General features: G+C 57.6%; 119 protein-coding genes and 1 tRNA gene (2 of these 120 cut by a window edge). 36 read left to right on the forward strand and 84 right to left on the reverse strand.

Annotated elements, in window-relative coordinates; translation table 11 throughout:
- The 52 genes from AC6IY8_RS11520 to AC6IY8_RS11775 form a co-directional block, all read right to left on the reverse strand.
- Positions 1–77, reverse strand: partial view of a sensor histidine kinase gene (locus AC6IY8_RS11520; RefSeq protein ID WP_497774619.1) — the beginning only. 1,654 nt of this gene lie to the left of the window's left edge; 77 of the gene's 1,731 nt are visible here — the first part of the coding sequence; it begins with the start codon at positions 75–77; its stop codon lies beyond the left edge, outside the window.
- A complete protein-coding gene (locus tag AC6IY8_RS11525; protein WP_497778626.1) occupies positions 74–766 on the reverse strand; it encodes a winged helix-turn-helix domain-containing protein in 693 nt (230 codons plus the stop codon). Before AC6IY8_RS11525 ends, AC6IY8_RS11520 begins: the two co-directional genes overlap by 4 nt.
- A gap of 153 nt (positions 767–919) precedes the next feature.
- A complete protein-coding gene (locus AC6IY8_RS11530; protein ID WP_497774620.1) occupies positions 920–1,228 on the reverse strand; it encodes a cytochrome C oxidase subunit IV family protein in 309 nt (102 codons plus the stop codon).
- A 10-nt stretch (positions 1,229–1,238) separates the two neighbouring features.
- Positions 1,239–1,934, reverse strand: a complete 696-nt coding sequence (locus tag AC6IY8_RS11535) for a cytochrome c oxidase subunit 3 (protein WP_497774621.1) — start codon at positions 1,932–1,934, stop codon at positions 1,239–1,241.
- Positions 1,900–3,543, reverse strand: coding sequence for a cytochrome c oxidase subunit I (gene ctaD, locus AC6IY8_RS11540; protein ID WP_497774622.1), 1,644 nt, complete (start codon positions 3,541–3,543; stop codon positions 1,900–1,902). Before ctaD ends, AC6IY8_RS11535 begins: the two co-directional genes overlap by 35 nt.
- A 10-nt stretch (positions 3,544–3,553) precedes the next feature.
- Positions 3,554–4,624, reverse strand: a complete 1,071-nt coding sequence (gene coxB, locus AC6IY8_RS11545) for a cytochrome c oxidase subunit II (protein WP_497774623.1) — start codon at positions 4,622–4,624, stop codon at positions 3,554–3,556.
- A gap of 6 nt (positions 4,625–4,630) precedes the next feature.
- Positions 4,631–5,455 carry an SCO family protein gene (locus AC6IY8_RS11550; protein WP_497774624.1) on the reverse strand — a complete coding sequence of 275 codons (825 nt, stop codon included), beginning with the start codon at positions 5,453–5,455 and terminating at the stop codon, positions 4,631–4,633.
- A gap of 64 nt (positions 5,456–5,519) precedes the next feature.
- Positions 5,520–6,086: a hypothetical protein gene (locus AC6IY8_RS11555; RefSeq protein ID WP_497774625.1), complete on the reverse strand. Its 567-nt coding sequence runs from the start codon at positions 6,084–6,086 to the stop codon at positions 5,520–5,522.
- Positions 6,076–7,296 (reverse strand): hypothetical protein, encoded by a 1,221-nt coding sequence (locus tag AC6IY8_RS11560; RefSeq protein ID WP_497774626.1) that lies wholly within the window; start codon positions 7,294–7,296, stop codon positions 6,076–6,078. The genes AC6IY8_RS11555 and AC6IY8_RS11560 overlap by 11 nt, the downstream gene beginning before the upstream one ends.
- A gap of 1 nt (position 7,297) precedes the next feature.
- Positions 7,298–7,951: a c-type cytochrome gene (locus AC6IY8_RS11565; protein ID WP_497774627.1), complete on the reverse strand. Its 654-nt coding sequence runs from the start codon at positions 7,949–7,951 to the stop codon at positions 7,298–7,300.
- 2 nt (positions 7,952–7,953) lie between these two features.
- Entirely contained in the window at positions 7,954–8,484 is a 531-nt protein-coding gene (locus AC6IY8_RS11570; protein ID WP_497774628.1) for a DUF3341 domain-containing protein, read from the reverse strand.
- Positions 8,477–9,889 carry an NrfD/PsrC family molybdoenzyme membrane anchor subunit gene (nrfD, locus tag AC6IY8_RS11575; RefSeq protein WP_497774629.1) on the reverse strand — a complete coding sequence of 471 codons (1,413 nt, stop codon included), beginning with the start codon at positions 9,887–9,889 and terminating at the stop codon, positions 8,477–8,479. The genes AC6IY8_RS11570 and nrfD overlap by 8 nt, the downstream gene beginning before the upstream one ends.
- 6 nt (positions 9,890–9,895) lie before the next feature.
- Positions 9,896–12,916: a TAT-variant-translocated molybdopterin oxidoreductase gene (locus AC6IY8_RS11580; protein WP_497774630.1), complete on the reverse strand. Its 3,021-nt coding sequence runs from the start codon at positions 12,914–12,916 to the stop codon at positions 9,896–9,898.
- A gap of 69 nt (positions 12,917–12,985) precedes the next feature.
- The gene (locus AC6IY8_RS11585; RefSeq protein ID WP_497774631.1) at positions 12,986–13,744 is read right to left on the reverse strand and encodes a cytochrome c3 family protein; all 759 of its coding nucleotides are present in this window, start codon (positions 13,742–13,744) and stop codon (positions 12,986–12,988) included.
- 627 nt (positions 13,745–14,371) lie between these two features.
- Positions 14,372–14,776, reverse strand: coding sequence for an energy transducer TonB (locus AC6IY8_RS11590; protein WP_497774632.1), 405 nt, complete (start codon positions 14,774–14,776; stop codon positions 14,372–14,374).
- A gap of 146 nt (positions 14,777–14,922) precedes the next feature.
- Positions 14,923–15,156 carry a hypothetical protein gene (locus tag AC6IY8_RS11595; RefSeq protein ID WP_497774634.1) on the reverse strand — a complete coding sequence of 78 codons (234 nt, stop codon included), beginning with the start codon at positions 15,154–15,156 and terminating at the stop codon, positions 14,923–14,925.
- Between the two features lie 367 nt (positions 15,157–15,523).
- A complete protein-coding gene (rplQ, locus tag AC6IY8_RS11600) occupies positions 15,524–16,009 on the reverse strand; it encodes a 50S ribosomal protein L17 (protein ID WP_497774635.1) in 486 nt (161 codons plus the stop codon).
- Positions 16,010–16,118: 109 nt separating this feature from the next.
- Positions 16,119–17,171 (reverse strand): DNA-directed RNA polymerase subunit alpha, encoded by a 1,053-nt coding sequence (locus tag AC6IY8_RS11605; protein ID WP_497774636.1) that lies wholly within the window; start codon positions 17,169–17,171, stop codon positions 16,119–16,121.
- Positions 17,172–17,368: 197 nt separating this feature from the next.
- The gene (rpsD, locus tag AC6IY8_RS11610; RefSeq protein ID WP_497774637.1) at positions 17,369–17,998 is read right to left on the reverse strand and encodes a 30S ribosomal protein S4; all 630 of its coding nucleotides are present in this window, start codon (positions 17,996–17,998) and stop codon (positions 17,369–17,371) included.
- Positions 17,999–18,140: 142 nt separating this feature from the next.
- Positions 18,141–18,569 carry a 30S ribosomal protein S11 gene (rpsK, locus tag AC6IY8_RS11615; protein ID WP_497774638.1) on the reverse strand — a complete coding sequence of 143 codons (429 nt, stop codon included), beginning with the start codon at positions 18,567–18,569 and terminating at the stop codon, positions 18,141–18,143.
- Between the two features lie 100 nt (positions 18,570–18,669).
- On the reverse strand, positions 18,670–19,050 hold the full coding sequence (rpsM, locus tag AC6IY8_RS11620) for a 30S ribosomal protein S13 (protein WP_497774639.1): 381 nt from the start codon (positions 19,048–19,050) through the stop codon (positions 18,670–18,672).
- A gap of 34 nt (positions 19,051–19,084) precedes the next feature.
- On the reverse strand, positions 19,085–19,198 hold the full coding sequence (gene rpmJ / locus AC6IY8_RS11625; RefSeq protein ID WP_497774640.1) for a 50S ribosomal protein L36: 114 nt from the start codon (positions 19,196–19,198) through the stop codon (positions 19,085–19,087).
- 197 nt (positions 19,199–19,395) lie between these two features.
- A complete protein-coding gene (infA, locus tag AC6IY8_RS11630; RefSeq protein WP_497774641.1) occupies positions 19,396–19,614 on the reverse strand; it encodes a translation initiation factor IF-1 in 219 nt (72 codons plus the stop codon).
- A 48-nt stretch (positions 19,615–19,662) separates the two neighbouring features.
- Positions 19,663–20,412 (reverse strand): type I methionyl aminopeptidase, encoded by a 750-nt coding sequence (map, locus tag AC6IY8_RS11635; protein ID WP_497774643.1) that lies wholly within the window; start codon positions 20,410–20,412, stop codon positions 19,663–19,665.
- Positions 20,396–21,130, reverse strand: a complete 735-nt coding sequence (locus AC6IY8_RS11640) for an adenylate kinase (protein ID WP_497774644.1) — start codon at positions 21,128–21,130, stop codon at positions 20,396–20,398. The genes map and AC6IY8_RS11640 overlap by 17 nt, the downstream gene beginning before the upstream one ends.
- 50 nt (positions 21,131–21,180) lie before the next feature.
- A complete protein-coding gene (secY, locus tag AC6IY8_RS11645; protein ID WP_497774645.1) occupies positions 21,181–22,584 on the reverse strand; it encodes a preprotein translocase subunit SecY in 1,404 nt (467 codons plus the stop codon).
- Positions 22,585–22,686: 102 nt separating this feature from the next.
- A complete protein-coding gene (gene rplO / locus AC6IY8_RS11650) occupies positions 22,687–23,163 on the reverse strand; it encodes a 50S ribosomal protein L15 (protein ID WP_497774646.1) in 477 nt (158 codons plus the stop codon).
- A gap of 231 nt (positions 23,164–23,394) precedes the next feature.
- A complete protein-coding gene (gene rpmD / locus AC6IY8_RS11655) occupies positions 23,395–23,619 on the reverse strand; it encodes a 50S ribosomal protein L30 (protein WP_497774648.1) in 225 nt (74 codons plus the stop codon).
- Between the two features lie 3 nt (positions 23,620–23,622).
- Complete coding sequence (rpsE, locus tag AC6IY8_RS11660) at positions 23,623–24,132, reverse strand: 30S ribosomal protein S5 (RefSeq protein ID WP_497774649.1); 510 nt, start codon at positions 24,130–24,132, stop codon at positions 23,623–23,625.
- Positions 24,133–24,248: 116 nt separating this feature from the next.
- Positions 24,249–24,620 (reverse strand): 50S ribosomal protein L18, encoded by a 372-nt coding sequence (rplR, locus tag AC6IY8_RS11665; RefSeq protein WP_497774650.1) that lies wholly within the window; start codon positions 24,618–24,620, stop codon positions 24,249–24,251.
- A gap of 268 nt (positions 24,621–24,888) precedes the next feature.
- A complete protein-coding gene (gene rplF / locus AC6IY8_RS11670) occupies positions 24,889–25,428 on the reverse strand; it encodes a 50S ribosomal protein L6 (RefSeq protein ID WP_497774651.1) in 540 nt (179 codons plus the stop codon).
- Between the two features lie 140 nt (positions 25,429–25,568).
- On the reverse strand, positions 25,569–25,967 hold the full coding sequence (rpsH, locus tag AC6IY8_RS11675; protein WP_497774652.1) for a 30S ribosomal protein S8: 399 nt from the start codon (positions 25,965–25,967) through the stop codon (positions 25,569–25,571).
- A gap of 247 nt (positions 25,968–26,214) precedes the next feature.
- Positions 26,215–26,400, reverse strand: a complete 186-nt coding sequence (locus AC6IY8_RS11680) for a type Z 30S ribosomal protein S14 (protein ID WP_497774653.1) — start codon at positions 26,398–26,400, stop codon at positions 26,215–26,217.
- Positions 26,401–26,518: 118 nt separating this feature from the next.
- A complete protein-coding gene (gene rplE / locus AC6IY8_RS11685) occupies positions 26,519–27,208 on the reverse strand; it encodes a 50S ribosomal protein L5 (protein WP_497774654.1) in 690 nt (229 codons plus the stop codon).
- 87 nt (positions 27,209–27,295) lie between these two features.
- The gene (rplX, locus tag AC6IY8_RS11690) at positions 27,296–27,622 is read right to left on the reverse strand and encodes a 50S ribosomal protein L24 (RefSeq protein WP_497774655.1); all 327 of its coding nucleotides are present in this window, start codon (positions 27,620–27,622) and stop codon (positions 27,296–27,298) included.
- 80 nt (positions 27,623–27,702) lie between these two features.
- The gene (rplN, locus tag AC6IY8_RS11695) at positions 27,703–28,074 is read right to left on the reverse strand and encodes a 50S ribosomal protein L14 (RefSeq protein WP_497774656.1); all 372 of its coding nucleotides are present in this window, start codon (positions 28,072–28,074) and stop codon (positions 27,703–27,705) included.
- Positions 28,075–28,150: 76 nt separating this feature from the next.
- Positions 28,151–28,489 (reverse strand): 30S ribosomal protein S17, encoded by a 339-nt coding sequence (rpsQ, locus tag AC6IY8_RS11700; protein ID WP_497774657.1) that lies wholly within the window; start codon positions 28,487–28,489, stop codon positions 28,151–28,153.
- Between the two features lie 2 nt (positions 28,490–28,491).
- Complete coding sequence (rpmC, locus tag AC6IY8_RS11705) at positions 28,492–28,710, reverse strand: 50S ribosomal protein L29 (protein WP_497774658.1); 219 nt, start codon at positions 28,708–28,710, stop codon at positions 28,492–28,494.
- Between the two features lie 115 nt (positions 28,711–28,825).
- Positions 28,826–29,245, reverse strand: a complete 420-nt coding sequence (gene rplP / locus AC6IY8_RS11710) for a 50S ribosomal protein L16 (RefSeq protein WP_497774659.1) — start codon at positions 29,243–29,245, stop codon at positions 28,826–28,828.
- Between the two features lie 117 nt (positions 29,246–29,362).
- Positions 29,363–30,028, reverse strand: a complete 666-nt coding sequence (gene rpsC / locus AC6IY8_RS11715) for a 30S ribosomal protein S3 (protein ID WP_497774660.1) — start codon at positions 30,026–30,028, stop codon at positions 29,363–29,365.
- Between the two features lie 85 nt (positions 30,029–30,113).
- Positions 30,114–30,599, reverse strand: coding sequence for a 50S ribosomal protein L22 (rplV, locus tag AC6IY8_RS11720; protein WP_497774661.1), 486 nt, complete (start codon positions 30,597–30,599; stop codon positions 30,114–30,116).
- 87 nt (positions 30,600–30,686) lie between these two features.
- Entirely contained in the window at positions 30,687–30,980 is a 294-nt protein-coding gene (gene rpsS / locus AC6IY8_RS11725; protein WP_497774662.1) for a 30S ribosomal protein S19, read from the reverse strand.
- Between the two features lie 13 nt (positions 30,981–30,993).
- Positions 30,994–31,818 (reverse strand): 50S ribosomal protein L2, encoded by an 825-nt coding sequence (rplB, locus tag AC6IY8_RS11730; protein WP_497774663.1) that lies wholly within the window; start codon positions 31,816–31,818, stop codon positions 30,994–30,996.
- Positions 31,819–31,995: 177 nt separating this feature from the next.
- A complete protein-coding gene (locus tag AC6IY8_RS11735) occupies positions 31,996–32,292 on the reverse strand; it encodes a 50S ribosomal protein L23 (RefSeq protein ID WP_497774664.1) in 297 nt (98 codons plus the stop codon).
- On the reverse strand, positions 32,285–32,950 hold the full coding sequence (gene rplD, locus AC6IY8_RS11740) for a 50S ribosomal protein L4 (RefSeq protein WP_497774665.1): 666 nt from the start codon (positions 32,948–32,950) through the stop codon (positions 32,285–32,287). The genes AC6IY8_RS11735 and rplD overlap by 8 nt, the downstream gene beginning before the upstream one ends.
- 129 nt (positions 32,951–33,079) lie before the next feature.
- Positions 33,080–33,811 carry a 50S ribosomal protein L3 gene (rplC, locus tag AC6IY8_RS11745; protein ID WP_497774666.1) on the reverse strand — a complete coding sequence of 244 codons (732 nt, stop codon included), beginning with the start codon at positions 33,809–33,811 and terminating at the stop codon, positions 33,080–33,082.
- Between the two features lie 74 nt (positions 33,812–33,885).
- Complete coding sequence (rpsJ, locus tag AC6IY8_RS11750; RefSeq protein ID WP_497774668.1) at positions 33,886–34,215, reverse strand: 30S ribosomal protein S10; 330 nt, start codon at positions 34,213–34,215, stop codon at positions 33,886–33,888.
- A gap of 134 nt (positions 34,216–34,349) precedes the next feature.
- Entirely contained in the window at positions 34,350–35,534 is a 1,185-nt protein-coding gene (tuf, locus tag AC6IY8_RS11755) for an elongation factor Tu (protein ID WP_497774670.1), read from the reverse strand.
- Positions 35,535–35,618: 84 nt separating this feature from the next.
- A complete protein-coding gene (gene fusA, locus AC6IY8_RS11760) occupies positions 35,619–37,715 on the reverse strand; it encodes an elongation factor G (RefSeq protein ID WP_497774671.1) in 2,097 nt (698 codons plus the stop codon).
- Positions 37,716–37,860: 145 nt separating this feature from the next.
- The gene (gene rpsG, locus AC6IY8_RS11765; protein WP_497774672.1) at positions 37,861–38,331 is read right to left on the reverse strand and encodes a 30S ribosomal protein S7; all 471 of its coding nucleotides are present in this window, start codon (positions 38,329–38,331) and stop codon (positions 37,861–37,863) included.
- 107 nt (positions 38,332–38,438) lie between these two features.
- Positions 38,439–38,813, reverse strand: a complete 375-nt coding sequence (rpsL, locus tag AC6IY8_RS11770; RefSeq protein WP_497774674.1) for a 30S ribosomal protein S12 — start codon at positions 38,811–38,813, stop codon at positions 38,439–38,441.
- Positions 38,814–39,497: 684 nt separating this feature from the next.
- On the reverse strand, positions 39,498–40,250 hold the full coding sequence (locus tag AC6IY8_RS11775) for an SDR family oxidoreductase (RefSeq protein ID WP_497774675.1): 753 nt from the start codon (positions 40,248–40,250) through the stop codon (positions 39,498–39,500).
- A gap of 112 nt (positions 40,251–40,362) precedes the next feature.
- On the opposite strand from AC6IY8_RS11775, the gene AC6IY8_RS11780 reads away from it, so the two are divergent.
- A complete protein-coding gene (locus AC6IY8_RS11780; RefSeq protein ID WP_497774676.1) occupies positions 40,363–40,989 on the forward strand; it encodes a TetR/AcrR family transcriptional regulator in 627 nt (208 codons plus the stop codon).
- A gap of 86 nt (positions 40,990–41,075) precedes the next feature.
- Positions 41,076–41,588, forward strand: coding sequence for a DUF2231 domain-containing protein (locus AC6IY8_RS11785; protein WP_497774677.1), 513 nt, complete (start codon positions 41,076–41,078; stop codon positions 41,586–41,588).
- Positions 41,589–41,607: 19 nt separating this feature from the next.
- Here AC6IY8_RS11785 and AC6IY8_RS11790 read toward each other — a convergent pair whose 3' ends face one another.
- Positions 41,608–42,318, reverse strand: coding sequence for a lysophospholipid acyltransferase family protein (locus tag AC6IY8_RS11790; protein ID WP_497774678.1), 711 nt, complete (start codon positions 42,316–42,318; stop codon positions 41,608–41,610).
- A gap of 270 nt (positions 42,319–42,588) precedes the next feature.
- On the opposite strand from AC6IY8_RS11790, the gene AC6IY8_RS11795 reads away from it, so the two are divergent.
- Positions 42,589–44,430, forward strand: coding sequence for a PQQ-binding-like beta-propeller repeat protein (locus tag AC6IY8_RS11795; RefSeq protein ID WP_497774679.1), 1,842 nt, complete (start codon positions 42,589–42,591; stop codon positions 44,428–44,430).
- Between the two features lie 49 nt (positions 44,431–44,479).
- Here the strand turns inward: AC6IY8_RS11795 and AC6IY8_RS11800 are convergent, their stop codons facing one another.
- From AC6IY8_RS11800 to ruvX, 4 genes are all read right to left on the reverse strand, one after another.
- Entirely contained in the window at positions 44,480–45,631 is a 1,152-nt protein-coding gene (locus tag AC6IY8_RS11800; RefSeq protein WP_497774680.1) for a M48 family metallopeptidase, read from the reverse strand.
- A 324-nt stretch (positions 45,632–45,955) separates the two neighbouring features.
- Positions 45,956–46,840 (reverse strand): DUF4292 domain-containing protein, encoded by an 885-nt coding sequence (locus AC6IY8_RS11805; RefSeq protein ID WP_497774681.1) that lies wholly within the window; start codon positions 46,838–46,840, stop codon positions 45,956–45,958.
- A gap of 133 nt (positions 46,841–46,973) precedes the next feature.
- Positions 46,974–49,223 carry a penicillin-binding protein 1A gene (locus AC6IY8_RS11810; protein WP_497774682.1) on the reverse strand — a complete coding sequence of 750 codons (2,250 nt, stop codon included), beginning with the start codon at positions 49,221–49,223 and terminating at the stop codon, positions 46,974–46,976.
- A 63-nt stretch (positions 49,224–49,286) separates the two neighbouring features.
- On the reverse strand, positions 49,287–49,709 hold the full coding sequence (gene ruvX / locus AC6IY8_RS11815) for a Holliday junction resolvase RuvX (RefSeq protein WP_497774683.1): 423 nt from the start codon (positions 49,707–49,709) through the stop codon (positions 49,287–49,289).
- 106 nt (positions 49,710–49,815) lie between these two features.
- Between ruvX and AC6IY8_RS11820 the strand changes: the two genes are divergently transcribed.
- Positions 49,816–50,967, forward strand: coding sequence for an AI-2E family transporter (locus AC6IY8_RS11820; RefSeq protein ID WP_497774684.1), 1,152 nt, complete (start codon positions 49,816–49,818; stop codon positions 50,965–50,967).
- A gap of 62 nt (positions 50,968–51,029) precedes the next feature.
- Here AC6IY8_RS11820 and AC6IY8_RS11825 read toward each other — a convergent pair whose 3' ends face one another.
- Positions 51,030–51,560: a CarD family transcriptional regulator gene (locus AC6IY8_RS11825; protein ID WP_497774685.1), complete on the reverse strand. Its 531-nt coding sequence runs from the start codon at positions 51,558–51,560 to the stop codon at positions 51,030–51,032.
- Between the two features lie 173 nt (positions 51,561–51,733).
- Here AC6IY8_RS11825 and AC6IY8_RS11830 point away from each other — a divergent pair, with 173 nt between their 5' ends.
- From AC6IY8_RS11830 to AC6IY8_RS11855, 6 genes are all read left to right on the forward strand, one after another.
- Positions 51,734–52,225 carry a GreA/GreB family elongation factor gene (locus AC6IY8_RS11830; RefSeq protein WP_497774686.1) on the forward strand — a complete coding sequence of 164 codons (492 nt, stop codon included), beginning with the start codon at positions 51,734–51,736 and terminating at the stop codon, positions 52,223–52,225.
- Positions 52,222–52,863, forward strand: coding sequence for a CDP-alcohol phosphatidyltransferase family protein (locus tag AC6IY8_RS11835; RefSeq protein WP_497774687.1), 642 nt, complete (start codon positions 52,222–52,224; stop codon positions 52,861–52,863). The genes AC6IY8_RS11830 and AC6IY8_RS11835 overlap by 4 nt, the downstream gene beginning before the upstream one ends.
- A gap of 274 nt (positions 52,864–53,137) precedes the next feature.
- Positions 53,138–54,076 (forward strand): isoaspartyl peptidase/L-asparaginase, encoded by a 939-nt coding sequence (locus tag AC6IY8_RS11840; protein ID WP_497774688.1) that lies wholly within the window; start codon positions 53,138–53,140, stop codon positions 54,074–54,076.
- Complete coding sequence (locus tag AC6IY8_RS11845) at positions 54,063–54,653, forward strand: hypothetical protein (RefSeq protein ID WP_497774689.1); 591 nt, start codon at positions 54,063–54,065, stop codon at positions 54,651–54,653. The genes AC6IY8_RS11840 and AC6IY8_RS11845 overlap by 14 nt, the downstream gene beginning before the upstream one ends.
- A gap of 30 nt (positions 54,654–54,683) precedes the next feature.
- Entirely contained in the window at positions 54,684–55,541 is an 858-nt protein-coding gene (locus AC6IY8_RS11850; RefSeq protein ID WP_497774690.1) for an SCO family protein, read from the forward strand.
- Between the two features lie 190 nt (positions 55,542–55,731).
- Positions 55,732–56,436: a CPBP family intramembrane glutamic endopeptidase gene (locus tag AC6IY8_RS11855; protein ID WP_497774691.1), complete on the forward strand. Its 705-nt coding sequence runs from the start codon at positions 55,732–55,734 to the stop codon at positions 56,434–56,436.
- Here the strand turns inward: AC6IY8_RS11855 and AC6IY8_RS11860 are convergent.
- A complete protein-coding gene (locus AC6IY8_RS11860) occupies positions 56,433–56,612 on the reverse strand; it encodes a hypothetical protein (RefSeq protein ID WP_497774692.1) in 180 nt (59 codons plus the stop codon). The genes AC6IY8_RS11855 and AC6IY8_RS11860 overlap by 4 nt on opposite strands.
- 40 nt (positions 56,613–56,652) lie before the next feature.
- Between AC6IY8_RS11860 and AC6IY8_RS11865 the strand changes: the two genes are divergently transcribed.
- The 3 genes from AC6IY8_RS11865 (at position 56,653) to ahpD (ending at position 58,348) form a co-directional block, all read left to right on the forward strand.
- The gene (locus tag AC6IY8_RS11865; protein WP_497774693.1) at positions 56,653–57,144 is read left to right on the forward strand and encodes a Fur family transcriptional regulator; all 492 of its coding nucleotides are present in this window, start codon (positions 56,653–56,655) and stop codon (positions 57,142–57,144) included.
- 52 nt (positions 57,145–57,196) lie between these two features.
- Positions 57,197–57,733, forward strand: coding sequence for a peroxiredoxin (locus AC6IY8_RS11870; RefSeq protein WP_497774694.1), 537 nt, complete (start codon positions 57,197–57,199; stop codon positions 57,731–57,733).
- A 72-nt stretch (positions 57,734–57,805) separates the two neighbouring features.
- The gene (gene ahpD / locus AC6IY8_RS11875) at positions 57,806–58,348 is read left to right on the forward strand and encodes an alkylhydroperoxidase, AhpD family (protein ID WP_497774695.1); all 543 of its coding nucleotides are present in this window, start codon (positions 57,806–57,808) and stop codon (positions 58,346–58,348) included.
- A gap of 369 nt (positions 58,349–58,717) precedes the next feature.
- Here ahpD and AC6IY8_RS11880 read toward each other — a convergent pair whose 3' ends face one another.
- From AC6IY8_RS11880 to mutL, 9 genes are all read right to left on the reverse strand, one after another.
- Positions 58,718–60,175, reverse strand: a complete 1,458-nt coding sequence (locus AC6IY8_RS11880; protein ID WP_497774696.1) for a 2-oxoacid:acceptor oxidoreductase family protein — start codon at positions 60,173–60,175, stop codon at positions 58,718–58,720.
- A 9-nt stretch (positions 60,176–60,184) separates the two neighbouring features.
- Positions 60,185–61,237: a 3-methyl-2-oxobutanoate dehydrogenase subunit VorB gene (locus AC6IY8_RS11885; protein ID WP_497774697.1), complete on the reverse strand. Its 1,053-nt coding sequence runs from the start codon at positions 61,235–61,237 to the stop codon at positions 60,185–60,187.
- The gene (locus AC6IY8_RS11890; RefSeq protein WP_497774698.1) at positions 61,221–61,481 is read right to left on the reverse strand and encodes a 4Fe-4S dicluster domain-containing protein; all 261 of its coding nucleotides are present in this window, start codon (positions 61,479–61,481) and stop codon (positions 61,221–61,223) included. The genes AC6IY8_RS11885 and AC6IY8_RS11890 overlap by 17 nt, the downstream gene beginning before the upstream one ends.
- 3 nt (positions 61,482–61,484) lie before the next feature.
- A complete protein-coding gene (locus AC6IY8_RS11895) occupies positions 61,485–62,819 on the reverse strand; it encodes an acetyl-CoA hydrolase/transferase family protein (protein ID WP_497778627.1) in 1,335 nt (444 codons plus the stop codon).
- A 37-nt stretch (positions 62,820–62,856) separates the two neighbouring features.
- On the reverse strand, positions 62,857–63,327 hold the full coding sequence (locus AC6IY8_RS11900) for an RsbRD N-terminal domain-containing protein (RefSeq protein ID WP_497774700.1): 471 nt from the start codon (positions 63,325–63,327) through the stop codon (positions 62,857–62,859).
- 290 nt (positions 63,328–63,617) lie between these two features.
- Entirely contained in the window at positions 63,618–64,289 is a 672-nt protein-coding gene (locus AC6IY8_RS11905; RefSeq protein WP_497774701.1) for a glycine cleavage system protein H, read from the reverse strand.
- Between the two features lie 443 nt (positions 64,290–64,732).
- A complete protein-coding gene (gene cmk, locus AC6IY8_RS11910) occupies positions 64,733–65,428 on the reverse strand; it encodes a (d)CMP kinase (RefSeq protein WP_497774702.1) in 696 nt (231 codons plus the stop codon).
- Positions 65,425–66,423, reverse strand: coding sequence for an AlkZ-related protein (locus tag AC6IY8_RS11915; protein ID WP_497774703.1), 999 nt, complete (start codon positions 66,421–66,423; stop codon positions 65,425–65,427). Before AC6IY8_RS11915 ends, cmk begins: the two co-directional genes overlap by 4 nt.
- A gap of 55 nt (positions 66,424–66,478) precedes the next feature.
- Complete coding sequence (mutL, locus tag AC6IY8_RS11920) at positions 66,479–68,491, reverse strand: DNA mismatch repair endonuclease MutL (RefSeq protein ID WP_497774705.1); 2,013 nt, start codon at positions 68,489–68,491, stop codon at positions 66,479–66,481.
- A gap of 382 nt (positions 68,492–68,873) precedes the next feature.
- Here mutL and AC6IY8_RS11925 point away from each other — a divergent pair, with 382 nt between their 5' ends.
- The 4 genes from AC6IY8_RS11925 (at position 68,874) to AC6IY8_RS11940 (ending at position 74,232) form a co-directional block, all read left to right on the forward strand.
- Entirely contained in the window at positions 68,874–72,065 is a 3,192-nt protein-coding gene (locus AC6IY8_RS11925; RefSeq protein WP_497774706.1) for a TonB-dependent receptor, read from the forward strand.
- Between the two features lie 80 nt (positions 72,066–72,145).
- Positions 72,146–73,078, forward strand: a complete 933-nt coding sequence (locus AC6IY8_RS11930) for a c(7)-type cytochrome triheme domain-containing protein (RefSeq protein WP_497774707.1) — start codon at positions 72,146–72,148, stop codon at positions 73,076–73,078.
- Between the two features lie 10 nt (positions 73,079–73,088).
- Entirely contained in the window at positions 73,089–73,418 is a 330-nt protein-coding gene (locus AC6IY8_RS11935; RefSeq protein ID WP_497774709.1) for a hypothetical protein, read from the forward strand.
- Between the two features lie 73 nt (positions 73,419–73,491).
- Positions 73,492–74,232 (forward strand): c(7)-type cytochrome triheme domain-containing protein, encoded by a 741-nt coding sequence (locus AC6IY8_RS11940; protein ID WP_497774710.1) that lies wholly within the window; start codon positions 73,492–73,494, stop codon positions 74,230–74,232.
- 214 nt (positions 74,233–74,446) lie between these two features.
- Here the strand turns inward: AC6IY8_RS11940 and AC6IY8_RS11945 are convergent, their stop codons facing one another.
- From AC6IY8_RS11945 to hpt, 7 genes are all read right to left on the reverse strand, one after another.
- Positions 74,447–77,245: a bifunctional YncE family protein/alkaline phosphatase family protein gene (locus AC6IY8_RS11945; RefSeq protein WP_497774711.1), complete on the reverse strand. Its 2,799-nt coding sequence runs from the start codon at positions 77,243–77,245 to the stop codon at positions 74,447–74,449.
- 52 nt (positions 77,246–77,297) lie between these two features.
- Entirely contained in the window at positions 77,298–77,918 is a 621-nt protein-coding gene (udk, locus tag AC6IY8_RS11950; RefSeq protein WP_497774712.1) for a uridine kinase, read from the reverse strand.
- Between the two features lie 45 nt (positions 77,919–77,963).
- On the reverse strand, positions 77,964–78,845 hold the full coding sequence (locus AC6IY8_RS11955) for a purine-nucleoside phosphorylase (protein ID WP_497774713.1): 882 nt from the start codon (positions 78,843–78,845) through the stop codon (positions 77,964–77,966).
- On the reverse strand, positions 78,842–80,074 hold the full coding sequence (locus AC6IY8_RS11960; RefSeq protein ID WP_497774715.1) for a NupC/NupG family nucleoside CNT transporter: 1,233 nt from the start codon (positions 80,072–80,074) through the stop codon (positions 78,842–78,844). Before AC6IY8_RS11960 ends, AC6IY8_RS11955 begins: the two co-directional genes overlap by 4 nt.
- 10 nt (positions 80,075–80,084) lie before the next feature.
- Positions 80,085–81,419, reverse strand: coding sequence for a thymidine phosphorylase (locus AC6IY8_RS11965; protein ID WP_497774716.1), 1,335 nt, complete (start codon positions 81,417–81,419; stop codon positions 80,085–80,087).
- Positions 81,420–81,607: 188 nt separating this feature from the next.
- On the reverse strand, positions 81,608–82,318 hold the full coding sequence (gene deoC, locus AC6IY8_RS11970) for a deoxyribose-phosphate aldolase (RefSeq protein WP_497774717.1): 711 nt from the start codon (positions 82,316–82,318) through the stop codon (positions 81,608–81,610).
- Positions 82,319–82,396: 78 nt separating this feature from the next.
- On the reverse strand, positions 82,397–82,912 hold the full coding sequence (gene hpt, locus AC6IY8_RS11975) for a hypoxanthine phosphoribosyltransferase (protein ID WP_497774718.1): 516 nt from the start codon (positions 82,910–82,912) through the stop codon (positions 82,397–82,399).
- 191 nt (positions 82,913–83,103) lie between these two features.
- Between hpt and AC6IY8_RS11980 the strand changes: the two genes are divergently transcribed.
- Positions 83,104–84,711: an adenosine deaminase family protein gene (locus AC6IY8_RS11980; protein ID WP_497774719.1), complete on the forward strand. Its 1,608-nt coding sequence runs from the start codon at positions 83,104–83,106 to the stop codon at positions 84,709–84,711.
- Positions 84,712–84,774: 63 nt separating this feature from the next.
- On the opposite strand, the gene AC6IY8_RS11985 is transcribed toward AC6IY8_RS11980, so the two are convergent.
- The 9 genes from AC6IY8_RS11985 to AC6IY8_RS12025 all read right to left on the reverse strand — a co-directional run bounded on the left by AC6IY8_RS11985 (position 84,775) and on the right by AC6IY8_RS12025 (position 91,430).
- On the reverse strand, positions 84,775–85,188 hold the full coding sequence (locus AC6IY8_RS11985; RefSeq protein ID WP_497774720.1) for a cytidine deaminase: 414 nt from the start codon (positions 85,186–85,188) through the stop codon (positions 84,775–84,777).
- A gap of 2 nt (positions 85,189–85,190) precedes the next feature.
- Entirely contained in the window at positions 85,191–86,168 is a 978-nt protein-coding gene (locus AC6IY8_RS11990; RefSeq protein ID WP_497774721.1) for a phospholipase C/P1 nuclease family protein, read from the reverse strand.
- Positions 86,169–86,288: 120 nt separating this feature from the next.
- The gene (locus tag AC6IY8_RS11995; RefSeq protein WP_497774722.1) at positions 86,289–86,909 is read right to left on the reverse strand and encodes a thymidine kinase; all 621 of its coding nucleotides are present in this window, start codon (positions 86,907–86,909) and stop codon (positions 86,289–86,291) included.
- On the reverse strand, positions 86,906–87,127 hold the full coding sequence (locus AC6IY8_RS12000) for a hypothetical protein (RefSeq protein ID WP_497774723.1): 222 nt from the start codon (positions 87,125–87,127) through the stop codon (positions 86,906–86,908). Before AC6IY8_RS12000 ends, AC6IY8_RS11995 begins: the two co-directional genes overlap by 4 nt.
- A 76-nt stretch (positions 87,128–87,203) precedes the next feature.
- Positions 87,204–87,680: a nucleoside 2-deoxyribosyltransferase gene (locus tag AC6IY8_RS12005; RefSeq protein ID WP_497774724.1), complete on the reverse strand. Its 477-nt coding sequence runs from the start codon at positions 87,678–87,680 to the stop codon at positions 87,204–87,206.
- An 81-nt stretch (positions 87,681–87,761) separates the two neighbouring features.
- Entirely contained in the window at positions 87,762–88,490 is a 729-nt protein-coding gene (locus tag AC6IY8_RS12010) for a Sir2 family NAD-dependent protein deacetylase (protein ID WP_497774725.1), read from the reverse strand.
- 10 nt (positions 88,491–88,500) lie between these two features.
- Positions 88,501–89,385, reverse strand: a complete 885-nt coding sequence (locus AC6IY8_RS12015; RefSeq protein WP_497774726.1) for an alpha/beta hydrolase — start codon at positions 89,383–89,385, stop codon at positions 88,501–88,503.
- A gap of 33 nt (positions 89,386–89,418) precedes the next feature.
- Complete coding sequence (locus AC6IY8_RS12020) at positions 89,419–90,726, reverse strand: ABC transporter permease (RefSeq protein ID WP_497774727.1); 1,308 nt, start codon at positions 90,724–90,726, stop codon at positions 89,419–89,421.
- Positions 90,723–91,430, reverse strand: coding sequence for an ABC transporter ATP-binding protein (locus tag AC6IY8_RS12025; protein ID WP_497774728.1), 708 nt, complete (start codon positions 91,428–91,430; stop codon positions 90,723–90,725). Before AC6IY8_RS12025 ends, AC6IY8_RS12020 begins: the two co-directional genes overlap by 4 nt.
- A gap of 308 nt (positions 91,431–91,738) precedes the next feature.
- On the opposite strand from AC6IY8_RS12025, the gene hisI reads away from it, so the two are divergent.
- From hisI to AC6IY8_RS12115, 18 genes are all read left to right on the forward strand, one after another.
- Complete coding sequence (hisI, locus tag AC6IY8_RS12030; RefSeq protein WP_497774729.1) at positions 91,739–92,122, forward strand: phosphoribosyl-AMP cyclohydrolase; 384 nt, start codon at positions 91,739–91,741, stop codon at positions 92,120–92,122.
- On the forward strand, positions 92,115–92,987 hold the full coding sequence (hisG, locus tag AC6IY8_RS12035; protein ID WP_497774730.1) for an ATP phosphoribosyltransferase: 873 nt from the start codon (positions 92,115–92,117) through the stop codon (positions 92,985–92,987). The genes hisI and hisG overlap by 8 nt, the downstream gene beginning before the upstream one ends.
- Positions 92,987–94,237 (forward strand): histidinol dehydrogenase, encoded by a 1,251-nt coding sequence (hisD, locus tag AC6IY8_RS12040; protein ID WP_497774731.1) that lies wholly within the window; start codon positions 92,987–92,989, stop codon positions 94,235–94,237. Before hisG ends, hisD begins: the two co-directional genes overlap by 1 nt.
- Positions 94,234–95,340: a histidinol-phosphate transaminase gene (gene hisC, locus AC6IY8_RS12045; RefSeq protein ID WP_497774732.1), complete on the forward strand. Its 1,107-nt coding sequence runs from the start codon at positions 94,234–94,236 to the stop codon at positions 95,338–95,340. Before hisD ends, hisC begins: the two co-directional genes overlap by 4 nt.
- Positions 95,337–95,951, forward strand: coding sequence for an imidazoleglycerol-phosphate dehydratase HisB (gene hisB, locus AC6IY8_RS12050; protein WP_497774733.1), 615 nt, complete (start codon positions 95,337–95,339; stop codon positions 95,949–95,951). Before hisC ends, hisB begins: the two co-directional genes overlap by 4 nt.
- A complete protein-coding gene (gene hisH, locus AC6IY8_RS12055) occupies positions 95,951–96,571 on the forward strand; it encodes an imidazole glycerol phosphate synthase subunit HisH (RefSeq protein ID WP_497774734.1) in 621 nt (206 codons plus the stop codon). The genes hisB and hisH overlap by 1 nt, the downstream gene beginning before the upstream one ends.
- Complete coding sequence (gene hisF, locus AC6IY8_RS12060) at positions 96,568–97,365, forward strand: imidazole glycerol phosphate synthase subunit HisF (protein ID WP_497774735.1); 798 nt, start codon at positions 96,568–96,570, stop codon at positions 97,363–97,365. Before hisH ends, hisF begins: the two co-directional genes overlap by 4 nt.
- Positions 97,366–97,389: 24 nt before the next feature.
- Positions 97,390–98,064, forward strand: coding sequence for a 1-(5-phosphoribosyl)-5-[(5-phosphoribosylamino)methylideneamino]imidazole-4-carboxamide isomerase (locus AC6IY8_RS12065; RefSeq protein ID WP_497774736.1), 675 nt, complete (start codon positions 97,390–97,392; stop codon positions 98,062–98,064).
- A gap of 175 nt (positions 98,065–98,239) precedes the next feature.
- On the forward strand, positions 98,240–100,711 hold the full coding sequence (locus AC6IY8_RS12070) for a 2-oxoglutarate dehydrogenase E1 component (RefSeq protein ID WP_497774737.1): 2,472 nt from the start codon (positions 98,240–98,242) through the stop codon (positions 100,709–100,711).
- Between the two features lie 631 nt (positions 100,712–101,342).
- Positions 101,343–101,933, forward strand: coding sequence for a helix-turn-helix domain-containing protein (locus AC6IY8_RS12075; RefSeq protein WP_497774738.1), 591 nt, complete (start codon positions 101,343–101,345; stop codon positions 101,931–101,933).
- A 151-nt stretch (positions 101,934–102,084) separates the two neighbouring features.
- Positions 102,085–102,160 (forward strand) — tRNA-Ile (locus AC6IY8_RS12080).
- A 650-nt stretch (positions 102,161–102,810) separates the two neighbouring features.
- Positions 102,811–103,521, forward strand: a complete 711-nt coding sequence (locus AC6IY8_RS12085) for a site-specific integrase (RefSeq protein ID WP_497774739.1) — start codon at positions 102,811–102,813, stop codon at positions 103,519–103,521.
- Positions 103,522–104,160: 639 nt separating this feature from the next.
- Positions 104,161–105,927: a hypothetical protein gene (locus AC6IY8_RS12090; RefSeq protein WP_497774740.1), complete on the forward strand. Its 1,767-nt coding sequence runs from the start codon at positions 104,161–104,163 to the stop codon at positions 105,925–105,927.
- A 581-nt stretch (positions 105,928–106,508) separates the two neighbouring features.
- A complete protein-coding gene (locus AC6IY8_RS12095; protein WP_497774741.1) occupies positions 106,509–109,325 on the forward strand; it encodes an AAA domain-containing protein in 2,817 nt (938 codons plus the stop codon).
- A gap of 421 nt (positions 109,326–109,746) precedes the next feature.
- A complete protein-coding gene (locus tag AC6IY8_RS12100) occupies positions 109,747–110,568 on the forward strand; it encodes a hypothetical protein (RefSeq protein ID WP_497774742.1) in 822 nt (273 codons plus the stop codon).
- Between the two features lie 1,885 nt (positions 110,569–112,453).
- Positions 112,454–112,660, forward strand: coding sequence for a ParA family protein (locus AC6IY8_RS12105; protein ID WP_497774743.1), 207 nt, complete (start codon positions 112,454–112,456; stop codon positions 112,658–112,660).
- Complete coding sequence (locus AC6IY8_RS12110) at positions 112,657–113,322, forward strand: ParA family protein (protein ID WP_497774744.1); 666 nt, start codon at positions 112,657–112,659, stop codon at positions 113,320–113,322. Before AC6IY8_RS12105 ends, AC6IY8_RS12110 begins: the two co-directional genes overlap by 4 nt.
- Before the next feature lie 10 nt (positions 113,323–113,332).
- A protein-coding gene (locus AC6IY8_RS12115) for a hypothetical protein (RefSeq protein WP_497774745.1) crosses the window boundary here: on the forward strand, positions 113,333–114,007 show its 5' end (the start). 909 nt of this gene lie beyond the right edge of the window; the window shows 675 of its 1,584 coding nt (coding positions 1–675); the start codon lies at positions 113,333–113,335; its stop codon lies beyond the right edge, outside the window.

Raw genomic sequence — 114,007 nt, forward strand, 5'->3', positions numbered from 1 at the left:
ACATCCACGATCAACGTGGCGGCGGCGATCACGAGGCCGAAAACTAAAACCAGCTTGACGAAAATACGATTCTTCACTTCGAAGCCTCAAATCGGTAACCAGCGCCCCGCACCGTTCGCAAATGATGCGGCTCCTCCGGATCCTTCTCGATTTTCTCCCGGATGCGCCGAACATAGACATCCACCGACCGTGGCGTCACGTAGGCGGTGTCGCGCCACACGGCATCGAGCAGTTGGTCGCGCGTGAATACCCGCCCAGGATGTCGCGCCATGTATTCCAGCAACCGAAACTCCGTCGCTGTAGTCGCCACCTGCTTGCCTCGAACCGTGAGTGTCATGGCTCCGCTATCGATCTCGATATCACCTGTTGTGATGATCTCCGGCGCCGAGGGGCGCTCGAACCGACGCAACACCGCCTTGACTCTTGCAACCAGTTCTCGTGGACTGAAAGGCTTTCCAACGTAATCATCGGCCCCAAGTTCCAGGCCTAGTACTCGATCACTTTCGCTCGTCTTGGCGGTCAGGAAAATCACAGGCGTCGTGGAGATCGCTGAGTCCTGACGGATGCGCCGACAGAGCTCGAATCCATCTCCGCCCGGGATCATGATATCCAGGAGAAATAGTGTAGGCTTTTCTCGTTCCGCTTCCTGAATCACGTTTGCGGCGCTTGCAAACATACGTGTATTGAAACCGGCGGCCTCAAGATGATGCTTGATCAACCGGGCTATATCCGCTTCATCCTCGACCACAAACACAATAGGCTTCATCGCGTTCATTGTATTCAGCTGAAGACGTGGCGGGAACTCCCGAACGCTGCTTTTCACCTTCCTTTAACAATTGATTCCACATTTGAACAGTTCACGCCGGGAGGATGAAAGGGGAGAGCAGTCGCTCTCCCCCTCGGAAACAGCACTTGTCACTCAGCGAAATGGATTGATGTACGAACTCCAGCCGCGAGTGAGGTAGTCGGAAAGTGTGAGCGTCGCCAGGATCAACAGGAAGAAGACGGCCGACACCACCGCTACTTTCGTCAGTGCGGTGGAGTAGCGCAACTCCATGAAGAACAGCAGCACGAGTAGCGCTTTGATCGTAGCGATTGTGAGCGCCACAATGGCATTGAATGGCCCAAGTTCGAGCGTAGCCACAAATACCGTAACCCCGGTAAGCACCAGCAGCGCGGCCCAAACCATGACGAATGTCTTTACGGTAGGGTGTGCATGTTCTGTCATTTCTTCTCTCCTACCCGTTGTGCTGATGGCTGATCAAATAGAGCAGCGGGAAAAGGTAAATCCAGATTAAGTCCACAAAGTGCCAGTACAAACCCACCATTTCCACCGGCGAGTTGTACTCGGGACTAAAACGCCCCTTGGTGTTCGCGATCAGCAACCACGTCAGCAGCCCTGCTCCGATCACCATGTGGAATGCGTGCATCCCGGTCATGGCAAAGTAAAGCGAGAAGAAGATCGACACATGCCGCGGGTCGTAATTCCCCTCATGTTCGAAGTGGAAGTTGGCTCCAGGCACCTCGTGATGCACCCAGTGTCCGTGGTACTCCACCGCCTTGATGCCGAGGAAAGTCATTCCCAGCACTAGCGTGAGTATCAGGAAGATGGTGGTCATCTTGCGGCTGCCGATTTTCGCCGAATGCACGGCCATCACCATCGTCAACGACGAGCAGATGAGCACTGCCGTGTTGATAGCGCCAAGCGTGATCTCCATCGTCTGGCTGCCGGCAACCCAGGCGTTGTAATACGAGAGTCGGTAGATCAGGTACGCGGCAAACATGCCGCCGAAAAACATAATCTCCGTAACAAGGAACAGCCACATGCCAAACGTGGACGTGGCTTTCTGCTGGTCCAGGTCGGCAAAGTGATGCCTTAGATTGTGTACTTCGGTCGGGCTATCCGGCAATTTCAACCCCCTTGTTGCGCGCATCGATCTCGTCGTAGTTGTAGGCTTCCCAAGTCACGACCGGAGTCTCATCGAAGTTAAACGTTGGCGGCGGCGAAGCAGTCATCCACTCCAGGCCGGCCGCGCGATAAGGATTCGGCCCTGCGTCTTTACCGTATTGCAAGCTCCACACGAAATAAATCATGGGCATGATGAAGCCTACTGCCAGAATCGACGCGCCAGCCGTGGAAAGTACATTCAATACCTGGAACTCGGCAGGATACGCGTGATAGCGCCGAGGCATTCCCATGTAGCCGAGCAGGAACTGCGGGAAGAAAGTCAGGTTGAATCCGACAAACACCAGCACAGCACTGAGTTTCGCGAACGCCTCCGGATACATCTTGCCCGTGATCTTAGGCCACCAGAAGTGCAAGCCTCCCATGAATGCCGTCACCATGCCGCCAACCATGACGTAATGGAAGTGAGCGACGACGAAGTATGTGTCGGTCACATGCAGGTCCAGTCCGACTGAAGCGAGGAACACGCCGGTAAGGCCGCCGATCGTGAACAGTCCGATGAAGGCAAACATGTACAGCATCGGAGTCTGGAAGGTAATCGATCCCTTGTAAAGTGTCGCCGTCCAGTTAAACACCTTCACTGCAGAAGGAATGGCCACGAAGAAGCTCAGCAGTGAAAAGATAAGCGCCGCATACGTTGAAATGCCCGCGACGAACATGTGGTGTGCCCACACCAGGAATCCGAGCACGGCGATCGCAATCGACGACATTGCAATGAAGTCGTATCCAAATACGCGCTTGCGCGAGAAACAAGCTATGACTTCGCTGACCACGCCCATGCCCGGCAGAATCATGATGTACACAGCGGGATGCGAGTAGAACCAGAACAGGTGCTGGAATAGCAGCGGATCACCACCGAGTCTCGCGTCGAAGATACCGATGTGGAAGACACGTTCCAGCGCGACAAGCACCAAGGTAATCGCCAGAACCGGCGTTCCCAAAACCATGATGACCGAGGCAGCGTAGTTAGCCCAGATAAACAGCGGCAACCTGCGCCAGGTAAGCCCCGGCGCGCGCATGCGGTGAACGGTCACAATGATGTTCAGTCCGGTGAAGATGGAGGAGAAGCCGGTGATGAACACTCCGAGTGCCGCTGTCACTACATTCGTATTTGAGAATGTAGTAGAGAAAGGCGTATAGAACGTCCAGCCCGTATCAACGCCGCCCGTGATCACGGCGTAGAGAATGAACGCAGCTCCGGTAATGAAGATGTACCAGCTCGCCAGGTTCAGCCTCGGAAAAGCGAGATCCTTGGCGCCCACCATCATTGGCACGAGGAAGTTCCCAAGCACCGCTGGAATCGACGGGATCAGGAACAGGAAGATCATGACCACGCCGTGCATGGTGAACAGCTTGTTATAGGTATCTGCCAGAACCAGGTCGCCTGCAGGCGTCAGCAACTCCAGGCGAATCAGCATCGCAAAGAAGCTGCCCACAAAGAAGAATGCCGTAATCGAAATCAGATACAGCAGCGCAATCCGCTTGTGGTCAGTCGTCAGCAGCCACGACTTGATTCCGAAATCTGCGTTCAGATAATTCGTCGCTTTTGGTTCTGCAGGAAGTTTAACGGTCTCCATGATTCACCCTTTACTGCTTTGCGCCCGGATTAGCCGGTTCTGCTTTGGTTGCTGGAGCTGCGGTCTGATCGCTCTTCTGCACCGTGCCCTCGTTCTTCGGAGCCACCGGATATACTCCCGAATTCGGCTCGCTCACGGGCAGGGGCAGGTTTGCCGAACCATTGCCGAGTGCCTTGATATATGCCACCAGCCCAATCACTTCTTCTTCGCTGAGTTGTCCCTGGAATGTCGGCATGATGTTCTTGAATCCGCTTGCAATCTTTGATCCAGGGTTCAGAATCGATTCACGCACGTAGCTTTCATCGGCTGTTACCGATCGTCCATCATCCAGCAGCACCGGCTTGCCAAATACTCCAATTAGATTCGGCCCACGCCCGGCGGCATCTGCGCGATGACACATGGAACAGCCATACTGCTGAAAGCTCTTCTCACCAGCGGAAGCCAGAGATCCATCTACTCCGCTTGCTGCCCAGCGGTCGTAATCAGCCGGTTCCATCACGATGACTTCGCCAATCATTCCTGAATGCTGAGTGCCGCAGTACTCAGCGCAGAACAAGTGATAGCGCCCCGGTTCAGTCGCATGGAACCAGGTCGAGGTGTAACGTCCCGGCAATACATCAGCTTTGATGCGGAAGGCAGGTACGAAGAAGTCGTGGATCACGTCCTGCGAAGTCATGATCATGCGCACATCGCGGCCAGATGGGACGTGCAGTTGATTGATCTCGCGCTGCCCTTCTGTGTGCTGGAACTTCCACATCCACTGCTTGCCGACCGCATAGACTTCCATCGCGCCTTTCGGCGGACGCGTCTGCATGAAGAAGATGACGGACGACCACACGAAGATGATCATCACGATGCCGAGCGGAATCCCCGTCCAGAGCAGTTCCAGCGCGGTGGACCCATGAATCTGTGTTGCCTCGGGGCTGCGGTCCTTTCGGTAACGCACAGCAAAGTACAGGATCAAGCCCGAGATTAAAATCGTGAAGAAGGCCGTAATCGCCACCAGGGCGAAATACAGTGCGTCAACGTGTCCGGCCATTGAGCTAGCGCGCGCCGGAAATAGTGGCAAATTTGACCACATATCGATTTATGCCCGTCCTGTTCCGATTCCTTGATCGTGCTTCTCTTTGCGAAACAGCAGTACAAGACAACTACCCAGCACAACTACAGTCGTGATGCCACCCAGGCGAACAATGTTCGTGATGGTCGCGCCATAGTGACCCGTGCGGGGATCGTAGTGATAGCAGTACAGCAACACCTGATCGGCCAGTGACCCGATTTTGTTCTGAGAAGCTTCGACAATCCCGAGCCGCATGTCTTTCGCCGAGTATTCGACACCGTAGTAATACTGTGCGATCTTTCCTGTCGGCGTGATCAGCATGATGCCCGCGGCATGCGCAAATTGATTGAGCTTCGCATCATAGTGGTAGCGGAAACCGACCGCATTGGCCAGTTCTGAAATCTGCTGCTGCTCGCCGGTAAGGAAATGCCAACCTTTTCCCGCCGCCGGATTGCCCAACCGCTTGAGATACATCTGCTTCTTATTAGCCGCGAGCTGAGGCTTTTCGCGAGGATCAATGCTGACGGTAACGACTTCGAACTCTTGGCCCGGTACAAATTTCATTACTTTCAAGGCTGACGTAAGGCCGTTCAAAACCTCGGTACACAGCATGGGGCACTCGTAGTACACGAGGTTCAGGATCACAGGGCGCCCCTCGTGAAAATAGTCGCCCAGCTTCACCGTGTTCCCCTGCTCATCTTTGAACTGAAGATTCAACGGCACCTGCTCGTTCAAGCGTTGATCGATACTCACGCCTTCCAAACCAGGAGGTGCAACGGTTTTCGTTTCAGGCGGAGTAAAGTACTGTGCGATCGCCGTAGCCGACATCGCCACCGTCATAGCCAAACTCAACGCCAATCTTCGAATTGTGTTATGACCCAACATGATTCCCGTCCTATTTCGCTGCCAAATCAACTCACTTACCGCGCTGCGGCACCTCTGAGTTCAAATTCATCTGGTAGTCCTGTTGTGGAGCTTCTGTGATCGGAGGCTTCGAGTATTGTCTTCCCACGCCGGGATAGTCCGGCAAAGGTGCAGTGCTTCCCTGCCTTACCGGCAGTTTTGTCGCAACCTCTTTCATTGCCTGATCGATAGGCATGTGTGCGCTGCCCTGTGCGTCCTGGTACGCCTGCGCATTCAGCGCGGCATTTTCAGCCAACAGCAAACGCGCCATGTCCACTGTCTCATCTGCCTGCAGACGTGGCTCCGGGAATCGCATCACATTGACGTTTGCAGTGTTGGTCATAATGCCTGACCGCGGAGCCACCGCTTTCGGAGCCAAGGGGCTCATCTCCGGATCGTGCTTCTCCGCAACCTTCGTCATTCCGATGTACATGCCAAGTACACCAAGGTGAATGGCAACAGCGAAAATCGCCAGCACGAGGAAGAAGATCAGAATGCCTCGTGCATTCATGTCACTCTTGTCGTAATCAACGCTCGGATTGCGATCCGCGCCGCCAAAATGCCCGTGATTAGTGGCCATGGTTCTGCTCCCAAAGGCGCGGCAACATCGGCTCGGTGACCACCAGCAACGGTCTTCTTCCGTACTCACGGAAGAACAGCCCAAGCCACATGCCCACGAGTGCGACAGGCGCCGCCAGATAAGTCCAGTGATACGTGAGATGGTGCGATTCCGGAGTGCTTCCCGGGAACGGATTTGGAGCTACCAGCCAGTACAGGTCCACATAGCGCATCACCAGCACGATAAGCGCAACCGGTACCAGCTTGCGCGCGTCACGTTTCAAGTCGCGCGACAGCAGCAACGTGAACGGCAATGCAAACTGCAGGAAAACCAGCATTAGCGCGACGATTTGCCATCCACCGTGAATGCGGTCGAGATACCAGGTGATTTCTTCCGGGAGATTACCGGCCCAGATGATGAGCCACTGCGAGAAGCTGAAGTAAGCCCAGACCATCGTGAATGCAAGCATCAGCTTTCCGTAATCGTGGAGTTTATCTGGCCGAAGAATTTCGGTGAACGGCTCCACAGTGCGCATCGAGCACAGGATGACGGTCATCAGCGCCATCACCGAAAGCATTTCGCTGATCATGAAAAACATGCCGAAGATCGTCGAATACCAGCTCGGGTCAAGCGACATAACCCAGTCCGTGCATGCCAACGTGATCGTCAGCCCATACACGAGAATCCCCGGTGCGGACCAGCCCTTCAACCCTTGCCACACTCGCGGCGAATCATCTACGTCCTGCCGGAAGGAGCCTTTGCGTAGCATCCATCCCCAAAGATTCCAAAGAGCGAAATAGATTACAGCGCGCAGCGTCCAGAAATGATCGTTTAGATAAAGAGCCTTTGCCGCGACCTCTCTGTGGGTTGAAACATATGCCGGATCGAGCCAGACATAGAGACTGTATCGTCCCAACCAGATAGGTATAAACAGAACCGTTAGCAGCGGAATGTTGGACACAGCCGCTTCCATCACTCGGCGGCCCAGCATCCACCAGTTGCCACCTGTCAGGTGCCCGAGCATAAGAAGCGCCAGCGAACCCAGCGAGAAGCCGAGTATCAGCATGTAGCCGATCAGGTATCCGCGATAGAACTGCGCGCTTGAAATGAACGCTCCGGCGATCGCGGCGAGAGCACCTACTGCTCCGATCGCCAACCAGCGAGTCGAGAGCGCTCGAGCCGTGGACGGAGCTTCAAATCGATAGGAAGCGGGATAGGTTGTCGTACTCATACTATTTCGCCTCCGGACGATCAGTCCCTGCCACACTGCCGGGTTTGGTCACGGTTCGCGGCGAGATCACCTGCTTCTCTTCCGCTACTTCGGTCTTCACCGGATGCGCGAGTTGCAGCGCGCGAATGTAGGCCGCAATGCGCCAGCGATCGGCGACTGGGACCTGCGCCGAATAATCTCCCATTGCACCCCAGCCATTCGTCATGACGTTGAAGAAATGTCCAATCGGAGCCTTCATCAGGCGCGGCTCGTAGTACGAAGGAGGATTCTTCAATCCGCGCAGCGCGATCATTCCATTGCCGTCGCCCAGTTGCGAATGGCACGGCGAGCAAAAGATATTGAACCGCTCGCGGCCGCGCGCCAGATCCTTCTCCGTCATCGGAAATGGCAATTGGTCGGCTTCCTGTCCGTTCACCTTGCCGGTGTAGAGCAATGGATCGTCCTCCAATTGTCCGCGTGCAATCGTCCCTTCGACTGGCGCGCGGGCCGAGCGCATATCCGGATAGAACGTGTTCTCTCGCAGCGGAATAAACTTGGGCTGGTTATGCATGTCCTCTCTGCACGATGCCAGCAGCATCATTGCCGCTGCCACCACCGCCAGCGCCATCTTTCCGGCGAACTTTCCAATCCTGCGATTCATGAGTTCGTATGCCATAGTTAGTCGGCGACCTCCGCAACATCGAGTGCTTCCGTCGCCTGCAGGAATCGCGTTGTCTCGCTCAAATCAAATTTCGGATCTGCTGCCTCGATACACAGAAAGAAACGATCGCGGCTTGCCGACGAGAAACGCGGATGATTAAAGATCGGATGATACGGTTGAGGCAGTCCGTTCAGCGTAAGCATGCCGACCACGGCAGAAATGCCCGCGAACAAGATTGTCATCTCGAAGGTGATAATCACAAACGAAGGCCACGAATTCAGCGGACGCCCACCCACGTTTGTTGGATACGCCCATACGTGCACCCAGTATTGCAGCAGGAATCCGCTCAACCCGCCCAGGATTCCGCCAACCAGTGTCACCAGAGGCACACGCGTCTTCTCGAATCCGATTGCGTCCGCAATCTCCTCCACGGGAAATGGTGTGTAAGCATCCATGCGCCGATAACCGGCGGCATAAGCCCTTTTGCAGGCGGCCAGCAAGCCATCCGCATTTTCGAACTCAGCCACCACACCGTGCAACTCAGTCATGAGCGGCTACCTCCTCGCTGAGTTTCGCTTCCGGCAACAGCATGCGCATTTCAAAGATCGTGATCATCGGCATCAGCCTTACGAACAGGAACATCGCACAGAAGAACAATCCCAATGTGCCCGCGAATACCGCGTAGTCCCAGCGTGTGGCCACGTAGCTGCCCCACGAAGACGGCAGGAAGTCGCGATGCAAACTGGTCACAACGATGACGAACCGTTCCAGCCACATGCCCAACAAAACCACCAACGACGTCAGGAACAGCAGCGGCGGATTCAGTCTCACCTTGCGAATCCAGAGCACTTGCGGGATGAGAATGTTGAAGAGGATCAGACACCAGTACGACCACGCCATCGGTCCCAGCACACGGTTCTTGAACATGAACTGTTCGTAGACGTTCCCCGAGTAAAAGGCGTAGAACGCTTCCATCGTGTAGCCGTAGGCCACAATCAGTCCGGTGCCCAACATCACCTTGGCAGCATTATCAAGATGGCGCAGGGTCATCATGTCCTGCACACCGTAGAAGCGGCGAATCGGAATCGCCAGCACCAGCACCATGGCAAAGCCGGAGTAGATCGCGCCCGCGACGAAGTAAGGCGGGAAGACCGTCGTATGCCAGCCCGGCAGAATTGAAATTGCGAAGTCGAAGGACACCACCGTGTGCACCGAGAGCACCAGCGGAGTAGCCAGTCCGGCAAGCAATATGTAAGCGCTCTCGTACCGCTTCCAGTGGCGCGCCGACCCGCGCCATCCCATTGCGAGCAACCCGTAGATTGCTTTAGCCACAGGATTCGTCGCCGTATCGCGGAACGTCGCCAGATCGGGAATCAAGCCGACGAACCAGAAAAGCGCCGAGATCGTCGCGTACGTCGAAACTGCAAAAACGTCCCATAGCAGCGGGCTGCGGAATTGCGGCCATATGCTCATCGTGTTGGGATACGGAAATAGCCAGTATGCCAACCAAGGACGACCGGTGTGGATCAGCGGGAAGATGCCGGCGCATGCCACGGCAAAAAGCGTCATCGCTTCGGCAAAGCGATTGATCGAGTTGCGCCATCCCTGCTTTAGCAGCAGCAGAATCGCAGAGATCAACGTACCCGCGTGGCCGATACCGACCCACCACACAAAGTTCACGATGGCGAATCCCCAGCCCACCGGGATGTTGATACCCCAGATGCCGACGCCTCGATAGAACAGGTAGGCGGCGGCAAACATCAGCAAGTTCAGCAGGCCAAAGAAGATCGCGAAGCCTCCCAGCCAGCCCAACGTGACCGGCCGCCGCAACACGATCGAGACGATCTTGTCCGTAATCGTTTCCAGCGTGTGGCCGGGCGTAAGCACGGGGGCCTGCCCGGGCAGCAGCCGTTCGAGTGTCGTGGAAGCCTTGGTCTCCGGAGATTGTTCCATGATCCTTTACGACTCCAACTCAGGGTTCGAGTTCCGCACCGCTGCCAGGTAAGTGGTACGCGGGCGCGTGTTGAGTTCTTCTAGCAATCCGTAATTCCGCTGCAGTCCCTTCAGCTTTGAAACCCGGCTGTTCGGGTCATTCAAGTCGCCAAAGACGATTGCATCAGCCGGGCAAGCCTGCTGGCACGCGGTCATCACCTCGCCGTCGCGAACCTTGCGGTTCTGCTCTTCGGCGTCGATTCTGGCATGCGTGATTCGCTGTACGCAGTACGTGCACTTTTCCATCACGCCGCGGCTTCGTACGCTCACCTCAGGATTACGCTGGAACTTCAGCTGTGGCGTATCGAAATCCTGGAACAGCAGGAAATTGAAACGTCGCACCTTGTACGGGCAGTTATTGGAGCAGTAGCGCGTGCCCACGCAGCGGTTGTACACCATGTCATTCAGGCCTTCCGACGAGTGCACCGTAGCCGTCACCGGGCACACGACCTCGCATGGAGCGTTTTCACACTGCATGCATGGCACCGGCTGGAAGTAGGTGTTCGGGTCCTCAGGCGAGCCCTCATGGTAGTTATCGATGCGCAGCCAGTTCATATGGCGGCCACGTTTTACCTGGTCTTTGCCAACTACGGCGATGTTGTTCTCAGCCTGGCAGGCGACGGTGCAGGTCTTGCATCCGACACAGGCATTCAAGTCAATCGCCATGCCCCACTTGTGTTCCTTGTACTCATAAGGCTGATACATGGTCAGCCCTGGCGCAGGTGCTTCTACCATCTCGTGTGCAAACCCCGGCGTCTTGATGAACTCTTCGAGCGTCGCCGCACGCACAATGGCGCGCCCCGCCATGTTCTGGAAGCCTTGCGGCGAAGCCAATCCATAATGCCCGCCCGTAGCGGTCATTTTTACTCCGCCGGCATTCCAGAGTGCGTTGGACGAACGCAGTTGGTACGCGCTGAAACCCACGCCAGAGCCGACCCGCCCGGCTTTCTCGCGTCCATAGCCGAGAGTCACCGTGATCGCATCATCCGGGTGTCCTGGCGTCAGCCAGACAGCGGCTTTCACCTTGCGCCCATTTAGCTCCAGCTCGACTTCATCTTCGCTCTTCAGGTTCAGCTTCTTCGCCGTCGGTACGCTCACCATCACAGGATTGTCCCAGCAGACCTGCGTCATTGGCTTTGGCGTTTCCTGCAACCATCCGTTGTTGGCGAAGCGTCCGTCGTACACCGTTGGGTCGCGGCGAAAAATGATTTCCAGTCCGTTCGTAGGCGTTGCCATCGCAGGCAGCGCCGCGGCTTTTGCCGCAACCGTCTTGGGAGCCAATGCCGAGTTGGCAACGAATCCGTCGTGCAGCGAGCGCTCCCACCACATCTTGTAATCGGCGCCCGCGTGCTGCGATTGCCAATAACGCTGCACTATGTCGTAACTCGAGGCCTCGTTCTCGTTGGTCAGGAACTCGATCAGCTCGCTTTCGCTGTGTCCGCCGTAAAGCGGCGCAATCAGTGGCTGAACGAAGCTCACCGTTCCATCGAACGACCGCGTGTCACCCCAGTGTTCCAGGTAGTGCGAGGCGTTCAGGTGCCAATGGCAATACTTCGCCGTTTCATCCTGATACAGTCCAAGATGAATTCGTAGTGGAACATGGTTCATCGCGTCATAAAATCCAATGTCCGGCGGCGCGTCATAGAGCGGATTGGTATTGAGCACCACCAGCATATCTACTTTGCCGCTGTGCATCTCGCCTGCAAGCTGACGAAGCTGATCCACCTTCGATACATTCGCAAACGGATCGATAGGATCGATGTAGCTCACCGTTTTGCCCGCGGCACCCAAAGCGCCATTGATCGCATGCGCCAGCGCGTGAACCGCAGGAGGCTGTGCATCCCCTGCAACGACTAGCACTGCACCACGATTCGCTTGCAGGTCCTTCAGCAGCGCCTCGGCAAACTTCTTCTGATTGTCCTTGAACCCGCCACCTGCCTGGGCCACACCCAGCGCTGACGCCAGCGCTCGCGCAAACACTTCAACTTCGCTCGCCTTCAGATGCAGCCTGTGATCCGCCTTCGCTGCCGTGTTTGTAGGCGCGCTCTCGACGGCATAGAAGCGCAGCATCTCTTCTTTCAGCTCAGGACGGCGGCGCGTCGAGAATTCTCTCGTGTACTTATGGAATCCAGGGAAGCCCGATGACAGGAAATCCGCATCGAGCGAGAGGACAACTTTGGCCTTCGAAAAGTCGTAAACTGCCTCGACTGGCTGACCAAAGGCAAGCTGTGCACCCGCATAAACATTATCGCGATTGACGGCCTCCCACTGGTACCACTTGGCTTGCGGGTAGACCTTTAGGAAATTCTGCATCTGTGCGATGAACGAAGGCGACGAGGTCGCTCCACTCAGCACGCGCAGTCCCGCTCCTTGGCTCTTCTTATGCGCATCGATCGGTCCGCGCAAGCTCGAGAGCACGTCAGGCCACGCACGCGACTCACCCAGGTACGTGTTGACCTGCGACCGGTCGGGGTCATACAGATTCAGCACGCTCGCCTGATTGAATACGTCGGTCCCGCCGAGAGACGACGGATGCTGCGGATTGCCTTCGATTTTTGTCGGGCGTCCCTCATGGCTCTCCACCAGCAGGCCAGTGCCGTAAACACCCAACGGCATCGCGGTCGCATAGAACAAAGGCTTGCCAAGCAGAACATTGTTGGGCTGCCGCACGTAAGGAACGATTGGCTCAAGAGGCTGCTTCGTGCAGGCGCTCAACCCAGCGAGTGCCAGCGAAGCCCCCATGATCTTCATGAAGTCGCGGCGCGAGCTCTTATCGCTCCACTCCGAGGCATGCTTGGGAAACTCGCGGTGCAGCATCTCCTCGAACTCAGGAGTCTGCGCCAATTCGTCCAGAGTGCGCCAGTACTGGGGTCCGCGCGCTTCGCTCAGCTTCTCGCGAACTTCACTCAGCTCCAGCTTATTTTTCTTGCTCGGACACACATCCCCGATTCCAGTGTTCTCGACCTTATCCATTCGCTTTGATTCCACTCGTCAGAGTCTCTGCTAATGCTGCTGCGACCAAATGCGAAAAACGGCATTGCTGGCGTAATATGACGCTCATCGGTGGCACGTGTTGCAACTCGTGATGTCACGCGGTGAGCGCACGTTATTCGCCTTCACCAGATGCGTTCCAAGCCCATCTGGCCCGGTCTGACTGGTGAACCTCTTGTATGTATTGCCTTCCTGAATCGTCACCGGATGCGATGGCGAAGGCTCTTCATAAGCCATATTGAAAATCTGATCGCCCATCGTCGAAGGATCCTTAGGATCCGGCTTCACATAGTGCGGACGTAGATTCTTCTCCGGCGCGCGATGGCAATTGATACACCACTCCATCTGCAGAGAAGCCTGGTTGTACATCAGGTTCATCTTGTCCACGCGCCCGTGACACGAGTTGCACCCGACACCCTTGTTCACGTGAATGCTGTGATCGAAATACGCGAAGTCTGGCAGATCATGCGTGCGCGTCCAGCTCAGGCTGCGACCGCTGCGATAGCTTTCGCGCACCGGCTCCAGCATGGGCGCTGCCGTCCATATCTGCGAATGGCAGTTCATGCACGTCTTCGTCGGCGGAATGCCGGCATACCCCGACACTTCAACCGAAGTGTGGCAGTAGCGGCAATCGATGCCTAGCCCGGCGACGTGGTGCTGATGTGGAAACGGAACCGGCTGCGGACGCGCCACGCCTGCATAGGTGAAATAAGGAGAGCGCTGCAATTGCAACGCTGCCCACAAAAGACCTACCACCAGCACCAGTCCGCCGATGATAGAGGCCTTAGCTATCGAATTCGCACTGCGATGAAAGATCTGCGCCATGTATGGGAGTTTTCCGTTGCGTAGCTATCTGTTCGCTCGAATTTCGGAATGAGAAGCGACATTTCAAAAACTGCGCCGAATCCGTCTGAATCCTCGTAAAGCCGTTCCTGCCCTTATTGCCAATGTGATGCATTAACCATTGTTCTGTGAGGCACATCACGAGAACTAGGGATTATAGCAGGAGCCCCGAAGTCACTGTCTCGTCCGGTGTGAAAATTTCCCCGGATTGCCCAGCAGCGTTTCAGAAGTTTGTTCATGAAGAAAACGCGAGATGTATCGAAGAAGATCGTAGGCACTGTACTTGCCTGCCTCATGACTAATCTTTCTTAAGTCCGTCGCGGGCGATCAACCCGGAACTCGCAAGTATACGCTTCTCTTGCGATTCGGCTCACTCCCCTGTACGCAAACAGTTCAGGCGGTCTTAAACCGCGATCAATTGTGAGATGCAGTTACGGGGTGAATAAGTGCATTTTCGGCTGAGGAAAAGACGGTTATCTGTGGATAGTTCCGTTTTGAGACGCAGAACTCGGACTGACCGGCGTGATTGCTGGCTCCGCGAACGTATGCTTGCCGAGCAACAAGGGCGCAGCTGGCACCGCGCCCTCAACAACTATTCCAATCTCGCTCTCAGCCTCGCAGGTAGAAATCTACGGTTACTTCCATCTTCACCGCGATCGGCTGATCATCCTTCTCGGCTGGTTTGTACTTCCACTCCTTCACGGCAATGATGGCGTTCTCGTCGAGCCCGTATCCAAGCCCTTTCACCACTTTCGCATCGACAACGTCGCCCTTCTTATCAACCGTGATCAGCAGGGTTACGGCACCCTCAATCTTTTTCTTCTTAGCCTCAGGCGTGTACTCCGGGGTAGCCACTTCGGTCAGCCTCGGAGGGGTGATGTCGTCCGTGAGCGTGACCGCTTCATCAGCCACTGTTTTCAGCTTGGCTTGAGACTTATTTTGCGCTGAACCCGCAACCGGAACGAGGCTAACAACCAGCAGAATGCTGAACATTAACAACAGAATGCGTTTCATGGGACGCCTCCGCGCCGCGACGACGCCGCGGCACCATGATTGTTTACCGCCCCACATTTCAGCGCTGTTTGCAAACTCATGCAGTGACCCAGCGCACACCAGTGCTGCCAACATGATCGCCCGATGCCCTACTCACAATCCGGCGTTCAGGCCACGTCCTCGTCCACCTCGCGGGCGTCAGCCGCCGGTTCTACGCTGATGTGGCAGTGCGCTCGTCCGCGCACAAGACGTGGGCCTATCAGTCCCGTGATGTGCTGGATCGCGGCATTCAGGTCTTTCAACTCCATCTGCTTAACATCAATCGTGAACTCCAGATCAAATCGCTCAGTGTTCTTCCCACGATCAGGCCGGCTCAGCAGCGGCAGCGTATTGCCCAACATCCCTGAGACGTTCAGTAAGGACTGGCTGCCGCAAATCGGGCATTCGCTCAGCCGGCTGTCTGTTAGTGACTCGCAATCGACGCACACGACCGCGTTTTGCAGAGGAACTGCACCCGAATCTGCTTGTTTCCTGGCTCCAAATTGCATTCGACTCACCCCAAAGTCTGGCCAGTATACTGCCGCGCGCCGTGCGCCAATGTTTACCCCGCAGGTTCTAAGAGCGCAATGTCCTGGGACGTCACCTGGCTCTTGCCTTCCCGGTTAGTTCTTTCAGCAAAACTCTCAGCAAAAGAATTGCGCACCCGAAGGTGCGCATTCCATGACTTCTGTTCCCAGCCGCAACCGGGAGGTGCATAGTCGAACATGACTACGCCTTGGGCTCTTCTCCGCCGCCTTCGCCCGCCTGTGCCTGCTGCTCTTCCAGAGCCTTGCGGGTTTCCTCGGCACGTTTGGCGCGAGTTTCGGCGCGCTTTTCGCGCTTTTCGTCAATCGTCTTCTCGCTGCCGAGAATTTCGATGAACGCCTTCGCACCACCGTCTCCCTTGCGGAATCCGGTAAGGATGATGCGCGTATAGCCGCCATTGCGGTCGCCAAAGCGCGGTCCAATGGTGCCGAAAAGCTTATCGACCGCTTCCGGCGTCATCAGATACGACGCTGCCAGGCGGCGTTCTGCAACGCCACCCTTCTTGCCGAGCGTGATCATCCTCTCGGCGTGAGATTTGATTGCCTTTGCCTTTGTGACGGTCGTCTCGATACGCTCCTCGAGAATCAGAGAAGTGACGAGGTTCCGCAGCAAAGCGCGCCGGTGGGAGGTGTTCCGGCCTAGTTTCCAACCTGCTACAAGATGACGCATGACTCAATCCTTAATATAGCCGGAGCCGCTCGGAATCCGGCTGAACTTGACTTCCCGGCACTGCCGGGCAGTATGCGGAAGCGCCATGCGGCGCCTCCCGCCACAAAAACTAGAAGCCCGGGGTGCTGTCTCCAGAGCCATACGCAGGAGGCAAGCTGCTGCCGCCGCCCATTGTTGACTGGCTGGTTGCAACGGCATTGCCGTGCTCGTCGATCTTCATTCCAAGGCCGAGACCCATCGAGGCAAGGATTTCCTTGATCTCGTTGAGAGACTTGCGACCAAAGTTCTTGGTCTTCAGCATTTCGGCTTCGGACTTCTGCACCAACTCGCCAATCGTCTGGATATTTGCGTTCTTCAGGCAGTTGTAGCTGCGAACGCTCAACTCCAGCTCTTCGACTGAGCGGTTCAAATTCTCATTGCGAATTTCCGGCTTGTTATCGGCCGAAACTCCGGCAGCCTCAACTTCTTCTTCGAAGTTGATGAAAATGTTCATGTGGTCCTTCAGCAGCTTCGCCGCGAGGCCGATTGCATCGGCAGGCGTAACCGAACCGTTGGTCCACACTTCCAGAGCCAGCTTGTCGTAGTCGGTGATCTGACCCAGACGGGCGGCCTCAACCGAGTAGTTAACCTTGCGCACGGGCGAGTGCACCGAGTCAATCGGAATGAATCCGAGGCCGAGGTCTTCATCGAAATTCTTGTCAGCCGAAACGTAGCCACGCCCCTTCTTCAGGCGAAGCTCCATGTCCAGCTTTCCACCTTCGCTGACCGTCGCGATGTAGACGTCTTTGTCGAGAACTTCGACATCGCCATCTGCTTCGATCATTCCGCTGGTGATCACGCCAGGCTGATCGGCGCGCAAATAAATCATCTTCGGAGCATCTCCCGCCAGCTTGAACGGGATCTGCTTCAGGTTCAGGATAATGTCCGTAGCATCTTCGACGACGCCGGGGATCGACTGGAACTCGTGCAGCACGCCTTCGATTTTGACCGCGGTGATGGCTGCTCCCTCAATGGAGGAGAGCAGTACGCGCCGCAGTGCATTTCCGATTGTAGTGCCGAATCCGCGCTCGAACGGCTGCGCCCAGAAGTGACCGTACTTGTCAGTCAGCGATTCAGAGTCCATCGCCAAGCGCTTTGGTTTTTGAAAACCCTTCCAGAGCATGTGTTTCTCCTCTTTCTTCGTCCGTTTGGCACTGCGGAACCCATCCACCGCAGGCTGATCTGGTCCGAGATAGGGTGATGCGGCACGGCGTCAATACCGTGCCGCTGTATTTTGGTTGCTCGACAACTCCGAAACATGTCCGGCAGCGTCGGCTCCGCGAAGCAGTACAGCTTGCAGGCGCTACCGCCTGTGCCCGATTACTTGCTGTAAAGTTCGACGATGAGCTGCTCGTTGACGGGCAGGTTGATTTCGTCGCGCCGGGGCAGAGACAGCACGCGACCCTTGTAGTTGTCGCGATCGATCTCCAGCCATGCCGGGGCTGTCTGGTGCGAAGCAAAGTCCTTCGCCGATTCAAGAATCACAAGCTTGCGACTGTTTTCGCGAACGCTGATCTCATCGTTCAGGTTGACCTGGTACGAAGGAATGTTCACTTTGCGGCCGTTTACCGCGATGTGTCCGTGGCGCACGAGCTGGCGGGCCTGACGGCGAGCCACGGCGAAGCCAAGGCGATAAACAACCGAATCGAGACGGCGCTCAAGCTGCTGGAGCAGGATTTCGCCGGTAACGCCCTTTGCGCGAGCGGCTCTCTCGAAATAGTTGCGGAACTGGCCTTCCTGCGCAAAGTACATGCGCTTGGCCTTCTGCTTTTCGCGAAGCTGGAGTCCATAGCCGACGATCTTCGCTTTGCGATCCTTGCCATGCTGGCCAGGGGCAAAGTTGCGCTTCTCGACTGGACACTTTTCCATGAAGCACTTTGCGCCCTTCAGGAACAGCTTGGTTCCCTCACGGCGGCAAAGGCGGCATACTGCGTCTTTATAGCGAGCCAACTTATATCTCCTCTAGTCTGGGAGCGGTTTACAGGAGTTGGGTTCCTTTCTGTCCCGCTCAAATCTTTGTCGACCGGCAGCACTGCCGCAATCACGCGACCATGCCGGGAGCCACCCAATGTGGGGCGGCAACGAAGCTCACTTACACGCGTCGCTTTTTCGGCGGGCGGCAACCATTGTGCGGAACCGGAGTGACGTCCTTGATGGTACGCACTTCGATTCCAGCCGCTGCCAATGCGCGGATCGCCGACTCACGTCCCGAGCCGGGGCCCGAAACCTTGACGTCGACGGAGCGAAGACCGTGATCACGCGCCGTGTTGGCGGCGTTCATTGCGGCCTGCTGCGCGGCAAACGGGGTGCCCTTGCGGGAGCCACGGAATCCGAGCGAGCCGGAGCTCTTCCAGGAGATCACGTTGCCCGACGGATCGCTGATCGTCACGATCGTGTTATTGAAGGAGGCGGTAATCATCACCATCCCGTGCGGGATGTGTTTACGCTCCTTCTTCTTGAACTTTTTATTCTTGCCCTTCTTATCCGACGCGGTAGCGCCGGCGCCAGCTGCTTTTGCCATATTCCGTTCTCAATTCCTGTTCTGGGGTTACCAGTAAGCGCTCTCCATACGAGCCGACGGATGCGGCCTGCGGAAAGACGCGACCTAGCGGCAGGCCGACTTACTTCGTCGCCTTCTTCTTGCCAGCCACCGTTCCCTTACGCGGACCCTTGCGAGTGCGAGCATTGGTGTGCGTGCGCTGTCCGCGGACAGGCAGGCTGCGGCGGTGACGGTTGCCGCGATAAGAGCCAATTTCGATGAGCCGCTTAATGTGTAGCGAGATTTCCTTGCGCAGATCACCTTCGACCTGGCCTTCGTTCTCGATCACCTGACGGATGCGGTTCACTTCTTCTTCGCTCAGGTCCTGGATCTTCTTGAGCGGGTCGACCGTCGCCGAGCCCAGAATCTTCAGGGCGCGAGGCTGGCCGATGCCGTAGATGTAAGTGAGCGCGATTCGTGCCTGCTTGTTGCGGGGCAGATCGACGCCTGCAATACGTGCCATGTGTGTGTCCTACTCCTGGTTGAGCAGACCCGGGTTAACCCTGGCGCTGCTTGTGTTTCGAGTTTTCGCAGATCACGCGCACCACGCCGTGGCGGTGAATGACCTTGCACTTGTCACAGATTTTCTTTACTGAAGCCCGAACCTTCATAAGCCATTTCCTTATTCGACTAATCCACGCTCAGACCGTCCGGTGCCACGAGGACGCCATAACGCTGTTGCCAGCTCTGTACAACGAGTCACACCAGAGAAGGCCTTCCACCAGAGCCTTGCGGCCCTTTGCTGCAAACACGCAAAACCCCGCACGCCCATTGGACTGGGCTTTGCGGGTTTGCGCGATCCTTTCCGCTACTTATAGCGGTAGACAATCCGTCCGCGATTCAGATCGTAGGGCGACAACTCAACGGCAACTCGGTCGCCTGGGAGAATGCGGATGAAGTTCTTGCGCATCTTGCCAGACACGTGCGCCAGCACTTCATGGTCGTTCTCGAGCTTCACCCTGAACATCGCATTGGGCAACGGCTCGATCACCATCGCCATTACTTCAATCGCGTCTTCCTTACTCATCCAACCTCAATTTCATTCCAGATTCGAGTCAGTGCCCGAACTCTGAATCTAAGCGGTCAGGATTACCGGACCGTCTTTTGTAATCGCAACACAATGCTCAAAATGCGCGCTCGGCTTGCCGTCCTGTGTCACCGCTGTCCACTTGTCGTCCAGAACCCGTACCGACGCATCACCAGCATTTACCATCGGCTCAATGGCGATGACCATGCCTTCCCGCAGCTTAAGCCCGTGATCCCGTACGCCATAGTTTGGCACCTGCGGATCTTCATGCAGCTTGGTTCCAATCCCGTGCCCGACAAATTCGCGGACAACACTGAATCCCGCAGCCTCAACGTATTCCTGCACGGCTGCCCCGATATCGCCTAAACGGTTCCCTGCCTTCGCCGCCTCGATTCCCTTTTGCAGCGACTTCTCGGTCACTTCCACCAGCTTCTGCATTTCGTCGCTAATGGCACCCACCGGAACCGTTATAGCCGAATCGCCATAGTACCCGTCGAGCACTACGCCGCAGTCAATGGACACTATATCTCCCTCGGCGAGTTTACGATTCTCCGAGGGAATGCCGTGCACCACTTCCTGATTGATCGAGGTACAGAGCACGCAAGGATAATCGTAATATCCCTTGAACGCTGGCTTTGCACCAAGTTCGCGAATTTTCTTTTCTGCTGCGCGCTCCAGATCCATAGTGCTTACGCCTGGCGCCACGAGCTCTTTCACTACGTCCAAGACCTGACGAACGATGCGGCCACTGCGCCGCATCTTTTCTATTTCGCCGGCGGACTTACAAACTATCGCCATGTTCTATTGCCTTGAAGGCTTGTTCCGTTATGACGTCCAGATCCGCCGCGCCGTCGATTACAGTCAGACGTTTCCGCTGCGAGTAGTAGTTCACTAGCGGCAAAGTCTGATTTTCGTAGTTCTTCAGCCGCTCGATGATGACGTCATCTCGATCGTCTTTTCGCGTTACAAGTGCCGTACCATCGATGTCGCAGATGCCTTCTACCTGCGGCCGCTGAGAGGTGTGAACATTGTAGATACGTCCACACTTAGGACACGTCCGACGCCCGGTGAGCCTGCTTAAAAGTAAATTATACTCTACCGCTAACTGGATCACAACCAACTGCTTACAACCACTCTCAGTTTCAAAGAAACGACTCTCGGCAAGATACTTGTCGAGCCACTCGGCCTGCGTCACCGTACGGGGAAACCCATCCAGGATGAATCCGAGTGCACAATCAGGCTGCGCCAGGCGGTCGGCCACCATCTGGCAAACTAGGTCATCGGGAGCAAATTCGCCGCGCTCCATGAGCGCTCCCGCTATCTTCCCCTGCTCTGTTCCACGGGCGATGTTGTCCCGCAGAATGTCGCCGGTAGAGACTTGCGGTATCCCGTAATGATCTGAGATCCGCTTTCCTTGTGTCCCCTTACCGGCGCCCGGCGCTCCCAAAAGAATCACCGGGCCCACTAGCTTTTCTGCCTTACTCACGATGCGTACCGGAACCGCTTCTGCTTCCATCGCGTAGCCTCCGACACCTGACATCTACTCCCATGTCAAGGCTAGGTACTTTACCACGCTCTACGACCTCTGATGCGACCACTTTTTGGCGTAAATCCTTCGTAATGGCGCATGATCAGTTGCGATTCGATCTGGTTAACCGTGTCCATAGCCACGCCAACCACGATCAGCAGCGAGGTACCGCCGAAGTAGAAGTTCACGTTAAGGCCGTGCAGGATCCAGTTCGGCAACCGATCAAAGATCGCGCCGCCCATCCACACGGGCAGGTTGTTGAGATGAATACCGGCGATCATCCACTCAGGAATCAACGAGATGATAATCAAATACAACGCGCCCACCAAGGTAATGCGGGTCAGCACATCATTGATGTAATTGCTGGTACGCGCGCCCGGGCGTATGCCGGGGATGAACCCGCCATACTTCTGCATATTGTCGCTGACGTCCTTCGGATTAAAGACGATCGACACGTAGAAGTACGCGAAGAACAGAATGCCGACCGCATACAAGAAGGTATGCAATGGCTCGCCCCATCCCAGGGCTTTGCTCAACCCGGCGAAGAAGTTTCCAAAATACTTATTGTTCTGCAGCGCATAACCCACCGTCTGTGGGAGGGTCAGCACCGAGCTGGCAAAGATCACCGGCATCACGCCGCCGGAGTTGACACGTAGAGGCAGGTGGGTGGACTGGCCGCCCATGACCTTACGTCCCACAACTCGCTTTGCATACTGCACCGGAATCCGGCGCTCAGAGCGTTCGACGAACACAATGAACGCGACCACCACGATCATCACGGCCAACAACACCACGATGCCGATCGGACCCAGGGCGCCGCCGCTGCTAGCCTTTTGCCACAGTTCCACAACTGCGCGAGGAAGTCCAACCACGATGCCCGTGAAGATGATCAGCGACATTCCGTTGCCGATACCGCGCTGCGTGATCTGCTCGCCAAGCCACATGATGAAGGTCGTGCCCGTTGTCAGAGTCAAGATCGTCATCAAGACGAACATCACTCCCGGGTTCAGGACGAGCTGCTCGCCTCCGATGCCGCGTTCCAGCGTCATTGCGATACCAAAGGACTGCAAGGCGCTGAGAATTACGGTCAGATAGCGAGTCCACTGAGTGATCTTCTTGCGGCCCAGTTCGCCTTCTTTCTGCAGACGCGCCAGCGGCTCATAGACCACGGTCAGCAGTTGCAGAATGATCGACGCAGTGATGTAGGGCATGATGCCCAAAGCAAAGATCGTCAGACGGCGTAGGTTTCCGCCGCTGAACAGATCGACAAAGCCCAGCAGTCCGCCGCCAGCATTTGCGAAGAGACGCGACAGTGCGGCAGGGTCAATGCCAGGGGTGGGCAGGTGGCCGCCGATGCGGTAAACGGCGAGCAGGGCAAGCGTAAAGAACACACGCTTGCGGAGATCCGGGATTTTAAAGATGTTCGCCAGCTTCTCGAACATGGTGAAGAGGGCCTCGATGCCTATGCTGTTCGGGTCTCGATCATTCCTCTCGAAACAATCGGACCCAGCCCGCCTGTTCGCTGCAGGCGGGCTCGGGTGAACTTACTTCTTGCCGCGCACGATCGGAGCAGGCTGCTTGACTGCGATAATCTCAGCCTTGCCACCGGCGGCGGTGATCTTCTGCTGTGCCGTCTCGCTGAACTTGTGAGCGTACACGGTGAGAGCGGTGGTGAGTTCTCCAACTCCCAATACCTTCACCAGGCCGTTCTTCTTGCTGATGACGCCGCGCTCAAAAAGAACTTCCGGGTTCAACTCGCCGACGCCCAACTCAGCCAGACGCGACAGGTTCACTACCTGAAATTCCTTCTTGAAGATGTTGACGAAGCCGCGCTTTGGCAAACGGCGGTGCAGCGGCATCTGGCCGCCTTCAAATCCGCGCATGCTGCGCGAACCCGAGCGGGAGCGCTGTCCCTTGTGTCCGCGGGTCGACGTCTTACCCATGCCGGAGCCCATACCGCGGCCCACGCGCTTGCGATTCTCGTTCGCCTTTGCCGGCTTTCGAAGCGTTGACAGATTCATTGTTCGTTTCCCTGCATGGTGCCAAACATGCCGATGGGCTGTCTGTGACAGCCGAACATCTCCGTGATAAATCGGAGCGTTCCCCGTGGCGAGCGGGCTGTTTCCTGGCGCCGCTGGCAAGGCCAGCGACTCGGTTTGCGAATGCCTATTCGGCGGATCTACGTCTCACCGTCAGCATTCGCATCGGGTGCGCATCTCTTCTCGCCGACAAATGGCGCGAGGAGATCCGGCCTATTCGCCGACGATCTTGACCAGATGCGGCACCTTGGCGACCATGCCACGAATCGACAGGGTATCCTCACGCTCGATCACCTGATTCAGGCGAGTAAAGCCGAGGCCCTTGATCACGAGGCGCTGTTTCTCAGGCGTGCTGTTCTGGGAGATGACCCACTTCAGCTTCATCTTGGTGCCTGCCGGAGCCTGCACCTTGGGAGTCTTTGTACGTTGACGTGGCATGGTTTAGAGCTCCTCCACGGCCTTGCCGCGGTTGGCGGCAACTTCGTTGCGGTCACGCAGCTTCTTCAGCGCGTCGAACGTAGCCTTGATCACGTTGTGCGGGTTAGTGGTGCCGATCGACTTCGTCAGCACGTTCTGGATACCCACCGAGGTCATCACCGCGCGCACAGCGCCGCCAGCGATCACGCCAGTGCCTTCCGGCGCCGGCTTCAGCAGCACGCGGCCGGAGCCATACCGGCCAAGCGAGATGTGCGGAATGGAAGTCTCGGTCAGATTCACCTTGATCAGGTTCTTCTTCGCCGATTCAATTCCCTTTCGGATCGCTTGGGGAACTTCCTTGGCCTTGCCGGAACCATAGCCGACCACGCCGGTGGCGGGATCGCCGATCACAACCAGGGCTGCGAACGACATGTTCTTACCGCCCTTGACCACCTTCGTCACGCGGTTGATATTCACAACCTGATCTTTCAGGTTGTACTGACCGGCATCGAGCTTTTTCTTGACGATTGCCATTTGCTATCGATTCTCCTGGAGACCGCGCCTGCGATCTCCGAAATCCATGCGGACTAACGGTTTGCACCTCGCCCGCTTTAAAGTCACACCGTGTCGAGCCTTCACGGCCTTCGGGACTAGAACTTAAGACCGGCCTCGCGGGCAGCATCGGCAACCGCCTTGATGCGTCCGTGATACAGGTAACCGCCGCGGTCGAAAACCACCGCCTCGATGCCCTTTTCCTTTGCGCGCTCAGCGATCAGCTTTCCAACCTGCTTAGCTGCGGCGATGTTGCCGCCAGAGATGTGCTTCTTGCCATCCTTGCCCTGTTCGAGCGAGCTGGCCGCGACGATCGTCGTGTGTTTGGCGTCGTCAATAAGCTGCACATAGATGTGGTTGACAGAACGATACACGTTCAGGCGCGGGCGCGCAGTGGTACCGGCGAGCTTCTTGCGGATCCGTGTGTGGATCTTCTCGCGCGTTGCATTCTTGGAAGTCTTTGTCAGCATTCCTTTGTCCTTCGCTCCGGCCTTACTCCCGGGTCTCGGATTCAAGCAGCTTACGCAGCTCTCTCCCGGTACCGGGGACCGGTCTGTCCCAGCGAATAACTTCGCCGGGGTTGTGCGGACGCCCGTCGGATTCTCGTCCGAGGGCTTGGCTTCGCAGCCGGATGGACATCTGATCGCCTGTCCGGCCGCGATGCTTCGCAGTGTGATGGCGAGACCGTAATCTCACCGAGTGGACTAAGCTCACGGAGCGAGCCTTCGTCCTGATACTTTACTTCGCGCCGGTCTTGCCGACCTTCTTCTTCAGCTTCTCGCCGACGTAACGCACGCCCTTCTGCTTGTACGGGTCAGGCGGACGCAGGGAGCGCATTTCAGCGGCAACCTGGCCAAGCTTCTGGCGGTCGATTCCGCTCAGCGTCAGCTTTGTCTGCTTCGGATCGACGGCAACCTCGATGCCCGTAGGCAGCGGATACTCGATCGGGTGCGAATAGCCAAGGCTGAACACAACAATTCCCTTGCCCTTCATTTCAGCGCGATAGCCGATGCCGACGATTTCCAATTCGCGGGTCCAGCCATTGGTGACGCCAACTACGGCGTTGTTCACCAGTGCGCGGACAAGTCCGTGCACGGCAGCCTTCGAATCATCCTCGCGCTTAACCAGCAACGTGCCGTCTTCCTGCTCAAGCGAGACGCCCGCCGGAAGGTGGTTGCTGACGGTCCCCTTGGGACCCTTCACTGTAATGACGTTGCCTTCAACAGTGTACGTGACTCCCTTGGGCAACGGGATGGGCTTCTTACCAATTCTTGACATTTAATTCTCCTACACCGCCATGGCTATCTGCCACGGTGGGCTTCCGGACCGGATTTCCGGCCTCGTCTGCGCCCGAGCACCAGCGGTCGGAAGCGACGCCTTCACGCCGCGTTTCCGACCGCAGTGCTCGTTGCGGATCGTTAGTAAACCTGGCAGATAACCTCGCCGCCCACGCCTTCCTTGCGGGCCTGCTTGCCACTCCGAACGCCCTTCGGGGTCGTCAGGATCGAAATACCGAGACCGCCGAGAACGCGGGGAATCTCGTTGCGATTGACATACACACGGCAACCGGGGCGCGATACACGAGTAATGTTGGTGATCGCAGCGACGTTATCCGCATTGTACTTGATGTACACACGGACGATCTTCTTGCCCTCTTCCTCGGTCGCTTTGTAATTGGCGATGTAGCCCTCTTCCTTCAATACGCGGGCGATTTCCAGCTTCAGCTTGGAAGCCGGCGCATCGACCTTCTGGTGCCGGGCCTTGATGCCATTGCGGATCCTGGTCAGGAAATCTGCCACCGGATCGGTAAAGCTCATGTTCGTTCTCCTGAATTCGTGCGCCCGTTCTCTTTCTTGCGCGTGCTGGCCTTGCGCAATACTGCACCGGCTTGCCGGCTGCCCGTGGCTTTCGCTGGGCTACAGTGGAAAGAACCTGCGGCGACGTTTAATTCCTGCTCAGCAGGACGGTCCGTGTAAGGACCACGTGCCAGCCATTGCGGGGCTCACCCCCGCAGGTCAGGTGGACTTCAGGCATTAACGACCGGTCGGTCGCCGAGCCATTCGCCTACCAGGACGACTTCGAAACTCCGGGGATCTCTCCGCGCAGCGCGAGTCCGCGGAAGCACAGCCTGCAAAGGCCGAACTTGCGCAGGTAAGCGCGCGGGCGTCCGCACAGCTTGCAGCGGTTGTGCTGACGCGAAGAGAACTTGGGCTTCTTATTGTCCTTGGCGATGCTGGATGTTCTAGCCATTGTTTCCTTTACTCAATTCACCTCAGAATGCTCAATTTCGCTTGCATTCCGAAGCCGCGTTTCACTGCTTTGCTTGCAACCGTTCTCCGGGAGCGTTGCCGCTCCCGGGAGAGGGAACTTATGCGCCGGCTTGACGGAAGGGCATTCCAAGTCCACGCAGCAGAGCGCGAGCATGCTCGTCCGTCTTTGCCGTGGTGACAATGGTGATGTTCATACCCTTCTGATGCTCGACCTTTGCGTAATCAATTTCAGGGAAGATCAACTGATCGCGCAGGCCCAGCGTGTAGTTGCCACGGCCATCGAAGGAGCGCGACGGCACGCCGCGGAAGTCGCGGACGCGCGGAAGCGCCACATTCATCAGGCGGTCCAGGAACTCGTACATGCGATCGCCACGCAGGGTCACCATGCAGCCAATCGGCATTCCTTCGCGCACCTTGAAGGCAGCGATCGATTTCTTTGCCCGGGTCACAACCGGCTTCTGACCGGTGATCTGCGCCAGTTCGGCCACAGCCGGATCCAGCACCTTGGCGTTCTGTGTCGCTTCGCCAACACCCATATTGACAACAATCTTTTCGAGCTTCGGGGCGGCCATCGGATTAGTCAGGCCCAGTTCCTTCATCAGCGCCGCGCGCGTTTCCGCGAAGTAACGCTGACGGAGGCGAGCCGAAGCCGCATTATTCAGCTTCGGACGTGCCGGCTTTGAACCCTGCTCGGGAGCCTCCGCAGCCTCTACCTTGGCAGGCTTCTTCGATTGCTTGGCCTGCTGCGGCTGCTTCGGTTTTGCATCCTTGTTTTCTTTTGCTGCCATTCTACTATTCGCTTTCTCTCACGGTCCCGGAGTGGTTACCGTTGCGTGAGGTCGTCAATTGAACCGGCCGGAGCCGGTTCGTGATGTTTACTTGCCCTTTTCGAGCGTCGTCCCACACTTGGCGCAGACGCGGACTTTCTTGTCCCCGCGCACTTCGTGGCGCACCCGGACGGGACCGCAGGTGCCGCATACCAGCATTACGTTGCTGATGGAGATCGGCGCTTCCTGCTCGGCGATGCCGCCCTTGATCTGCTTCTGAGGATTCGGACGAACGTTCTTCTTTACTATACTAACGTGTTCGACCAGCACCTTGCCGGTGCCAGGAAAAACACGCAGAACGCGCCCTTCTTTTCCCTGGTCACGGCCGGTGATAACCTTCACGGTATCGTTACGGCGGATGTCAACGGTTGCCATGCTTTCCTCTCAAAACCTTCAGCGTTCTTGGGCCGCTCCGGCTGGAGCTCCCGAGGGCGGCCGCTGAAGCCGCCCAGGGCCTAGATAACTTCCGGAGCCAGGGAAACGATCTTCAAGAACTTCTTCTCGCGAAGTTCACGAGCAACAGGGCCAAACACGCGTGTTCCAACCGGTTCGCCATCGGCGTTGATCAGAACTGCGGCGTTGGTGTCGAAGCGAATGTAGGAACCATCGCGACGACGCGTTTCCTTGCGGGTGCGGACGATCACGCACTTCACTACAGAACCCTTCTTCACGTTGCCTTCGGGCGAAGCTTCCTTCACCGCGGCCGTCACTACGTCGCCGATCCGGGCCCGGAGTCCGGTCGATCCGCCAATCGGCAGGATCATCTGCAGCTTGCGCGCCCCACTGTTGTCGGCCACCTCAAGGATGGTCCTCATAAACACTGCCATGGTGCAATCTCCTTCAGACGTCTGTCAGGTCGTCCTCCCGCCGGGCCGTGCCGCGGCAGGAGAAGGACGACTGCGACTAGCTAGCCTGCTCCGGCGTTTCCTGTCCGGCTCCAGCGGTTTCGGCGTTCACGGCAGCCAGTGCCGAACGCTTCACGATTTCCTTTAGTGTCCAGCGCTTCAGGCGGGACAAGGGGCGCGTCTCCTCGATGCGAACGAAGTCGCCCGTGCGCGCCGTCTGCTGTTCATCGTGTGCGTAGAACTTTTTCGAGCGTTTGACCACGCGGCGGTACAAGGGGTGCGCCTTCTGGCGGTTCACCTCGACAACGATCGTCTTCGCCATTTTGGTCGAAACGACCTGGCCAACCAGGACCTTGCGCTGTCCTACGGTTTTCTCGGTTTTCGTCTCTTCTGCCATGGCTACTTCTTCTCCGATCCGTTCTTAGCTGCGGCCAACTGCTTTTCCCGCTGAATGGTCAGCACGCGGGCGATGTCCTTCTTCAGCCCACGCATCTTCTTCAAGCTCTCCGTCTGTCCCATCTTGAGCTGGAACTTGAGCTTGAAGAGCTCTTCGCTGAGCTCGGCCTTTTGATGGGCTAGCTCGGCGTCTGTGAAATTACGAATTTTTTCCGATGTCATTTGTTCTCTTCTCTTCACCCCCGGCGGAGTTTTGGCCGCCGGCGTCGGAATCTATGTTCACGCGCTTGAGGTCTGGCGTAACCGACCGGAAGGGCCTCGCGGCCCGTTCCATCGCTTAGTGAGCCAGAACCTCGCGCTTAACGAACTTGGTGATCAAGGGCAGCTTGTGCGAAGCCAGGCGCATTGCTTCCTGGGCCTCCGTCACGCTCACACCCTCCATCTCAAACAGCAGCTTGCCCGGACGAACCACGGCAACCCAGTGATCCGGCGCGCCCTTGCCCTTACCCATACGGGTTTCGGCAGGCTTCTTCGTGACCGGCTTGTCGGGGAACACGCGGATCCAGATCTTGCCACCGCGCTTGATGAAACGGGTCATCGCCACACGGGCCGCCTCGATCTGACGGTCAGTGATCCAACCCGGCTCCATAACCTTCAAGCCAAAATCGCCGAACGACAGCTCGGAGCCGCGCCAGGCTTTGCCGCACATACGACCGCGCTGTTGCTTGCGGTACTTGACTTTCTTCGGCATCAACATATGCAGTTTCCAGTTGCCAGTTTCAAAGTTCTGGCCATCCGCTCAGCGGATGTGCCTGCCGGCTTTAACATCGTTCTTCCAGGAACTGGCGTCTGGATGAACTCGTCCGGCTGCTTACTAGAGTCCGGCGGTCGCAGTCTGCGGCTCGCGACGACGCTGGGACAGGATCTCGCCTTTGTACACCCAGGTCTTGACGCCGATCTTGCCGTAGGTCGTGTGCGCTTCCGCGAATCCGTAGTCGATATCTGCGCGCAGCGTGTGCAGCGGCAGGCGACCCTGCAGATACCACTCCGAGCGGGCGATTTCGTTACCGTTCAAGCGGCCCGACACGCGAACCTTGATGCCCTTGCAACCGAAGCGCAGTGCGCTATCGACGCTCTTGCGCATCGCGCGGCGGAAACCGACGCGCTTTTCGAGCTGCAGTGCAATCGACTCTGCCACGAGCTGAGCATCGAGCTCCGGCTTGTGAACTTCCAGGATGTCAACGAAGACATCGCGGTTCGTCTTCTTCTGCAGATCGGCCTTGAGCTTGTCAATTTCGGCGCCCTTGCGGCCAATGATGATGCCCGGACGTGCCGTGCGAATGATGATGCGCAGCTTGTTGCCCGGACGTTCGATATCGATCGAGCTGACACCTGCCGACTTGAGCTTGTCCTTCAGCTCATCCTTCAGCTTGATGTCCTCGATAAGGAACTTGTCATAGTCGCGATCCATGTACCAGCGCGACTTCCACGGCTTGGTGTAGCCGAGTCGGAATCCGTAAGGATGGACTTTCTGTCCCATAATTACTCGTCTCTCTCGCGGCAGCCTACTCGGGCATCTTGCCCTGGCGCCACCGCTGAATTGGATCTTTGCGATCCAGTGAAGCCTACGACTTCGCCTTCTTCGGCGCGGTCTTCTTGGCAGCCGTCTTCTTTGCCGCAACCTTCTTCGCGGCAGGCTTACGGACGGCCTTCTTTGCCGGAGCAGCAGCCGGAGCTTCAGCTTCGGCAGTCACGCCAGGCTTGGTCTTCTCTGCCAGCTCGATCTCGATGTGAGCCATGCGACGCTGGTAGCGGTACGCGCGGCCCATCGGTGCAGGGCGGATGCGCTTCATGCGCGGGCCTTCGTTGGCGATCGCGTTCTTGACATACAGATTGTCGAGATCGACATCCAAGCCCTTTTCAGCGCTCAAGTAATTGGCGTTCTCCACGGCCGAGCGCAGCAGCTTCAGAACCGCAGGCGCAATACCTTTGTTGGTAAAGGCCAGCGTATTCAGCGCCGTCTCCACGCGCTTGCCCTTAATCAGGCCCAGCACCAGGCGCGCCTTCTGCGGAGATACCCGAACATACCGGGCTTTCGCTGTGAATTCCATGTTCTCTTCCCTTCAGGTCTCATTCGCGGACGTCGCTCACGACGCCCATACATTTCGCCAAATCAGTGAACCGGATCGAACCTGCGACTACTTCGCCGGCTTCGCCGAGGTTTCTGCAGCCGCCTTCACCGAGTGTCCCTTGAAGGTACGGGTGAAGCTGAATTCGCCGAGCTTGTGACCAACCATGTTTTCCGATACGTACACGGGGATGAACTTGCGCCCGTTGTGTACCGCAATCGTGTGGCCCAGCATCTCGGGAGTGATGGTTGAACGGCGCGACCAGGTGCGAAGCACCTTCTTTTCGTTGCGTGCGTTCATGCCTTCAACTTTTTCGATCAGGTGCGAATCTACAAACGGCCCTTTTTTCGTAGAACGTGCCATTGATAATCCCTTCCTACTTGCCGCGACGCGACACGATAAACTTGTCGGTCCGTTTGTTGTTGCGGGTCTTGTAGCCGCGAGTCGGCTGGCCCCACGGAGTCACAGGGTGACGGCCACCAGAGGTCTTGCCTTCACCACCGCCGTGCGGGTGATCCACAGGATTCATTACGACACCGCGGTTGGTTGGCTTGATGCCCAGCCAGCGACTGCGTCCCGCCTTGCCAATCGAAACGTTTTCGTGATCCGTGTTGCCGACCTGGCCTACGGTCGCCATGCAGTCCACCAGCACGCGGCGGGTTTCGCCGGAAGGCAGTTTGAGAAGGGCGTATTCGCCTTCTTTTGCAACCAATTGCGCCTGGGCACCAGCCGAACGCGCCATCTGCGCGCCCTTGCCAGGCTTCAGCTCGATGTTGTGGACGATGGTGCCGGCCGGAATGTTCTTCAGCGGAAGCGCATTGCCAACCAGGATGTCGGCGTCGGGGCCGCTGACGATCTTCGTACCCACCTTCAGCCCGAGCGGCTGCAAGATGTAGCGCTTTTCGCCATCGGCATAGCTCAGAAGCGCGATGCGTGCCGAGCGGTTCGGATCGTATTCGATGGATGCGACCGTAGCGGGAATTCCCTGCTTGTCGCGCTTGAAATCGATCACGCGGATCTTGCGCTTGTGGCCGCCACCGCGATGCCAGATGGTCAGGTCGCCCGAATTGCGGCGTCCGCCCGAGCGCTTCTTCGGCTCGGTCAGCGGCTTGTGCGGCCGATTCGTCGTCAGATCGTCGTTGACCTGCGAGGTCTTAAACCGCAGTGTCGGAGTGATCGGTCTGTATGTCTTGATCGCCATAGTTCTTCTCTTCCAGATCCCTTCCGCTACTCTGGCGGGATCGCTTTGGCCGGACAGATAGGGTTTCGTTCTCCTGTCCGGCGGCGTCGCGCGCATTGCGCGACCGCTTCGGCCTGGCGTTAGCGACCGGACCCCGGTCTATTGACCGTGCCCGTCGCCACGCTCTATCGCGCAGCCTTACAGATTCTGCGCGTACTCGGGCATCTTCTCGCCCGCGGCAAGCCGTACATATGCCTTCTTCCAGTCAGGGCGGAAGCCGGTGAACTTGCCACGGCGGCGCTCCTTACCCGGGAAGTTAGCAGTGCGGACACCGGCGACCTTCACCTTGAAGGCCTTCTGCACGGCTTCCTTGATTTCCGTCTTCGTGGCATCTGCGGCGACTTCGAACACCAGGGTGCTCTCCGTCTCCTTGACGCCCAATCCCTTTTCCGTGATGACGGGCTTACGGACGATTTGGTAAGGGGACTTAGACATTCTCCACCTCCGCCTTACGCTTAGGGGCCGAGGCCTTCAGCGAGCTCTGCAGCTTTTCCAATGCGGCCTGCGAGAACACGGCCAACTCATGGCGAAGCAGGTGATACGGGTGAACCTCGGGACCGTAGAGCATCTCAACGCCGTCGATATTGCGGCTCGAGAGCTCCAGGTTCGTGTTCAGGTTCGAACCCGATTCCACAACCAGCGCGGTCTTCTTGAAGTTCAGTCCGGCGAGTGCCTGACGGAAAGCCTTCGTCTTGACTTCCTTCAGATCGAGCGAGTCAACAACAACCAGGTTGCCGTCCTGCAGCTTCGCGGCCAGGGCCGAGCGCAGTGCACCCAGCAACTTCTTACGCGGGAACGCGTAATCATAAGAGCGGGGCTGGGGTCCGTGGACCGTGCCGCCATGGCGCCAAATAGGCGATCGGACGCTGCCCACGCGGGCGCGGCCAGTCCCCTTCTGCCGCCAGAGCTTCTTGCCAGAACCAGAAACCAGCTTCTTGTTCTTGGTCGCATGCGTACCTGCGCGTTGCGCGGCACGATAATGCTGGACCGATTCCCAAAGCAGATCCTCGTTTACCGCGCCGAATACTTCCTCGGCGAGTTCGAGGGACCCTACTTTCTGGCCGGCCAGATTCACAACATCAATGGTTGCCATTTCGGTTTCCTTTGCTTGGTCAGCATCTTCGGCTGACCCTAAAGTTCTTTCCGTCAATGTGTAGCCGCGGAAGGAATCGTGATTACAACAGAAGCTCCCCGGCGAAGCCTGTCCACCGGGGAAGCAGTTTTACTTGCCTTTGGCAGCGCGCTTGGAAGCCTTCAACGGGTTGATCGCCGTACCCTCACCGCTGAATCCGCGACGCTCTCTGGGCGGCTTCTTGGCCTTGCTGATAACCAGGTAGCCATTTCTCGCACCCGGCACAGCGCCTTCCACCACCAGCAGATTCTCTTCCTTGTCGATGCCCAGCACCCGAAGGTTGCGCACCGTCACCGTGACGTCGCCCATGTGGCCGCTCATGCGGGTGCCAGGGAAAACGCGCGACGGGAACGAAGACGCACCGATTGATCCTTGCACCTGGAACATGTGGCCGTGAGCCGCCGGACCACCGCCGAACTTGTGACGCTTCACAACGCCCGCGAAACCGCGGCCCTTGCTGGTACCCGTGATATCGACAAACTTGGTTCCTTCGAACACATCGACGAGCACCTTGTCGCCAACCTTCACACCGTTGCCATTGGCCGAATCTTCTTCGTCCACCACGGCAACTTCTTTCATGTACTTCACCGGAGGAAGATTGTTCTTTTCGAAGTGGCCCTTCATCGCCTTCGTCAGGCGCGAGTCCTTCACGAACTCAACCAGGCCGATCTGGGCGGCGTCATAGCCGTCGGCCAGCGCGGTCTTCAACTGAGTAATGACACAGGGGCCTGCCTGCAGCACGGTAACAGGGCGAACTTCTCCCTTGTCATCGTACAGCTGGGTCATACCGACTTTCTTGCCGAGAATTCCGTTAACTGACATCTTCATTCTCCATCATGCCCGCGCCAGGTTGCGCAGGGCACTGTGAGGACTTCGCGCTCTCGGCGCGAAGTCACTTATTTGTGTTCTTTGCCGTAAGCCTTGATTTCAACGTCGACACCGGCGGGAAGATCGAGCTTCATCAATGCGTCGACTGTCTGCTGCGTCGGTTCCAGAATATCAAGAAGACGCTTGTGTGTGCGAATTTCGAACTGTTCACGTGACTTTTTGTCCACGTGGGGCGAGCGCAGCACGCAATATTTGTTCTTGACTGTCGGCAGCGGAATCGGGCCGGCAATCTGAGCGCCGGTGCGGCGCGCTGTATCGACGATTTCGCCCGTCGACTGATCAAGAACGCGGTAATCATATGCCTTCAGGCGAATGCGGATTCTTTCTTTGCCAATCACTGTATTAACCCTCAAAGATCGTGCGGTCTTATAGTCGCCGCGACTTCTCTATGAATTTGTGAATCTCAACTGAACCGGGAGTCCCAGACCCGCTTCTATCGGCAGGCCCGGGTTCCCAATCCCTAATCTCAGAGTTACAGAATCTCGGAGATCGTGCCGGCGCCCACGGTGCGGCCGCCTTCGCGAATCGCGAAGCGCAGACCCTTTTCCATGGCCACAGGCGTAATCAGTTCCACTTCGATCGTAACGTTGTCGCCAGGCATCACCATCTCGGTGCCTTCCGGCAGCTTCGCCACCCCCGTCACGTCCGTCGTGCGGAAGTAGAACTGCGGACGATAGCCGTTGAAGAACGGAGTGTGACGGCCGCCTTCTTCCTTCGACAGCACGTAAACTTCGCCCTTGAACTTGGTGTGCGGGGTGATCGAGCCGGTCTTGGCCAACACCATGCCGCGCTCGACGTCTTCCTTCGCAATACCGCGCAGCAGCAAGCCAGCGTTGTCACCGGCCATACCTGCATCGAGCTGCTTCTTGAACATTTCGACGCCGGTCACCACCGTCTTGCGGGTGTCGCGGAAGCCCACGATTTCGACTTCCTCGCCAACCTTCACCTGACCGCGCTCGATACGGCCGGTCACCACCGTGCCGCGGCCCGAGATCGAGAAGATGTCTTCAATCGGCATCAGGAAGGGCTGATCGATGGCACGAGCCGGCAGCGGAACGTTCTTATCCACCGCTTCCATCAGCTCGTCAATCGTCTTTTCCCACTTCTCTTCGCCGTTCAGTGCGCCCAGCGCCGATCCACGAATCACCGGCAGATCGTCGCCCGGGAACTTGTACTTCGACAGCAGTTCGCGAACTTCCATCTCGACCAGGTCGATCAGCTCAGGATCTTCAACCGCGTCGCACTTGTTCAGGAAAACCACGATGTAGGGCACGCCCACCTGGCGGGCCAACAGCACGTGTTCCTTGGTCTGCGGCATCGGACCGTCGGTCGCCGCCACCACCAGGATCGCGCCGTCCATCTGCGCCGCGCCGGTGATCATGTTCTTGATGTAGTCGGCGTGGCCCGGGCAATCCACGTGGGCGTAGTGACGGTTGCCCGTCTCATACTCCACGTGCGCCGTAGCAATCGTGATACCGCGCTCGCGCTCTTCCGGCGCATTGTCAATCGAGTCAAACGAGCGGAACTTGATGTTCGGATTGTGCTTTGCCAGCACCTTCGTGATCGCCGCCGTCAACGTCGTCTTGCCATGGTCAATGTGACCAATCGTTCCAACATTCACGTGCGGCTTGCTGCGGTCAAATTTCTCTTTCGCCATTGCTTCCAGCTCCGTCTTTTTTTTCGCCGCGGCCGCTATCGGCCCGCGCTGTGCGCCGCGCAGTTACGCGCGGCGCGGTTAAATCTACTTGGCCGTCTTACCCTGTACCTTGGCCACGATTTCTTCGGCCACCGAACGGGGCGCTTCTTCGTAACGCGCAAAGTGCATGGAGAACGTCGCGCGGCCCTGCGTATTGGAGCGCATGTTGGTCGCGTATCCGAACATCTCAGCCAGTGGAACCACCGACTTGATGACCTGCGATCCGGCGCGATGCTCGATTGCCTCGATGCGTCCGCGACGGCTGTTCAGGTCGCCAATGATGATGCCCACGTACTCTTCCGGAACCACAACTTCAACCGACATCACCGGCTCCAGCAGAACCGGGCTGGCCTTGCGCGCCGCTTCCTTGAAGGCCATGGACGCAGCGATCTTAAAGGCCATTTCGTTCGAGTCAACTTCGTGGTAGCTGCCGTCATACAGCGTGGCCTTGATGTCCACCATGGGATAACCGGCGAGTACGCCGCCTTCCATGGCTTCCTTAATGCCAGCTTCGATCGGCTTGATGTATTCCTTCGGAACCGATCCACCGATCACGGCATTCTCGAACTCGAAGCCCTTGCCTGCCTCGTTCGGAGCCAGACGAATCTTCACGTGTCCATACTGACCGCTGCCGCCCGTCTGACGGATATACTTGCCTTCCGCCTCGGAGTTCTTGCGCAGCGTTTCGCGGTACGCAACTTGCGGCTTGCCCACGTTGGCCTGCACGTTAAACTCGCGCATCATGCGGTCGACGATGATCTCCAGGTGAAGTTCACCCATGCCGCTGATGATGGTCTGTGCGCTCTCCGGATCCGTGTGTACGCGGAACGTAGGATCTTCCTGGGCCAGCTTATGCAGCGCTACGCCCATCTTCTCCTGATCGCTCTTCGTCTTCGGCTCCACGGCAACGTGGATAACAGGATCGGGGAACTCAATTGTTTCCAGCAGAATCGGCTTCTCCTGGTCGCAGATCGTGTCACCCGTGGTCACGTTTTTAAGACCCACAACAGCGCAAATGTCGCCGGCACGAACTTCCGTGATCTCTTCGCGCTTATTGGCGTGCATGCGCAGAAGGCGTCCGATGCGCTCGTTCTTACCACGGTTCACATTGAACGCGGATTCACCGGACTTCAAAATGCCCGAGTAAACGCGGACAAACGTCAACTGTCCGACGAACGGATCGGTCATGATCTTGAAGGCCAGCGCCGAGAACGGTTCGTTATCATCCGCCTTCCGCTGCTCTTCCGCGCCGGTGTCAGGATTCTTACCCGTGACAGGCGGCACATCGAGCGGCGAAGGCAGGAAGTCCACCACTGCATCGAGCAGCGGTTGCACACCCTTGTTCTTGAAAGCCGTGCCAAGAATGACCGGGAAGATCTTGATAGCGATAACCGACTTGCGCAGAGAGTCTCTCAGCTCTGCAACGGAAATCTCCTCACCCTCGATGTACTTGGACATCAGGGCGTCACCCGGATCGTTCTCAACGATGGTTTCCACCATCAACTGGCGCATCGCCTGGGCCTTCTTCATCAACTCGGCCGGAATTTCTTCGACCGCGTAGTCGGCGCCCATCGTTTCGTCATGCCAGTAGATGGCCTTCATGTTGAACAGGTCGACGCAGCCCTTGAACTTTTCGCCCTGCCCGATCGGCATCTGAATCGGCACCGGCCGCGCGTGCAGACGCTTGCGAATGGTGTCCACGGCATGATCAAAATCCGCGCCCATCTTGTCCATTTTGTTGATGAAGCAGATGCGCGGCACTGCGTACTTATCGGCCTGACGCCACACGGTCTCAGACTGGGGCTCCACGCCATGCACGGCGTCAAACACGGCAACAGCACCGTCGAGCACGCGCAGCGAGCGCTCTACTTCGGCGGTGAAATCCACGTGACCCGGCGTATCGATAATGTTGATGGTGATGTCTTTCCACTGGCACGTGGTCGCGGCCGACGTGATTGTGATGCCGCGCTCCTGCTCCTGCGCCATCCAGTCCATGGTCGCGGTGCCTTCGTGTACTTCACCAATGCGATGCAGGCGGCCGGTGTAGAAAAGGATGCGCTCGGTCGTAGTGGTCTTGCCGGCATCGATGTGAGCCATGATGCCGATGTTCCTGCAACGTTGTAATGGGACTGTTCGAGCCAAAGCTTCTACCTGTTTCCTTTAACGTCGTGCACGGCGCTTGAACTCACCCGTGCTGTTACTGTCATCTCAGCCTTTGCCGGCTGGCACCGCTTCTGGCACACACAGCCGGAGCAACACGATTGCCGCTCCGGCTGTGTAGTTCTGTTTACCAGCGGTAGTGGGCGAAGGCCTTGTTGGCCTCAGCCATGCGGTGCACGTCTTCCTTCTTCTTGATCGCGGCGCCTTTGCCATTTGCGGCATCGAGCAACTCGTTCGCCAGCTTGTCGATCATGCCCTTTTCAGGGCGCTGACGCGAATACGAGATCAACCAGCGAATTGCCAGCGAGGTGCGGCGGTCAGCATTCACTTCCACCGGAACCTGATAGTTCGCGCCACCAACGCGGCGGGTCTTCACTTCCAGCAGCGGCTTGCAGTTCTCGACTGCCTTCTTGAACAACTTCAAAGCCTCGTCGCCGCCCTTGGTTTCAAGCTGCGTCATGGCCTTGTAGAAGATGCCCTGAGCGGTGCTCTTCTTGCCGTCCCACATCAGGTTGTTCACAAACTTGTTGGCCAGCGTCGAGCCGTAGATTGGATCCGGCATGGGCTCGCGCTTTGCAATATGGCCTTTTCTAGGCATTTAATGCTCCTCTTCCCTGCCCTTCTCGGGCGGTACTCCCGAACGTTTCCCTATCGAGACGCCGGGCGGTTACTGGGCTGCGATGGGATATCGCAACGCAGGTTCGTTTAGGACTTCGGACGCTTTGCGCCGTACTTCGAGCGGCTCTGCTTCCGGTTGGCAACGCCCACCGAGTCCAGCGTGCCACGGATGACGTGGTAGCGAACACCGGGAAGATCCTTCACGCGGCCGCCGCGAATGAGCACAATCGAGTGCTCCTGCAGGTTGTGGCCGACGCCAGGAATGTAGGTCGTCACCTCGATGCCGTTCGTCAGGCGCACGCGGGCCACCTTACGAAGAGCCGAGTTCGGTTTCTTTGGCGTCTGGGTATAGACGCGGGTGCAGACTCCACGCTTTTGCGGGCAAGCCTGCAGTGCAGGGCTGGCCGTCTTGTAGCGAGGCGCCTTGCGGCCCTTACGCACCAACTGATTAAACGTAGGCACTCTTGCAGCTCCTTTATTCGGACGCACTCTGGCGCCACTAGCGGAAACGCCCGCAAAACGGGCACTGCCGCTCAGAACCCTTTTTGTTTCTTCTCAGGGCTGGTCAAGCAAAATCGCTCGCGCGGCGCTTAACCATACTCTCCGCTTACTGCTAGCGCGGGGAAGTTTACGTTTCCTGGATAGAGGCGGCGACGGTGACACTTGATTCCCGAACAAGTCGGGAGCATTCCGTTTCGCAGCCTGAACCTGCATAGCCTGCGGCGTAGCGTCGCGGGTAGCGCAGATTCGTTTCAGCGAGGAAGCCCAAACAGCAGACGCCGTGAAGCGCCAATCGGGCTGGTCGTACTATGAAAGCTCGACTAAAAGTACACAGGCAAGCCAGACAAACTCGCAGAACCTCTAAAATATATCAACACGTCTCTCTGCGGGTCAACCAAAGCACCGCCAAATTCAACGCTTTCGCCGAAATCTGGATCGATTGTACACCGCGAATTCGATTAAACGTCCGAATTCGGGTTCGCATGGGGGTTTTTCAGAAAGGTAATACCTCGGACGGGGTGGATTGTCTGAGAGTAAACAGCATAGGCGGCGAGGGGGGATTGACCTATTAGTACTGGGTAGGCGGAGAAGGAGTGCCCACATCCGCACCCCTTGGGGGTCGGATGTGGGACGCAGTAGGAATTTTTAAACCTGGGCCGTTCCTCCATCGACGAACAACTCAACTCCGGCGACATAACTTGCCTCTTCGGAGGCGAGGAAGGAGGCAGCTTTGGCGATCTCGTCTGGATGCCCAAGACGGCCGAGCGGGACGGAGGCAATGAGCTGAGAGTAGATGGCCTTCTTCTCTTCTTCGGTGGTGGCGATGGAAGCGAGACCGGGAGTGTCGATGGGACCGGGGCTGACGACGTTGACGCGGATTTTGCGGTCCTTCAGATCGTTGGTCCACGAACGGGCGAAGGAGCGCACAGCAGCTTTCGTGGCAGAGTAAACGCTGAAGGCGGGCATGCCTTTGATGGAGACGATGGAGGCGTTGAGGATAATCGATGCGCCGTCAGGCATGAGCGGAAGAGCTTTCTGCACTGTGAAGAGAAGGCCTTTGACATTTGTATCGAAGGTGCGGTCGTAGTGCTCTTCGGTGATGGAGCCCAATGGGACGAGTTCGCCACCACCAGCATTGGCGAAGAGAACATCGATGCGGCCTTTGTCCTGCTTGATCTGAGCGTAGAGTTTGTCGAGCTCGTCGAGTTTGGATACGTCGGCCTGAATGGCTTTAACGCTTGATCCGATTTCGCGAACGGCCGCGTCGAGTTCGGGCTTGCGGCGGCCAGTGATGTAAACATAGGCGCCTTCGGCGACGAATCGTTTGGCCGTGGCGAGGCCGATTCCAGTGCTGCCGCCGGTTACGAGTGCGATTTTTCCTTCGAGCTTCTTCGTCATGTCGATCCTCCGAGTGCTTTTTGTACCGTGCGGTATAGATGTGTATCAAAAACGAGAAAGACTCGACTTTTTTGAACTGATTGGTACAAAATGCATCCAACAGGATGTGAGCATGAAACGGACAGCGGAAATCCCGGAGACGCAGGCGCCAATAAAGATGGGCCGGCCGAGAGGCTTCTCGGAAGACGAGGCGCTGGAGGCAGCAATGCGCGTGTTCTGGGAAAAGGGGTACGAGGGTGCTTCGCTGACAGACTTGACCGAGGCAATGGGAATCAATCGTCCGAGTTTGTATGCCGCGTTCGGTGACAAGCAGGAGCTGTTTCGCCGGGTGGTGGAGCGCTACACGGAAGGACCGGCGGGCTATGCGCGAGCTGCCCTGAGCGTTCCTACGGCGCGAGGCGTGGCGGAAGCCATACTGCGCGGCGGAGTGGAATTGATGGGCAACGCCCGAAATCCGAGAGGATGCCTGCTGGTGCAAGGCGCACTGGCGTGCGGCACGGAAGCCGAACCGGCGAGAGAAATGCTCATGGCGTGGCGCAAGCAGGGCGAGGCAGAGGTGGAGAAGCGTTTTCGCCGTGCTCGCGCAAAAGGCGACCTACCGAAAAATGTGAGCCCGGCAGAGCTCACGCGGTACCTAATGTCGGTGTTGTACGGCATGGCGGTACAAGCTGCGAACGGGGCGACGAAGGCGGAATTGAATCGCGTGGTGGAGTTGGCGCTGCGCAATCTTCCCATCTGATCTGGCGCGTGATCCACAACACAGGCTACGGCACGTAGCTGAAACCCGGCGCAACCTTCACTTGCTTGTTCCCATCTCGTGTGGGGATGGAAAGCCATGCGAAATTTCTAGGACACCCGATTCATCCGATTCTGATTGTGTTCCCTCTCGGCCTGCTAGGAACAGCCACCGTGTTTGACGGCATCGGCAAAGCAACTGACAACGAACGTTTGCTGGAGGCCAGCCATTACATGCTTGGAGCAGGACTGGTGACTGGTGCGGCAGCGGCGGTGCCGGGGTTGATCGACTACCTGGCGATTCCAGAAGACACGCGCGCCAAGAACATTGGCCTGCTGCATGGGCTAGGAAACGCGGTGGTCACGGGGCTTTTTGCCGCGAGCTGGTTCGCGCGGCGTGACCATCCGGCAGATCCGGGACGAAAGGCACTCACGCTTTCCATGGCCGGGATGGCGCTGGCACTCGTGACGGGATGGCTCGGCGGAGAGTTGGTCGATCGTCTGGGAGTGGGAGTGGACGACGAAGCGCATCTGGATGCGCCAAGCTCTCTGACGGAAGACACGCAAAGACTGTCTCCTTCGCGTATCACACCAGCCGCATAAACACGGATTCGAACTGCTGCTAGCTTGCGCCTTCACCGAGGGCCGCTACGGCGTCGTGGCGCGTGCGCTCGAGGGCCTGCTGCATTTGCTGATAGCAGAGGTCCATCTGCTCGGGCGTGGCATCGGGCGGAACGTGGATCATCTTTGCCCAGCGGACATGGATGCGGGAGAAGGGGCGAGGAATCATCATGGCGTCCCATGAGTTGAGAATCCAGGGGCGCTGGCATGCGAGATAAAAACAAAGAATGGGAGCTCCGCTCATGGCGGCAAGCTTCACGGGGCCGAACTTGGCCTTGTAGCGTGGGCCGCGCGGGCCATCGATCGTAAACGCTGCAGTGCGTCCGTCGGCGAGAGCGCGGTTGAGGCCGAGCAGCGCGGCGGAGCCTCCGCGAGAGCTGGAGCCGCGAACGGCGACAAAGCCGAAACGCTCGATGATGCGCGCGATGTATTCGCCATCGTAGCTGAGGCTGGTGATGACGGCCATTCCGCGTCGGCGGAAGCACCAGGTGGCGGGAATGACACAACGATGCCAGAAGGGTCCGATGACAAAGGCGGGTGGGTTGCCATCGGTGACTTCTCCGCCTTCTTCGGATGAGAACTCGAAGCGCAGAGTGCAGCCGATGAGGGAGATGAGCAGGTATCCGAGCCACTCAATACACCAGAGGGCAATACGCTGGGAAACCGTGAACTGCACGGTTTCGGTGGGGGCCTGGGTGGATGAGGTGCTCACGAAGAAATTGTATCGGAAGGGTGCGACCAGAGCAGGTGTTTTGTTTTAGTTGGGGTCCTGTGTTGGGGGTAGGGGTCCTTCGCTTCGCTCAGCAACTGCAACTACGTCACCCTGAAACTCGAAGCGCGTTAAGGAGGGGGCACTCGCAAGAGCAACTGCCCCACTTAGGATGGGGTGCCCGGCCAATTCACGTCAGGGCGCGTCGGTAGCAAACCCCAGTCATATTCCTCAGTTCAAAAGCAAAGCAAGTCGAAGGTGAGGTAATTGGCCATGTCTGTTCGCAGACTTTTGGTGTGCGTGTTTGCCTGTGTGTTTATGACGCTGACCGCGTTTGGGGCGGTGAGCATAACGGTAAGTCCGCAGCAAGCGCCGGTGACGTTGCGGGTGCAGCAGCAGTTCAAGGCCACGGTTTCCGGCACAACGAATCTCGGCGTTACGTGGCTGGTGGACGGAGTGGCGGGCGGGAGCAGTGCGGCAGGGACGATTTCTACCACCGGTCTTTATACTCCGCCTGCAGCGGCGGGCAAGCACACGGTGACGGCACGCAGCAATGCCGATACGACGAAGTCGGCGACGGCTACGGTGTGGGTGACGAATTATCCGGGGATGATGACGTATCACGCGGATAAATACCGGAGCGGATTGAACTCGCAGGAGTTGGCGCTTTCATCCAGCACGGTGAATGCGTCGAAGTTTGGCAAGCGCTACTCGTTCGCGGTGGATGGGCAGGTGTATGCGCAGCCGTTGTATGTGGCGAATCTGTCGATTGGCGGCGTGACGCGCAACGTTCTATACGTGGCGACCGAGCATGACAGTGTGTATGCGTTTGACGCAGATAACAGGGTGACGTCGGCGCTATGGCATCGGAGCTTTTTGTCTTCGGGGGTGACGCCGCGTCCTCAACCGGCAAATGGGCTGATTTCGCCGGAGATGGGGATAACAGGGACTCCAGTGATCGACATGAGCACGCAAACGCTGTATGTGGTGGCGACGACGGTGGACAGCGCGGGAGTGAAGCACAAGTTGCACGCGCTGAGCTTGACGAGCGGCGCGGAGAAATACGGTGGGCCGGTGACGATCGGCGGAAGCTATGGCGGAGTGACGTTCGCAGCGGCGAGGCATTTGCAGCGTCCGGCGCTGCTGCTGGTGAATGGGAATGTGTACATCGCGTTTGGCTCGCTGGGCGACGCGCTGCCCTACCAGGGATGGCTGTTTGCGTATTCGGCGTCGGGGGGAACACTGCATTGGGTGGCGGCCTTCAGTACGGCTCCGACGAGCAATGGGGCGGCATCGATCTGGCTGAGCGGCGGCGGTCCGGCGGCGGACAACTCGGGAAACATCTATGTGGCCACGGCGAATGGAGAGTTCAACCTGAACTCGGGCGGAACGTTTGCGGGAGACAGTTTGCTGAAGCTGACGCTTTCGAATGGAGCGCTGAAGATCGCGGATTACTACACTCCGAGCGATCAGGCTACGCTGATGGCGAACGATTGGGATTTCGGCAATGGAGGGGTTTATCTGCCTCCGTTCCAGAGCGGAGCAGCGGCCCCGAATTTGGTGATGGAAGGTGGCAAGGATGGAACGCTCTATGTGATGAATCGCGACAGGCTGGGGAAATTCAGCAGCACTCAGGATGGAGCGGTGCAGAAGCTTTCGCTGGGAGATGCTCCGCCGGTGAATGGGAATTTCTTTACTCCGGCGGGGTGGAATGGCTGGGTGTATGTCGGGCCTTCGAAATCAACGCTGAAGGCGTTTAAATTCACCAACGGATTGCTGCCATCGGCGTCGTCATCGAATTCCGCGACGGTGTATGGGTATCCGGGGGCGACGCCGATGGTGTCTGCCAACGGCTCGGCGGGCGGAGTGGTTTGGGCGCTGGATAACTCGGCATACATTGGGGGAAGTCCGAGCGGCGCGGTGCACACGGCAGGACCGGCGGTGCTGCATGCGTATTCGGCAAGCAATCTGGCGACGGAGCTTTACAACAGCACGCAGGCGGGGACACGGGATACGTGCGGGACAGCAGTGAAATTCACGGTTCCGACGATTGCGAATGGGCATGTGTACGTGGGGGGAGCGAAGACGGTGACAGTGTACGGGTTGTTGCCGTGAATGTCTGGCGTAAAGGAGGAAGATTGGGAGCCCCAACCTCGTGAGCGCATTACTTGCGGGCGGCGGTGTAGGCGAGGGCGGATTTGACGCGGCGTGAGACGGAAGGGTGGGAGTGAAAGAGAATCTCGATCCAGCGGGATGGTTCGCGCTCGGAGAGGTTCAGGGAGGCGAGCTTTTCCATGGCGGAGCAGAAGGGCGCGACGGAGGGAATGGATTTCCAGGCGTAAAGATCGGCCTGACGCTCGTTGAAGCGCGAGTAGGAGTTCATGACCGGAAGGAGCAGGACGGAGAGCGCCGTCGCAACGAGGATCATGAGCGGGAGGTTGGCGAAGTCGATCTGCGCATAGTGGCGGTTCCAGTCGAGAGCCGCCCAGCGGACGGCAAGCTTGAGGCACCAGAATCCGCAGAAAGTGATGATGGCCTGAACGGCGATTCCCTTGAGCAGGTGACGATGGACGTGATGGCCTAGCTCGTGGGCAAGGACGGCTTCGATTTCATCGTTATCGCAGGAGGAGAGAAGAGTGTCGGAGATGACGATGCGGCGGGTGCGTCCGAGACCCATGAGGGCGGCGTTGGCCTTTTTCGTTTTCTCGGAGAGCATCCACTCGTAAACACCACGGACGCGAGCTCCTGCGCGCTGGCTGAGGACGGTGAGGCGGGCGGTGAGTTCCGAATCCTCGAGCTTGTGGAAGCGGAAGAAGATGGGAAACAGGACCACGGGCGCGACTTGTGCCAGGACAACAGTGAACACCATGAAGAGCGCCCACGCGGTGACCCACCACCACTGCGGCTGAAGGCGGATGAGGAAATAAATCAGCTGAACGAGGATCTGGCTAAGGACGAAGCTCAGTACGAATCCCTTGGCTTGATCCCAGAGCCAGGCGCGGAAACGCTGGTTGCTGAGGTGATAGCGGTGCTCGACAAGAAAGCTGTAGTAGTCGGGGCCAATTCCAATGAAGCGCGCCAGCAAAAGAAGAATGGTGGTGTAGAGGAAGAGGGCGAGCGCGTGATTGTCGCCTGCGAGCGACACGGCAAAGTTGCGAAAGTCGCCAGTCCAGTCAAAGGCGAGCACGACGGCCATGAGCAGGATTCCCAGCGCGAGGTCGGCGATTCCGAGGCGGCGAAGCAGACGGTTGTAGCTGCGGGCTTCGGGAGAATCGGCAGGCGTGCCGCGTTGTCCGGTGGGAATCGTGGTTTCCATGGTGGTAGGGATAGTTTACAGGATGCGGGTGGGGCAAGGTTTCCAGGTTTCAAGGTTTCGCGAGGTGGCGCGAGGTTAAGCGTGATGGGCGGTGGCGAAAAAGAGCTGTGGGCTGAAAAGCATATTGGGACGGCGTTGGGATCCTTCGCTTTGCTCAGGATGACAGCTTAAGTGCAAATGCAACAACAAGAGCAATGCAAGAGCAAAAGCACGAACAAGTGCAAGAGCAGGGGCAACTACCCCACTCAACGAAAGTAACGTTGAGTGGGCCACCGGCAAACACCGGGGTGGTGGTGATGCGGGCGTTTTGTTACCCCACGGAAATTACTTGAGGGCGGTGACGGTAGCGCCGGGGGGCATGTCGAGCTGGAACTGCTCCGGCTTGAGGGGCTCGTTCAGGGTGAGTTTCACCATCTTGAGGGTGATGGTGTATTCCTCCTGCGGGCGCTGGATTTCGATGAGCGAGGGGTACTTCACTCCGTTGTACTCCTGCACGTCGAAGTAGGTGACGTCGGTAGCGACGGCTCCCTTGTCGTCAAAGATGGTTTGGCGATAGGGGAGGAGGTCGGCGCGGTTGAAATAGATTTTCCGGTACAGGCGCCAGTTGTTTTCCGTGTCGCGATGAATGACATCGACGTGGTAGTTGGGCTGCTTGAGTTGGCGGTGCGACTTTTCATCGCGGACCGATTGCTCGCCCTGCTCAAGGACGGCAATCTCGGTTTGAGCATCAATTCGCGGAAGAAGAAGGGCTTCGTAGATGACCTGAGGACGGAGGTTCTCGAGCGGATTGTCGCTGATCTTGGTGACCTGATTCTGTCCGGTGATGAAGCGATTCTTCGGCGGAATGGAAAGCTTGAACTGCTCGCCGTTGCTCACCATGTCAAAGGCCTTGGTGCGAACGATGGGAAGCAGGCCGATCATGCGCAGCATGGTGGGCTTTTCGGCGAGAATGTAGCCGCGAATCTGCTGGTAATCGACGACCTTTCCTTTTTTCTCTCCGCCGACCGACGTGTCTATATCGACTGTGGCGTTCATGGTGCGAACGCTGGATGCCAGCCGGTCGATCTCTTGAACGAGTTCCTGCTGCGTCGCAGTCTTCAGCGGCGTGTTGGTGTGCGTGGGCTCGACTCGATGCGAGCGAAAAAGGCAACCAGTCGTAGTGAACAACGACAGGATGGTGAGGGCAAGCGTCAGGCGAATTCGATCCATTGCGAAGACAGGGGGCTCCAGTGAGGCTCCAGTATGAGATATCAGTATATAGGCAGGATCGGGTTGAGAGTGGCAGGATCCGGAGCAGCTGAACGAGATGATGAGATTCGCAAGCAGAATCAGCAGGATAGGATTAGTGCGATTCGGGATCGGCTGATGCTTTTGCCAGCTTTTCCTTGCGACCGGCCATCACTTCGGGAGGAGGCTCGGGAAACTGCTCGTTGGGTTTGTCGGCGATTGCCGCCTTCATGAACTCGATCCAGATGGGCAGAGCGGCCTGGGCTCCGGTTTCCTTGTTGCCGAGCGTTTTCTTCTCGTCGTAGCCGACCCAGACGCCGCAGGTGATGGATGGCGAGAATCCCATGAACCAGGCATCGGTGAAATCGTTGGTGGTGCCGGTCTTTCCGGCGAGCGGGTGATTGAGTTTGCTGGCGGCAAAGCCGGTGCCGTGCTGTACGACTCCCTGTAACAACTCAACCATGACGCGGGCGGAGTGGGCGCTGATGACATCGCGCACGTCGGCGAAGTTCTGCTCCATGATGTGGCCGTCGTAGTCGGTGACCTTGCGAATGGAGTGCGGAGCAAGGCGGACACCATCGTTGGGGAAGGTGGAGTAAGCAGCGGTGTGCTCGAGCAGATTGACTTCGGCGGAACCGAGGGCGACGGGAAGATACGGCTGAATGTCGGACGTGATGCCGAACTTGTGCACGTATTCGATGACGTTGCGAATGCCGACGCGCTGGGCGAGGCGGATGGCCGGGATGTTGCGCGAATCGGCGATGGCGCGGCGGAGCGAGATGTTGCCTTCGTACTTGCCGTCGTAGTTGTGCGGAGACCAGGTGCCGGCGACGCTGGGGAAGCTGACGGGCGCGTCGAGGATGGTGTCGTCGGGCATGGCTCCCTGCTCGACGGCGGCGGAATAAACGTAGGGCTTGAAGGATGATCCGGTCTGGCGAAGGGCCTGGGTGGCGCGGTTGAACTTGGATTCGTTGAAGTCGCGTCCGCCAACCATGGCGCGGATTTCGCCGGTATTGTTGTCGATGGCGACAAGCGCGGCCTGGGCACCGGAATCCTGCTCGAGGGCGAGTTGGAGCTTGTTATCGGGCTCGACGGCGGTAATGCGGACGTAAACGATATCGCCGAGAGAGAGGATCTCGTTGGGCGACTTGTGACCTGTCCAGGTCATGTCAGCGGGACGGATGATGCCCCGGTATTTGCCGATTTTGATTTCGGCTTGCGACTGATTGACGGTGGTTACGAGGGCGTGGAAATAGCTGCCGGGCTCGGGGCGATGGCTCCAGTCGGGATGCTCGTAGGTGTAGAAGTCTTCGCCAGCGGCGACGATGTTGCGAACATGGCTTTTCCATCCATGACGGCGCTCGTAGGCGGCAAGGCCGTCGAGCAGGGCGCGGTTGGCGACCTTCTGAAGTTCGACGTCGAGCGAGGTGTAAACGCGGAGGCCACCTTCATGGACCTGGTCGGTGCCGAACTTCTTTTCGAGATAACGGCGGGTCTCCTCGACGAAGTAGGGAGCAACGTTGTTGGGGTCGGTCTGGAGGTGGAGAGAGAGCGGTCGGCCTTTGGCTTCCTGCGCCTGCTGGGCGCTGATGCGGCCATCCTCCATCATGTTGTTGATGACGAGATTGCGGCGGCGAAGGGCCTTCTCGGGATTGTTGATAGGCGAGTAGGCGCTGGGGCCTTTGGGGAGTCCGGCCAGCAGGGCCGCTTCCTCGATGGTGAGGTCCTTGGCAGGCTTGCTGAAATAGAACTCGGAACCAGCTTCAAAGCCATAAACGCCGTGGCCGAGGAAGATCTGGTTGGCGTAGAGCGTGAAAATCTGCTCCTTGGTGAAGCGGCGCTCGATCTGGATGGCCATCATGATCTCCTGCACCTTGCGCCCGAACTTGCGGTCAGGAGTGAGGAACAGGTTGCGCGAGAGCTGCATGGTGAGCGTGGAGGCTCCCTGCGCACGAGATCCGCTGGAGAGATCGCGATAGGCGGCACCCATGATGCGCCAGAGGTCAATGCCCCAGTGCCGTTCGAAATCCTTGTCTTCGATGGAAATGACGGCATCGCGCAGGACCTTTGGATAGTCCTCGTAATGGGCGATGACGCGGCGCTGGAGAGCGAAACTGCCGATCACATTGCCGTTCTGATCGTAGAGCTCAGTAATGGAGCTGGGACGATAACGCTCGAGGTCGGCAACCTGGGGAAGGTCGGTGGAATAGACGAAAAGCAGCCCTGCAAGGGTTCCGAAGAGCGCGGCGGCGATGATGGCAAGTCCAAAGATGACGCGATGGACCATTCGCGTGCGATCCGCGGGCGTGGCAAGCACCGGCTGATTAGGTAAAAGCGTTGTCATCTCAGGAGTGAGTAATGGCAAGCATAGCACTACTCAACGACTTGCGAGGACAGGCGTACCCCTGAGAGCAGGAAAAAGTAAGACTCACTCCTCGGGCTCCAACGGATGATGCCGGGCCTCCATCCAATTCTGCAGAATAAGGACGGCAGCAAGTTGATCGACGACGGCGGCACGCTTCTTGATGGACATGTCGGTTTCGCGCAGGACGCGATTGGCCTCGACGGAGGTAAGCCGCTCGTCCCAGAGATGGATGGGCAAATCAATATGCTGCTCGAGCACGGATACGAACTCGCGCATCTTTTCGGACTGGCGTCCCTCGGCACCGCTCATGCGAAGAGGCAGGCCGACGACGAGTTCGACGACCCCATAGTTGCGGATGACTTCCTTGAGGGCAGCGAGGTCGGTGCGCTTGTTCTTGCGGCGGATGGTTTCGAGTCCCTGGGCGGTGATGCCAAGGGGATCGGTGACGGCAAGACCAATGGTTCTGGAACCAACGTCCAGGGCCATGACGCGACCCTTCGGCTTTTCGATATCAGAGTGGGGCACATGCCAAGTATAGTGCGAGCAGGTAACATGGAAGCGGTTTAGCTTCGCAATCATAAGGGACGGAAACATGGAGCGCATCAGGGGCGGACTGAAAGAGGAAGCCACGGGTAAGTTGGAGGAGTTGGTTCCGGCGCTCGAGACCTCCACCAAAATGTCAACGCTGACCGATGCCGAAAGGCTTCGGCACGCGCGGATTCAAACAACTTCTCTGGCGGTGCTGGCGGTGGGCGGTGTGCTGGTACTGATGTACCTGGCAAAAGCTGTCCTGATTCTCACACTGTCGTCGATCCTGATCGCCTTTATGCTGGCCCCGATTGTGGAAATGTTCCAGAGGTTGCACCTGCCGCGAGCGTTCGGATCGATGATTGCCGTGCTGCTGATGTGCGCGACTCTGTATGGCATCTTCTACGTGACATACAGCCAGGCAGACGAATTCATGACGGAGCTGCCCAAGTACTCGGGACGCATAAGAGCTGTACTGAACCAGGTGCGACAAAGGGCAGAACGCGTGCGGCAGACGACTCGCAACGTAATGCCCGAGGACAAGGCGGAAAAAGGAACGGTCACGGTTCGGCAGTCTTCATCGTGGATGGACGACCTTACCTCGGGCGCGGTGAACGCGTCGGAGATCGTGCTGATGGTGGCCTTCGTACCATTCCTGGTCTTCTTTATGTTGAGCTGGCAGGACCACGTGCGATCTTCCACGGTGATGCTATTCAACCTGGAGAACCGGAATACGGCCTACGTGACGCTGGGACTGATCTCACAGATGATTCGCGGCTTTATCGTGGGGAATGTGGTCATCGGGATCATCCTGGGGATCACGAGCACGATTGCTTTCTGGATACTGGGCGTTCCGTATTTTTATGTGATTGGAATCGTCAGCGGGATCGTGAGCCTGATTCCCTACTTTGGGGTGATGCTGGCGATCTTTCCGCCAGTGGTGGTGAGCCTGAACACGCTGACGCTGAAGAGCTTTCTGGCGATGGTGGCTGTGGTTGCGGTGAGTCACCTGGTCGCGTTAAACCTGCTATATCCGAAGATCATCGGGCGACGCCTGCAGTTGAACCCGCTGGCAGTGACGCTGGCACTGCTGTTCTGGGGATGGCTGTGGGGAGCGATGGGGCTGATCCTGGCTGTTCCACTGACGGCAGCGGTGAAGATCATCTTTGATCACGTGGAGAACCTGCGGTCGTGGGGAGCCTGGCTGGGAGAATAAAGAGCGGGAAAGCAATAAATTGGCGCAGCCCGCGGGCTGCGCTTCCATGACAATAATGCGCGCTAGACTTCTATCGTAGCGGCCTCCGGCCAGCGCAACTTGCACTTGCACAAGGCTTTTCGGAGTTCCTCTTCGACTTCCTCTTCCTCAAGGCCACGCGCCATCGCCATCTCACTAATGAGCAGGAAACGGGCGCGTTCGAGCATCTTCTTTTCCCTGAAGCTGAGCGGCTTCTGAGCTGCAAGAACCAGCAATCCCTTTAAAACCATTGCTACTTCGAGCAGAGAGCCGGTCCGCATCTTGTCTGAGTTTTCCTTGAAGCGGTTCTTCCAATCCGAGCTGCTTTCGCATTTCCCGTCAGCCAGAAACTCGAGGATCTTCTGGGCTTCCGCATTCTTGACGACCCTGCGCAAACCCACAGCCTCGGCGTTTTGGAACGGAACCATTACCTTAAGACTACTGGAGCGAATGCGAAGCAGGTAAAAGCGCTCGACCGAGTTACCGATCGTGCGGCTGGATATCTGCTCAATTACACCTACCCCGTGGTTCGGGTAGACTACCTTCTCGCCGACAGTAAATTGTGTTGTGCTCATTCAAGAACCCGGAGAATCCGGGCAGGTTACCTTGGTGATTATACGTTGAGTCTCAAAGGAGGGTCAATGAAGCTCGTCAGCCCCTGTTCCCTGCCGGAGGAGGCGGGGTATAATTAGCCCTTGTACTCCCCTACAAAGGGTAGTGAGCCGGATCCAAAAGGTTTTGATGGGAAATGTCTGAAAACGTAAAGAAAAAGCTCCAGGAAGAAATTGACGTACTGGAACATGAGTTGAATCATGAACTTCCAGCTGAATTGAAGAGAGCCGTCGCCTTGGGCGACCTCTCTGAAAACGCCGAGTACCACATGGCAAAGCAGCGGCAGGAGTTCGTTCGCGCCCGCTTGGGAATGATGAAGAAGCGGATGGCTGAACTCTCACTCATGAACCTGTCGAACATTCCCCGGGATCGGGCCGCACTGGGATCTACGCTGGTGGTGTTTGACTCCACCAAGGACGAGGAAATCGTCTACAAGCTGGTGACGAGCGAGGAAAGCGACGTCACCAAAGGCAGGGTTTCGACGACGTCGCCGATCGGTCGCGCGCTGATGGGCAAGAAGGAAGGCGACGTGACGACGGTCGTTACCCCGGGCGGAACACGTGAATTGGAGATTCTGAAGCTGACCACGATGCACGATGCCGATAACGGATCAGGAACACAAGCATGACCTGGACCAGCGCCGTCGGAAAGTACTGCGGGGTATTGCTGTACAAGATTGTGGATGGGCTCGCGCTCACCCGCATATCTCCCAACATGTTGACCTTTGTAGGACTGGTCATCAATGTGGTCGCGGCGCTGTTCTTCGGATTTGCCAGCTCGGACAATAACCAGCCACGGCGTTTCGTATATGCAGGACTGGTGATCATCGGAGCGGGAATCTTTGACATGGTGGATGGGCGCGTGGCACGCGCTACCAACCAGGTGACCGTCTTTGGTGCATTCTTTGACTCGGTGATCGATCGCTACTCGGATGTGGCGATCTTTTTTGGTCTGCTCGTGTATTACGCCCGCGCGAACCGCTTCTTCTATGTGGTGCTGGTCGCCTTTGTGATGACGACCTCGGTGATGGTGAGTTACACGAGGGCAAGAGCCGAGTCGCTGATTCCGAGCTGCAAGGTCGGGTTCATGGAACGGCCGGAGCGAATCGTGCTCGTGATCATTGGGGCTCTGACGAATCATATGGCTCCAGTGCTGTGGGTGCTGGCGGTGCTCTCGACCATTACAGTCATTCATCGAATCCGGTACACGTATCAGCAGAGCACGCCGAAGCAGGCGGCTGCGAAGGAAACGGCATCGGTGTTGTAACATCAGTTCAATTTAGATCGTGGTGAGCGCCTCGGAAGGGGCGCTTTTACTTTTAGGGGAGGTTTCGCGAGGTGGAGTGAATGGAGTGGGTGGCCGAGGGGCCTTTTGGGCAGCTGTTGCTATTCGAGCTGTGCTGGGGTCTCCCTTCGCTGCGCTCAGGATGACACCGAATTCAAAAGCAGATGCAAATGCAGAACGAAAGAGCAACGGCAAAGGAACCGGAGTTGAGCCGGGTGGTATTCTGTAGCGTTCTAAGTTCGAGTTGAGGTGAGTCTTGTTGTCTTCTCCCATCATTCTTGTACACGGTGGCGCATGGGCCATTCCAGACGAGGCGTGCAGTGCACATCAGGAGGGCGTGGAAAGGGCCGCAGCGGCAGGGTGGAAAGCATTGGAGCGCGGAGCTTCGTCGCTGGATGCGGTGGAGGAAGCCGTGGCAGTGCTGGAGGACAATGAGACATTCGACGCGGGACGGGGAGCTTTCCTGAATCGCGATGGGCGGGTGCAGTTGGACGCGCTGATCATGGATGGAGCGACGCTGAAGGCCGGGGGCGTAGGGTGCGTGGAACGGTTGCGCAATCCGGTGCGCGCGGCGCGGGTGGTGCTGGAGAAGAGTCCGCACATCTATTTTGTGGGCGAGGGCGCGGAGCGGTTTGCGAGCGAGAACGGCATAGGGCTGATCGAGAACGAGGAACTGGTGCTGCCGCGAGAGGTGGAGCGCTGGAAGAATGCAGCAGAGCAACGCTATTTGAGCGTTCCGGCGGAGTTCGCGGGGGATATGGGTTCGCACGACACGGTGGGCGCGGTGGCGCTCGATGCCAAGGGGAATATTGCCGCGGCGACCTCGACGGGCGGCACGCTGAACAAGGCTCCGGGGCGGGTGGGTGACTCCTCACTCATTGGTTGTGGATGCTATGCGGACAATGAGACGGCGGCGGCCTCGACGACAGGATGGGGCGAGCCGATGATGAAGCTGGTTTTCGCCAAGTGGGCGACAGACCGGGTGACAGCAGAGTGCGAGCCTGCCAAGGTGGCACCGGATGCAATCGGGTATTTGCAGCGGCGGCTGAATGGGCACGGAGGCATCATTCTGCTGGACCGCAAGGGGCGGATCGGGATTGCACACAACACTCCGCGGATGGCGTGGGCATGGCGGAGCGGAAAGGCCAGCGAGAGCGGATTGCGTTCACCACACTGGAGTCATGAAAAAGCTTAGAGGCAATCGAGCGATGCAAAACACCCACCTCTGCCAAAGACGGGCAGAGGTGGGGCACCTGATGTTGCGAGTGGCTGCCAGCATGGTTGTGCTGGCGGCTTCGCTTTTTGCGGCAACACCGCAGTGGACGGCGGCGACGTTTCGCGGGCTGAGTGTGGGAAAGGCAAAGCGCGAGGATGCCGTGCGAGTGCTGGGCACGCCGGATGCTGCGAACCGCGATGCAAAGGGCGAGGAGCTGGTGTTTCGCGGGCGCGGGGACCACAAAGGTGACCTCTCGATGAAGGTGGACCGCGCGGGTGTGGTGACGGAGATTCAAGAGTCGTTTCCGATTTCGATTCCACGGACGCAGATCTATAAAGAGCTGGGGAAAGAGGCAATGACGGCGCACTACTCGCGTGCGAAGTGCGCTGGGGATGCGCTGTTTCTGGATGCGCGGGGGCCGATTGAGTTGACGCTGTTTCCTCAACGCGGAATTGCGCTGTGGCCGGATCAGTATGGGTATGACTTTGCAGCAATGCTGTACCTGGCGAAAAGGCCGGGACTGACGCGAGCTCCTGCTTGCGTGATGAAGCACTAGGAAGGCAGCTAGATCGTCCTGGAGGGTCGAGTGTTGCGCGTACGAATGATTGTCTGTGTTCTGCTGCTGTGTCTTGGCGGATGCAAAAGTCACAAACAAGCAGGCGATGAGCGGCGCTTCCCGATCGAGGGGCGCGTGGTGGCCGTGGATGCGAAACAGCATACGATTACGCTCGACCATCATGAAGTGGTCGGATACATGAAGGCCATGACGATGGGCTTCAAGGTGAAAGATGCGTGGGTGTTCAACGTGGCGCATCCGGGAGATACGGTGTCGGCAACGCTGGTCGTGGGGGATGACAGCTATCTGGAGAACATCTCGATTACGCAGGGGCGGGCGAGCGCCGATGTATCGAGCACGTCGCCGATGCATTTGCCGCAAAAGGGCGAGCAGGTGCCGGACCTCGCGTTCATAAATCAGCAGGGGCGGAAGATTCACATCGCGCAGTTCAAGGGACAGCCGCTGCTGGTGACGTTTATCTACTCACGGTGTCCGCTGCCGGATTACTGCATACGGATGAGCAACAACTTCGCCGAGGTGGCGGAGACGCTGAAGAAGAATCCGGCGGCGTTTCAAAAGCTGCAGATGCTCTCGATCAGCATCGATCCGGAATTTGATAATCCCAAGGTGCTGGAGCAGTACGGCGAGACGTATGCCGGGAATGTCGATCCGGAGCTGAAGCACTGGACATTCGCGACCGGTAAGCCGGAGGACATTCGTAAGGCTGCGCAGTATTTTGGGCTGTCGTATGAGAATCAGAAGGGGCAGATCATTCACGATCTGCGCACAGCATTGGTGGATCCGGATGGGAAGATTGCAGACTTCTACACGGGGAACCAGTGGAAGGCGGCGGATGTGGCGAAGGAGTTGGAGGGGTTGCAGAGGTAGTGTGCTGAGAACTACTCCATCCTCTACTCGCGTGTGGCGCTCGTAGAAATGTAGGTGCTCTCCCACATTCGCCAAAAAAGGGCGGATGTGAGCCACCAATGAGCTGGCGCGGAGTGCTGATGTGGGGCACCAATGAGCTGGCGCGGAAGCGTTCTACATCTTTTAACAAATAGGCGGCATCCATCCTCGAATGAGTATTGGGGTGCGGGGGGCTGCGCGGAAAGCAGCAAGACTGGCGTCGGGAGATCGCGTAAACGTTGTGCTCCGGCTGCTGTTTCCGATTGCGCTGATGGAGATCGCACTCTGGGTTCCTTTCCGCTTTGGACTTCTGTTTGGTGCAGGCGCACTCACATACATCACATGGCAGTTGTGGAAGGCGGCGAGCAATAGCCGTTCGCTCGGGCTGGACTGGCGGGGATTGGTGCGCGAGTGGTGGCTGCTGGGTGCGACGTTCGCGTTGGCTTTCCTAATACTGACGACGGCGTTTTTCTCGGGATCGCTGCACAAGTTGTGGGGGCTGGAGCATCCCTGGTATGCGGTGGCGGCCTACACGTGCTGGGCGTTCATACAGGAGTTCATGCTGCAATGCTTCTGCGTGCGGATGCTGCGGGCGCTGGTATCGCGGGTGGCGTCGCTGCTGCTCTCGGGGCTGGTGTTTTCGGTGGCGCACCTGCCGAATGTGAACCTGACGCTGGTGACGTTCTTCGCCGGCATGGCGTTCACGTTTATCTACCTGCGCAAGCGCAATCTGTATGTGGTGGCCGTGATCCATGCGGTGCTTGGGCTGACGCTGGCGGTGAGCGCTCCGGATACGTGGTTCCACGGACTGCGCGTGGGCCACGACTTCTTCAGCGGGCGCTCGGCGATTGCGGCGGAAGTCGCTCCGAACCGCTAATCCTTTTCAGACTGATCCAACAAATCCTGTAGCGGCTTCTTGTGCTTGGTGGCGCGAGACTCCTGTTTAGTTTTCGCGTCGGGGATGGCACGCGTGGATTTGGGCGTGCCGACGGTTTCGCGTGCGGCATCTTTTACTGCCTTTACTTTGCTGAAAACTTGTTTCTTCGGTGCCATAAAGGACCTTTCTCGTGGTGATTTCAAAATTCGATAACGATTGTTACTGGAGAACTATTCTCCTTCTGCTATGATTCTGGACATGGGCAACTCCCCGGAACTCAACTTTCAACAAATCTGCCGCGAGAAGCAGTTGGCGGTGACGCATCAGCGTCTGGTGATGCACCGGGCATTGATGCAGATGACGGACCACCCGAGTCCGGAGCAGATTTTCGAACGTGTTCGAGTTGAGCTTCCCTCCATTTCGCTGGCTACGGTTTACAAGACGCTGCACACGTTCCTGGAGGCGGGGATTATCAACCAGGTGAGTCCGCACCATGGCTCGCTACGAATTGAACCGAATGCAGAACGGCATCATCACTTCATCTGCTTAGAGTGTCACACGATCACGGACCTGGCTCATACCGAATTTGATGATGGTCCGCTGATGAATTCCGTCCCACCGGGTTTCGCCGTCGAGCAGGTCTCGATGGAAATCCGCGGCTACTGCAGGCGCTGCGTGGAAAGTAAAGCACCCCCTTCGCAAGCCTGAACTTAAGCCGACTAAACACACATTACTTAAAAGACAAAGGAGATCCCTGTTCATGCTGGGTGTTGGAGAAAAGTTCCCGAATTATTCGCTTACGGCAGTTGTCAGCACGGAAAAAGGCAAGGAATTTGCCACGATCACAGATGAAAGCTATCTGGGGATGTGGAAGGTTTACGTTTTCTGGCCGAAGGACTTCACCTTTGTATGTCCGACGGAGATCGCGGGTTTTGGCAAGCACGACAAGGAATTCAAGGATCGCGATGCGCAGTTGCTGGGCGGCTCGATCGACTCGGAATACGTACACTTGGCATGGAGAAAGAATCACGAGGACCTGAAAAACCTGCCGTATCCAATGCTGTCGGACCTGAAGCGCGACTTGGTGTCGCAGCTTGGAATTCTGGACCCGGAAGCGGGTGTGGCGCAGCGCGCGACTTATATCGTCGATCCGAACGGAATCATCCGCTTCGCGTATGTGACCGATCTGTCGGTGGGACGCGAGCCAAAGGAAGTGTTGCGCGTACTGGATGCGCTGCAGACCGATGAGCTGTGTCCATGCGGCTGGCAAAAGGGCGAGGAAGTTCTGCACGTTTAGTTTTGCTGTGCAATTGCGGTGGGCGCGGCTGCGGTCGCGCCCATGTACTTTTACGAACGATGGAGAGAGAGCTTGATTACGCAAGAAGCTGAAATGATCGATACGTTGTTGGAAAGCCTGCCGGATTATGCGAAGGATCTGCGGCTGAACTGGTCTTCGCTGGTGAATGGCTCGGAACTGAACGAGAACCAGAAGTGGGGATCGTTTGTGGCTGCGGCGTTTGGGGCGCGGTGTCCGCGGTTGCTGGCGGCGGTGGAAGCAGAGGCGGCGCAGCACGTGCCGGAAGCGACGATCAACGCGGCCAAGGGAGCGGCGGCCATCATGGGCATGAACAACATCTACTATCGCTTCCAGCACCTGAGCGAGAACGAGAAGTACGCGACGATGCCGGCGCGGCTGCGGATGAACATCATGCGAACGCATGGCGCGGATCATGCGGATTTTGAGCTATGGTCGCTGGTGGTGTCGGCGATCAATGGATGCGGGAAGTGCGTGAGTTCGCATGAGAAGGTGCTGCTGGAAAAGGGGGTTTCCGAGGAACTGATTCTGGCGGCGGTGAGGATTGCGTCGGTGGTGCATGGGGTGGCAGCGGTGGTGGACGGGTTCCCGGGTTAACGCTGGACGGAAACCTGCGGCGCTCACCAGAGGCAACCCCGAGGTCCTTCGCTGCGCTCAGGATGACACCTTTAGCAAGAGCAGGAGCAACGGCAACAGCGAAGTCAACTGCTGCAGTGGGGTGTAGGTGACCTGGAACGGCATTGGTGGTGCGAACAGTGCTGGGATCCTTCGCTCCGCTCAGGATGACACCTCTATAAACAACAGCGAAGCAAAACAACAGCAAAACAAAACCACACCAAAGCTAAACAACTAAAAACAACACCAAGCGAGAGAGCGACTGCAAAAGCAAACTGCCCCACCCTAAGCGCGCGAGCGTTCGAGGGTGGGGCACCTGTTGTATTTTCGACAGGTATCTATGCCCGCCGATTATTCTCCGCAGCCGTCAGGGCCGGCGACGGCACCGACGAGGACTTCGGTGTCGAGGTAGTCGCGTCCGGCTTCGAGGGCGGCTTCGTTCATTTCGGTCAGTTTCGGATTCTTCACAAGCTGGCTCAGGACCTGCTGCGCCGCGGTAAACGGCAGGCAGTCGCTGGCCTCGAGGAAGGCTCCGAGCATGATCATGTTGGCGACCTTGGGCGAGCCGATCTTATCAGCCATTTCGTTGGCGGGGACGCAGGTGACGTTCACGCCTTCGAATCTGAGGTCGTCAGGGAGACACTTGCCGTTATAGAGCAGGACTCCGCCGGGCTTGACCGAAGGGCCGAACTTGCGCAGCGAAGGCTCGTTCATGGCGATGAGCACCTCGGGATGCGTAATGACCGGAGTGCCTATGCGCTGATGCGAGAGCGCGACGTGGCAGTGGGCGCTTCCGGAGCGCATCTCGGGGCCGTAGCTCGGGAGCCAACTGACTTCCATCTGCTCGCGCATACCCATTTCGGCAATCAACTGGCCAAGGAGCAGAACGCCCTGTCCGCCGAATCCGGCGACCTTTACGGTCGTGGGACGGGTGTGCTGGCGGCGGGTTTTGCGTTCGGCTTCGGTTGCTGGGCTGCCCTTTGTGCCGAGCAGTTCGGCAAGGGGCTTCTGCGGCACGGTGACGGAGACGAACTCCGGCTTGCGGTCGCGGAAGACGCCGAGCGGGAACTGCTTGATAAGCGTGTCGGCCACCCAGTGACGCGCGGTGGTGGGCTCCATCTTGAGGATGGTGGGGCATGGTGAGAGGATCTCGACCATGCTGAATCCTGCACCCTGCTTCTGAAGCTCGAGCGCTTTCTTGATGGCGCGGCGCGTTTGCATTACGTGCTTCGCATCGGTGATGGCCGTGCGCTCGATGTAAACAGGAGCTTCGAGCGTGGAGAGCATCTCGGACATCTTGATGGGGAAGCCATCATTGTTAGGGCGACGTCCCCAGGGAGTCGTCGTGCTGGTTTGACCGATGAGCGTGGTGGGAGCCATCTGGCCGCCGGTCATGCCATAGATCGAGTTATTCATGAAGATGACGGTGATGTTCTCGCCACGATTGGCGGCATGAACGATTTCTGCCGTTCCGATGGCGGCGAGATCGCCGTCTCCCTGATAGCTGATGACCATGGACTCGGGATTGGAACGCTTGACGGCCGTTGCTACGGCGGGAGCGCGTCCGTGGGCGGCCTGGACATTGCCGGTGTCGAAGTAATAGTAGGCAAAGACCGAGCAGCCGACCGGGCTGACCACGATGGTGCGGTCCTGCATGCCGAGCTCATTGATGGCTTCGGCAATCAGCTTGTGGGCTACGCCGTGGCCGCAGCCAGGGCAGTAGTGCGTCTGGTGCTGGTTTTCTTCCTTGCGGTCATATTGCTGGAAGAACACCGGCGACTTGGACTGCGAAACTTTGTATTCACTCATCGCGGCCCCCTATACCAACACTTCCGTGTGTGTGTACAACTCGGTCAGGCACTCTTCGGCTGACGGAATGTGTCCACCCACGCGACTGAGGAACTCTACTGGTTTGCTTCCGTGGAGCGCGAGCTTGACGTCCTCGACCATTTGGCCGGTGGAGAGCTCGACAACCATGACTTTGCTGGCAGGCTGCGCGGCATCGAGCAGCGCCTGTGACGGGAACGGCCACAGCGTGATCGGACGGAAGGCCCCGGCCTTGATTCCCTGCTGGCGCGCAAGATCGACGGTGGAACGCAGCACGCGGGAGACGATTCCGTAGCCGACGAGCAGAACATCGGCATCCTCGGCGCGGTAGGTTTCCCAGCGGCACTCGTCGCGCTCGCATTGCTTGTACTTGTCCTCGAGATGGCGGATGTGAGCCTCCATCTGATCGGGCGTGAGGTGGATGGAGGAGACAAGGCCACTGCGGGTTTCGGCAGTTCCCTTCACCGCCCAGGGTTTCTCGGGAGGCACAACCTCGGTGAGTTCGAGATCGAGGGGCTCCATCATCTGGCCGATGCAGCCGTCGGCGAGCACGACGGCGGGATTGCGATACTTGTCAGCCAAGTCAAAGGCAAGCATGGTGAGCGAAGCCATTTCCTGCACGCTGGATGGGGCGAGCACGATGTTGCGATAGCATCCGTGGCCGCCGCCCTTGGTCATGGCAAAGTAGTCGCTCTGCTCGGGCGCGATGCTGCCAAGGCCAGGCCCGGCACGCATGACATCGACGATGACGCAGGGGAGTTCGGCTCCGGCAAGGTAGCTGATGCCTTCCTGCATGAGACTGACGCCGGGACCGCTGGAGGCGGTCATGACGCGCTGGCCTGCGGCGGCTGCGCCGTAAACCATGTTGATGGCTGAGACTTCGCTTTCAGCCTGAAGAAAAATGCCGCCGGCCTGCGGGATTAAAAGTGCTGCGTATTCTGCGATTTCGCTAGCCGGTGTGATGGGGTAGCCGTAATAAGACCGGCAGCCCGCCATGATTGCTGCCTTCACTACTGCCACGTTTCCCTTACACAGTTGCCGCATGGCGTACCTCGCTCTTTTGCATCGCCAGCTTGTAAACAGTGATGGCTCCGGGCTCGGGGCAAACGTAATAGCAGATGCCACAGCCCGTGCAGACCTCGGCCTTCACCTGTGCCGGATGCACCCCGTAATGGTTCAACTGGTTGCTTAACTCAAGGCCTTTAGGAGGACAGGCTTCTACGCATACACCACAGCCTTTGCACTCCTCCTGGTTGATCTCGACTTTGCCTTTCGGTTGATCGGACATCGTTCACCTCGCCGTTTGGGCAAGCGCCCGGAGTCCCCATCCCCGCTCGCGCAACTCATCGCTGAGCTGGGCACGAAACTTGGGATGAGCAATCTCGATGAGCGCTTCAGCACGCTGACGCACGTTCTTGCCATGCAGGTCAGCTATGCCGTATTCAGTCACGACATAATGCACATCGGCTCGCGTGGTCACGACTCCAGCTCCATCCTGAATGCGTGGCACGATACGCGAGACTGTGCCGTTTTTTGCCGTCGAGGCAATAGCAATGATCGGCTTGCCTCCGCGGCTGCGCGCGGCACCGCGCATGAAATCCAGCTGGCCGCCGAATCCGCTGACGAAACGCTCGCCTACGGAGTCGGAAACGACCTGGCCCGTGATATCGACTTCAATGGCCGAGTTGATGGCGATCACGTTGTCATTTTGCGAAATGATGAACGGATCGTTGCAATAACTGCTGGGCTGGAAGTCGAAGATGGGATTGTCGTCCACGTACTCGTACCACTCTTGAGTGCCGAGGGCGAACCCGAGGGTGATCTTGTTGGGATTGATCTGCTTGCGGGTGCCGGTGATGACACCGCTGTCGATGAGCGGAATGGCGCTCTCAGTGAGCGTTTCGGTATGCACGCCGAGATTGCGCCGATCGTGAAGGTAGGGGAGGATGGCGTTGGGTATGCCACCGATTCCGACCTGTATGCAGGCGCCATCGTCGATGAGGCTCGCCACGTTGCGGGCGATGTGCTGCTGCTCTTCGGTGGAAGGCTCGGGAATGATCTCAGGCAATTCGTGCGAGACTTCGACGATGGAATCGAATTCGCTGACGTGCATGAAGGTGTTGCCGAACGTGCGCGGCATGCGGTCATTGATCTGGGCAATGCGAATTCGTGCACAGCGCGACGCGGTGAGCGTGGTCTCAACCGCTACGCCAAGGCTGCAATAGCCGTGACGATCGGGCGGAGAGACATGCAGAAGAGCTACGTCGAGTTCGATACCGCGCCGGGTGAAGAGATCTTCGACTTCGCTGAGATGGATAGGAATGTAGTCGGCGCGGCCATCCTGCACGGTGCCGCGCATATTGGCGCCGATGAAAAGAGCGTTATGCCGGAAGCTCTCGGCAAACTCGGGCTGATTGTAAAAAGGATTGCCGAAGCCAAGAAGATGGATCATCTCCACGTTGCGAACATGACTCGCACGACGGGAGAGGGCACCTAGAAGTACCTCCGGAAGTGCCGAGTTGGCATGTACATAAACGCGCATATCGCTCTTGATGGCGCGCACGGCTTCGTCGGCCGTCATTCGTTTCTTGTCGTATTCGGCTTGCCAAGACTTGCCTGAAAACATCCTCACGAAAAAAGTCCCCTTACAAAATGATGGCCGGCTATGTGCCGGCCTTACTTTCCATTCCCGCCTTGCCGATGGTAATTCGCTCGTGCCCCCGTACGGCGTAATACATGGCACGATCAAAGAACTGCTCGACCATCTGGATCAGTTCGAGCTCGCCGAAGATTTGAGCTGTGGAATCCAATTGCTCGTTCTCACGGATGTACTCCCAAAGGTTCTCCTTTACGAGTACCATGCACCACAACAACTGGCTGACCGGGATTCCCTGTTCGGCGCGCCGCATTCCAATCATCGTGTAACGACGCTCCACGTCCGTTTCGGTCCTGGTGGAGAGCCATTCACTCAGGTGCGAGTAAACACCGCCGACCAGCATTTCGAACTCAACAGGCGATACACACTTGTATCCGGCACAACGCTCAGAGCTGGAGATCTTAGCTTCGAGCTTTCTTACGAGGCCCTCTGCATGCGTCTCGATAAGACGCATGAGCTTATGAGCTAACATCGTCATAAATGCCTCCGCTCTCACACTACTTCCGGTCTGACAGTCCTCGTTTTTAGCGCCTTCAAAGCACCCTGCGGGACCGTATAGTCTGGTCGTTTCTTAGCCCTTCAGCCGTGATTCAAATCACCATGACAAGTGACTACTATCACGAAACTAAGATTGTGAATTTCAAAGGTTTACCCGAGTTTTCCACTGTCGTCGCGAGTTCCGTACAGGGCAACAAAAATCCCCGGAGGATGCTGTCCTCCGGGGCGAGTTGCTGGTGAGTCCCGAGGGTCTCACAGCCGTCTTTCTGGTCAGGCCAGGAAGAACTCTTTGGTGATCTCGGCGTACTTGTCGGCCGGCAGCTCCTTGGCCAATCCGGTGTGGGCGGTGCCGCCGTCCTGCGCCAGGGCCAGGTTGCCGGTGGCGGGGATGTACTTGGCCAGCTTGCGGGCGCTGTCGTCCATGAGGTTGCGTGCCATGTTGCCGGAGAGCAGGTTGCGGAAGTTGGTCTTCGCGTCGGGAGCCTGCACGGTCATGAGCCAGCTGTTGCCGTACGGATCGGCGGTCAGTTTCTCGGGGTTGCGGACCACTTCATCATTGACGTCGCTGACGGTGCCTTCGATGGGGGAAACCATCTCGACCAGCTCGCCGTTGACGCGGAAGCTCCACACCTTCTGTCCCTGACGGATCCACTGGCCGCGCTGGGGAAGATTGACGCTCTCGGCTTCTCCGATGAGCTTGGCGGCGAAGTCGTCGATGCCGGCGCGAACCAAATTCGGGCTCTCGCCAAGCGCCCAGGCATGACCCTGATGGAAGCGGAGGTGCTCGGGAACCTGGAATCCGGCGACGATGGGCTGCGGCTTGCGATCACCGGCTTCGGCGTGAGGCGCGGTTTGCAGGGTGTATTCAGGTGCGGGCTTACCGATGACGCGCTCGATGACCAGGAAGATTACGAAGAGTGCCAGAACCAGAATGACTGTCATTTTATTATCCCTCCGCCCTTGTGGGCTCTCGTTTGAATTTTCGCGGCTCCCAACTCTTCTGCATCTCGTCCGCGTACGGCACTAGTAAATGCAGTCGAGTGGCCAATGTGAGAACGTCTGACGTAAGTTGCGGAGATGATTGAAGTTAGGAAGGTTTTGGCGAATTCGATGGGGCGGTTGGGATGGATGGGTTTGTTGCGAATCGCAACAGCGAACAGAGGTATGAAGGGTTTCGGAGGCGGAACTTGGCTCTTGGAATCAGTGGGTTACGAGGGTAGCTCGCGAAGGTGATGGATTCTTCTACAGTGTTGCGGTTTGCAACGGGCGAGAGAAAGTTATCCACAGGTGGGGTAGGCGTGAGGAGTGAGATTCCTGCTTGAGGGATGCAGCCCCAGAGTTGGAAACGCCAACTCCGGGCCACCCTGAAATGTGTCGGCTATCCGTTATGAGGTGTGCTGCTTGAGTTTGTCAGCGACGATCTGCTCGGCGCGGGAGATGACCTGCTCGATGGTGAGGGAGCTGGAGTCGATGATGACGGCGTCGGGAGCGGGCTTGAGCGGGGCGGTGGCGCGGGTGGAATCGCGGCGGTCACGCTCGCGCAGGTCCTGCTTCAGCTTTTCGGCCCGGGCGGGGTCGTCCTGGGCGTTGGCCTGGGAGACGCGGCGGCCTTCGCGGATGCTGGGATCGGCTTCGAGGTAAATCTTTACATCGGCGTTGGGAAAAACAACGGTTCCGATATCGCGGCCTTCCATGATGACTCCGCCGTTGGCACCCATTTCGCGCTGGCGGGCGACCATCCACTCACGCACAGGAGGGTGGGTGGAGAGGCGGGAGGCGGCATCGGTGACATCGCGTTCGCGGATGCGGGTGGAGACGTCGCGGCTGTCGAGCAGGACGCGGTTGCCCTCGGGCGTGGGCTGGAGCTCGATCGTGGAGCGATGGGCCAGGGCGAGCAGGGTGGCTCCGTCGCCGACAGAAACGCCTTCTTCGATGGACTTGAGGGCCAGGGCGCGGTACATGGCGCCCGACTCGAGATTAATGTAGCCGAGCGACTTGGCGAGCCGGGAGGCGATGGTGCTTTTGCCTGCTCCGGCTGGGCCGTCGATGGCGATGACTAGCTTGGGAGTGTCTTCGTTCATTCTTCTTTCGAATCCGGTGGATTGGGGATTTCGGTGGTCTTGGGTTCCGGCTTGGGAGCTGGCTTGGCGGCCGGAGCTGGACGCGGCACACTGCCGCGAACGGGACGACGGGCGATGGGCTGTCCGGGGCGCACAAGGCGGCGCGGCGAAGCCATGGTCGGCTTGGGCGGCGGAATGTGCAGCATGGAGCGGCTGCCGACGTGGGTGAACTGGAATTCGCGTGCGGCAAGCAGGGCATTGACGGCTTCGCGGACACGGCCACGGCCGATAAATGTGCTGAAGAAGTCCTCCACTTCGGACTGTTCGGCGGCGACGACGCACTCGATGTATTTGGAAATGAGGGCTGTCAGGGCCTCGGCGATGGACATATTCATGCCCTCGCGAACTTCTTCGGGAGACCAGCGCAGGAGGACGTCCCAGTAGGCTCCCTGCTCGGCTCGGTAGTCGACGCGGGTGATGCGGAGCTTCATGGAAAGCTCGGTGAGGGCGCGATCGACGGCGGCCTCGGAAAGCTCGCCACCAAGGATCTCGCGCATGCGGTTCTTGGTGATGGGGCCTTCCTTCTGAATCACTTGAAAGACGTGCGCCGCAAGGGGCGAATATTCCGAACGCGTGCCGGTCTTGATGGGGGCGCGCGGGTTGCGGTCGCCTACGAGGGCGTAGAAGTACGGGAAGACCGAGGCGGAGACAAGGAAATCGGTGTCTCCGAAGAGCGGCGCTTCAAAGGCATATTTCTGGCGCAGGGTGCGCACCATGACTTCGGTGGCATCCTTGGCGCGGGGATCGGCAAAGGCGTGCTGCCATGTCGGCAGATTTTCGTTGGTGCCCGCCCAGGCACCGATAAATGTGGGCACCAGCACGGGCGGACGCAGCGGGTACATCAGGCAAAAGCCGACACTTTCAATAAATTCGCGCGCATCGTCTTGCGTACGGATCGGTTGGCCATTCGTGCGCCACTTGGCGTCGCGTAAATCGCGCAATTCCTGCTCTATCATTCCTACCTACTGAGGGGTGCGACTGCGGTTTTCCGAAATGGGGCGCGCAGGTCGCTTAGATTCGCTTAAAGGCTTTCTGAATGTCCTTAACAGAATACCGCAGCACGACGGGTCTGCCGTGAGGACAACTCATTGGGTGGTTGGTTTTTGCTAATTCGCCCAGCAACCATTCCATTTTGGTGGTGTCGAGCGGCATGTTGACCTTGATGGCGGCGTGACAGGCAATGGAGGCGGCGATGCGGGTGCGAATCTTTTCGAGATTCAAAGCCTGCTCCTCGCGCTCAAACTGCTCCAACAACTCTTGTAGCATGCTCGAAACTTCGTCGGCAGTGATACCGGCGGGAGCGGACTGGATGGCGATGGTGCGGATGCCGAAGGGCTCCGCCTCAAAACCGTTGCGGCGAAGCTCCTCGGCAATCTCGGCGAAGATGGCCTGCTGCGCGGGACGTAGCTCGACAATGATGGGCATGAGCAGGCGTTGCGCCTCAACCTGACGGCGGGCACGCTCGGCAAGGATCTTCTCGAACAAGACGCGCTCGTGAGCGACGTGCTGGTCGATGATCCAGAGGCCTTGGGGATTTATGGCGAGGATGAAGGAATCGCGAATCTGGCCGAGGGGCTTGAGAGTGCCGAGCATGGAGAGGTCCATGGGATCGTCAATGCCATCGAGTGGGAGTCCACAGGAAGATGAGGTTTCGGGGACGACCTCCTGGGATTCCTGAGTGGCGACAGGACCGCCGAAGCCTTGCGGAGCCATGTGGGCCGCTCCGATGGCCGCGTTGCCCTCGACGGCGATGGAACCGGCGAATGGCAAGGGCTCGTTGCGCGGAGGAAGGGGCTGGGCAACGAGCGAGAAGCTTCCCTCCTGCGCGGCGGCCTGCGCAGCTTGCAGCGGATCTCCGGCTGCGGATGGTGCGGCATCGGGATTGGCACCGGGGAGGGCGGGCGTGAGTGCGGGGCGTGCGGAGGGAGCGGCGCTGATTTCAGGGGCGAAGGCCGGAGCGGGACGGGCGGCCATCAACGCGGAGCGCACAGCCTCTCGCACGAAGTCATGCACGAACGTCTGCTGGCGGAAACGAACCTCGGTCTTTGAGGGATGCACGTTGACATCGACTTCCGAGCAAGGCATTTCGAGAAAGAGCAGCACGACGGGATAGACGGTCGGCGGAATGATGTTGCGATAGCCCTCGAGTATGCCGTGCATGACAACTTTGTCGCGGATGAGGCGTCCGTTGACGAAGATGAAGATCGAATTGCGATTGAGCTTCTGCACCTCGGGCTTGCTGATGAAGCCGTGAGTGCGAACGTCTCCGGGGACGGGCGGCTCGTAATTAGGCTCGCGACGCCAGGGCGGAGGCTCAGGGAGGCCGACGCGTTCGAGTGGCATCTGCGCGGCGATGGGGACGAGTTCGTCTAGCGTCTCTTTGCCGAAGACCTGGTAGATGCGCTCGGAGTGCGTGGCCACGGGAGGCGCGACGAGGATGGCATTGGTGGTGGTGTGCAATTCCCAATGCATCTCGGGGTGGGCCAGCGCGTAGTGAGTAACGAGAGAGGCGATGTGCGAAAGCTCGGTGGACTCGGCTTTGAGAAATTTGCGGCGCGCCGGGGTATTGAAAAACAGGTCGCGAATGCTGATGGATGTTCCGGCGGGCAGGCCCGCTTCTTCGACGGTGAGGATGCGACCTCCGGCAATTTCGACGATGGAGCCGCTGGGCTCGGTGGCATCACGGGTTTCGAGGCGGAGGCGGCTGACGGATGCGATGGAGGGCAGGGCTTCGCCACGGAATCCGAGAGTGGAGATGGAGAGCAGGTCGTCGTCATTCTTAAGCTTGCTGGTGGCGTGGCGCTCGAAGGCGAGCAGCGCGTCGTCGCGCATCATGCCGCATCCGTTGTCGGTGACCTGAATGAGTTTGCGCCCGCCTGCCTCGATATCGACACGCACGCGGGTGGCACCGGCATCGAGTGAGTTCTCGATCAGTTCTTTGACGACCGATGCAGGACGCTCGACGACTTCGCCAGCGGCGATTTTGTTGGCGACATGTTCGGAAAGGACGTGAATGCGGCCCATACGAAGTTCGAAACTCCATCTCGCCACAAACGAAAGTAACTAGGCATGGCGAGAAGCACTCAACAAGGCTATCACGAGCTGCGAAGCGCGAATTCAGAGGCTTTGCGCGGCGCTACGAAAAGAATGATTGCGCGCGATTTACGGCTGCAGAGCGCGGCAATAGCTTTGGGCAATAACTTGAGTAGTGACTCGGGCGGGGAAAGGTGTTGTAATCAGCGCAAATTTTCAAATATAGCCATCGTGCGACCGATGCGTTATGCATTGTGTGGGCAAGGCCTGTGGAAGGACAGTTGTGCTTCGATCCGGCATTCGTGTGTTTGTCCTGTGCTGCATCTTTTTTCTCTCCTGTTTCGCTAACGCTCAAAGTTCAATGTCGGGTGCCGTGAGTGGTTCAGCTCGCGATCCGCATCACGCTCCAGTTTCCGGCGCGCATATCACGCTGCAAAATCTCGACACGGGAGAAAGCTGGCAGACACAGACCGGTGGAGAAGGTGCGTTTCGCGTGGGAGAGCTGAAGCCCGGTGAATATTCGCTGAAAGCCGAGCATGGTGGTTTCGCAGAATACGAAAACGTACGAGTGGTGGTGGAAATCGGGCGAGTCACGCAGGTGGAGATTCCATTTACGGTGGCGGCGGCAAAGGAAACGGTCGAGGTTCGCGATGAGGCGCGAGCGGTGAACACCGTCCAACCGGATTTTGCGTCGAATGTGAACGAGGCCGATATTGACAATCTGCCGATCAATGGACGGCGCTGGTCCAACTTTGCGCTGCTGACGCCGGGAGCGAACCTGGATGGAAACTTCGGGCTGATCAGCTTTCGGGGAATCAACGGGCTGATGAATAACAGCACAGTGGATGGCGGCGACAACAACCAGGCATTCTTCAGCGAAGAACGCGGGCGGACGCGCATCAGCTATGTGATTAGTCCGGCATCGGTGCGCGAGTTTCAGGTAAACACATCGAACTTTTCTGCCGAGTATGGGAAAGCGGCGGGAGCGGTGGTGAACTCCGTTACGCGCAGCGGGGGAAATCATATGCATGGGCAGGCGTTCTACTACATTCGCGACAATGAACTGGGAGCGACGAACGCCTTCACCGTGGTGCCGGTGAAGGATGCTAATGGCGAGTGGACGACGAAGAAGATCAAGCCTTTGGATCGAAGACAGCAGTTCGGGGCTTCAGTGGGCGGGCCGATAGTGAAGGACAAGATGTTCTTCTTCTTCACGGCAGACGCGCAACGTCGTGATTATCCGGCGGTGGCTGCGGCGGCACATCCGGACAGTTTGTTTGCGGCTCCGTGTGTGACGAAAACTCACTACGGAAAGTTGAGCAGCACAGATCAGGCGCGGGTGCGCGTTTGCAGCAGCGATGAGATCAACACACTGCTGAAGAAAGTGATGCCGCTGGGGAGCACCGACACGGCGGCGATCAATGCGTTTGAAGACGGGATCAATTACCTGGCGGGCCTGCTGGGGACGGTGCCGCGAACGGCGGACCACCAGATTCTATTTGGCAAGATCGACTACCACCTGAACTCGCATCACTCGCTGGCGCTGAGCTTCAATCGCGCACGGTGGAACTCTCCGGCGGGTGTGCAGAGCCAACCGGTAGTGAAACTGGGAGTGGCGAGTCTCGGTGATGATGGCGTGAAGGTCGACATGCTGAACGCGCGGCTCACGTCGATCCTGGGCACTCACGCGACGAGCGAGCTGCGGTTCTCGTGGGGACGCGATTTTGAATATCAGAACCCGAAGAAGCCAGCGCCGGGGGAACCGGTGGGACCAAGTGGATTTGCGCCCTCGGTTTCTGTGCTGGCGGACTCAACGGGATTTACGTTTGGCACTCCGACGTCGATGCCGCGACGAGCGATGCCGGATGAGTATCGCAACCAACTGGCGGAAACCTTGACTTGGATGCATGGCAGGCACGTGCTGAAAGTCGGATTTGACGCGAGCGGCGTGCAGGATGAGATGAACAACCTGTATGCCTCGAATGGCAGTTACAACTACGACTATCGCAACTATTTCATGGCCGACCTGTACCAGTGGCAGCACAACACGGGAACGAACTATCGCGGGTACAGCAGCTATACGCAGGGATTTGGGAAGCCGGCGTTTGCGTTCAGGACGTTCGATGGCGCTTTCTTCGTGCAGGACCAGTGGCATGTGCTGCGGAGGCTAATGCTGAACTTTGGGCTGCGGTATGAGTATCAAGGGATGCCCGATCCGCAGGCTCCGAACCCGCTGCTGGAGGCGAGCAAGTCGTTTCCGTCGGATGGGAACAACTTCGGGCCGCGATTTGGATTTGCGTGGGATGTGATGGGCGATGGCAAGACCGCGCTTCGTGGCGGATATGGCGTGTACTACGGGCGCATCAGCAACTCGACGATCTCTTCGGCGATTACGGATACGGGGACGCAGCGGTCGCAACGCAGCTACAGCTTCTGCTATGACGTGACGAGCTATTGTTCGCTGGTGGGGCCGATATTTCCGGCAGTGTTTTCGGCTGATCCGTATACGGCAACCGAGGGCGGAGATGTGGCGGTGTTCTCTCGCAGGATGCAGAACCCGCAGATTCATCAGGCTGACCTGATTCTCGAGAGACAGATTGCGCGCAAGACGGTGGTCTCAGCTTCGTATTTGCTAAGCCTGGGGCGCGAACTGCCGAACTTTGTCGATACGAACCTCCATCCAAACAGCCGGAGAGAGGTGACGTACACGTTTGCTCCGGACTACTACACGGGCGCGGCGGGGCCCTACAACGGACACACGCTGACGGTTCCGGTGTTCACGGGAAGGCTGAATCCGAATTTCGAGACGATCACGGAAATTCGATCGAATGTGAACTCGTCCTACAACGCGCTGGTGCTGCAGTTGAATCGGGCGATGAGTTCGGGAATGAGCTTCCGGCTGAACTATACGTGGTCGCATGCGCTGGACTTCAACCAGAACTCGACCGCATTTAAGGCATACAACAACACCCTCAGTCCGATTCCATTTGCGTATCTGTACGACAGCACTCCGCACTATGTGGCGAGGCCGGATTATGGGACTTCGAACTACGACGTGCGGCACCGGTTTACGGGCAGCATGCATTGGCGGCCAAGATTGTTCGCCGAGGCACGGGCATCAGAGGCTCGCCGCTGGCTGCACGCTGCGCTGGATAACTGGACCATCGCGCCGATTGCGCACATTGCGACGGGAAGACCGTTCAGCGACTACGTGAGCGGGAATGCTCCGATTACGACCTGCGCGGGGTGTATGGGCTTTATGGGGACGGGCGGAAATACGCGGCTGCCGATTCTGGGGCGCAATACGTTCCGATATGGAAATCTTTACAACGTGGATCTGCGGGTGTCACGGTCGTTCATTACGGGGGAACGGCAGAGGCTGGAGTTTCTGGCAGAGGCATTCAATCTACTGAATCATCAGATTGTGACCGACCGCAGCGACAGCTACTACAGCGTTTATAACAACACGCTGGAGTACTACTCGGGCTTCGGCACGCCGACGGCAGCGGCGAACACGGTGTATCGCGAGCGCGAAATACAGTTGGGGGCGCGCTACCACTTCTAGCGAACGAAAGACTCCGGCCACTTCTTTATCACGAGGAAAGGTGACCGGAGTCACTGCATGGCGAACAAGATGAGCAGGTAATGCTCAGCGCATTCGTCGTGTGCGTGGCTGGGGTTCTTCCTGGCAGCAGCGCACTCATCGGAATCGAGACACTGGGAAACTGCCAGGAGATCAGAGCCAGCGTAGTTCTATCGGGAGGAGGCTCCTCGATGAACAAGAAGACGCTCATCTGGCTGGTTTTCATACTGTTGTTCTTCTGCTGTCCCATCCTTTCTCAAACCGGAACCAAGAAAGCAAGGCCGCTGCCCTACGAGTATGGGCGAGTGGTGATGAACAACTACTCCGAAAAATCGAACATTGCGCCGGTGGTGTTTGAACACTGGATACACCGCTCGAAATACACGTGCAGGGTATGCCATGTGGACATTGGCTTTGGCATGAAAGCGGGCGCAACGGGAGTGAACTCGGTGGACAACGCGCGCGGATACTACTGCGGCGCATGCCACAACGGCAAGATGGTGGCCGAGGGCAAGACCGTTTTCCGAGCGTGCTCGCGCGTGACGTCGGCAGACGATCGCAAGCGATGCGAACGGTGCCACTCCCAGGGCACGAGGGTGGCGAGCGATTATGATTTCTTCCGCTTCAGCGCACCGCTCCCGAAAGAGCGCTTTGGAAATGGGCTGGATTGGGAAAAAGCTGAAGAGATGGGGCTCATCCGTCCGTCGCCAGTGCTGGAGGGATTTTCCATTCCGAGAAAGTCGCTGACGGTGCAGAAGGATTTTGCGCTAGGAGCGACGGTGGAAGGCATGCCAAACATCATCTTCTCGCACAAGAAACATACAGTGTGGAATGGGTGCGAGTTGTGCCATCCCGAAATATTCATGGGCGTGAAGAAGGGCGCGAGGAAGTACACGATGGTGGACATCTCCGAGGGGAAATCGTGCGGAGCATGTCATGTGACGGTCGCGTTCCCGCTGACGGATTGCCAGCGCTGCCATTCCAAGCCGGTGTAGGGGGCTGCACATGCTGAACACAAGAAGCATCGCGATGGTGCTGCTGATGGCCGGGGTGTGCAGTGTGCAGACGGCTGATGCGTCGCACACTCCGGATGTGCAGACGCAAGCAGCACGCGAGGGATGGCAGAAAGATTTCGACGAGGTTTGCTCGAAAACCGATGATGCCATGACCTTCTCGATCGAAGAACTCGCGGCGCTGGTTCAGAAGTGCGACGAACTGGTGCCGCAGATTGAGAAGCTCGACGAAACACGGAAGAAAGTTTTCATGGGACGACTACGAATGTGCCGAGGCCTTTATGCCTACGTACTCGAGTCAAAGAAAAGCGAGAAGAAGTGAGCAAGCAGTCCTCTTCGCGATACTTGCGATCGTTGTTTCCGCACTTACCTGCCCTGCTTTAGCGCAGATCTATTTGCCGAAGGCTCCACCAAATCCACCTGAATATGGCAGGGTGATCCTGAGCAGTCGCTCTGCGTCGGATCCGGGACCGGTGGTGTTCGATCACTGGCTGCATCGCGCGAAGTTCACCTGCCGACTTTGCCATGTGGATGTAGGTTTCGCGATGAAGGCAAATGCATCGGGTGTAACGGCCGCGACGAACGGCGCAGGGTTCCACTGTGGTGCGTGCCACGACGGAAAGCGAATGCTCGACGGAAGGACGATCTTCGCGGCGTGTGGCGAGGCCGGCAAGAGTGAGGCGTGTGCACGATGCCACTCGGGAGGAAAGATAAAAGCGCGAACTTATGAATACGAGAAGTTTACGGCGAAGCTTCGTAAGGGCGCGTACGGAGTGGACTGGGACGGAGTGGACTGGGAGGCGTCGGAGCAATCGGGGAAGATAAAGCCCCTGGACTATCTGGAAGGGCTTTCGGTGAAGAAGGAAGGGATGCGAGAGCGTGAGGACTTCGCGATCGAATCCAAGGAGTTTTGGGTGCGCCCGATCCATTTCTCGCACAAGAAGCACTCGATATGGACTGGATGCGAGCTGTGCCATCCGGAAATCTTTCCCAGTGCGAAGCGTGGACAGGTGAGCTTCTCGATGTTTTCGAATGTTGAGGGAAGGCGCTGCGGAGCGTGCCACGGGAAGGTGGCTTCGCCGCTGAACAACTGCAACAAATGTCATGGCCGCGCTCCGGTGTGGGCTCAGCCATAGAGGCCCGCGCAGTTAATCGCCAACTCGGCATAGATTCCGCCAAACGAGGGCGGATGTGGGGCATCCGGTTCGAGGTGGTTGACCTGGGGCGGTGGAGGAGATTGGAAGGGCGGCTGGGATCCTTCGCTTCGCTCAGGATGACCTTAAGAGCAGGAACAAGGTCAACGACCCCACCCTAAACTCGCGCTGTGAATCTAAAGGGTGGGGCACCTTGCTAGTCGTCATCCTCGTCGCGTGAGGCGGGAAAGACGGTGTGGCTAGGCTTGGGCATGCGCTTCTTACCCATCGTTGCACGCCACAGGATGGCGTTGAGCTTCGTGGCGTCTGCCTTGTCTTCGGTGCTGAAGTCGAGCTTGGCACTTTCCTTGGCGTCTTTGTTATCAGCAGGGTTGGTCTCGTAGAGGCTGCCATCACTCTCGTGGCGGCGGTCGGCGTCGAACGCAGGCTGGTCGCCAAGGCCGGCGAAGAGTCCAGCGATGGGCGCGGCCTGGGCATCGTTGTGACTCATGGGCGGCATGCCAAGCAGATCCTCAATGGTGCGGATCATACTCACGGTGGTGTAAAAGCCGTGCTCGAGCACGGGCTTGGAGCCGCGAGGCGCGTACCTGCTGATGACGAGCGCGATGGAACGGTGAGCATCGACGTGGTCGGGACCGTTCTGACCATCGTCTTCGAGCACGAGGATGGCAGTGTCATCCCAATAAGGCGAGTGAGAGACGGCTTCGACGACACGACCGAGCGCAAGATCGTTGTCCTTGAGCGATGCTTGCGGCGTGGGCATTCCCGCCTTGGTGCCGAAGGTGTGATCGTTGGGCAGGCGCATGACGACCAGGTTTGGCAGCTCGTTGGCTTCGTCGTGAGCGTTGCGGGCGGCAACGAATTCGCGGAACTCGCGCAGGAATTCATCGGCACGAAACTGGTCGGGATATTCGAGGCGGAAGTCGGCAAAATGCGGATCGAAGTGATCGACGAGCTCGGGCTTTGTGGCGACGTTGCGCGAGATGAGAGGGATGTTCCACGGCCAGGGGCTTGGGGCTCCGGGTGTATTGCCCATGAAGGGCGGCAGTGGTTCGCCTTTGGCTGCCACCTTGCGCTCGCAGGAGGCGACGGTGGTTCCGGTGGATGCGGGTGAGGTGGAAGGTACGGGCTGATTGCACCACTCGGTGTTTACGAATTCGCCGTAGTGACGATAGGTGAGGTGAGCGCGGGCGGCGTTTGCCCATAGGTATCCGGTGGAGGGCTCATCGACGTCGGTGATGTGCTGAAGGAGCGGATACTCGCCGTTGACGACGCCTTCGAAATCGTACGGGCGCTGGCCGTTGCGATAGTTGATAGGCCAGATCTTTTCGGTGTAGTCGCTGGTAATGGCCGCAGTGGACCAGACGTGGCCGTTGCCGCTGATTTCGCCAGAATCGTAAAAATTGTCGAGCACGCCGAACTGACGCGCGAGCTTATGGTGGTTGGGCGTGATGTCCTCGCCGAACATGGTGAGCGAAGGATCGCCGTTGCCGACCTCAAGATCGCCGAACATCTGGTCGTAGGTGCGATTTTCCTTGATGACGTAGATGACGTGGCGAATGGGATTCGCGGTGTGTCCGCTGTTGCGGAAGTCGAGCTTGGGCTGGCTTTCCTCGATGAGATTGTTGCGCATGACCGATGCGGAATAGGCAGGCAGCTTTGCAGCGATTTCCTTTTCGGCGAGACGGGCGACGGAGCCATGAGTGAGGTCGGCGATGTACTTCCAGCGCTTCTTGGTTTTTCCGTTGGTAGTTGGGTCGGGGATGTTTCCGTTGGGACCGGTTCCCTGCCCTTTGCCGCTGCCGACGACAAGATCGCCGGAGGCAAAGGCGAGCGCGGTGGGATAGTACTCGGTGGGGATGAAGCCTAAGGGTTTTTCAAGGCGCGAAGGCGTATGCGTGGGAAGCACTGCGACGGAATTTGTACCGGCTTCGGCGACGTATAGATCGCCACGAGGGCTGAGCGCGAGGGCGTTGGGATAGGCTCCTCCGGCACGCTGCCGGGGCAGGCGCACGTTGATGCGCGAGATAACTTTGGAGGTCGCGGTGTCGAAGGCGACAACTTCATCGAGATTGGCGAGCGTGACGTAGAGGGTATGCGTAGTGGGCTCGAATAGCATCGCCGTGGCATGCGCCGAGGAGGTGGGAGAGCCCTGAGGCGTGTCGAGTTCAATGCGATGGACCACGCCGGTATCAAGGTCGAGTTGCGCGATGGCAGCGGTGTTCCAGAGGCTGACCCATGCGCGAGAATGGCCGTCGCTGACGACTGTGTATGGAAGGGTTGCGGGAATCCATTCGTTGCGCGAGTCGCTGACGTCGAAGGTCTTGAGGATCGCGCCGGACTGAGCGTTGATGAGCCAGACCTGATCGCTGAGGTTTCCGGCGACGAGAAGGCTTTCGGGGAGGCTGTCGTGTGCGGGGACGACGGCGAGGCCCGCGGGATAGGCAATCATGCGGCCCTTGCCCAACGGCGAACGACCAGGATACTTGCGTCCTTCGGGAAGTTTCTGTGGCGAGATTTTGATGAATCGGCTTGGTGCGAGTTTGCCGTCGCGGAACGAGTACACGGCGATGCCGCTTCCGGTGTCGCCAGGCTTGGTGCCTTCGGAGTCGGTGAGCGAGGCGACGGAAGCGTAGAGTTCATCGCCTCGGGAGCTGAAGGAGAGTCCGAAGAAGTAGGTCTGCTTGAGCTTGGGGCGGAGACGCTCGTCAGCAATATCGGTGAGCTGATTGGTCTTGCGATCGAGCAAGGTGATCGATTGGCCCATGTGGGACTCGGTGGTGCCGAATCCGGCGTTGAGAAGGGCCACATAGCGCTGATCGGGCGAAACGGCGGCCGCAGTGGGGAGACTGTTGATGCGGCGCGGTGAGCCGGGCGCAGGCGTGAACAGGACCTTGCTGCTGGGTAGCTGAATCTTTGCGGTTGCAGGGGCAGGCTGCTGTGCGGCGCAGATGGCGCAGGCAGATAACACAAGGGCGGCGATTGCTTTCTTCACCACGCTCCTCCAAAGTTGGCGCCGATAGGCGCAGAAGCTATGTCCGGAAGACTTAGTGGCCGGAATTCATTTCGGCACCGCGGCGAACGTGACGTAATACTTCGTCCACCTCATGTTCGATGTTGTCGTTGCCGGTGACGACGATGTCGGCGTGGGCCCGCGCGGGATACACGTACTGCTTCGCCATGGGCGCAACGGTGGTGTGGTACTGCTCGAGCACACTCTCGCGGGTGCGTCCGCGCTCGCGGATATCGCGCTCGATGCGGCGCTCAAGGCAGATCTCTTCGCCGAGATCGACGAATACGGTGGTTCCCATCAGCTTGCGTAACTCTTCCCAGTAGAGCGCGAACAGACCCTCGATGATGACAAAGGGGCGCGGACTGAGTTCGAGTGTCTCGGCAGTGCGGGTGTGGGTAGTGAAGTCGTACACGGGGCGTGCGATGGTTTGGCCGGCGTGCAACTGGCGCGCATGCTCGAGCAAGAGAGCGGAGTCGAGCGCGGCTGGGGCATCGAAGTTGTAGTGGGCGCGCTGCACAAGGCTAAGGTGGTCTAACTCGCGATAGTAAGAATCCAGATGAAGCAATGCAGCGTCCAGCTTTTCAGCCAGATGCTGTGCGAGATAGCTCTTGCCTGCACACGACGGTCCTGCAACTCCGATGAAATAAGGCTTCATGTCCCTACATCCCTGCAAAAATAAGCGCCTCGAAAGGCCGTGGTGCTAGCCGGCTGCCCCCACCATTCTGGGGAGAACCGCAGTGAGTAACTTGATGAATGTACCGCGAACGCGCTCGCCTGTTTCGAGCACTTCCTGGTGATTGATCTCTTTATCGGAGAGTCCGGCGGCCATGTTGGTGACGCAGGAGATCGCAAGCACGTCGATTCCCATGTGCCGCGCCACGATAACCTCGGGTACGGTGGACATGCCGACCAGGTCGGCTCCGATGGTGCGCAGGTAGCGAATCTCGGCAGGAGTTTCGTAGCTGGGCCCGGCAAGCGCGGCGTAAACGCCTTCCTGCAGGTCGATGCCAAGCTCGCGCGCTGCTTCCAAGGCAATGGAGCGGAACCGGCGCGAGTAGGCCTCTCCCATGGCGGGGAAGCGCGGGCCGAAGCGGTCGTCATTGGGACCATTCAGGGGATTGGAGCCCTGCAGGTTGATGTGGTCGCTGAGCAGGACGAGCGCGCCCTGAGCATAGGCCGAGTTGATGCCTCCGGCAGCGTTGGTGAGCACGAGACTTTTGATTCCGAGGCGGCCAAGCACGCGTACGGGGAAAGCGGCTTCGCGGCTGCTATAGCCCTCGTACTGGTGAACACGGCCCTGCATGGCAAGTACGGTGAGATTGCCCATCTTGCCGACGACCATGCGCCCGGCGTGTCCGATGGCGGTGGAACGTGGGAAGTTGGGAATGTCGCCGTAAGGAATCACCACGGCATCCTGCAGGCTGTCGCCAAAAGCTCCAAGGCCGGAGCCGAGCACAACGGCAACGTCAGGCTGGCCGAGGTGCGATTTCTTCGCGAGTTGAACGCGGATCACCATGGCAGCCGATTCGGCGCGGGTGTACTCGTCCAAGGCCAGGTGCTTTACATCCGCGTGCGTACTCATAGAAGAACTCCCACGATGCAGGCCGACATGAGATTGGCCATGGTTCCGGCAAGCATGGCCTTGAAGCCGAGCTTTGCCAGGTCGGTGCGGCGCGAGGGCGCCAGAGCGCCAAGGCCGCCAATCTGAATTCCGATGGAGCTGAAATTGGCAAATCCGCAAAGGGCGAACGTTGCAATGGTAAACGAACGCGGGTCCAGTGCGACTCTCTGCGGGCCAAGCATGGAGAACGCAACCAACTCATTCAGCACCATGCGGGTTCCGAGCAGATTTCCGATGGCAAGACAATCGTGCCACGGTACTCCGATGATAAAGGCAATGGGAGCGAAAAGGACTCCGAAAATCTTCTCGAGGCTGGCGGGGAACCAGTTGATTCCGTGATGCGCAAGGGCATTGTGCGTGCCACCCAGAAGCGAGTTGATGAGGAAGATGATCGCCAGGAACGAGATGAGCATGGCGGCAACGTTGAGTGCCAGTCCGAGGCCGTCGCTGGTGCCTTTGGCTGCGGCTTCAAGCACGTTGCTGGCCCGCTCTTCCTTCGGCAACTCGGCTCCGCCAGCGGTTTCGGGAACCTCGGTTTCGGGGACAAGAATTTTCGCGACGGTGAGAGTTCCAGGGGCGGTCATGATGACCGCAGCAAGCAGGTGCTCGGGAGCAACTCCGGTGGCGATGTAGGCAGCCATGATGCTGCCGGAGACGTGCGCCATTCCGGCCGTCATGACGACCATGAGCTCCGATTGAGTGAGCCGGGCGAGGAAGGGGCGGATGGTGAGCGGAGCTTCCGTCTGGCCCATGACGATGGAGGCGGCGATGTTCAGCGACTCGGCGCCGCTGGCTCCCATGGTCTTCTCCATCACCACGGCAACGACGCGAATGATGAGCTGCATGATGCCGAAGTAGTACAGGATGGAGAAGAATGCCGCGATGAAGATGATGGCCGGCAATACCTGGAAGGCGAACATGAAACCGAGATTCGAGTTCTGAGCTCCAGCCTCGCCGAAGACGAACTTGGAACCAGCGAAGGAGCAAGCGAGCAGGCGTTTTGCGCCTTCACCGGCCTTGGCGATCGCCAGCTGGCCCCACCAGACCTTGGTGACGAAGACCGCAAAAACCACCTGCAACCCGACACCAATGGCGACCACGCGCCAGCGGATCGCTTTGCGGTTGGTTGAAAACAGCCAGGCGAACGCCAGCAACAACAGCAGTCCCAATACTCCAGTGAATCGTCCCATTACTTCCCTCTCAAATCCGGGTTACAGCAGACTTGCCTTCGATCACCTTGTGAATGAGCGGGCGCGGTTCCGGCTGGTAGTCGGCGATGCGGTAGGCATCGGCAATCACGGTTTTCGCCTCGGCGAAGCGTTCGGCAGAGTTGTAATGCACGGTGCAGAGCGGCTCTCCGGCGGTGACCGGGTCGCCGACTTTCTTGTGCAGCACGATACCGACGGCAGGATCGACCGCGTCTTCCTTCTTGAAGCGGCCTCCGCCGAGAATGACTCCGGCGATGCCGATGCGCTCGCACTCGATGGCCGTGACATAGCCGCTGGTAGCGGCGGGAATGTGTTCGCGGTGCGCGGTCTGCGGCAGCAAGGCGAGGTCGTCGATGGAGCGCACATCTCCGCCCTGTTCCACAACCAGCTCGTGGAAACGCTCCAACGCCCGCCCACTGCGAATGATTTCGGCGGCAAGAGTGCGTCCCTTGTCCTTATCTGCGGTGCGTCCACCGAGATAGAACATCCAGCCGCAGAGCTCAAGCGTGAGCTCCAGGAGGTCTTCGGAGCCCTCGAACTCGCCTCGGAGGATGTTTACGCACTCCACGACCTCGAGCGCGTTGCCAACGTAGCGTCCGAGAGGTTGATCCATGTCGGTGATGAGGGCGACAACTTTCTTGCCCATGCGTTCGCCGGTTTCGACCATCAGGTCGGCAAGGAACTCGCTGTCCTTCGGGTCCTTCATAAACGCGCCGGAGCCGGTTTTTACGTCGAGCACCAGCGCATCGATACCCTCGGCCATCTTTTTGCTCATGATGGAGGCGCAGATGAGATTCGGGCTCTCGACTGTGCCGGTGACGTCGCGCAGGGCGTACAGCTTTTTGTCCGCAGGCGCGAGGTCCTCGGTCTGGCCGATCATGGCGCAACCGACCTTGGCGAGAATGCGGCGGAATTCGTCGAGTTGGAGATGAACGTTGAAGCCGGGAATAGCTTCGAGCTTGTCGAGCGTGCCGCCGGTGTGACCGAGTCCGCGGCCGCTGACCATGGGAACGTTGACGCCTCCGGCGGCCACGATGGGCGCCAGGATGAGCGAGGTCTTGTCGCCCACGCCTCCGGTGGAGTGCTTATCAACCTTGCTTCCGGGAATCTCCGAAAAGTCGAGGACCTGGCCCGAGCGCAGCATGGCATTGGTGAGCGCCGCGGTTTCCGCACGACTCAGGCCTCGTAGCAGCGATGCCATAAGAAATGCAGAGACCTGGTAGTCGGGGAGTTCGCTACGCGTGTAGCCGGAAACGATGAATTCAATCTCTTCGCGCGACAGTTCTTTGCCATCGCGCTTTTTGCGAATCAATTCGACAAAAAGCATGGGAGGCCAATCCGGGACTAACGAGTCCCGCAGACGTGTACATGAGTCAGATTGAGCTTATCGCAGGCTGGAACTTAGGCAAAGCAGATTCTTGAACTCTGGATGCCGGACGCAAAAAGAGCGGGCCATACCGCAAAGGGTACAGCCCGAAGAAAGAGTGCATGTCTTGTCTTACTTAGTTGCCCATATTACTGCGCTCCAAGTTCCTTGACAATGGCAACGCTGGCACTGGCACCTACGCGATTGGCTCCGGCCTCGACCATGCCCAGCAAATCAGCGGCGGTGCGAATGCCTCCGGCAGCCTTGACGCCGATTTTGTTACCAACAACGCCGCGCATGAGTGAAACGTCGGCGGCGGTGGCTCCGGCGGTGGAAAATCCGGTTGAGGTCTTCACAAAATCGACTTCGGCGGCAGCGGCAAGCTGGCAGACGAGAATTTTTTCTTCCGTCGTGAGCAGAGCCGTCTCGATGATGACCTTGAGCAGCGCGCCGGAGCGATGACAGAGGTTGACCAGCGATTGCATTTCCATCTGCACCAGGTCGCGGTCGCCGCTCTTGAGCGCGCCAACGTTGATCACCATGTCGAGTTCGGTGGCTCCCAGGCGCAGGGCATCGCTGGCCTCGGCAAGCTTCGAGGTGGAGGTGGTGGCTCCCAAGGGGAACCCGATCACGGTTCCGACCACGACGGACGTGCCGTGCAACTCGGCCTTGCACTGGGCAATATTCGACGGATTTACCATGACGGAATAAAAGCCATACTCGGCGGCTTCGCGGCAGAGTTTTGAGACCTGCTCGCGCGTGCCTTCCGGTTTTAAGAGGGTATGATCGATGAGCTTTGCCGCCATGCGCCAATCATTGCGAACCGCTTCGGCAGAGGGATTCAAACTGATCGTAGACATCCTGATTACCTGCTTCGACCGGACCACCCGGCCTTACATCTGATTTTGGACCCTTGGTAGTGTACGACTGCGAACGGCTTAAGGCACCACGCAAATATCCGCCAAATTGCGATAGCGCTCGGCATAATCCATCCCGTAGCCTACGACGAATTCATCGGGAATCTCGAACCCTACGTAGTCGGCGTAGATGGGCTGCTGGCGGCGGCATCGCTTATCGAGAAGAGCGGCGATCTTGAACGCCTTGGGATGGTGCGCCAGGATCATTTTCTTGAGATACGTCATGGTGAGGCCGGTATCGAGAATGTCTTCGACGAGGATGACATTCTTGCCTTCCATGGACTGATCGACGTCTTTCATCAGCTTCACCTCGCCACTGTTTTTCTTCTGATTGCCATAGCTGGACACAGAGATGAAGTCGAAAGTGGCATCAAGGTCGATCTGACGTGAAAGATCGCTGAGGAAAAGCGCGGCGCCTTTGAGGACTCCGACCAGAACGACAGGCTCGCCAGCGAAATCCTTTGAAATCTGCTTACCCAACTCGCAGACACGAGCGGCGATCTGTTCACGAGAAAAAAGCACTTTAAGTTCGGACACGATGATCTGCTCCAAAAACGGCATTGAATCGGAAACGGGGAAAGGGGATAGTAGAAGGTCTCAGCAAAAGTTTCAAGCCTGCAGTTGCAGTTCGTCTGTATGTGACTTCGGTGCGCGACCGGAAGTGCGGTTCCGCGATATGATGCAAAGGTTCCACTTACAAAGGGGCAAACCTGCCCCTGGAGGAAGTCATGCGCCGGCGTAGCGCGGGACCATTTCCCACATTTTTCCTTATAACTCTCCTCACCTTCAGTGCCTATGGGTCGCAGATTCAGGTTTTCAAGAATGCGCCGGCCCGGCCAGCGACGGCAGCTCCCCAGATTGCCAAGGAAAAGCAGCAGGCTGAGCCTCGCGCTGAGGAAACTCCCGAGGCACGCACGGAAAAGGCTCTGAACGAGGCACGGAGCAATACCGGAGCGCTCTACGCAATGCTGAAGGAGATGCCCAAGGGCGGCGATCTCCACAACCACATCACCGGCGCTGTGTATGCCGAAAGCCTCATCCGATTTGCAGCCGAGTCGCAGCTCTGCATTGATCGCACTTCCCTCGCACTGACCGCATCGCCCTGCCAGCCGAACCAGGCGGAAGCACGACAGGCACTAACAGACCCGGATCTGTATCAGCAACTGATCGACGCATGGTCCATGAGAGAAATGAAGCCGGGAATGAACGGCCACGATCACTTCTTCGAAACCTTTGAGAAGTTTCACCTGGCGACGGAACCGCACATGGGGCAGATCCTGAGCGAGGTCACGAGGAGGGCGGCGGACGGCAATGTGCAATACCTGGAGCTGATGCTTTCACCAGATCACGGGCGCGCGGCAACACTCGGCAACAAACTCGGGTATGAGCCGGATTTCAACATCATGCGCCAGAAGCTGCTGGCAGCAAACTTCTCGGACGCCGTTGAGGAAGCCCGCAAGACTCTTGACAGCATGGAGCAAAGCAAGAACTCGGAGTTGCATTGCGCGACCGAAGGCGAGATTCCGCATAGCCCCTGCTCGGTGCATGTGCGCTACATCTACTCGGTGGGAAGGGCGGCAAAACCGGCGTCTGTCTTTGCGCAATTGCTGATGGGGTTTGAGTTGGCGCACCGCGATGCGCGCGTGGTGTCGGTCAACCTGGTGCAGCCCGAAGATTGGTACGTTCCGATGCACGATTTCCACCTGCACATGCAAATGGTGAACTACCTCAAGGGCGTATATCCTGCGGTGCACGTCACGCTGCATGCCGGTGAACTGCGGGCAGGACTGGTGCCTCCTGATGGGTTGCGCTCGCACATTCGCGAGTCGGTCGAAATCGGCAAGGCCGAGAGGATTGGGCATGGCGTGGATGTGATGTACGAAGAAGAGCCGCATGAATTGTTAGCCGTGATGGCGCGGCGCAATGTGATGGTGGAGATTTGCCTGACATCGAATGAGGGCATTCTGGGAGTGCGCGGCCGACAGCATCCGCTGGCAATGTATCTGAAAGCTGGTGTGCCGGTGGCACTGGCGACAGACGATGAGGGCGTCTCCAGGTCGGAGATGACGAAAGAGTTTGAACACGCCGTTCTGGACCAGGGACTCGATTACATCACGCTGAAAAAGATGGTGCGCACCAGCATGGAACATTCGTTCCTGCCCGGCGTAAGCCTGTGGAGCGATGGTCACAGGTTCATTCCTGTGCGCGAGTGTGCCAATGAGAAGCCCCTGGGAGCAGCGAGCGTTGGATGCTGGAAGTTTCTCAACACCAGCGAGAAGGCGCGTGAGCAGTGGCGACTGGAACACCGGCTGGCGGAGTTTGAGACGAAGTTCTAGGGATGCACATGGAAGCGAAAGGCCGCTCGATGAGCGACCTTTTTTGCATTGTGGATCGCTTCGTTATCTCAGACGAAAGCCTTCCGGGAGCATGTCTCTCGCAAGCGTCTGCGCGATATGGCCGCTGTGCGCGCGGTAGATCACGACGGCTTCCGGGCCGAATTCGAAGATGACCTGGCGGCAGGCTCCGCAGGGCGAGCAGATGGCGCCCTCGCGATTCACTACGGCTACTGCTGCAAGATCACGCTCGGAGCTGAGTGCTCCGGCGGCAACTGCTGAAAAGATGGCGGTGCGCTCGGCGCAGTTGGTGAGGCCGAAAGAGGAATTCTCGACATTGCAGCCGATGAATACCTCGCCACGCTGCGTGAGAATGGCCGCGCCTACCTGGAACTTGCTGAAGGGCGCATAAGCATGCTCTGCGGCCTCGTGCGCCTTCGCAAGCAATTGGTCAATTTGCTGTTGGGTCAACTCTGCCATCTCTACTTCACCTCGGCCGGAGCCGCCTTCTTCTCTTTGGGTGCGTTGCAAATGCGAGGCTCGCGACGCTCGGCGCGCCAGGGCTCGGGGTCTTTGGCGGAATCGATCCATGCGGTGTACCACATGTTGAGCAGCATCTGCGAGCCGCGGCCAAGTTGCTGGCGGATGAACTCGCGCGACTCGGGTGTTCCGTGGCCGTCGAATCCGCAGTTCTTCTCGAGTTCGTAGGCCTGCTCGATCTTGGCTCGCGATTCGCGGAGATAGGCGATGTAGTCGTCGAAGGGATGCTCGAGGTGCTTCGGCGCGCCGACGAGATGGTTGACGCGAGTGACCTCGGGGTTCGCGTTCACAAAAGTCGTTTCCATCTTCGAATGAACGTCGTGAGCGGTGGTGTAGCCGTTCGGGTTCGGACCGGTCCAGCCGTTGTATTGGATGGAGGTGTGCATCGGGTTGGAGCCGTCGCCAACGTAGTGTCCGAGCCATGCGGCGTAGAAGATAGCATTGGACTCAGCATCGGCGGTCGAGCGGCCCTCTGCCTGCGCGTGACGGTACTCGCGGAAGGCGACCTTGAGGCGATCGAAAACTTCAATCGTGATGTAGGGCTGGAAGCCGATCTTTTCAGGCTGCGGCACGTCGGTGCCGGGATGCTGTGCGCGATAGTCGTACACGGCGGCGATGAACTTGTAACGATCGGGCGGAAGCTGCTTCATCCAATCGACATACTCGATATCGATGAAGTGATCGGGGGCCTGCGCGTCATTGAGCGGCTTCTCAAGGTTGGAGCGCCAGCGGTCAGGCTCGGGGCCGTCCCACGCAATGTGATTGGAAGCCGCCTTCAGGAACTGCGGCATGTCGGCAGAAACCTTTTCGGCAGCAGCGCGATTGATGGTGGTGTGTCCTGCATCACCCCATCCAGGGGCCAACGTTGGCACGAGCGTGGCCGCCGTAACGATGGTCAAAACAATGAGAAGTTTTCGCATAGAGTTCGATTGGAACTCTAGCACCGTGAGGTGAATTTTCAAAGACAAGGAATGTTGCGATGTCGAACACAAACGAAAGCCCGCCGGAAGCGGGCTTTGGTAAATGTCGATTTCGGCGAACTACTTGACGGCGCCGCGTCCCATGGCTGCCGATGCGGACTCGCGTTGCTTGACGAGGTTGGCAATGTTCGGCTCGAAGCAGCGACGGCAGCGGGCTTCATACATTCCGGCCGCACCAACGACGACAAGCTCGTTGCTTTCGACCAGGCGCTGCGTATGCTTGGCCGGATTGCCGCACTGCATGCAGATGGCGAGCGTCTTCTGAATCTCGTCGGCTACGGCAAGCAGCTCGGGCATGGGATGGAATGGACGCCCGAGGTAGTCGGTATCGAGTCCGGCGATAATGACGCGCTTGCCCATGTCGGCGAGGCGAACTGCCAGATCAACGATGCCTTCGCCGAGGAATTGCGCTTCATCGACACCAATGACTTCGCTGCGCCAGTCGAGTAGAGATTCCATTTCCTTGGCATCGCACACGCACTGACTGGAAATCTTGAAATCACTGTGGCTGACAATCTGATCTTCCGAGTAGCGCTTGTCCACGCCGGGCTTGAAAATCTGTACGCGCTGGCGCGCGATCTCCGCTCGGCGAAGGCGTCGAATCAGCTCTTCGCTCTTGCCGCTGAACATGGGACCGCACACAACCTCGATCCAGCCGATAGTACCCTTGGTGAAATTCATTTCGACAATCCCTTACGCACCTGCCACCATGCGTAACTAAAAAATATCGCCAACACCCACGAGATGCCGATAAACAGCATTCGCACCCAGCCAGCGGTGAGCCCCTGCACCAGGCCGATGGCCCCGGCAAGAGCCGCAATCCACCACAGCACGGCCACAAAGCCGAGACGGCGACGCGCACCAGCCACTGTCTTCGGGTCGAGTTCCGACTGCGTCATGCCTTCACCTCTAAGTTGCGAGTGCACGGCAAAAAGGACAGCACGTTTCAACTGCCGGAGAGCATTGTCTCACGCATCAGGCGTAGGCTAGTTCTCGCGAGCGCTTCTGGACCAAAAATTCGAACAACTCCTCGAAACTCGCAAAAACATGCGAGGCACAGCCCAGGACCCAGCCGCTCACCTGATCGTGCGGCACCTTGGTGACCAGGTAAACAGGAACGCCGCGCCGATAGGCAACCGTAAGTTCGCCTTGTGTGCCAGCACCCTTGCCCGCGTGCTCGTCCCAATAAGCGACCAGAGCGTCGCAGCGCTCCTCAACCCAGTCGAGATCGTATTGAATGATCTTGCGGATGGTCTGCTGGAAACGGGGAAGATCGGTCTGCTTCCAGCCGCGGAATTCGAGGACTTCCTGTTCGGTCAGGTCTTTTTTCTCGTCGAGTGCGGGATCGTAAACTTCGTGCCCAAGCTCGTAGAGAAAACGCGTGACCTCAGCCCGCCATGCTTTGCCATGATCGGGGGAGTATTCAATCGCACCACATAAATAAATCAGCATTTGAGGGGGCCCGCCAATATTGGCAGGAAAGCTGATTGTCGTTCGCCACGTGGCCCGAGGTCAACCCCAATCTGCTGTGCATCACGCGAATAATTGCGGCAGGACCTCTCCGGCAGGGCCTTCAAACACCTTAGTGAATGCCGCGGCGTTGGCCGGATGCTCGGGGCCAACGTAGTAAGTTCGCACGGGCGCTTCTCCGGAAGTGAATCGCTCGTTGGCAAAGTGCACGAAGCTCGCTGCCGGTTGCACAACGCCGGAAGTGCCCACGACGAGCATCACAGTACAGCGATTCAGCTCTTCGAAAATGCGCTCCATGTGGTGAGGGACTTCTCCGAACCAGACAATGTTGGGGCGGATGCGTCCACCACAGCCGCAGAACTGGTGGTCGGCGCGGGACTCGAACAACGTGGTGTCATGGTAGGGATCGAGGGTGCAACTGTCGCAGCAGCTTTCAAAGAGCTCTCCATGCATATGCACGAGGTTGCGCGAGCCGGCACGCTCGTGCAGATTATCGACGTTTTGTGTGCACAGGAAGAAGCGATCACCAAGTTTGCGTTCAATCTCGGCGAGAGCCTGATGCGCTGCGTTCGGCGCGGCGTCGGCGGCGGCCTTGCGTCGAAGAGAGTAGAAACGCCAGACGCGCTCGGGATCGCGTTTCCACCCGCGCGGTGAGGCGACGTCTTCTATGCGCTCGTCTTCCCAGAGCCCATCGGAGCCGCGAAATGTGGCGAGTCCGCTTTCGGCGCTGACTCCGGCTCCGGTTAGCACAAACACATGGTCATCATCGTGGAGTTTGATTCGATTCTGCATTGTCACAATTCTAATTTGCGCGAAGACCCTTGGACTGAGCTTCGAGAGCGGCTGGAAGATGCTCGAGCACGAACGGCCAGTCGTGTCCGCCGGGGTAGATGTGTGCCTCGTGCGGAACGCCGTGCGCGGTGAGCAGCTTGTTCAACGCCTCTGTGCCTACGTTAAAGCCATAGCGGTCGTGCTCGCCACAATCGAAGTAGATCGTCAGGCGCTTGAGAGCCGCAACGGGCGCAGTGCGCTCAAGGTAGAACGCGGAGTTCTTCTCGTAGAAAGACATGTCGGGCGGAGTGCCGAACAAGGAATTGAGCAAGCGCTGTTGCGACTCCTGAAGCGGCTGATTGGGCAGGTGCTGGATGAGCGCAGGCATGTTGGCGCTGACGGCAGTGAACTTGTCGGGAAACTTGAATGCATAATGCAATGCCCCGAAGCCGCCCATGGATACGCCCATGATTCCGCGCTGCGAGCGCGTGGTTCCGACCCTATACTTCTTCTCCATTGCGGGGAGGAACTCCTGCAGGAAGAAGTCTTCGTAACGGAAGCGGCCATCGTGCGAATTGATGTAAAACGACACGAACCCGGCAGGCGCGATGACGACGAACTCACCAATCTTGCGCTCACGCATGAGTCGGTCGTAGATGGACCAGCCGCCCAGGTTCACAAGCGATTGCTCGTTATCTCCAAGGCCGTGCAGATAATAGGTGACCGGGTACTTCCGCGAGGCGTCCTGCGCGTAGCTGGGCGGAAGCATCACGCAATAGGGCACTTCGCGGGTGAGGATTTTGCTCTGAAAAGTGGAACACTCGACCTTGCTCTTTGCCGCGCCGGACTGGGCAAAGTTCAACGACGACACAAGACAAACAACCGCGACTAAAAACAAACGACGGACAGCCTTCATTTCTCTCCAAAACAAAATTGACATTTATCAATATCACTCATAGCGCAGTGCCTGCACCGGATCGAGGCGCGCAGCACGCGCGGCAGGGTAGATTCCAGCGACGATGCTGACGAGCACGGCAAAACCGATGGCTCCGGCGATGAGCCAGACGGGCACGGACCATAGATTTTCGGCCGGCATTTTCATTCGATGCAGATAGAGGTTGGTGCCGAAGTTGATGGCGCGGCCAATGATCCATCCCAGTCCGACGCCGAGTGCGCCGCCGATGAGCCCCATGGTCGCGGCCTCGGCGAAGAACAATTTCTGCACGTCGCGGTCGCTCGCGCCAAGGGCTTTCATGATGCCAATTTCGCGCCGACGTTCAAGCACCGCCATTACCAGGGTATTCACAATGGCGAGCGAAGCCACGGCCAGCGCAAGTGAGCCGAAGATGCCGAGGAACATGTCAAGCACGGCGAAGAAGCGGCGCATGCTCTTGGTGGCATCGAGATAGGAGTAGGCTGCGTAGTTCATCTTCTTCACCGATTCTTCGACTTTCTCGGCGTACGTGGCGGACTTCATGCGCACGGTGAGCATGGTGTAGGTGCGTGCGCCGGGAGCAGATCGCACGAGTTGCTGCGTGTCGCCGGGCTGCATGAGGTTCATGGCCTCGGCGGTCTGCGTCGGCAAGAATATGCGGGCACGGCTGATCATGCGCATGCCCCCGAAGGGCTCTTCATCGAGGATGCCGACGATGGTGAACGGCTTCTCCTTGCGCTCGATGCTGAAGCTGCCGCCGTCACCGCTCTGGCGCTCCGCATAGCGGATGGTGAGAGTCTTGCCCAACAGCGAGTCGGAGTTCTGCGGATCGAGCTTCTTCGCGAAGTCGCGCTGGAGCAGAACCTCATTGGCGTTGGCGGAGTTGAAGAACCGTCCCTTCACTTTTTCAACGGACTCTTCGTCGCGCGCCGATTGCGGCAGTCCGGCGAGAAGCGTGAAGTTTGTCTTGCCGCCGTAATCCACCTCGGCGGTGGCGCGCACCTCGGGGGAGACCTCTTCTACTCCGGGCAGGGCCGCGATTCTTGAGCGAGCTTCGTCGTTGAGCAGCGGCATCTCTTCCGGCTTGGTATCGGCGTTCTCGTCGGCGTTGCGAATATCAGACTTGCTGGTGACGAAGACGGTCTGGAACATGCCCGATTTCATGAGCTGGTGATTGGCGAAGCCCTGCAATCCGATTCCGAGCGAGAGCATGGCCACGAGCGAGGCCACACCTACGGCGATGCCTACCGTAGTCAGAAAATTTCGCAGACGCGCGTTGCGCATGTTGCGGGCGGCGAGTTCCATCAGGTCCTGGCGGATCATCGCAGCACCTCGATGTTGGAGAGCTTGCCGTCGGCCATGTGCAGTGACTTGCTCGCGTAGCGTGCGGCGAGAGATGGGTCGTGCGTGACCATCAAGACGGTGACTCCCATTTTCTCGTTCAACTCGCGCAGCAGAGTCATGACCTCCTGCCCGTTGTGGCTGTCGAGATTGCCGGTTGGCTCATCGGCGAGCAGCACGGAAGGACGATTGGCGAGAGCGCGGGCGATGGCTCCGCGCTGCTGTTCGCCTCCGCTGAGCTCTGAAGGTTTGTGGCTGGCGCGATGAGCAAGGCCAACGTTGGTCAGCAACTCCATGACACGGTCCCGGCGTCCGCTGCGTGCCGTTTCGGCGAACCGTAATGGAAGCTCGATGTTGTCGGCCAAGGTCATTGTGGGCACGAGGTTGAAGCTCTGGAAGATCATGCCTACGGTGAGCCGCCGGTAGCGGGCGAGGGCTTCGGAATCCATGGTGCTGAGGTCGCGCCCGTCCACAATGATGCTCCCGGCGCTGAGGCGGTCAAGCCCGGCCAGCAGGTTGAGCAGCGTGGATTTTCCTGATCCCGAAGGTCCAAGCAGCGCTGCGAACTCTCCCCGCCCGATGGTGAAACTCACGTCGTCCACCGCGCGAACTGTGGTTTCGCCCATGGTGTAGTAACGGCTGGCGCTGCGAGCCTCAATGGCGGCCGTGCCTGTCTCTTCGCTCATTCTTCCCTGCTTCCTGCTGTAGGAATTCCTACATTATTGGACGCAACACTTAGAAATACGGCGCAAGGATCGTTGTAGTTCTGCGGTTTCGCCGGAATCGGCGCTTTTTGCGTTGACCTTGGATGTGCACTCTGGTTAGGATGATTGCAAATGTCAACTCTGCTGCATCATCGCCATCACCATCATCACCATACGGCGATTGTGTCGGCGGAGGGGCGTGGAAACCTGTAAAAGGCAATCATCCAAGCACTGGCCCGCTGGCGCAATCAAATCCAGCGGGTTTTTTCTTTTTCATCCGCGGCCTTTGAATGCACCAGGTTAGCCAGTCTAGAGAAGGAACAACAATGCAGATCGATTTCGAAAAAATGGGGGGACTCGCCCCGGCCATCGTTCAGGACGCAGACAACGGAGAAGTCCTGATGGTGGGTTTCATGAACCAGGAGGCGCTCGAGAAGACGCTTCAGACCGGCTACGTCACGTTCTACAGCCGCACCCGGAACAAGCTGTGGACCAAGGGCGAAACAAGCGGAAACCGCCTGCGCCTGACCTACGCCGCGACCGACTGCGACAATGACACAGTGCTGTGTAAGGTGCGTGTGGAGGGCGATGGATTGGTGTGCCACGAAGGCACGCGCTCCTGCTTCACGAAGCCGATGACGATCGCCACCAGCTCGGAGGTTTCCAATGGGTAAGATTCGCCTTGGAATTCCGAAGGGCTCGCTGCAGGACGCAACCATTGGATTGTTTGCCGCTGCCGGGTTCAAGATCTATGCCAACGGCCGCTCGTACTTCCCTTCTACGGACGATCCTGAGTTGGAGTGCATGTTGATCCGCGCGCAGGAAATGGCGCGCTACGTTGAGCAGGGCGTACTGGATGCCGGACTTACCGGGTTGGACTGGGTGGTCGAAAGCGGACGCAAGGTTGAGACCGTGTGCGACCTGATTTACGCCAAACAGAGCCGCGGCAAAGTGAAGTGGGTTCTTGCCGTTCCTGAAGACTCCGACGTCAAGCGCGCTGAAGACCTGGAAGGCAAGACGATTGCCACCGAACTGGTCGAGGTCACGAAGAACTACTTCGCTTCAAAGAACGTGAATGTGCAGGTTGATTTCAGTTGGGGCGCGACTGAAGTGAAGCCTCCGATGCTGGCCGATGCCATTGTCGAAGTCACCGAAACCGGAAGTTCGCTGCGCGCGAATCGCCTGCGCATTGTCGAGACCGTGCTCGAATCAAACACTCTCGTCATCGCGAACAAGAAAGCTTATGCCGATGGCTGGAAGCGACAGAAGATCGACAACATTGCGCTCATGCTGCAAGGCGCTATCGCAGCTCAGGGGCGGGTGGGATTGATGCTCAATGTGCAGCAGAAAGATTTGCAGTCAGTACTGGCCGTGCTGCCTGCTCTGAACTCTCCGACGATCTCGCAACTCAGCAACTCGGAGTGGGTCGCGGTAAACACAATTCTGGAAGAAACCGTAGTGCGCGACGTGATTCCGCAGCTGAAAGCGGCGGGCGGTACGGGTATCGTTGAATATCCGCTGAACAAGGTGGTGATGTAATGAAGCTCCTCAGTGGTGAAGAGGCGGCGCAAGCCGTAGCCTCGCTCGCCCATCGTTACGAAAAGTTCGATCCGGCGGTGGAGAAGATGGTCGCCGAGATCGTGGGCAAGGTCCGCAGCGGTGGCGATGCTGCGCTGCTCGACTACGCGCGCAAATTCGATGGACTCGCGCCGGGAGCCTCCATTCGCGTCTCGGCCGAGGAGATGCAGGCGGCGCTCGGCATGGTGAGCGAGGGTTTCATTCGCGCCATTGAGACAGCAGCAAAGAACATTCGAAACTTTGCCGAGTGGCAACTGCCTCGCCCCTGGATTCGCACGATTCATCCCGGGCTGAGGGTAGGACAGGCGATTCGCCCTCTGGATTCGGTAGCCTGCTATGCGCCGGGAGGACGTTATCCTCTGCCCTCTACCGTGCTGATGACGGTGATTCCCGCGCAAGTGGCGGGCGTAAAACGAATTGCGGTGGCATCGCCGCGTCCCGCGGCAGAAACGCTGGCGGCGGCAGCACTGATCGGCGTGACCGAGTTCTACCGCATCGGGGGCGCACAGGCAATCGCGGCATTCGCCTATGGAACGGAAAGCATTCCGCGGGTGAACAAGATTGTCGGCCCGGGAAACACGTATGTAACTCTGGCGAAGAAACAGGTTGCGTTCGACTGCGGCATCGACTTCCTCGCGGGTCCCACTGAGATTGTTTATTGCGCGACGGACGGCAATCCTGAGTTCATTGCGAGCGACATGGTGGCGCAGGCGGAGCACGATCCTGAGGCGCTGGCCATTTTTGTTACGGCAAGCACAAGGCTTGGAAAGTCCGTCATCAAGCAGGCAATGGCGATGGCTGAGAACAACGAGATCGCGAAGCAATCGCTCGCCGCGCGGGGAGTGGTGCTGGTGGCAAAGAGCCGCAAGCAGGCTCTCGAGTGGACGAACGAACTCGGCGGCGAGCACGTCAGTGTTCCTCCCGAGGACGTGTACAGCATTACATGCGCAGGTTCGATGTTCCTGGGCGACTACACGGCGCAATCGATTGGCGACTACGCGAGCGGACCGAATCACACGCTGCCGACAGGAAATGTGGCGCGCTATCGCGGTGGGTTGAATGTGATTGATTTTGTCCGCATCATCACCGTACAGGAAGCGAATCGCAAAGGGCTGGAAAAGATTGCGCCCACGGTGACTTTGCTGGCGGAAGCCGAGGGCCTGAAAGGGCACGCGGCAAGCGTCACGGTGAGGCTGAAGAAAACACGATGACCAGGTTGCGTGCGCGTCGGACGGTGGAAACCCTGAAGGAGTATCACCCTCCGCTGGGAGGCCGCGAGGGACTGCGCCTCGATTTCAATGAGAACGTGGATGGATGCTCGCCTCGCGTGCTCGATGTGCTGCACTCGATCACGCCGGAAACGCTGAATCGCTATCCCGAGCGCGATCCGGGCGAACAGGCGGCAGCGCGTCATCTGGGTGTTGCAGCGCAGAATGTTCTGCTGACAAATGGAGTTGATGAAGCGATTCACCTGCTGGCTGAAACCTATCTCGAACCCGGCGACGAGACGCTGATCGCGGTGCCGACATTCAGCATGTATGAGATTTATGCGCTGGCAACGGGCGCGACGGTGCGCACAGTGCAGTCGCCGGAGAGCCTCGAGTTTCCGGCTGAGGCGCTGCTGAAAGCGATCACCCCGAAGACGCGCATGATCTGCGTGGCGAATCCGAACAATCCTACGGGCGCGACGGCCACACGCGAACAACTGCTGGCGATTGTGAACGCGGCTCCCGACGCGGCTGTGCTGATCGACGAGGCTTACATTCACTTCGGCGGCGAGAGTGTGATGGACCAGATCGACAGGATTGACAATTTGTTCGTCAGCCGCACATTTTCCAAAGCGTATGGACTCGCGGGTTTCCGGTTGGGGACGCTTGTAGGCTCGACGTCGCAGATGAAGATGCTGCGCAGGGTGGCCTCGCCTTACAACGTGAATGGCATTGCGCTCACCTGCCTGAGCGCGGCGCTCAACGATAGCGAATACATTGCAAGCTACATCGCGCAGGTTCTCGAAGGGCGCAGCAGCCTGGAAGGTTTCTACCGCGAACGCAATATTCCTTACTGGCCATCGCAGGCGAATTTTGTGCTGGCTTACTTCGGCGAATATCGCACGGCGTTTGTGAACGAAATGCGGAGACGCGGAATTCTGGTACGCGATCGCAACAGCGATCCCGGATGCCAAGGCTGTGTGCGCATTACGCTCGGAAATCAGTTGCAAACACAGCGTTTGTTGCGTGAGCTGCCCGAGGCACTCGAAAGCATTGGATTTATTCCGCAGCCGCGTCCAACACTGACCGCCAAGGAGGCACAATGACCCGCGCAGCGAACACCACTTTGCCCCGGGGCGCAGAACTGGAACGCATCACCACCGAAACACAGATCGTGATCGCCCTGAATATCGATGGCACCGGCATTTACAAGGTCGAAACGGGTATTCGGTTCTTCGATCACATGCTGGAGTTGTTCACCCGTCATGGCGGATTTGACCTGGCGCTGGCGTGCCGTGGCGATCTCGATGTCGATCAGCACCACACGGTAGAAGACGTGGGGATCGCACTGGGCGAGGCATTCGACCGCGCACTGGGCGACAAGAAAGGCATTCTGCGAGCGGGATACTTCCTGATGCCGATGGATGAGACGCTAGGCATAGCGGCGGTGGACATGAGCGGTCGCGCGGCATGCGTGGTGGACACGAAGGTTCGCGTGCGGCTGGTGGGTGATCTGCAAAGCGAGTTGGTCTTCGACTTCTTTGAGGGCTTTGCGCGCGGGGCACGCGCCAATGTTCACCTGAAGACGATGTATGGTCGCTCGAACCATCACAAGATCGAGGCGCTGTTCAAAGCATTTGCGCGCGCACTGCGCGTGGCGTGCAGCAAGGATCAACGGCTGGCCGAAATGCTTCCGTCGACCAAGGGGCTGCTGTGATGGTTACGCTCATTGACTACAAAGCCGGGAACCTGACCAGCGTGCGCAAGGCCTTCACCTACCTGGGAGAAGAGTCGGTCATTACCGACGATCCCGACGAGGTGCGAAAGGCCGAAGCACTGGTGCTGCCCGGCGTAGGCCACTTCTGCACGACGGAGCGGCTGGCCTCGAGTGGCGTACGCGATGCGGTGAATGAAGCGATTGAGCGCGGCACGCCGTTTCTGGGCATTTGCGTGGGAATGCAATGGCAGTTTGCAGGATCGACCGAGTCTCCGGAGACCGCAGGGCTGGCGCTGTTTGAAGGCTCGTGCGAGCGCTTCCAGACGAAGCTCAAGGTTCCGCATGTGGGATGGAATCAGATTCGGCGCACGACAGGCGGAGCAAAGTCGCGACTGCTACAGAATGTGCCAGATGACAGCTTTGTTTATTTCACGCACTCGTACCGCGCACCGGTGGTAGAGGGAGTTTCGGCGGTGACGACCTACGACGAAACGTTCGCTGCCGCAGTTGAGCGCGACAATGTTTTCGGTGTGCAGTTTCATCCCGAAAAATCTGGCGACACTGGACTTTGCATCTTGAAGAACTTCTGCAGCTACGCCGCGGAGAGGAAATCGCGATGAGTACAGGAATTACGAAGCGAATCATCGCTTGCCTCGACGTGACGAACGGCCGCGTAGTGAAGGGCGTCCAATTTCTGGACCTGATCGACGCTGGCGATCCTGCGGAACTGGCGCATTTACACGCCACCAGTGGAGCGGATGAAATCGTACTGCTCGACATCACTGCGACCAGCGATGCGAGACCAATTCTGATTGATGTGGTGCGGCGCACGGCACGGCAGATGTTTGTGCCCTTCACCGTGGGTGGAGGCGTGCGCTCGCTGGAAGATGCTGGAGCGCTCTTCGATGCCGGGGCCGACAAGATTAGCATCAACTCGGCGGCGATCAAGAATCCCGAGATCATTACCGAAATCGCCGAGCGGTTCGGGTCGCAGGCGGTCATCGTCGCAATAGACGCCAAGCGCAAGCCCGATGCGGATGTATCGGCAGAAGGCAAGGTTCCCGCCGAGGTTTATCTGGCTGGCGGCCGCATTGCCACTGGGCGAGACGCGGTGGAGTGGGCACGCGAAGCAGAGTCCCGGGGAGCGGGAGAGATCCTACTGACCTCGATGGACTGCGATGGTACGCGCAACGGATTTGACTGCCCGCTAACGGCCGCGGTGGCTACGGCGGTGAACATTCCCGTGATCGCCAGCGGCGGCGCGGGTACGGGCGGGCACTTTGTGGACGTGTTTAAAGCCGGATGCGCCGACGCGGCGCTGGCCGCTTCCATTTTCCATTTCGGTATTCACGATGTGCGCGAACTCAAGGCACAACTGCAGAGCGAAGGCATTCCGGTTCGCCTTCCCTGCTAAGTTCAGCGAAAGACAAGGTACGAGATGCTAATTCCCTCGATTGATCTGATGGGCGGCAAGGTCGTCCAGCTTGTGCAGGGCGACCGCAAGGCGCTCGAGTTCGACGATCTTCAATACTGGATCGACCGCTTTCTTCCCTACCCCATGGTGCAGCTTATCGATCTGGATGCTGCGATGGGAAAGGGCGAGAACACCGCGCTCATTCACGAAATTTGCGAGCATCTTCCGGTACAGGTAGGCGGCGGAATCCGCTCGGTCGAAGCCGCGTCGAAGATGTTGCAGGCTGGGGCCAAGAAGGTGATCATCGGCTCGGCCCTGTTGAAGAATGGCGCTGTCGATCTTGAGATGGCACGGTCGCTGGCGCACTATGCGGCTCCTGCTCGCCTGCTGTTCGCTGTCGATTCGCGCGGAGGTAAGGTGGCCATCAAGGGATGGAAGGAAGGCACGTCACTCACGCCTGCTGCGATGATGCGAGAGACGGAGGAATACTGCTCCGGGTACCTCTACACCCATATCGATACGGAAGGCACGATGACCGGCTTCCCCATGCAGGTGGTGCCGGAGCTGAAAGATGCGACTCGTCGCAAGTTGATTGTCGCCGGCGGCATCAAATCTATGGACGAGGTCGATCAGCTCGACGCGCAAGGAGTGGACTCGGTGGTGGGAATGGCCGTGTACACAGGCGCGCTCAAGGCGTGATACGGCTCAGCGAGTTAGCGAAAATTCCGCAATCGCGCGCCTGAGCTGGAGAATCCAATGTTGTAGTCCGCGGCGATAGCGGCTGATTGGTGGCTTTTGATACCCTTTTCGGTTGGGATAACGCCGCTTTCCGCGTCAGCAAAGTCCCGAAGCTTCAATTCGGGCCAGGAGCAATGTGTCACAAGCTCACGTTATAGAAGTCAGCCCTGAAAACCAATCCCGAGAACATGTTTTTGACCTTTTCCGCCGCTGGGGATACCTGCAGGCGGATCTCGATCCGCTCGGCCATTTTTCCCGTCTCGATTATTCCGAACTGAAGGTGAGCGGGCCGGAGGCCGACCGCGCGCGCCAAATCTATTGCGGCACGGTTGGAGCCGAGTTCATGCACATCCCCGACCCGGAGCGCCGCCAGTGGATCATCGACCGCCTTGAAGGGCCGCAGCCCGAAGTGGATCAGCAAGCCATCCTGAAGCATCTGGTCGAGGCCGACATCTTCGAGCAGATGCTGCAGACGCTCTACATCGGAACCAAGCGCTTCTCCATCGAGGGCAACACAGCTCTGATGCCGATGATGGAGGAGATCCTGTCACAGGCAGCCACGCACGGAGCCGAAGAATGCGTAATCGCCATGAGCCATCGCGGACGATTAGCCGCGGTGTGCAACACCGTAGGGCGAGCTCCGAGCGATATCTACGGCGGCTTTGAAGACGTGGACCCGCGCTCGACCTTGGGCGGCGGCGATGTGAAGTATCACCAGGGCGCCACGGGATATCGCGAGTTCAACGGCCAACGAATGCGCATTCACTTGGTCAGCAACCCGAGCCATCTCGAGGCTGTCGATCCGGTCGCGCTAGGACGCGTGCGCGCCAAGCAGACTCGACGCGGTGCAAAGGGAAAGAGTCAAACAGTGCCCATTATCATGCACGGCGACTCGGCCTTTGCGGGACAGGGCATTTGGGCCGAGACGCTGAACATGAGCTATCTGCAGGCTTACGACGTGGGCGGCAGCATCAATATCATCGTCAATAACTTGGTCGGTTTTACGACGAATCCCAGCGACTACGCCAGCGGACGCTTTGCCAGCGATCTTGCCAAGCGCCTGCCGATTCCAATCTTCCACGTCAACGCGGAAGATCCCGATGCAGTGGTGCGCATTGGCCGCCTCGCGCTGGAGTATCGCTATCAGTTCGGATCGGATGTGGTAATTGACCTGATCGGTTATCGTCGTCACGGCCACTCCGAAATCGACGACCCAACAATCACGCAGCCAATCGTTTACGCCAAGATCAAGTCTCACCCGCCGCTCTACCAGATTTACGCCAAGCGTTTAGGGGTGGATGTGACGGCACAGGTTGAGGCCTCAAAAGCCCGCTACCAGCAAGCCAAGCAGGAAGCAAAAGGCCTGACGAAAAAGCCGGTTCTTTACAAGCTTCCCGATTATTGGAATGGCTTCGTCGGACGCAAGTGGCATCCTGAGGTTGAGGTGGACACTGGCGTTGCGCAGGAGGAGATCACTCGCCTGGGAATGAAGCTCTGCGAGTATCCTGAGGGCTTCCACATTCATCCAAAGGTCGCTGCCCTGCTGAAACAGCGGCAGGAGATGGCCACGGGCAAGCGTCCCATTGACTACGGTATGGCCGAAGCATTGGCCTTTGCAAGCCTGGTCACCAGCAGCGTTCCGGTGCGCATGAGTGGACAGGACACGCGGCGCGGCACGTTCAACCATCGCCACTCGGTGCTGATCGATACCGCGGACGAGAGCGAGTACATGCCGTTGCAGCACATGGCCGACAACCAGGCATTCATCGAGATCTACAACTCGGAGCTGTCAGAGGCCGCAGTGCTTGGCTTCGAATACGGATTCAGCCGCGATTATCCCGAGGCACTCACGCTGTGGGAAGCGCAGTTTGGAGATTTCGCCAACGGTGCGCAGATCGTGATCGACCAGTTCATCAGCGCAGGCGAGGAGAAATGGGGATTACTCTCAGGACTCGTGCTCCTGCTGCCCCATGGCTACGAAGGCCAGGGGCCGGAGCACTCGAGCGCGCGCATCGAGCGCTATCTCCAGCTTTGCGCGCGCGACAATATGCAGGTGTGCCAGCCTTCGTCAGCGGCGCAATTCTTCCACCTGCTCAGGAGGCAGGCGCTGCGCAAATGGCGTAAACCGCTCGTCTGCTTCACGCCGAAAAGCATGCTGCGTCATCCTGACGCGGCCAGCGATCTTGCTGCACTAGCGGCACCGCGCTTCCAGACCGTGGTTCCGGACATCCACGTCGATCCGGAAGAAGTCACCCGCGTGCTGCTGTGCACGGGCAAGATTGGACACGATCTGGAGGGCGAGCGCAAACGCCTGAACAACACCAACACGGCTATCCTGTTCCTTGATCAGCTCTATCCTTTCCCGGAACAAGACCTGGCGAACGCGCTTGCACCCTACAAGAACGCGCATGAACTGGTTTGGGTGCAGGAGGAACCGGCCAACATGGGCGCACTCAGCTTTGTGAAACAGCGGCTGCACCGGATGGCAGGCGACCGGCTGCCGCTTCGATCCATCAAGCGACAGGCCGCAGCCAGCCCCGCAACCGGGTCGGCCAAGGCTCACCAGATGGAACAGAAAACACTTCTCACGCTGGCCTTCACGAGCTAGTTCGCAACCAAGAACGATAAATGCCGCTCACATCGAGCGGCATTTCTTTGCTTGCGCCACGAAGATCAGGGATTCGTGGCATCCGGCGATTGCTCTGTGCTCTGCATGATAGGCGTGGAAGGTTCAAGTCGCTGCATTCGCCACTTTGTCTCCGGCGTCAGAAGAGGTGGCTTCAACGTACCAGCTCGGAAAGAGCAGCGTTCGCCGCCTAGAGACTGCGAATCCGCAGTGATCAGGCAGAAACGTCCGCTCTGTTTTGCGAAGGGAATCGGAAGCCGTGGGACTCTGTTGGAGCCTTGCCATCGCATGTGCAGATTCGCGGAATGCGCCGGTCCGTTCAGCTCCGCACCGGGCGTTGGCCTTTCCGGAACTCCCATTTGCCCGACGCAAGCGACTGCCCAACCACAGCAGAATAGCAAGACAGCCAAACGAGGTTTCATAGTTGCCTTCCGCGCGGATTCTATCGCTGCGATTCGGGTTAGGGGTATTGTTTTCCGCTATTCCCGATTCTCATTCGACATTGAGTTTCAGGTTGGAGCAAGTGAACCTGATTTGAAACTCGAGAAATTTTCTTTTACTCTACGTTCACATTGACGAACGACAGCATCCTAGAACGGCGAGAGGGTGAGCGATGGTGAACGACACAATTACCCAAGGATTGCGGCCTTACCTGATTGGCGAGAAGATTCGCGCGCTGCGGCTGAAGAAAAGCATGGGACTGGTCGAACTCGGCAAGCATACCAGCCTGTCAGCAGCCTTATTGTCTAAGATCGAGCGCGGCAAACTTATACCCACTCTGCCTACCCTGTTGCGGATTGCCATGGTGTTCAGCGTGGGGCTGGAATTTTTCTTCGATAACAATCGCGATCGCCATCTGGTCGAGGTGATCCGAAAATCCGAGCGCAAGCGGTTCCCTGAGCATCCTGGCTCTGACAACAGTTCCTACTGGTTCGAAAGTCTGGATTTCAAGGCGAGCGAGCGCAAGATCAATTCGTTTTATGCCGACTTCCAACTCATTTCGCCGGAGAAGCTGCGACCTCACCAGCATGCCGGAATCGAAGTTCTCTTCGTCATCGAAGGTAAGCTCAATCTCAAGATTGGCAAGGACGATTACGAGTTAGAGGCAGGCGACGCGATCTACTTCGACAGTTCGATGCCGCACTTCTATCTGAGGCTCAACCAACAAGGCGAATGCAAGGCGCTCGTAGTCACAGCAGCTTGAAGTCGATTAATTTCGATATGCCTGCAAGCCAGACTTGGTGAAACCGTGTGACAAGACGACAGAGCTGAATTTATCGCACAGAGCACGGCAACTCTCACGAGACGTTCTCGGTGAGTTAAACTGAACGTAGTCTGCTGTATGAATTCATCGCGGGCCTGTAGCTCAACGGTCAGAGCAGAGGACTCATAATCCTTTGGTTGTAGGTTCGAATCCTACCAGGCCCACCAAGAACCTCCAATTCGAAGCGCAACATCAAGCAATAAACATGCGCCTCCCGGCACTTTGCTCCAATCTGGTCCGCACGTAAGTACTTCTTCCGCTCTCTTTTCATTGCACGTTCGGTACAAATTCGGTACAGTGCAGCTACAAACCTTGTACCGGAGATCCAATGGCCACGCTCGTCAAAACTCCGTCTGGAACCTGGAAAGCAGTCATTAGGAGGACGGGTTGGCCAACAACTGTCAAGACGTTCCGCGTTAAGCGCGACGCCGAAGACTGGGCTCGAACCTCGGAAGACGAGATGGTCCGGGGCGTGTACATTCAGCGCGCGCCAGCCGAGAAGATGACCGTTGAAGCTGCTCTGAAGCGGTATCTGGCAGAAGTTTCGCCGACCAAGCGCCCTCTATCGCAATCTTCCGACAAACGTCACTCCAAACCGCTCATTGCGCATCTTGGGAAATACTCGCTCGCCGCTCTCACGCCAGAAATAATCGCCGAATATCGCGACATGCGATTAGCAGGAGAGGATCGGAAGGACAAAGGCGGGAAACCGGTTCCGCGAGCGAACAACACGGTGCGGTTGGATCTCGCTCTACTGGGACACCTCTTCACAATCGCCATGAAGGAATGGGGTATCGCCCTTCCTTGGAACCCAGTCTTGAACATTCGCAGACCAGCACCAGGACCTGGCCGAAACCGTCGTTTGCTCGCAGGAGAGCAGAAGGTCTTACTGGACGCAGTCGAGAAGCATTCGAATCCGATGCTTGGCTGGATCGTTCGCATTGCCCTGCTGACCGGGATGCGATCATCAGAGATCGTCACGCTTCAAACATCACAAGTTGACTTAAAGAGGCGTATCGTCACTCTTCTTGAAACCAAGAACACGCTTCCGCGAACTGTTCCCTTGAGCAAGGATGCCGTATCTGTGTTTCGAAAAGCATTGAATCATCCCGCCCGCCCCGAAAACTCCAGACTAATCTTCTATGGCGAGCCCGGAAGAGACGGCAATCGACGCCCTTATAACTTCAACAAGGTGTGGCTGGAGATAAAGCAGAAGAACGGTCTCGCGGATTTTCGATTCCACGACTTGCGCCATGAGGCCGTCAGCCGGTTTGTCGAGGCGGGATTATCCGACCAAGAGGTCTCTGCAATCAGCGGGCACAAGAGCATGCAGATGCCCAAGCGTTATACGCATCTTCGCGCGGAGGATCTCGTGTCGCGCCTGGATGGACTGCGTGCGCAAGGATCGAAGAAACCGCAAGAGCCGAGAAAACAAAGCAAAGCGCGAAAGGACAAAGGACGTGCCAAATCTCGAAAATCACGACGACTACAACACTCCGGCATTTCAGAACCTTCTTGCAGAAGGTGAAACGCATTAGCGGCGGTTTCGCCCGATTGAGACCGAGGAACTCGAATGTTCAGGCAAGTTGGATGAAGTGATGATGCTTCGCAGTCGAGAGCGCTGGGGCGAGTTAAGGTCTTCGCGACGTAGCGGCATGACTCTTCTGGACGCACAGGAGGTGGCTTGCCCATCATATTGGTCCCGGGAGAGGAGGTATACGGGTAAGGTAAACGAGAGATGATGTTCGAGTGCGGAGCGGCCGAACTTAAACACATATGGCAGTATCCGCGCTGCGAGCTTGGCCCTGAAACTTGCCTAAAGATTTCACTGCCTGTGTCCAGCAACTTAGGATATGCTCAAGCCATCCCCCCAATCCAGAAAACAATGGCCACTCCCAACCAGCAAGCAAACATAGCTCCGCATACCTTGACTAGTCTCGCTATTCTTAAGTCCAACTGGGATATAGCAAAGACTGATTACATCCAGAACTTCGTTCCCTTCGTCGCTGACGTTCTGCGGAATTGTGCAGAAGCAGAAATAGATACAGTAGAGGTCCAGAGTTGTGTCGCGAAATGCTTTGGGTTGAAGCTCCCACAAGGAGCAGTACGTACGATACTTCAACGCTGCGTTCGAGCGGGGTACGCAAAGCGAGAGCGACAGAAGTACGTGATTCAAAAAGACGCCATCGATGGCCCCGCGCTCGGCGCAGGTCGGGCGTTGGCATTGAGGCAGCTTGAGACCCTAACCGCAGGGTTCGTGCGATTTGCCGCTGAGCGATTCAAAGTAATCCTGACCGAAGCAGACGCAGAATCTGCCCTTCAGGGGTATGTCAGTGAACAATGTCCCGCAATATTAGCGGCAGCCGTTGATGGTTCGCCGATACCTCCGCCCTCCAAAGACGTTGAAAACTCTGAGGTGTTGGTTGGATCCTTTGTTCAGCACCTCTACATGAAGGATGCACAAGGTTTCGAGTTTTTGGAAACCTTGGTCAAAGGTGTAATGCTTGCGAACGTCCTTATCTACCCAGAAATCGGAAAAGTTACCCGCCATTTCGACGGCCTAGATGTCTATTTCGATACTGGCTTCGTACTTGGTGCGCTGGGACTGGAAGGCAGTATTCGGCAGAAACCATGTACTGAATTGCTGCAATTATTGCGCGAACACAACGCGAACCTCTGTCTTTTCGAGCACACTTTTGACGAAATCGCGGGCGTGCTCGACGCCGCCGCGAAAAACGCTCGCAACGGCAATGGCACACGGAAAGCGACAATTGATTTCTTCGAGCAGATTTCCACTCGTGAATATTCAGCGAGTGATATTGAGCTGTTTATTGCCAAACTGCACAGAGATCTAGACAGACTCCGCATTGAAATCAAGAAGAAGCCTGAGCATGAACTAATGTTCGGCCTCAATGAAAAATTGCTCGATGAAATGATTTCGGCGGAAATCCGCTACACAAATAGACGTGCAAAAGAAAATGATATCGATTCATTGACCTCTATTCACCGCCTTCGCAAAGGACAAACCTTCTCCGAACTGGAAAGCTGCAGAGCAGTATTTGTGACTACGAACTCAAACCTGGTTCGTGCATCGACTCGCTTCTTTAAACAAGAATATGAGCAGACGACGGTGCCTTTAGCACTGCAGGACTACGTGCTCAGTACGGTGGTCTGGTTGAAAGATCCCATAGAAGCTCCAGATCTGCCACGGACCCGACTCATTGCCGACTGCTACGCTGCGCTAAATCCTTCCGATCAACTTTGGAAGACCTATTTGACGGAGATAGAGACTCTTCGGACCCGCACCGACGTAACTCCCGAGGATTACAACCTGTTGCGCTACTCAACCGAAGCTCGGCATGCATTGATGAACATGACTCTGGGAGATCCTGCTCGGTTGAATTCCGATACGATGACCGATATTCTCGCTACCGCAAGGGCCGCAATTCGAGCCGACGTGGAAGGACAGCTCGCTGCTACGAGAATCAAAGTCCGAGCTGCGGAGAGCGAAAAAGCTACCCTACAGGAGTCTCTTGCGGCTGAACATGCCCGAGCAATTGAAGAACAGGTTGCGCATGATTCCGTCATCGAGGAACGTCTGCGACATAGAAGCCAGCAGCTAGAATCAGCACAAATCTACTCAGCCCGTATCGCCAAGACCTGCAAGACTCTCTGGTATATCGCGGCAGTACTCATAACGGTCGCAACCGTGTATGTCGCGGCTCCCTCTCCTCTAGGAATGGCGACTCCTTCCAGTCACTGGGGAAGATATGTTCTATCCGGCCTCATTATTGTAGGTGCAGTTATCTCATTTTCTAGTACGGTGTTCGGTTTCTCCGTAGCTTCTATCGGTCGGAGCATCGAGATACGAGTTGAAAAGTGGTGTTTGAGACAAATTTGCACGAAGCTGCTGAAAATCAACCCGAAGGAATGATGATTCGGAGCCGTGATAACGAATATACAAATGTAGACTGAGCATACGCTAGAAAAGGCATCCTGATGGCACCACGAATGCAAGGAATTGGTGAACAGATCCTTAAGCTTCTCGCGATTACCCCGAACTTGAAGGCTCGACAGATCGCAGCAGAATTGGGGCTCACTAGCAGGGACGTAAATTCAAAACTCTATGGCGAGCTGAAGTCGCTGGTATTTCAGGACCATCAATACAGATGGAATTTGGTTTCGACCGCAAGACCCACCGCGACTCGATCGGAAACTCCTACTCGATCGCAATCAAAGGTCGCTCGCCTTAGCCGGTACTACCTCGACTGTTTGTCGCACGATAGGGACACGGGCGTCAGCGCGTTTGCTGAGAGCAGGTTTGGTGACCCTGATTATGCAGAACTGAGTAGTCTGCCCTTCTTTGAACAAGCGGGCATATCACCGCTTTCCACACAATCGGCACAGCGAATCTCAAATAAAGTTCGCCGCGATCGCAACAAGCTAGTTCTCTACCTCGGATATCCAGTCAGGCTTCGGTTTGTCCGGTCCAATCGCACCGATTGGACTGGCTTCATGGTAGATCCTGTCTTCTTATTCCCTTTCGAATCCGACGGTTCCCGAACTGCGGAACTCCAACTTTCAGACGAGCTTCCAGCTATCAATTTCGAAATCCTGAAGAGGTTGACGAATGTTGGTTCCGGAAGCGTTATCGACGAAGCGATCGCTCTGACTGAGTCGCTAGGTCTGAATAACCCTTCTGAAGACGTTCCAGATCTAGATGAGGTGTTCTATCGTCTGAAGCAGGTTCGAACAGAGTGGGACTGGGCGGAAGAAATTGATCCGTACGCGTTGTCGCAGGGCTCACCGCTTTCGCAGATTACCACTGAGGGTATCTACAATCGGGCAATTCTCATATCCGGGGAGAGATCGCCCTACACGCAAGGTCTCGAAACGGAACTCTCGAAACTCAGCGAATTGGACGAGGGTCGATTCGCTTCCACGGCCCTCGGCGATTGGCTAAAGGGTGACTTCCTCGCCCCTGACAATGTTGTCGAGCACCCGTTGCTAGAAGTTCTGCCACTCAATACGGAGCAGCGTCAGGCCGTAGTCCAGGGACTGTCGAACCGTCTTACCGTCATCACCGGCCCTCCCGGTACCGGGAAGTCGCAGGTTGTAGCCTCCCTTCTCATCAACGCCGCCTGGCAGGGACGAAAGGTGCTGTTCGCCAGCAAGAACCACAAGGCAGTGGATGTTGTCGAAACGCGCGTGAATTCGATCGGCCCCCGCCCGATCGTGCTGCGGTTGGGCACAAAAGAATATCAAGCAGCTTTGTCTGACTACCTGACCGAGCTACTCGGCACAAGTGCATCACCTGACGATGAACCCAAGTATCGCGAGCGCCTCGCCACGAATGAACAACTGAAGCGTGAATTCGACAAATTAACAGCTTCCCAGGCCGAAGTCGTAGATTGCCGAAACCAAGTTGATGCTTTCGAACAGCAGGCAGAGACCGCACGATCGCAACTCGATCTCGCTAAGCTTGCCCTACTTCCACCGGATGCGGCTTCGATCGTGGAATCATTGCGGCGACAGGTCAAGCGGGCAGACAAGAATCAGGGTTCAGCGCTCGATCGGCTCCTTTGGCCCATGTTGCGCTCCAAGAGATTCGCGTCGGTAATGGACGCGGCCGAAAGAGCACGCCCGACTACATCAGCGCTTGGCGTTGCCAGTCTCGACGCACCGCACAACGATTCCACGGCCGCCGACTGGCAGGGTTACGTTGCACAGCTCGAACAGAAACTCACGCTGGCGCAAGAATTTAACGCCTACCTTAAAGCACTCCAAAGGCTGCAAGAGTGCCAATCGCTGGAGGAGATTGCGAAGAGGAAGACACAGCTTGCGAGCGAAATGGCGGAGAACTCAATGGAGCTCTGGACTCTGTGGCTTGCCTTACAGCCTGGAAGGATCACGGCGTCTCAGCGAAGGCTCCTCGGAGAATACGCATCGTTGCTGAGACTCATTTCTGCTCCAAACCAAGGCGCAGCCGCCGCTCAGGTCTTCCGCCGTTATTACGAAGTTCTGTCGCAAGTAGCAGACACACTCTCCTGTTGGGCAATCACATCTCTATCCACGCGCGGCAGAGTGCCATTCGAACCTGGATTCTTCGATCTCGTCGTGATCGATGAGGCTAGCCAGTGCGATGTAGCTTCCGCTTTGCCACTACTGTACCGCGCAAAGCGCGCCGTCATTATCGGCGATCCGAAACAGTTAAAGCACATCAGCAGCCTCCCAACATCGCAAGATCAACAGTTGCTAGCCAAGCATGATTTGATCGGAACAGATGCAGGCTGGAGCTATTCATCAGCGTCGCTGTTTGACCGAGCGCAGACGCTGTGCCACTCCGAAGACGTGATCAGTCTTCGAGACCACCATCGGTCGCATGCAGCAATTATCGCCTTCTCGAATGAGGAATTTTACAAAGACAAGCTTCGTGTGGCCACACGATATGAAAGTCTCGTACCTGTTCCCAACGAGCCCGCGCTCCAATGGATCGACATACGTGGGCAAGTGATCCGACCAGCAACAGGCGGAGCAGTAAACGAAATAGAAGCCCGTGCGGTCGTATCTGAACTGGAGCGTGTCGTTCTCAGAAACGGCTATCGAGGAACCGTCGGTGTTGTCACACCTTTCGCTGCTCAAGCGAACAGAATCCGCGACATCATCAATGAACACGACGCACTCTCACGAGTGCTTGCGGCTCAAGATTTTTTGGTACACACAGCACATCGGTTCCAAGGGGACGAGCGAGATCTAATCCTATTTTCGCCAACGGTGAGCACCGGGATTTCCGATGGCTCTCTCCACTTTCTCCGCTCCAACGGGTACCTATTCAACGTGGCAATCACGCGTGCTCGAGCATGCCTGAAGGTCATCGGCGATCAGAGCGCAGCGAGGAACTGCGGAGTTGATTACTTGCAAAAGTTTGCAGAACACGTTGGGTCGATCGGACAGCACACTACTGAACCGCAAATTGCAACTTCCGTCGGCGGCGCTGAATATCCGCCGGTTGCAAATCCTGAACAGGTTTCCGACTGGGAGCGGGTTCTGTATCGTGCTCTCTACAACGCGGGTCTTCGGCCCATGCCACAGTACCCCGTTGACCAGTACGTCTTAGACTTTGCGCTTTTAGATGGGAACAATCGTAGGCTCAACATTGAGGTCGATGGAGAGCGCTACCACCGCAACTGGGATGGAGAAATCTGCCGAAGAGATCAGATTCGCAACCAACGGCTCATCGAACTCGGATGGGATGTGATGAGATTCTGGGTTTATCAAGTTCGCGACGATTTGGATGGTTGTGTAAGAAGGGTGAATGCGTGGAAAGACTAGCGTAATGGGTCGTCGTCGCGGACCAGTACCGCCGGGGTGTGACGGATCGTCTGCAGAGGACGAAGGACTAATCACGCGTCAGGACCACCTCTACTTTCATCTAGGTCACAGGTGATCGCCAATGTTTCAACTTGCCTCAGATGGCTCGGTAATGGATAGCGCTGGCAAAATTATCTTCTTCAGCCTTGAAAGGTTCATTACGGAGATCGCAAACGGCGATTCCTGCTTCATATGCGGTGCGCATAGCGGCACTGTTCCGTTCAACGATGAGCACGTTATCCCCGATTGGATATTGAGGCGATTCCGACTACATGGCCGACAAATCGAGATTCCGAATCGAACTGGTTTTCGTTACGGGGAGCTGAAGGTGCCCTGCTGCGTCGCCTGTAACTCTGAGATGGGCGAACGGTTTGAAAAGCCTATGAGTACTCTGCTCTCAGGCGGCTTCGATTCAGTTTCAGAGGAACTGAAACGTCATGGACCTTGGATGCTGTTCTGCTGGATGGCGCTTGTTTTCCTCAAGACTCACCTGAAGGACAAGTATCTCGATTACCATCGGGACCGGCGCAAAGGCACAATGAAGATCGGTGAACTGCATTCATGGGATGAACTGCATCACCTGCATTGTGTCGTCCGGTCATACTACTCAGGCGCCAACGTTAACAAGGAGGTCCTTGGAACTATCGCAGTACTGCCAGCAAAGGTGAGACCGCATTTCGAGGGATTCGACTTCATCGACTTGTCTCTCGCTCAGACGATGCTTCTCGTCATCGATGACGTTGCGATCGTAACGGTGTTTAACGATGCACAAGCGGCGATGAGCATTGCCTTCGAGAATCTTCGACGCAAGATCGGTGGACCACTGTCTCCTCTACAACTCCGAGAAGTCGCGGCCACTCTCGCGACGATCAACTTGCAACTGGAGCCAAGACCACGTTTCTTTTCACAGATCGACGTGCAATCAGGTACCTACGAGATCGTCGCTGACCGGCCTGATCAGGTTGAGATCAAGTCGTGGGACCAGGATCTTTACGGCCGGATTATGTATGCGCTGACTAAAGACATGCTCAAGTCGAAAGTCGACGAAGAGATTCTCGGTTTTGTAAGGTCGGGCCGATATACGTTCTTAACAACCCCTGATGGAACGTTTGACGCCGACAGCATGGAGTTGGCACCGGATTCACCCCGCGATTCGAACTCAGAACGCGAGGATCCTCCTGCGGTTGAGCAGCAGGAAGAATAATAGCGCGCATTGTTTGTACGGCTGTTTTGTGCCCCGAACTCGAGCTCTGTTCAAAGTCTTGGACAAGTTCGTCGCCGCGCGCTATATTTCTTCCCGTCTCGCCTGTGGCGAAAAGAGATACGATCCACAAATTGAGACGCTAGCGAACAAGAGTCGTTTGCGAGATCGCCCTTGTTGAAGCGCTACCTACGAGTAGGCTGGCCGGAAGGCTGTGGGTGATCATCCGGGGTGGAGAATCGGGAATCCCCGGCAGGCGAGATTGGAAATAACAAGGCCGCGCTTTGCGCGGCTCTTCTTATGTTCGGCTGCCAAACACATGCGCACAGTTCTGCAACGAAGAATTCACTCAGCTCCCAAGCGAAACTCCATGGGAATCGTGTTCAACGCCTTCCATACGGCCTGCCGAGAAATCCCTAATATCCGAGCGATGTCGCCCTTCGTGCTCCCCGATATGAGCAGCCCAAGCATTTCCTTCTTGAGATCCGTTACGTTGCTATCAACGAGGTTTCTGGCAGTATTCCGAATCTGATCATCCTCGCTCGGATCAACACCTAGCCAGGAGGTCAGGTTAAGGAGATACATGACCACCGCGGGCCTCGTAGCAATATTCATCGCATCACAGGTTTTGAAACGGCCCTTCAGCCGCAATGCCTCTGCTTCATACTGTCGCAAATGTCGCCTCGCTCGCAGGTAATCAGCATTCCAAGAACCGTCATGTAGCTTCGGCCTGTGTTGCTCGCAGTACACGCTGCTTAGCAATGCGTTTTCGGTTGCATCCTGTCTGGTCTCGAAATTCGATTGCAAGTACGCAGTCACCTCGGGCGGTCTGCCGCAGAACCTGCAGAATTCCGACAAACGCTTCCGATTCGTAGTGAGTTTCCGTCCAACTGTTTCGCGCGGGATTGTCGCAACCTTCGTAAATACAGCGTTCGTAGGTCGGCGGCGATGATGTGAGCAGAGGAACGCGCTGAGAACGCCGTTCCGGGCATCGGCTGGAACGTTACCACCTTGCCTATAGTGCTCTAGCTCCGTTGGTCGGCCGCACGGCTTGCCACCAACGATATACCGGCACCTAGGGTTTTCAGTTGCAGGAAGGTCCGCAACTCGTTCGAATTGTTCTTTCCAAAACTGTCTGGCACGGCACTCGAAGAGTAATTCACGCACACTCGATACCGTGGCGGCAAACTCATTGAGAGCCCTCTTAACTTCCGGGTCAGAGTTTATCGATTCCAGATCGGCAGGACGGCGACTATTAAACAACGACCGGTGGATGGAGCGCATTTGTCCGTTCAGTTTTGCAAGTTTGCTACTCGGTGAACAGTTTGCAAAAACGATTCCTCGGCACTTGGCGCGCACATGATCAAGCGGCCCGTGTGGTAACTGCCGGATATACGTCTGCCAAGCAGGATCAATTACCTTTCCGAGAAGCCCGTAAGTCGCCGTTAAGGGTGACGTCCGAGAGTGCGGCCTCCATCTGCGACAAAAGACATGGATAGCGTTCGCCACGATCTCAGAACATCCTGGCGTAATCGAAATCTCGACCCTTGCCTCCAGATTCCACTCCTTCCGTCAACCTAGATGACAAATACTTCGGCACCAGCCTAACGCTCAGCCTTCTACTCTGCAAGTGAAAGTTTTCGCAGATTTGCGGAGGTTAGCGGATGACGACGGAAGAAATACTGGTCAAGAAGTTTGGACCCTTGATGACTCTAGCGCAACTTGCAGCTCTCCTGGACAGGTCGCCGGATGGACTGCGAATTACGTTACGAAATGGGAAGGAGTGGACCCAACGAATGAACGCGGCGAAGCTCCGTATGGGCAAACGGATCTACTTCCGAACCTCAGAGATTTCAAAGGTGGTGGGTGGGGATCCCAGGGGGGCCAAGTGACTTTGCGAATCACCGTATCGAATCAACGAGGCGGCGTTGGAAAGACAACCACTGCGACAACGCTCGCTCAAATCCTTGCGGACAGTGGACTGAAGGTCTTGCTGGTAGACACAGATCCTCAGGGTTCAATCGCAAGCGTTATCAGGATGCAGACCGAGAAAACCTCCGGACTGATCGTTCCTTTCAGCGAGGATCGGCAATGACGAGCATTGATGGCCGGACTGCGCCCAGGCTGTATCTCTACAACTACTTGATCGACGGTCTCGCTTTCAAAGACTGCGTCGTTTCGGCTCGTACCAACCTAGATGTTCTCTGTTCAAATCGCCGCACGGCCCAGATCGAGACGATTCTGCTGGGAGAGCGCGAACGCGAGCTACTGCTGCGCAATTTTCTCGCCCCCGTGGAAGATCGATACGATGTTGTCATCATCGATGTAAGTCCGTCGATCAATCTTCTGCAGACATGTGCGATGGTCTACACGCGACGAATTCTCGTTCCAGTCGCCATGGACCCTCTTAGCTTCCAAGGCGCGCGGGCATCAATCGAAACGGCTAACAGCCTCAATCAGCTTCTCAAGACTGACATACGACCCGCAGCAATCTTGCCCGTCATGGTCCACCGCCGCATGGTAATGACCGAGATGGTATTGGAAGGGCTTGAGGATTTGAGCCGCCAAACGGGCATACCTCTGCTACCTGCAATCCGCACCGATGCGAGTGTTTCCAAGGCCGTACGCCAGAAGCAGTTCCTCGGCGAGTACGACAAGAATTGCAAAGCTTTCCAAGACTACACCGCTGCAGCGAACAGGCTGATGTCGGTACTCAAGGATGCCCCCTGTGCTTCACAAACAGCCGCACGCGCGTAGGCGACACAGATTGGAGCCGCTGCGATATGACGAAACGCAGTCGGCTCCGGGTCTCACCGGCCTTGCGGACGTCATCAACTCGTACGTGCAGCCGTCCCACACCGACGGCAAAGACTCTAGGAATTCCGGAACAGATGCCCCTGAGCTTTTACAACTCGATAGCTCTTCCACTGAAGTCGAATCGACACCAGGTGTCGTGGTAACACCTGGCGCGGCTGCGACACCGGATGTCGTATCGACACCGACAGCATCAGGCAGGATAAAAGCTCAACCTATCCGCGAAATGAGACTGGCGCAGGATGGGCACACTCACGCTGAGGAAGTTGTGTACCAGAAGCTCTGGACAGCTATAGCTGACCACAGCGAACCCCTTCGCAAGGGGCGCGTAAAGCCAATAACGCTACTAGAGGAAGGCAGTAATAAGGAGGTTCACAGGGTTAGCGCCAGCTTAAGCGCGGTAGCAAAGGCTGCTGCGTTGACCCGGCATAACGCTGTTCTTTGCATTGAAAGCTTGATTGACAAGCTCTCGATTGAACGAGAGAACCACGGCGACAGCGTAGAGGAGACGCCCGCAATCTTTAGGATTTATTCGTACGTGCAAATCCTAAAACGACGAGCGACTGCGGGACTGACACATGTCATACGTACACGAGGTGCTTCCGTTGTAAATGAAAGAGGTGTCGAT

Source organism: Koromonas soli (genome assembly GCF_059726265.1).

Bases quoted from the DNA above. Each gene is read 5' to 3' on its own strand.
- AC6IY8_RS11525 (WP_497778626.1), bottom strand. From the start codon at position 766: ATGAAGCCTATTGTGTTTGTGGTCGAGGATGAAGCGGATATAGCCCGG.
- AC6IY8_RS11530 (WP_497774620.1), bottom strand. From the start codon at position 1,228: ATGACAGAACATGCACACCCTACCGTAAAGACATTCGTCATGGTTTGG.
- AC6IY8_RS11535 (WP_497774621.1), bottom strand. From the start codon at position 1,934: ATGCGCGCAACAAGGGGGTTGAAATTGCCGGATAGCCCGACCGAAGTA.
- ctaD (WP_497774622.1), bottom strand. From the start codon at position 3,543: ATGGAGACCGTTAAACTTCCTGCAGAACCAAAAGCGACGAATTATCTG.
- coxB (WP_497774623.1), bottom strand. From the start codon at position 4,624: ATGTGGTCAAATTTGCCACTATTTCCGGCGCGCGCTAGCTCAATGGCC.
- AC6IY8_RS11555 (WP_497774625.1), bottom strand. From the start codon at position 6,086: ATGGCCACTAATCACGGGCATTTTGGCGGCGCGGATCGCAATCCGAGC.
- AC6IY8_RS11560 (WP_497774626.1), bottom strand. From the start codon at position 7,296: ATGAGTACGACAACCTATCCCGCTTCCTATCGATTTGAAGCTCCGTCC.
- AC6IY8_RS11565 (WP_497774627.1), bottom strand. From the start codon at position 7,951: ATGGCATACGAACTCATGAATCGCAGGATTGGAAAGTTCGCCGGAAAG.
- AC6IY8_RS11570 (WP_497774628.1), bottom strand. From the start codon at position 8,484: ATGACTGAGTTGCACGGTGTGGTGGCTGAGTTCGAAAATGCGGATGGC.
- nrfD (WP_497774629.1), bottom strand. From the start codon at position 9,889: ATGGAACAATCTCCGGAGACCAAGGCTTCCACGACACTCGAACGGCTG.
- AC6IY8_RS11585 (WP_497774631.1), bottom strand. From the start codon at position 13,744: ATGGCGCAGATCTTTCATCGCAGTGCGAATTCGATAGCTAAGGCCTCT.
- AC6IY8_RS11590 (WP_497774632.1), bottom strand. From the start codon at position 14,776: ATGAAACGCATTCTGTTGTTAATGTTCAGCATTCTGCTGGTTGTTAGC.
- AC6IY8_RS11595 (WP_497774634.1), bottom strand. From the start codon at position 15,156: ATGTTGGGCAATACGCTGCCGCTGCTGAGCCGGCCTGATCGTGGGAAG.
- rplQ (WP_497774635.1), bottom strand. From the start codon at position 16,009: ATGCGTCATCTTGTAGCAGGTTGGAAACTAGGCCGGAACACCTCCCAC.
- AC6IY8_RS11605 (WP_497774636.1), bottom strand. From the start codon at position 17,171: ATGCTCTGGAAGGGTTTTCAAAAACCAAAGCGCTTGGCGATGGACTCT.
- rpsK (WP_497774638.1), bottom strand. From the start codon at position 18,569: ATGGCAAAAGCAGCTGGCGCCGGCGCTACCGCGTCGGATAAGAAGGGC.
- rpsM (WP_497774639.1), bottom strand. From the start codon at position 19,050: ATGGCACGTATTGCAGGCGTCGATCTGCCCCGCAACAAGCAGGCACGA.
- rpmJ (WP_497774640.1), bottom strand. From the start codon at position 19,198: ATGAAGGTTCGGGCTTCAGTAAAGAAAATCTGTGACAAGTGCAAGGTC.
- infA (WP_497774641.1), bottom strand. From the start codon at position 19,614: ATGAGTAAGGAAGACGCGATTGAAGTAATGGCGATGGTGATCGAGCCG.
- map (WP_497774643.1), bottom strand. From the start codon at position 20,412: ATGGCGATAGTTTGTAAGTCCGCCGGCGAAATAGAAAAGATGCGGCGC.
- AC6IY8_RS11640 (WP_497774644.1), bottom strand. From the start codon at position 21,130: ATGGAAGCAGAAGCGGTTCCGGTACGCATCGTGAGTAAGGCAGAAAAG.
- secY (WP_497774645.1), bottom strand. From the start codon at position 22,584: ATGTTCGAGAAGCTGGCGAACATCTTTAAAATCCCGGATCTCCGCAAG.
- rplO (WP_497774646.1), bottom strand. From the start codon at position 23,163: ATGAATCTGTCAACGCTTCGAAAGCCGGCAAAGGCGAACGAGAATCGC.
- rpmD (WP_497774648.1), bottom strand. From the start codon at position 23,619: ATGCCACGTCAACGTACAAAGACTCCCAAGGTGCAGGCTCCGGCAGGC.
- rpsE (WP_497774649.1), bottom strand. From the start codon at position 24,132: ATGGCAATCGTCAAGAAAAAGCTCGATGCCGGTCAGTACAACCTGAAA.
- rplR (WP_497774650.1), bottom strand. From the start codon at position 24,620: ATGCTGACAAAGACTTCCAAGAATGCAACGCGCGAGAAGATCCACACA.
- rplF (WP_497774651.1), bottom strand. From the start codon at position 25,428: ATGTCAAGAATTGGTAAGAAGCCCATCCCGTTGCCCAAGGGAGTCACG.
- rpsH (WP_497774652.1), bottom strand. From the start codon at position 25,967: ATGAGCTTTACCGATCCGGTGGCAGATTTCCTGACCAGGATCCGCAAT.
- AC6IY8_RS11680 (WP_497774653.1), bottom strand. From the start codon at position 26,400: ATGGCTAGAACATCCAGCATCGCCAAGGACAATAAGAAGCCCAAGTTC.
- rplE (WP_497774654.1), bottom strand. From the start codon at position 27,208: ATGGCAGCAAAAGAAAACAAGGATGCAAAACCGAAGCAGCCGCAGCAG.
- rplX (WP_497774655.1), bottom strand. From the start codon at position 27,622: ATGGCAACCGTTGACATCCGCCGTAACGATACCGTGAAGGTTATCACC.
- rplN (WP_497774656.1), bottom strand. From the start codon at position 28,074: ATGGCAGTGTTTATGAGGACCATCCTTGAGGTGGCCGACAACAGTGGG.
- rpsQ (WP_497774657.1), bottom strand. From the start codon at position 28,489: ATGGCAGAAGAGACGAAAACCGAGAAAACCGTAGGACAGCGCAAGGTC.
- rpmC (WP_497774658.1), bottom strand. From the start codon at position 28,710: ATGACATCGGAAAAAATTCGTAATTTCACAGACGCCGAGCTAGCCCAT.
- rplP (WP_497774659.1), bottom strand. From the start codon at position 29,245: ATGTTGATGCCGAAGAAAGTCAAGTACCGCAAGCAACAGCGCGGTCGT.
- rpsC (WP_497774660.1), bottom strand. From the start codon at position 30,028: ATGGGACAGAAAGTCCATCCTTACGGATTCCGACTCGGCTACACCAAG.
- rplV (WP_497774661.1), bottom strand. From the start codon at position 30,599: ATGGAATTCACAGCGAAAGCCCGGTATGTTCGGGTATCTCCGCAGAAG.
- rpsS (WP_497774662.1), bottom strand. From the start codon at position 30,980: ATGGCACGTTCTACGAAAAAAGGGCCGTTTGTAGATTCGCACCTGATC.
- rplB (WP_497774663.1), bottom strand. From the start codon at position 31,818: ATGGCGATCAAGACATACAGACCGATCACTCCGACACTGCGGTTTAAG.
- AC6IY8_RS11735 (WP_497774664.1), bottom strand. From the start codon at position 32,292: ATGTCTAAGTCCCCTTACCAAATCGTCCGTAAGCCCGTCATCACGGAA.
- rplD (WP_497774665.1), bottom strand. From the start codon at position 32,950: ATGGCAACCATTGATGTTGTGAATCTGGCCGGCCAGAAAGTAGGGTCC.
- rplC (WP_497774666.1), bottom strand. From the start codon at position 33,811: ATGTCAGTTAACGGAATTCTCGGCAAGAAAGTCGGTATGACCCAGCTG.
- tuf (WP_497774670.1), bottom strand. From the start codon at position 35,534: ATGGCGAAAGAGAAATTTGACCGCAGCAAGCCGCACGTGAATGTTGGA.
- rpsG (WP_497774672.1), bottom strand. From the start codon at position 38,331: ATGCCTAGAAAAGGCCATATTGCAAAGCGCGAGCCCATGCCGGATCCA.
- AC6IY8_RS11775 (WP_497774675.1), bottom strand. From the start codon at position 40,250: ATGACGAAGAAGCTCGAAGGAAAAATCGCACTCGTAACCGGCGGCAGC.
- AC6IY8_RS11780 (WP_497774676.1), top strand. From the start codon at position 40,363: ATGAAACGGACAGCGGAAATCCCGGAGACGCAGGCGCCAATAAAGATG.
- AC6IY8_RS11785 (WP_497774677.1), top strand. From the start codon at position 41,076: ATGGAAAGCCATGCGAAATTTCTAGGACACCCGATTCATCCGATTCTG.
- AC6IY8_RS11795 (WP_497774679.1), top strand. From the start codon at position 42,589: ATGTCTGTTCGCAGACTTTTGGTGTGCGTGTTTGCCTGTGTGTTTATG.
- AC6IY8_RS11800 (WP_497774680.1), bottom strand. From the start codon at position 45,631: ATGGAAACCACGATTCCCACCGGACAACGCGGCACGCCTGCCGATTCT.
- AC6IY8_RS11805 (WP_497774681.1), bottom strand. From the start codon at position 46,840: ATGGATCGAATTCGCCTGACGCTTGCCCTCACCATCCTGTCGTTGTTC.
- ruvX (WP_497774683.1), bottom strand. From the start codon at position 49,709: ATGGCCCTGGACGTTGGTTCCAGAACCATTGGTCTTGCCGTCACCGAT.
- AC6IY8_RS11820 (WP_497774684.1), top strand. From the start codon at position 49,816: ATGGAGCGCATCAGGGGCGGACTGAAAGAGGAAGCCACGGGTAAGTTG.
- AC6IY8_RS11825 (WP_497774685.1), bottom strand. From the start codon at position 51,560: ATGAGCACAACACAATTTACTGTCGGCGAGAAGGTAGTCTACCCGAAC.
- AC6IY8_RS11830 (WP_497774686.1), top strand. From the start codon at position 51,734: ATGTCTGAAAACGTAAAGAAAAAGCTCCAGGAAGAAATTGACGTACTG.
- AC6IY8_RS11835 (WP_497774687.1), top strand. From the start codon at position 52,222: ATGACCTGGACCAGCGCCGTCGGAAAGTACTGCGGGGTATTGCTGTAC.
- AC6IY8_RS11845 (WP_497774689.1), top strand. From the start codon at position 54,063: ATGAAAAAGCTTAGAGGCAATCGAGCGATGCAAAACACCCACCTCTGC.
- AC6IY8_RS11855 (WP_497774691.1), top strand. From the start codon at position 55,732: ATGAGTATTGGGGTGCGGGGGGCTGCGCGGAAAGCAGCAAGACTGGCG.
- AC6IY8_RS11860 (WP_497774692.1), bottom strand. From the start codon at position 56,612: ATGGCACCGAAGAAACAAGTTTTCAGCAAAGTAAAGGCAGTAAAAGAT.
- AC6IY8_RS11870 (WP_497774694.1), top strand. From the start codon at position 57,197: ATGCTGGGTGTTGGAGAAAAGTTCCCGAATTATTCGCTTACGGCAGTT.
- AC6IY8_RS11880 (WP_497774696.1), bottom strand. From the start codon at position 60,175: ATGAGTGAATACAAAGTTTCGCAGTCCAAGTCGCCGGTGTTCTTCCAG.
- AC6IY8_RS11885 (WP_497774697.1), bottom strand. From the start codon at position 61,237: ATGCGGCAACTGTGTAAGGGAAACGTGGCAGTAGTGAAGGCAGCAATC.
- AC6IY8_RS11890 (WP_497774698.1), bottom strand. From the start codon at position 61,481: ATGTCCGATCAACCGAAAGGCAAAGTCGAGATCAACCAGGAGGAGTGC.
- AC6IY8_RS11895 (WP_497778627.1), bottom strand. From the start codon at position 62,819: ATGTTTTCAGGCAAGTCTTGGCAAGCCGAATACGACAAGAAACGAATG.
- AC6IY8_RS11900 (WP_497774700.1), bottom strand. From the start codon at position 63,327: ATGACGATGTTAGCTCATAAGCTCATGCGTCTTATCGAGACGCATGCA.
- AC6IY8_RS11905 (WP_497774701.1), bottom strand. From the start codon at position 64,289: ATGACAGTCATTCTGGTTCTGGCACTCTTCGTAATCTTCCTGGTCATC.
- cmk (WP_497774702.1), bottom strand. From the start codon at position 65,428: ATGAACGAAGACACTCCCAAGCTAGTCATCGCCATCGACGGCCCAGCC.
- AC6IY8_RS11915 (WP_497774703.1), bottom strand. From the start codon at position 66,423: ATGATAGAGCAGGAATTGCGCGATTTACGCGACGCCAAGTGGCGCACG.
- mutL (WP_497774705.1), bottom strand. From the start codon at position 68,491: ATGGGCCGCATTCACGTCCTTTCCGAACATGTCGCCAACAAAATCGCC.
- AC6IY8_RS11930 (WP_497774707.1), top strand. From the start codon at position 72,146: ATGCTCAGCGCATTCGTCGTGTGCGTGGCTGGGGTTCTTCCTGGCAGC.
- AC6IY8_RS11935 (WP_497774709.1), top strand. From the start codon at position 73,089: ATGCTGAACACAAGAAGCATCGCGATGGTGCTGCTGATGGCCGGGGTG.
- udk (WP_497774712.1), bottom strand. From the start codon at position 77,918: ATGAAGCCTTATTTCATCGGAGTTGCAGGACCGTCGTGTGCAGGCAAG.
- AC6IY8_RS11955 (WP_497774713.1), bottom strand. From the start codon at position 78,845: ATGAGTACGCACGCGGATGTAAAGCACCTGGCCTTGGACGAGTACACC.
- AC6IY8_RS11960 (WP_497774715.1), bottom strand. From the start codon at position 80,074: ATGGGACGATTCACTGGAGTATTGGGACTGCTGTTGTTGCTGGCGTTC.
- AC6IY8_RS11965 (WP_497774716.1), bottom strand. From the start codon at position 81,419: ATGCTTTTTGTCGAATTGATTCGCAAAAAGCGCGATGGCAAAGAACTG.
- deoC (WP_497774717.1), bottom strand. From the start codon at position 82,318: ATGTCTACGATCAGTTTGAATCCCTCTGCCGAAGCGGTTCGCAATGAT.
- AC6IY8_RS11980 (WP_497774719.1), top strand. From the start codon at position 83,104: ATGCGCCGGCGTAGCGCGGGACCATTTCCCACATTTTTCCTTATAACT.
- AC6IY8_RS11985 (WP_497774720.1), bottom strand. From the start codon at position 85,188: ATGGCAGAGTTGACCCAACAGCAAATTGACCAATTGCTTGCGAAGGCG.
- AC6IY8_RS11990 (WP_497774721.1), bottom strand. From the start codon at position 86,168: ATGCGAAAACTTCTCATTGTTTTGACCATCGTTACGGCGGCCACGCTC.
- AC6IY8_RS11995 (WP_497774722.1), bottom strand. From the start codon at position 86,909: ATGAATTTCACCAAGGGTACTATCGGCTGGATCGAGGTTGTGTGCGGT.
- AC6IY8_RS12000 (WP_497774723.1), bottom strand. From the start codon at position 87,127: ATGACGCAGTCGGAACTCGACCCGAAGACAGTGGCTGGTGCGCGTCGC.
- AC6IY8_RS12005 (WP_497774724.1), bottom strand. From the start codon at position 87,680: ATGCTGATTTATTTATGTGGTGCGATTGAATACTCCCCCGATCATGGC.
- AC6IY8_RS12010 (WP_497774725.1), bottom strand. From the start codon at position 88,490: ATGCAGAATCGAATCAAACTCCACGATGATGACCATGTGTTTGTGCTA.
- AC6IY8_RS12015 (WP_497774726.1), bottom strand. From the start codon at position 89,385: ATGAAGGCTGTCCGTCGTTTGTTTTTAGTCGCGGTTGTTTGTCTTGTG.
- AC6IY8_RS12020 (WP_497774727.1), bottom strand. From the start codon at position 90,726: ATGATCCGCCAGGACCTGATGGAACTCGCCGCCCGCAACATGCGCAAC.
- AC6IY8_RS12025 (WP_497774728.1), bottom strand. From the start codon at position 91,430: ATGAGCGAAGAGACAGGCACGGCCGCCATTGAGGCTCGCAGCGCCAGC.
- hisI (WP_497774729.1), top strand. From the start codon at position 91,739: ATGCACCAGGTTAGCCAGTCTAGAGAAGGAACAACAATGCAGATCGAT.
- hisG (WP_497774730.1), top strand. From the start codon at position 92,115: ATGGGTAAGATTCGCCTTGGAATTCCGAAGGGCTCGCTGCAGGACGCA.
- hisD (WP_497774731.1), top strand. From the start codon at position 92,987: ATGAAGCTCCTCAGTGGTGAAGAGGCGGCGCAAGCCGTAGCCTCGCTC.
- hisC (WP_497774732.1), top strand. From the start codon at position 94,234: ATGACCAGGTTGCGTGCGCGTCGGACGGTGGAAACCCTGAAGGAGTAT.
- hisB (WP_497774733.1), top strand. From the start codon at position 95,337: ATGACCCGCGCAGCGAACACCACTTTGCCCCGGGGCGCAGAACTGGAA.
- hisH (WP_497774734.1), top strand. From the start codon at position 95,951: ATGGTTACGCTCATTGACTACAAAGCCGGGAACCTGACCAGCGTGCGC.
- hisF (WP_497774735.1), top strand. From the start codon at position 96,568: ATGAGTACAGGAATTACGAAGCGAATCATCGCTTGCCTCGACGTGACG.
- AC6IY8_RS12065 (WP_497774736.1), top strand. From the start codon at position 97,390: ATGCTAATTCCCTCGATTGATCTGATGGGCGGCAAGGTCGTCCAGCTT.
- AC6IY8_RS12075 (WP_497774738.1), top strand. From the start codon at position 101,343: ATGGTGAACGACACAATTACCCAAGGATTGCGGCCTTACCTGATTGGC.
- AC6IY8_RS12095 (WP_497774741.1), top strand. From the start codon at position 106,509: ATGGTAGATCCTGTCTTCTTATTCCCTTTCGAATCCGACGGTTCCCGA.
- AC6IY8_RS12100 (WP_497774742.1), top strand. From the start codon at position 109,747: ATGAGTACTCTGCTCTCAGGCGGCTTCGATTCAGTTTCAGAGGAACTG.
- AC6IY8_RS12110 (WP_497774744.1), top strand. From the start codon at position 112,657: ATGACGAGCATTGATGGCCGGACTGCGCCCAGGCTGTATCTCTACAAC.